The organism is Actinomadura sp. NBRC 104412 (genome assembly GCF_030269515.1).
GTDB lineage: Bacteria > Actinomycetota > Actinomycetes > Streptosporangiales > Streptosporangiaceae > Spirillospora.
The window spans coordinates 1-114,162 of sequence record NZ_BSTM01000016.1; the positions used below are offsets into that span (position 1 = coordinate 1).

Genomic DNA, 114,162 nt, shown 5'->3' on the forward strand with positions numbered 1-114,162 from the left:
TGGGCGCCGTTCGGGGCTGGGGTTGGGGGCTGGGGCTGTGTTTATTGCATGCGCGAGCGGCGCTCCTCGCCTTGACGGCTCGTCGCTTGTCGCGCCTGCGGCGATCGCTGCATCGCTCCGACTCGCCTAGAGGCTCGCTACGCGATCAGGTTCCTCGCAAGCTCGGAACCTGCCTTCGGACGCGATCGCAACGCTTGGGCGCCGTTCGGGGCTGGGGTTGGGGGCTGGGGCTGTGTTTATTGCATGCGCGAGCGGCGCTCCTCGCCTTGACGGCTCGTCGCTTGTCGCGCCTGCGGCGATCGCTGCATCGCTCCGACTCGCCCAGGGGCTCGCTACGCGATCAGGTTCCTCGCAAGCTCGGAACCTGCCTTCGGACGCGATCGCAACGCTTGGCCGTCGTTCGGGGCTGGGGTGGGTGCGGCTGTGTTACATGGGGGGCCAGGGGATGGCGGGCCAGTCTTCTGGGGGGAACGGGTGGATCTTGTGCTTGAGCATCAGCTCGACCCGGCGGACGGTGGCCTCGACCTCCTCGGCCGTCAGGAGGCGCAGCAGGGTCTCGCGCAGCGGACCGTTCCTCAGGGCCTTGTCGACGCGGCGGAGGGCCTCCACGGCCTCGGTGGTCAGGCGCTGGCCGCGCCACTGCCACAGGACGGTGCGCAGCTTGTACTCGGCGGAGAAGCAGACCCCGTGGTCGCAGCCGTACACGTGGCCGTCGCTCACGGGCAGCAGGTGCCCGATCTTGCGGTCGGCGTTGTTGACCACGGCGTCGAACACCGCCATGCGGCGGATCGCCTCGTCCTCGGAGCGTGACAGCGCGACCAGGTCGACCTCCGGGTCGGGTTCCACCCACAGCTGCACCATGCCGGGACCGTACGGGCCGTCGCGGTGCACCGTCGGTGGGACCACGCGCAGGCCCATCGTTTCCGAGACCGCGTACGCGGCGACCTCGCGCTCGGCCAGCGTGCCGTCGGGGAAGTCCCACAGCGGGCGCTCCCCCGCCACCGGCTTGTAGACGCACGCGGCGGTCAGGCCCTCCCACTCGATGGAGCAGTACAGCGTGGCGTTGGACGCCTGGACGAGCCGCCCCTCGACGGTGAGCCGCCCAAGGCTCAGCAGCCGCTCGGCGGTCTCGGTGTCTCGAGGGGAGACCACGGGCCCGTCGCCCGCGGGGGTGCGATCCCGGGAGGACTGCGTCATGCGTTCATTCTTCCGGCCGCCCCGTCCATGATCCAAGTCACTCCCGTTCCCCCTGGGTCCCTCGTCCTAGCCCAGATACCCGTTCTGGCGTGGACAGACATGCCCGGCCGCGTCCAAAGGCAACCCGCACAGCGGGCACGGCGGCCGGCCGGCCGCCACCACCTTCAGCGCGCGCTCGGCGAACGCGCGGGCCTGCGCCGCGGTGATGCGCACCCGCAGCACCGCGATGGCCGGGTCGTCCTCGCCGACCTCGGCGTCCTCCTCGCCCTCGGTGACCTCCTGGGCCTCGATCACGACCTGCTCGTCCTCGGGGTCCCAGGCCAGCGCCATCGTGCCGACGCGGAACTCCTCCTCCACCGGCTGCTCCAGCGGGCCGTCGTCGCGCAGCTCGGCGGGGGTCACGGCGGGTACGGGCGCGTCGCCGCCGCTGCGGCGCAGCACCTCGTCCAGCAGCTCCTCCAGGCGCTCCGCCAGCAACGTCACCTGGAACTTCTCCAGCCCCACGCTGGTGACCCTGCGGCCCGAACGGGCTTGCAGGTAGAAGGCACGATCCCCCGGCTGGCCCACCGCCCCGGCGACGAACCTTTCGGGAAGTTCATAGGAGATGACCGGCATGACAACGACCCTACGCGCCGCCGCCGATGGCCGCGTCCCCGTCGTCCCCGTCCTTCTCCTCGGGCGGGGGCGGCAGCAGGTCCTGGACGTTGCCGCCGATGTCGTTCAGGCGGGACAGGAACGGGCGCAGCTCCGTGTAGCGGATCACCGTCAGGGACGCGGGCGCCACCTGGATGCGCTGGAACTGGTCCAGGTGCAGGCCCATCGCGTCGGCCACGATGGCCTTGATGATGTCGCCGTGGCTGCACACCACGTAGGCGGCGTCCTTGCCGTGCTCGGCGGCGATCCTGGCGTTCCAGTCGCGGACGGCGGTGACGGCGCGGTGCGCGGCGTCGGCCAGGGCCTCGCCGTCGTCGCCGGGGAACCGCGCCGCGCTCGGATGGGCCTGGACGACCTTCCACAGCGGCTCCTCGGCCAGCTCCTTCAGCGGCCTGCCCGTCCAGTCGCCGTACCTGACCTCGCCGAACCGCTCGTCCAGCTCCACCTTCCCGGCCGTGCCCGGCCGTCCCGCCGCCACCGCCTCGGCGGTCCGCACGCAGCGGTCCAGGGGGCTGGACACCACCGCCGCCACCGGGACCGGCGCCAGCCGCGCGCCGAGATCGCGGACCTGGGCCCGGCCCCGCTCGTCCAGGTCCACGCCCGGCGTCCACCCGGCCAGCACCGGGCCCGTCATCGCGGTGAGGCCGTGCCGCACCAGCAGAAGCGTCGTCACGCCTGGCACTCTACGAGATGACCGGGACCACCCCACGATCGCGGGTATCGCTCTAAGCTCGGCATAATGCGCAAGAATGACGAACCGTGATCGTTGACAAGGCCATCTACTCGCGTGGGGTCCGGCACACCATCGAGGGTGACATCAGCGACGCGTTCGACGCCGCCCGCGCCGAGGCCGCCAGGACCGGCGCGGCCGAGGAGCCGGGCGGCTGCTTCGTGTGGATCGGGCTGCACGAACCCACCGCGGAGGAGTTCGGCCTCGTCCGCGACGAGCTGGGCCTGCACCCCCTGGCCGCCGAGGACGCCGTGTCCGCGCACCAGCGGCCCAAGCTCGAACGGTACGACGACACCCTGTTCTTCGTCCTGAAGACCCTGGTCTACAAGGACGGCACCTCCGACATCGAGGTCGGCGAGATCATGGTGTTCGTCGGCCGCGACTTCGTGGTGACCGTCCGGCACGGGGAGGGCAACCCGCTCGGGCCCGTCCGCAAGCGGCTGGAGAGCGATCCCGCGCTGCTCGACCACGGGCCCGCGGGTGTCCTGTACGCGGTGTGCGACGAGGTCGTCGACCACTACGGCGTGGTGTCGCACGAGGTCGAGGTCGACATCATCGAGCTGGAGCGGGCCGTGTTCCGGCCCGGCGGCCCCGACGTGACCGAGAGCATCTACTCCCTCAAGCGCGAGGTGCTGGAGTTCCGCAGCGCGCAGGACCCGCTGGTCCCGGTGCTGCAGGAGATCGTGCGCGGCCGGGTGCCCGAGTTCGCCGGCGCCCGCGAGTACTTCCGCGACATCCTGGACCACCTGTTGCGCGTGGACGGCCAGGTGGACGCGCACAACGAGCTGCTCAACAGCGTCCTGACCGCGCACCTGGCGCTGATGGGCAAGCAGCAGAACGAGGACATGCGCAAGATCTCCTCATGGGCCGCCATCATCGCCGTCCCCACGGCCCTGGCCGGGATCTACGGCATGAACTTCCAGCACATGCCCGAGCTGCGATGGCGCTACGGATACGGGCTGGTCGTCGTGGTGATGGTGACGCTGTGCGTGTTCATCTACCGGCGCCTGCACAAGAACCACTGGCTCTAGCCCGGTGACGCCGTCCCGCCTCCCGCGAGCCGTTCGAGCTCTTCCAGGCGCCTGACCATCTGCTGCATCCGCGCGCCGACCCGCTCGAAGTCCTCGGTGATCTCCAGCAGGTCGGCGCGGACCTCGGCGATGTCCCAGGCCGGCCGGGGCGGGTCCCCGGTTGCGGCAGCGGTCGCGCGGTGGGGCGGCTTCCCGCGGTACTCCCGCAGAAGCGCCGCGGCGTCCGGACGACCGGCCTCCTCCAGCTCGCCGGGGCCGATCTCCAGGTTCCAGGCGATCCAGGCCAGGGCGTCGGCGCGGGCGCGCACGGCGATATGGCGGCCCGCGCGCGGTGTCGTGTAGCCGTTGATGACCTGCCGCAGGTGCGATTCGCTGCGATCGATGATCTCGGCGGCCTTGCGGCGGGTGAGCCCCGCTTCCCTGAGGGTCTGTTCGATCAGCTTGCCCTCGGGTCGTTGCGGTGGCCGCTCGTCCATGGGCTCGTCGTCCATGCGCAACAGCTTCGCATGACTGCGCAACACTTCGTTGCCTTTCCGCAGACCGGCCGCGCTTTTCGCGCGACAATTCGCGAAGTGCTGCGCAGTGCAATTTCTTTTCTTCTTGCACTTCGCTACACTGCGCGTTAACGTCCTGGTCATGCCACCGCGCAGACCTCCCCGGCGGCTCAATCACGAGCCCGCGGCGATCAGATACGCACGCAAACAGGCGGGGCTGACCCAGGCCCAGGTCGCCCGGCAGTGCGGGGTCGCCTTCAGCCTGATCAGTGAAATCGAGAAGGGCACCCGCAACGCGACCGACGCGATGCTCAACAAGCTCGCCGCCGTCCTCAACTGCCCTCGCGTGGTCCTGGAGGCCAAGCACGACGACTCCCCCAGGCCGCGGCGGAATGACGGCGGCGGGTCGTTACCGCACGATCACAGTGTCGTGCGTCTATGACGCCGAACTCGTCGCCAGGATCGCCTTAGGCGCCATTTCCCGCTGACACGGTATCAGCGGGAAATTCTTGGGTTCTGGCCTGTTTGGCGGGTGGTGCCGGAAAAGTACAGGCAATGGCATTACTCCGGGAATTACGCCGCGCCTTCCCGCCCTTGACGGCTCCCGGGAGGGCGGGGGCGCACCGCCGCCGGACGTGACCCGAGGCGACCTCACCTGACCGGTCCGGCGGTACGTCCCGCTACTGTTCCGCCCATGGAAGAGCGTCACCTCGGGCGGAGCGGCCTGTCGGTCTCCCGGCTGGGGCTGGGCACGATGACCTGGGGGCAGGACACCGACCCCGATGAGGCGGCCGCGCAGCTACGGGCGTTCGTGGACGCCGGGGGCACCCTCGTGGACACCGCCGACGTCTACGCCGACGGCCGCAGCGAGCGCATCCTCGGCCATCTCCTGCACGAGGTGGCCGACCGGGACGGACTGGTGATCGCCACCAAGGCCGCGATCCGGTCCAACGGCCGCTACGACGCCTCCCGGAGACACCTGCTCGCCGCCCTGGACGACTCCCTGGAGCGCCTGGGCCTGGAGTACGTGGACCTGTGGCAGTTGCACGCCTACGACCCGTCCACGCCCCTTGAGGAGACGCTCTCGGCGCTGGACGAGGCGGTCGCCTCGGGCCGGACCCGCTATGTCGGCGTGTCCAACTACGCCGGCTGGCAGATCGCCAAGGCCGGCGCGTGGCAGCGGGCCTGGCCGGGACGGGAGCCGATCATCTCCGCGCAGCTCGAGTACTCGCTGCTGAGCCGCGACGTCGAGCGGGAGGCGGCGCCCGCCGCGCAGGACGCCGGCATCGGCCTGCTCGCCTCGTCCCCGCTGGGCCGCGGGGTGCTGACCGGCAAGTACCGCGGCGGCATCCCGGCCGGGTCGCGCGCCGCCGCGCCGCACTTCGCCGACTTCGTCCAGCCGTACCTGGACGAGGAGTGCGCGCGGATCGTGGAGTCCGTGGTGACCGCCGCCGAGGGATTGGGCGTGACCCCGCTGAGCGTGGCGCTGGCCTGGGTGCGCGACAGGCCCGGCGTCACGGCGCCGATCGTCGGGGCCCGCACGGCCGCGCAGCTCGGGCAGGCGCTGCTCAGCGAGGACCTCACCCTGCCGCAGGAAATCCGCGCCGCGCTGGACGACGTGTCCGACATGACCTCCGGGTCGGCGTGACGCGGGGGGCGTCCCCCGCCTCATCGGCTACGATCCGGAGCCCGTGACCGATACTCGTCCCAAGGCCCCGCCGGGAGATCTCGCCGCGCTGTTCGCCGAGACGGGCGTCCCGCCGTCCATGGTGACCAGGGCGCTGGCCCGGCTCGGACCGGACGCGGGCGCCCGGCTGCGCGAGGATCCGTGGCGGCTGCTGCGCGTCCCCGGCGTGGGGCCGAGGCAGGCCGACCACTTCGCCCGCGAGGTGCTGGGTGAGCGGGCGCGCCCGGACGACCGCCGCCGCGGCCGGTCCCTGGTGGGCTACCTGCTGGACGAGGCGGCCCGGCAGGGTCACACCGTCACCCCGCCCGCCGAGGTGCTGACCGCGCTGGAGCGGCTGCGCGTCCCCGATGCGCGCCGGGCGGTCGAGGACGCGCTCGACACCGCCGAGGTCATCGCGCTCACCGAGGAGCCCGACTTCGACGAGGCCGCGCTCGAGGACGGCGACCTGCCCGAGCCCGAGGAGACGCTGGGCCTGGCGCGCTGGGCGATGGCCGAGGAGGCCGCTGCCGAGGGCCTGGCCCGGCTGACGGCCACCGCCGGGCCGCTGCTGGACGACGCCACGATCAGAACGCTGCGGTCCGGGCTGCCGGAGGACCGCTCGCTGGCCCTGACCGCCGCGCTCCGCACCGGGGTGACCGTCCTGCGGGGCGCGGCGGACGACCTGGAGGACGCGGCCCGCGCGATCGCCGGGGCCGCCGCGGCCCACGGTGTCCGCGCGGCCGTCGCGGCGCCGACCGACCGCGCGGCGGCCCGGCTGCGGGGCGCGGGCGCCGCATACCCGATCGGCAGCCTGCACGCGCTGCTGGAGCCCCGGCCGGACGCCGAGCCCGCCCCCGGGGCGCCTCCGGGCACCGTCGTGTACGGACGCGGCGAGCAGCGTCCCCTCGACTTGGACCTGGTGATCGTCACCGACGCGGCGGGCCTGGACGTCGAGCCGGCCGCCGTCCTCGTCGAAGCCTGCCCGGACGGCGCGCACCTGGTGCTGTGCGGGGAGCCCGGCGCGCTGCCGCCCGCCGGTCCAGGCCGCGTCCTGGACGACCTGGAGGCGTCCGAGACCGTCCCGATGATCGCTCTGGAGCCGTCCGGGCGGGGTCCCCTGGCGGCGCTCACCGCGGCCGTGCGGGGCGGGGAGCTGGTGGCGGTCGAGGCGCCCGGCAAGGAGGTCGTGATCGTCCCGGCGGCGAGCCCCGGCGAGGCCGTGCACCGGACCGTGCAGCTGGTCACCGACTCGATCCCGCGCGCCCTGGGGATCCCGGTGGACGACGTGCGGGTCGTGGTGCCGTCGGCGGCGGGCGAGGCGGGGGCGGCGGCGCTCAACACCGCGCTGAAGGAACACCTCAATCCCGGTCCGGGCCGGTTCGGCGGCTTCGACCCCGGCGACCGGGTCCTGGTCGCCGCCCCGCTCCCCCAGGCCGCGGTGGGCGAGAACGGCACCGTCACCGGTGCCGACGCCACCGGTCTGCACGTGCGGTTCGCCGGAGGGGACGCCGTGATCCCGCCCGCTCTCACCGCGCGCCTGCGTCCCGGCTGGGCGGTCACGGCCGCGCTGGGACGCGGAACGCGCAGCAGGGCCGTCGTCGCCGTACTGCCGCCCGACGGGCCCGACGATACCGCCGCCTTGTCACGACCCCTGGTCGCGACCGCCTTCGGGCTCGCTCTGGAACACCTGTCGGTCGTTCAAGGGGCGGGTCCGGCGCTGGCGAGGGCCGTCCGCGAACGCCAGGCGCCCCCACGGCGGACCCGGCTGGCCCGCCTGGTGGTCCAGTAACGGCTCAGGTGGTGCTGGGAGCGCCTATGGCGTGCAGGCCGCCGTCCACGTGGACGATCTCGCCCGTGGTGGCGGGGAACCAGTCGGACAGGAGGGCGACACAGGCGCGCGCGGTGGGCTCGCTGTCCTTGATGTCCCATCCGAGCGGGGCGGCCTGCGGCCACATCTCGGTCATGCCCTCGAAGCCGGGGATGCTCTTGGCCGCCATGGTCGCCAGCGGGCCGGCGGAGACCAGGTTGACGCGGATGCCCTGCGGGCCCAGGTACTTGGCCAGGTAGCGGGAGCACGACTCCAGACCGGCCTTGGCCACGCCCATCCAGTCGTAGACCGGCCAGGCCACGGACGCGTCGAAGTCGAGGCCGACCACCGAGCCGCCGCCCTTCATGAGCGGCAGGCAGGCCATGGTGAGGGACTTCAGCGAGTACGCCGAGGCGTGCACGGCGGTCGCCACGTCCTCCCACGGGGTCTCCAGGAAGGTCCCGCCCAGCGCGGTCTGCGGCGCGAAGGCGATCGCGTGCATCACCCCGTCGAGGCTGTCGAACCCGACCTCGCGCAGGGCGTCGGCCAGGCCGTCCAGCTGCTCGGTGCTGGTCACGTCCAGCGGCAGCACCGGAGGCGGGTCGTCCGGGCCGGACGGCAGGCGCTTGGCGGTGCGGGCGGTCAGCGTCGGCCGCGGGTAGGCGGTCAGGACGACCTCGGCGCCCTCCTGCTGCGCGACCCGCGCGACGTGGAAGCCGATCGAGGCGTCGGTCAGGACGCCGGTGACCAGGATCCGCTTGCCTTCCAGGATTCCCATCGCCACGTACCCCTCAGTGCCCCATGCCCAGTCCGCCGTCCACCGGGATCACGGCCCCGGTGATGTAGGCGGCGTCCTCGCTCGCCAGGAACCGCACGGCCTTGGCGACCTCCTCGGGACGCGCCACCCGGCCCAGCGGGATCTGCTTCCGGATCGCGGCCTGCTGGTCCTCGGTGAGCACCCGAGTCATCTCGGTGTCCACGAACCCGGGCGCCACCACGTTCACGGTGATGTTGCGGGAGGCCAGCTCGCGGGCCAGCGACCGGGCGAAGCCGACCATGCCCGCCTTCGACGCGGCGTAGTTGGACTGGCCGGGCGAGCCGAGCAGCCCCACCACCGACGACACCAGGACGATCCGGCCGGTGCGCTTGCGCATCATGCCCTTCACGGCGCGCTTGGCGACGCGGAACGACCCGGTGAGGTTGGTGTCGAGGACGGAGGTGAACTCCTCCTCCTTCATGAGGGCCAGCAGCGTGTCCTTGGTGATGCCGGCGTTGGCCACCACCACCTCCACCGGGCCCTGCTCGGCCTCGATCTTGCCGAACGCGGCGTCCACGTCCTCGGCGCTGGTCACGTCGCAGCGGACGCCGAACAGGCCCTCGGGCGGCTCCCCCGAACGGTAGGTGACCGCGACCGCGTCGCCCGCCTCCGCGAGCTCGCGGGCGATGGCGAGGCCGATGCCCCGGTTACCGCCGGTCACCAGGACTGAGCGACTCATCGTCGTACCCCTCGTCGTGCCGTTCCGCTGTGACTGACCGCGGGGACGTGCTGCCCGGGCCCCGCAACTGACGAGGAGCGTAACGGCCTACGCGGGGGTAACCAGATGTGCCGTTCCGACAAGATCCGCCGACCGGGCTTTGTTTCCCCGGGCACGCCCACCTGAGGCCACCTGAGGGAGGCGCCGCGGGGTAGGTTGCGAAGGGTGCATGACATCGATCCCGCATTCACCGCGCTGCCGCTGCGCGCGCTCGCCGACGCGGCCCTGAGCAGGGCCAGGGAGCTGGGCGCCGAGCACGCCGACTTCCGGCTGGAACGGATCCGCAGCCAGACGCTGCGGCTGCACGACGCCGCGCTGGAGACGGCGCTGGACGCCGACGACGTGGGCCTGTCGGTCCGCGTCGTGAAGAACGGCACCTGGGGGTTCGCCGCCGGAATCGACCTGACGCCGGACGGTGCCGCGCGTGTCGCCGCGCAGGCCGTCGAGGTCGCCGCGGTCGCCGCCGCGGTCAACCGCGAGCCGATCGAGCTGGCGCCCGAGCCGATGCACGGCGAGCGCGTCTGGGTCTCCGAGTACGAGGTCGACCCGTTCACCGTGCCGACCGCCGAGAAGGTCGCCCTGCTCGCCGAGCGCAGCCGGCTGCTGCTGGACGACGACCGCGTCGACCACGCCGACGCCACGCTGCTCCAGGTCAAGGAGAACAAGTTCTTCGCCGACCTGGCCGGGACGGTCACCACGCAGCAGCGGGTGCGCCTGCACTCGGTGCTGAACTCGGTCGCGATCGGCGAGAACGGCTTCGAGACGATGCGCACCCTCGCGCCGCCCGTCGGCCGCGGCTGGGAGTGGCTGACCGGCTCCCACTGGGACTGGGAGGGCGAGCTGGCCCGCGTCCCCGAGCTGCTGGCCGAGAAGCTGGCCGCGCCGTCGGTGGAGCCCGGGTCCTACGACGTGGTCATCGACCCGTCCAACCTGTGGCTGACCATCCACGAGTCGATCGGGCACGCCACCGAGCTGGACCGCGCCCTGGGGTACGAGGCGGCGTACGCGGGCACCTCGTTCGCCACGCCCGACAAGCTGGGCACGCTCCAGTACGGCTCGAAGGCCATGAACGTCATCGGCGACCGCACCGCGGAGCACGGCCTGGCGACCATCGGCTTCGACGACGAGGGCGTGCAGACCCAGGCGTTCGAGATCATCAGCGCCGGGATGTTCACCGGCTACCAGCTCGACCGCCGGATCGCCCGGCTCACCGGCGCCGACCGCTCCAACGGGTGCGCGTTCGCCGACTCGGCGTCCAGCATGCCGCTGCAGCGGATGGCGAACGTGTCGCTGCAGCCGCTGCCCGGCGGCCCGTCCACCGACGAGCTGATCTCCGGGGTGGACCGCGGGATCTACATCGTCGGCGACAAGAGCTGGTCGATCGACATGCAGCGGTACAACTTCCAGTTCACCGGCCAGCGCTTCTACCGGATCGAGAACGGCCGGCTGGCCGGGCAGCTGCGGGACGTGGCCTACCAGGCCACCACCACCGACTTCTGGAACTCGATGGAGGCGGTGGGCGGCCCGCAGACCTACGTGCTGGGCGGCGCGTTCAACTGCGGCAAGGGCCAGCCGGGGCAGGTCGCCCCGGTCAGCCACGGCTGCCCGTCCGCGCTGTTCCGCGGCGTCAACATCCTCAACGCGCTGAAGGAGGCCGGCCAGTGAGCGTGCTGCGCCCGCAGGAGGCCGTCGAGCGGGTGCTGGAGCTGTCCCGCGCCGACGACTGCATCGTGATCGCCGACGAGTCCAGCACCGCCAACCTGCGCTGGGCCGGCAACACGCTGACCACCAACGGGGTGACCCGGTCCAACCGGCTCACCGTGATCGCGCTGCGCGGCAAGGGGGACCGGGTCGCGGCCGGGGTGGTGTCGCGCACCGCCGTGGGCGCGGACGACCTGGAGGACCTGGTGCGCGCGGCCGAGGCGGACGCGGCGGGCAACGAGCCGGCCGAGGACGCCGCGCCGCTGCTCGGCGATCCGGTGCCGGGCGCGGGCGCGTGGGACGACCCGCCCGCCGAGACCGGGATCGGGGTCTACGAGGGGTTCGCGCCCGCGCTGGGCGCGGCGTTCGAGGAGGCCGAGGCGGGCGGGCGGAAGCTGTACGGGTTCGCCAACCACGTGCTGACCTCGACCTTCCTGGGGTCGTCGGCGGGGCTGCGGTTGCGGCACGACCAGCCGACCGGGCTACTGGAGCTGAACGCCAAGGGCGCGGGCGGCTCGACGTGGGCGGGCGTGGGCACGCGCGACTTCACCGACGTGGACGTCCCGGGCCTGGCCGCGGGGCTGGCGCGGAGGCTGGAGTGGGGCGAGCGCCGCGTCGAGCTGCCCGCAGGCCGGTACGAGACGATCCTGCCGCCCAGCGCGGTCGCCGACCTGATGATCTACCTGTACTGGTCGGCGGGCGCGCAGGACGCCCACGACGGGCGGACGGTGTTCAGCGCGCCGGGCGGCGGCACCCGGGTCGGTGAGCGGCTGACCGAGGTGCCGCTCACGCTGTCCAGCGACCCCCGCGCGCCGGGGCTGGAGGCCAGCCCGTTCGTGATCGCGCACGCCTCCGGCCGGGAGACGTCGGTGTTCGACAACGGGCTGGGGCTGGCCGCCACCGAGTGGATCTCCGGCGGGACGCTCAACGCGCTCATCCAGACACGGCGGTCGGCGGAACGCACCGAACTGTCCCTCACCCCCGCGATCGACAACCTGACGATGACGGGGCCGGACGCGTCCGCGTCCCTGGACGACATGGTGGCGCGCACGGAGCGGGGACTGCTGCTGACCTGCCTGTGGTACATCCGGGAGGTCGACCCGCAGCGGCTGCTGCTGACCGGCCTCACCCGCGACGGCGTCTACCTCGTGGAGGGCGGGGAGGTGGTCGGCGCGGTGAACAACTTCCGGTTCAACGAGAGCCCGGTGGACCTGCTCGGCCGCGTCACCGAGGCGGGCGCGACCGTGCCGACCCTGCCCCGCGAGTGGTCGGACTACTTCACCCGCGCCGCGATGCCCGCGCTGAGGGTCGCCGACTACAACATGTCGACGGTCTCGCAGGCGTCCTGAGACCGCCGCGGAGAGGCCCCGGCCCCGTCCCGCCGTGAGAGGGAGGGGCCGGTGGCCTCGCGCGTCCCTCAGGGCGTTCAGGCGTCCTCAAGACGGAAGCCGACCTTCAGGCCGACCTGGTAGTGCGCCACCTCCCCGTCCACGATCTGGCCGCGCACCTCGGTCACCTCGAACCAGTCCAGATGGCGCAGCGTCCGCCCGGCGCGCCTGATCCCGTTGCGCACGGCCTCGTCGACGGAGACCGGCGAGGTGCCGACGATCTCGGTCACCCGGTAGGTGCGGTCGGTCATGGCCCCTCCCATGTCGCATGCCTATGCCCCAGGGCATACCGTGGAACCGTGAAGCTCATTCCCCGCCGTGGCCCAGAGGTCTACACCGTGACCAACGCGCCGAAGCCGATGTCGGAGGACATCCGCTACCGGCAGCGAAGGTATCTGATCTCGATGGGGGTGCGCACCGGCTGTTTCATCGCCGCGGTGATCACCGCGGCGGCCGGCGCCCCGGTGTGGGTGGCGGGCGTGCTGATTGTGGGGGCGGTGTTCCTGCCGTACATCAGTGTGATCTACGCCAACGGCGGCCGGGAGCCGCAGCCGATGCCCCGGTTCGGCGAGCCTGATGGCGTCGGCGGCCCGCACCACAAGGGTATTTCCGGTCGGCGTCCGGAAATCGGGTCGTGACTTTCTCTTGACTAAGGGCGGGGGGGTTCGGTGTACGATTTGTACCGGCGCTCTGGTCCCCCGTCGGAGCGCCCGTGCCGGTGTTCCGGGCCCCCGTCGGAACACCGATGACGCGACGCCGGGTGGATTGCCCCCGTATCCACCCGGCGTCGCTTTTTCTTTGCGCGCGGAACGCCCGGCCGGGCCGCACCTCCTCGCTTAGCGCCTGATCACAGGATGGCAAGGCCCAACGCTGGCCTTGTCCGGCCACGGCCCGAAACCGCACCGGCTCCGACCCCGGATCCGCATCGTGTGAGTCCCATCGGAGAATCCCGTCGATCCTGGCGGGCGCCGTCTGCGTATCTCCGGATGGGATCGCGTCGCTCTTGCGGCCGACGCGAACGAACGTGGCGCGACCCGCGCCTCCTGCCGCATACCGCTTGACGAGCGCCCGGGAAGGGGTGACCATCACTAGCCCCAGGTCGAGACATATCTAGTTTCTGTCTCATGATCCGCCCCATCGGCCCCGCGAAGGTGGCAGTCGTGATGATCACGGGTAACCGGCCATGAACGGCCACGACGACGTCCCCGAGTGGCTTCCGGATCCCCCGCGGGGACAGGATCCTCCGCCCGAGCCGAGGCCGCCGCACGGCTACGGCGGCTTCATGGGCGCCTCCGACGCCGGAGGCGCCGTCCCCCGGTTCCGGCCACCCGTGAATCCGCCCGGGAACCTGCCCGGAAACCCGTCCGAAGGCGGCGGGCCACCGCGGCCGCCGCTCGGCGAGGCGGGACCGTTCGGCCCGCGCCTGGCCTCGCCGACCGTCCCGTCGAGACCGGGCGCCACCGGTCCCGGACGGCACGTCGCCCCGGGCCGCTCCCTTCCGCGCGGCACCGCGTTCTGGGGTCCGATGGCCGGCGCCGCCGTCCTGACCCTCCTGGCGGGCCTGGGCGTGTACGCGCTGGCCTCCGGAGGGCCCTGTACGGGGGCGGACGCGCTCCCGCTGAACCTGACGGCGGCACCCGAGATCGCACCGGCCGTCACCGAGGCCGCCGGGCGCTTCAACGACGACCGGCACGAGGTCGGGGATCGCTGCGTCCGCGTCAGCGTGCGCGCCGCCGACCCGGTGGCGGTGTCCACCCTGCTGTCGGGACGGGGCGTGGCCGGGGTCACCGAAAAGCCGGACGTGTGGATCCCCGACTCCTCGCTGTGGACCGTTCTCGCACGGGCGCCGTCCACCGCGTCCGGCGGCCGGCAGGGCACCGACACGATCACCACCCTGCGGTCGATCGCGTCCACCCCGGTCGTGGTGGCCACGCCCGCCGGGGTCGCGCGGCGGCTCCAGGGCCGGGGCGGCGCCCGGCCGTCCTGGCAGGGCCTTCTCGTGGCGGCCGGAGCCGGCGCGGGCACGGGCTCGGGAAGGGGGGCCGCGATCCCTCCCGGCTCGGTGAAGCTGAGGGTCCCCGACCCCAACCGCACCGCGACCGGGATGGCCACGCTGATGCTGGCCAACACCCTGCTGGGACGGCAGGACGAGGGCAGCGCGCAGTTCACCGGCGCCGTGCGGACGCTGCGGGAGGCCGTGACCCCCTCGGTACAGGCGGAGTTCGCCTCGTTCCGGCAGGACCGCCAGGGCCGCCACCCGATCGCGCTGGCGCCGGAGCAGGCGGTGTACGCCTACAACGGCGGCGAGCCGGCGGAGCAGGCCGTCGCGGTGTACCCGTCCGAGGGCACACTCGCGATGGACTACCGGATCACCGTGGTCGGGCGCGCCGGGGACCGGGACGCCGCCGCCAAGGCCCGCGCCGCGCGCCTGCTGGAGCAGGAGCTGACCGGCGACGACACCCGCGACGACCTCTTGGAGCGCGGATTCCGGGCGCCCTCGGGCGCCGCGCCCGAGTCGTTCGGCGACCGCGCCGGGCTGGACCCGCGCCCGCCCCGGCTGCTGAGTCCGCCTTCCCCGGCGGACGTGCAACGGATCATGCAGTCCTGGGCGCGGCTGTCGCTGGGCATCCGGATGCTCAGCGTGATCGACATCTCCGGCTCGATGAACGAGGAGGTGGAGCCGGGCGTCACCCGGTTGCAGTCCACGGTGCGGACCGCCCAGGCCGGGCTGTCGCTGCTGCCCGACGACAGCGAGCTGGGCCAGTGGGTGTTCTCCACCGAGCTGGTCGGCGAACAGGACTGGCGGGAGCTGGTCAGCGTGGGACCGCTGGGCGAGCGGCTGGGCTCCTCGACCCGGCGCCAGCTGATGCTGTCGGCCTTCAGCCAGATCCGGGCCAAACGCAACGGCGGCACGGGCCTGTACGACACGACCCTTGCGGCGTTCGACTACATGCGACGGACCTACAAGCCCGAGTTCGTGCACACGGTGCTGCTGTGGACCGACGGCCGCAACCAGGACCGGGAGGGGGCGTCCTTACAGGAGACCTTGGACGCGCTGCGCCGCTCCTACGATCCCGCGCGACCCGTCCAGGTGTTCATGTTCGGCTATGGCAAGGACGTGGACGTCGACGAGCTCCGCCGGATCACCCAGGCGACCCGCGGCGACGTGGTGGTGGCCCAGACCCCGGGGGAGGTGCGCAAGCTGTTCCTTGAGGCCGTCTCGCGCCGCGTCTGCGCCCCGTCCTGCTAGACGCCCGCTACCAGAGGCACGGCGCTCGTTCCCGCCGCCCTCGAAGCGCACCCCCGCGTTCCGGACGTTCCCGGGTTGATTCTAGAATTGCGTTCCACGTAACTTGGCGTTCCGTTAGATATGGGACATTCGGGATCGAGGAGCGGGGCCGTGCGCCGAACCGTGTTCAACGAGGACCATGAGGCGTTCCGGACGATGATCCGGGACTTCATCGCCGCCGAGGTGACTCCCGTCTACGACGAGTGGGAGAAGGCCGGGCATCCGCCCCGTGACTTCTACAACAAGCTGGGCGAGCTCGGCGTGTTCGGCATCCAGGTCCCCGAGGAGTACGGTGGCGCGGGCGAGACCAGCTTCAAGTACCAGCTCGTGATCTCCGAGGAGTGCGCCAGGGCCGCGGTGGGCTTCGGCGGCTACGGCGTGCACGTCAACCTGGTGCTCCCGTACCTGCTGAAGTACGCCAGCGAGGACCAGAAGAAGCGCTGGCTGCCCGACTTCATCTCCGGCGACATGATGATGGCCATCGCGATGACCGAGCCCGGAACCGGCTCGGACCTCGCGGGCATCCAGACCACCGCCAAGCGGGACGGCGACCACTACATCCTCAACGGCGCCAAGACCTTCATCACCGGCGGCGTGCTGGCCGACCGCGTGCTGGTGGTGGCCCGCACCTCCCCCGCCACCCCCGAGAACCGCCGCGCCGGCCTGTCCATCCTCGCCGTCGACACCAAGAGCGAGGGCTACACGGTCGGCCGCAAGCTGGAGAAGATCGGGCTGCGCGCCTCCGACACCGCCGAGCTGTCCTTCACCGACGTGCGCGTCCCGGTCGAGGACCTGCTGGGCGAGGAGGGCCGTGGGTTCGAGTACCTCACCCACAACCTGGCCGAGGAGCGCCTGGGCATCGCCGCGTCCTCCTACTCGGCCGCCGCGGCGGCGGTCGAGTTCGCCAAGAAGTACGTCCAGGAGCGCACCGTCTTCGGCAAGCCCGTGTCGTCCTTCCAGAACACCAAGTTCGTCCTGGCCGAGTGCGCCACCGAGGTGGAGGCCGCGCAGGCGCTCGTGGACCGCTGCGTGGAGGCGCTGGACGCCGGTGAGCTGACCCCGGCCGACGCCGCCAAGTGCAAGCTGTTCTGCACCGAGGTCGAGGGCCGTGTCATCGACAAGTGCCTGCAACTCCACGGCGGCTACGGCTACATCCTGGAGTACCCGATCGCGCGCCTGTACACCGATGCCAGGGTCACCCGGATCTACGGGGGGACCAACGAGGTCATGAAGACCATCATCGCCAAGGACCTGCGGGTCTGAGCCGCAACCACGGCACGGACGGATCGCACGGCAGTAACGAAAGAGGAAACGCCATGAGCGAGAGCAAGGTCGCCATCGTCACGGGCGCGGCGCGCGGGATCGGGGCGGCCACCGCGGTGCGGCTGGCCCGCGACGGGTTCGCGGTCGCCGTCTGCGACCTGGACGAGGCCGCCTGCGCCGGGACGGTGGAGGCGATCGAGAAGGACGGCGGGCGGGCGCTGGCCGTGGGGGTGGACGTCGCCGACTCCGCGAAGGTGTCGGCGGCGGTGGAGCGGGTCGCCGCGGAGCTGGGCCCGCCGCTGGTGCTGGTCAACAACGCCGGGATCATCCGCGACAACCTGCTGTTCAAGATGACCGAGGACGACTGGGACGCGGTCCTGGCGGTGCACCTGCGCGGCGCCTTCCTGATGAGCCGGGCCGCGCAGGCGTACATGACCAAGGCGGGCTGGGGCCGGATCGTGAACCTGTCGTCCACCTCGGCACTGGGCAACCGGGGCCAGGCGAACTACTCGGCGGCCAAGGCCGGCATGCAGGGGTTCACCAAGACCCTGGCGATCGAGCTCGGCAAGTTCGGCATCACCGTGAACGCGGTCGCGCCCGGGTTCATCGTGACCGACATGACCGCCGCGACGGCCGAGCGGGTCGGCGTGGACTTCGAGGTGTTCCAGCAGGCCGCGGCCAAGGAGATCCCGGTGCGCAGGGTCGGCCGGCCCGAGGACATCGCGGCGATGGTCTCGTTCTTCGCCGGTGAGGAGTCCTCGTTCGTGTCGGGACAGGTCATCTATGTCGCGGGCGGTCCCAAGGCGTGAGCGCGGCCGGCGGGCGGCAGGGGATGTGACAGCCGGCCCGCCAGCACCCGCGGCGCGTCGACGAGGGACGGGCCGTACCAGGTCAGGTACCGGCCGTCGACCAGGGCGGACGGAACGCCGGGGAAGCTCTCCGGCCCGTCCCCGGCGGTGAACCGGTACGGCTCGTCCGGAAGCACGACCAGGTCGGCGCCCGCCGCGTTCAGCTCCTCGATCGGGATCTTCGGGTAGCGCTCGGGGTGGCCGGCGTAGACGTTGGCGACCCCGAGCCGGTCCAGCACGTCACCGGCGAACGTGGCGCGTCCCACCACCATCCAGGGACGCCGCCAGATCGGGATGACGGCCTTCCGGCGCGGTTCGAGCACGGGAGGCCGCGACCAGGCGCGCGCGGCCTCCTCCAGCCAGGTGGGGGACGGGACGCCGCACGCCTCGGTGAGCATGCGCCGCAATGACGCCAGCGCCTCGTCCACGGTGCGGATCTCGGTCATCCAGACCGGGACCCCGCGCCCCCGCAGCGCCTCGACGTCGGCGGGGCGGTTCTCCTCGGTGTTGCCCACGACCAGGTCGGGACGCAGGGCGGCGATCCGTTCCAGGTCGGGGTTCTTGGTGCCGCGCACCCTCGGGACGTCCAGACCGGGCGGATGCGAGCACCAGTCGGTCGCGCCCACCAGCAGCCCCGGAGCGGACACGGCGATCGTCTCGGTGAGCGAGGGCACCAGCGAGACCACGCGGCGCACCCGGCCGGGCAGCGGGACCGCGGCGCCGGTGTCGTCCCGGGGAGACCGCTCAGACATTGCGCCGGTACTGCCCGCCCACCTCGAAGAACGCCTCGGTGATCTGCTGCAGGCTGCACACCCGCGCCGCGTCCATCAGGACGGCGAAGACGTTCTCGCCGGAGCGGGCCGCCTCCTTCAGTGCCTCCAGGGCCGCCGGCGCCTCGTCGCGGTGGCGGGCCTGGAAGTCCCGGACCCGCTCAAGTTGCGACCTCTTCTCCTCCTCGGTGGCGCGGGCGAGCTCCAGGGGCTTGCCGCCGCCCTCGTCCCCGGCGCCCTCCGGCGGGCGGAAGGTGTTGACCCCGATGATCGGCAGCGAGCCGTCGTGCTTGCGCCGCTCGTACAGCATGGACTCGTCCTGGATGCGGCCGCGCTGGTAGCCGGTCTCCATCGCGCCCAGCACCCCGCCGCGCTCGCTGATCCGGTCGAACTCGGCCAGCACCGCCTCCTCGACCAGGTCGGTCAGCTCGTCGGTGATGAACGAGCCCTGCATCGGGTTCTCGTTCATCGCCAGGCCCCACTCCCGGTTGATGATCATCTGGATGGCCAGGGCCCGGCGCACCGACTCGGCGGTGGGCGTGGTCACGGCCTCGTCGTAGGCGTTGGTGTGGAGGCTGTTGCAGTTGTCGTAGATGGCGATGAGCGCCTGCAACGTGGTGCGGATGTCGTTGAAGTGCATCTCCTGGGCGTGCAGGGACCGGCCCGAGGTCTGGACGTGGTACTTCAGCTTCTGGCTGCGCTCGCCCGCGCCGTACCGCTCCCTCATCGCCACCGCCCAGATGCGGCGCGCGACACGGCCCAGGACCGAGTACTCGGGGTCCATGCCGTTGGAGAAGAAGAACGACAGGTTGGGCGCGAAGTCGTCCACGTCCATGCCCCTGGCCAGGTAGGACTCCACGTAGGTGAACCCGTTGGCCAGGGTGAAGGCGAGCTGGCTGATGGGGTTGGCCCCGGCCTCGGCGATGTGGTAGCCGGAGATCGACACCGAGTAGAAGTTGCGGACGCCGTTGTCGATGAACCACTGCTGGATGTCGCCCATCATCCGCAGTGAGAACTCGGTGGAGAAGATGCAGGTGTTCTGGCCCTGGTCCTCCTTGAGGATGTCGGCCTGGACGGTGCCGCGCACCGTGGTCAGCACCCGCCTCCTGATCTCCTCGGCCTCCTCGGGGGACGGTTCGCGGCCGTTCTCCTCGCGGAAGGCGTCCAGCCTCTGGTCGATCGCGGTGTTGAGGAAGAACGCCAGGATGGTCGGCGCCGGCCCGTTGATCGTCATCGACACCGAGGTGGTGGGCGCCGACAGGTCGAACCCGTCGTACAGCGCCTTCATGTCGTCCAGCGTGGCGATCGACACGCCGGACGTGCCGACCTTGCCGTACACGTCGGGGCGCTCGCCGGGGTCGCGCCCGTACAGGGTGACCGAGTCGAACGCGGTGGACAGGCGGGTCGCGGGCTGCCCCTCCGACAGCAGCTTGAAGCGCCGGTTGGTGCGGAACGGGTCGCCCTCGCCCGCGAACATCCTGGCGGGGTCCTCGTTGTCGCGCTTGAACGGGAACACGCCGCCGGTGAAGGGGAACCTGCCGGGCAGGTTCTCGTTGCGCAGGAAGCGGAGCAGCTCGCCGTGGTCCTCGTAGCGGGGCAGCGCGACGCGCGGGATACGGGTGCCCGACAGCGACTCGCGGGTCAGCGGCGTGTGCAGCTCCTTGTCGCGGATCCTCACGACCTGCTCGTCCCCGGAGTACGACTCGACGACGGCGGGCCAGGTGGCGACCAGCTCGGCGCACTCGGGGGTCACCTCCTGGCGCGCCCGCTCCAGCAGCGCGCCGACCTCCTTCGCGGCGTCATCCGCGCCGGTTCCGGAGAGCTCGGCGTGCACCTCCTCCAGCCGCTGGACGCGCCGTACCGCCGCGATCTGCCGCGCCGTCTCGGCGTGGTAGCCGCGCACCGTCTCGGCGATCTCCGACAGGTAGCGGACCCGGTTCGGCGGGACGATCTGCGCGGCGCCCGTGGAGACCCTGGTGTCCACCCGGGGCAGCACGCCGCGCTCGATCCCCAGCAGGCCGGTCAGGTGCTGGTAGAGCGCGGTGACGCCGTCGTCGTCGAACGTGGCGGCGCTGGTGCCGAACACCGGCATCTCCTCGGGCGACCGGCCGAACTCCTCGCGGTTGCGCAGCATCTGCCGGGACACGTCGCGCAGCGCGTCGGCCGCGCCCCGCCGCTCGAACTTGTTGATCGCCACCACGTCGGCGAAGTCCAGCATGTCGATCTTCTCGAGCTGGGACGCGGCGCCGAACTCGGGCGTCATCACGTACAGGGACACGTCGGCCAGCGGCACGATCGCCGCGTCGCCCTGCCCGATCCCGGGGGTCTCCAGGATCACCAGGTCGTATCCGGCGGCCTTGCACGCCTCGATCACGCCGTCGATGCCCTCGGGCAGCTCGCGCGCCCCGCGGGTCGCCAGGGACCGGAAGAAGACGTGGTCGCCGTCCAGGGAGTTCATCCGGATGCGGTCGCCGAGGAGGGCGCCGCCGCCGCGGCGCCGGGTCGGGTCCACGGCCAGGACGGCGACGCGCAGCTTGTCCTGCCGGTCGACGCGCAGCCGCCGGACCAGTTCGTCGGTGAGGGACGACTTGCCCGAGCCCCCGGTCCCGGTGATGCCGAGCACGGGAACGGACCTGCGCGCCGCGGCCTCCGCGATCGCGCGCCGGTCGCCGTCCGGGAGCCGGCCGGCCTGGAGGCAGGTGATCGTCCGGGCCAGCGCCCGCCGCTCCCCCGCCAGGACCGCCTCGACCGGGACGGGCTCGGCCGCCAGGTCCACGTCGCAGTCGCGGATCAGCTCGTTGATCATGCCGGGCAGGCCGAGCCGCTGGCCGTCCTCCGGGGAGAAGATCCGCACCCCGGCGCGCGCCAGCCGCTCGATCTCCTCGGCGACGATCACGCCGCCGCCCCCGCCGAAGACCTTCACGTGGCCCGCGCCGGCCTCGGCCAGGGACCGCGCCAGGTACTCGAAGTACTCGATGTGCCCGCCCTGATAGGAGGAGATCGCCACGCCCTGGGCGTCCTCTTCGAGCACCGCGTCCACGACCTCGCGGACGGACCGGTCGTGGCCGAGGTGGACGACCTCGGCGCCCTGCGACTGGAGGATCCGCCGCATGATGTTGATGGCCGCGTCGTGCCCGTCGAACAGGGCCGCCGCCGTGACGAACCGCACCGGATGCTCGGGAACGTGCATGCCGATCCCCCGCCCTCCCAGGCCCTTTGTCGTCCAATATTTGGAAGCTAAAGTAGTTTCCATGACCGAGCCCGTCAAACCCCTCGACCCGATCGCCGAGGCGCACCGCCAGTGGAGCGCCCGGTGGCCGGAGCACGCCGACCGCATGGCGGCCGTGACCTCCGTCATGCGGGCCCAGCAGCTCCTGCTCAGCGTGATCGAGGCGGCGCTGAAGCCGTACGGGCTCACCTTCGCCGCCTACGAGGCGCTGCGGCTGCTGGCCTTCGCCCGCACCGGCACGCTGCCGATGGGCAAGATCGGCACCCGGCTGATGGTGCATCCGGCCTCCGTCACCAACGTGATCGGACGGCTGGAGCGGCGCGGCCTCGTCGAGCGGCGCCCGTCACCGGACGACCGGCGGGTGGTGCTGGCCGCGATCACCCCGGCGGGCCGCGAGCTGGCCGAGGAGTCGACCGCCGCGCTGCACGAGGCGGACTTCGGGCTGCCCGGCCTCAGCTCCGAGGACGCCGCCGCCATCACCGCCGCCCTGCACGCCGTCCGCGTCTCCGCGGGGGACGTGGCGGATAGAGGATGCGACGGGCTAGGGGACACGGCGGGTTAGCCGCGCTCGCGCACCCACGCGCCGATGAGGTCGGCGACCTAGGGACGAGACGCGGTCACCCCGCCCCTCCTGCACCGAACGACATTCTGTAACCTGACCGGGTGAGCGCCCCCGTGAGCAAGGACTCGGACAAGGATCTGCCGCCGCTTGTCGCGGCCTCGTTCTACGAAGCGCTCGGCGACGGGCGTTTCGCCGCCACCGCCGCCACCGCCGGGCCCTGGTCGCGCGGCTTCCAGCATGCAGGGCCGGTCTCGGCGCTGCTCGGCCGCGCCTTCGAACGGCACGAGCCGTCCCCCGGCCTGCGGGTGGCGCGGCTGACGATGGAGATCCTCCGCCCGGTGCCCGTGGCGCCGCTGGAGGTGACCGTGCGCACGGTGCGGCCGGGCCGCCGGATCAACCTCCTGGAGGCCGAGCTGTCGGGTGAGGACGGTCCCGTCGCCCGCGCCACCGCGTGGCGGATCGCCGCCGCGCCCGCGCACCTGGAGCCGACCGCCCACACCCCGGTCCCTCCCCCGCTGCCGGCCGTCCCGACCGTCCTCGGCACCGCCTGGCCCAACGCGAACATGGCCGGGTACCTGTCGTGCATGGAATGGCGGGTCGTCGAGGGCGCGTTCGGCCGCCCGGGACCGGCGGCGGTGTGGGCGCGGTCGCGGATCCCGCTGGTCGCCGGGGAGGACGACACGCCTCTGGTGCGCGCGCTCACCCTGGCCGACAGCATGTCCGGCGTGGGCAGCCAGCTCGACTTCGCCAAGTGGTTCATCATCAACACCGACCTCACCGTGGCGCTGCACCGCGATCCCGACGGCGAGTGGATCTTCATGCGGGCGCGGATTCACACCGATCCGGGCGGCTGCGCCATGGCCGAGGCCGAGCTCGCCGACCCCTCCGGCGGCTTCGGCAGCGGCCTCCAGACCCTTCTGGTGGACGCCCACGCGTCCGGTTAGTCTGCGGAGATCGGCCGGCACGACGGGGTGCCGGTGACGGGTCGGCAGGGGCGCGGCAATGCACGACGACGAGGCATCCCTCACCTACGGGAGCTACCTCCGGTTGGACCGGCTGCTGGACTGCCAGCGGCCGCGCACCGAGGCGCACGACGAGCTGCTGTTCGTGATCATCCACCAGGTGTACGAGCTGTGGTTCAAGCAGATCCTCCATGAGGCCGCGCTGCTCCAGCGGCTGCTGGAGGAGGGCGGCAGCGCCAGGGCGCTGCACACCGCGCGGCGGATCGCCAAGATCCTCAAGACGGTGGTCGGGCAACTGGACATCCTGGAGACGATGACGCCCCGCCAGTTCGCCGCCTTCCGGGACGCGCTCGGCACGTCGAGCGGCTTCGAGTCGTACCAGTTCCGCGAGCTGGAGGCCGTGCTGGGGCGGCGCCGGTTCCCCGCCTCGGACCTGCGCGACGACCCGCGGCTGCGGGCGGCGGTGCGGCGCAGGTCGATGTTCGACTCGCTGCTGCGCTATCTGGACGGGCACGGCTACCCCGTGCCCAGGCCGGCGCTGGACCGTGACCCCTCGCGGCCGTGGGAGCCCGACCCGGGCGTGCAGCGCGCGCTGCTGGAGGTGTACGCCGACGAGAGCGGCCCGGCGGCCGAGGTGTGCGAGGCGCTGGTGGACGTGGACGAGGGCATTCAGGAATGGCGGTACCGGCACGTCAAGATGGTCGAGCGGACGATCGGCGCCAAGATCGGCACGGGTGGCTCCGCCGGGGCGGACTACCTGCGCTCCACCCTGTTCAGGCCCGCGTTCCCCGACCTGTGGGAGGTCCGCTCGCAGATCGAGGAGACGGTGACCGAGGATGACCGGGACCGATGAGCGGGACTGAGGCGCCCCGCGCGCGGCGGGTGGCGGTCGTCGGCGCGGGACTGGCCGGCTGCCTGCTGGCCACGCTGCTGGGCCGGCGCGGCATCGAGGTGACGGTGTACGAGCGGCGCCCCGACCCGCGGATCGCCGGGGCCGAGCGCGGGCGCTCCATCAACCTGGCGATCTCGGCGCGGGGCCTGGCGGCGCTGGAGGAGGTGGGGCTGCGCGAGCAGGCCCTGGAGCGGGCACTGCCGATGCACGGCCGGATGGTGCACCCCCGGGCGGGCGGACGGCACGAGGCACCGGACTTCCAGCCGTACAGCGCGGACGGCAGGCGCGCGATCAACTCGATCAGCCGGGCCGAGCTGAACGCCGCGCTGCTGGACGCCGCCGAGTCCACGCCCGGGGTGACGCTGCGGTTCTCCCAGCGGGTCACCGGGGTCGCGGGCGGGCGGCTGATGGTGGACGGCGTCCCGGGTGACGCCGCGGACGTGGTCCTGGCCGGGGACGGCGCGTACAGCGCGGTGCGCGGGTCGCTGGACGGCATCGAGGTGGGCCAGGACTTCCTGGAGCACGGCTACAAGGAGCTGACCATCCCGCCGAGCGACGGCGAGTTCGCGCTGGACCCGGACGCGCTGCACATCTGGCCGCGCGGGGACTCGATGATGATCGCGCTGCCGAACCTGGACCGCTCGTTCACCTGCACGCTGTTCTGGCCGCGCGACGACTTCGCCGCGCTCGACACGCCCGGCAAGGTCCGCGCCCACTTCGCCGGGCACTATCCGGACGTGGCGGGCCTGATGCCGGCGCTCACCGACGACTTCGAGCACAACCCCGTCGGCTCGCTGGTCACGGTGCGCTGCGAACCCTGGGTGCGGGAGGTGGACGGCACCCTGGTCGCGTTACTCGGCGACGCGGCCCACGCGATCGTGCCGTTCTTCGGGCAGGGCGCCAACTGCGCGTTCGAGGACTGCATCGAGATCGACCGGTGCCTGACCGAGACCGGCGGGCGCTGGGACCTGGCGCTGGCGCTCTACCAGGACCGCCGCAAGCCCAACACCGACGCGATCGCCGAGATGGCGCTGGACAACTTCGTGGAGATGCGCGACCGCGTCTCCTCGCCGGTCTACAAGGTCGCCCACGCCGCGCAGCACGCGCTGGAGCGCCGCCTGGCGGGGCGGTACGTCTCCCGGTACGAGCTGGTGTCGTTCACGACCGTCCCGTACGCGCGGATCCCGGGCAGGGTCCGCAAGCAGAACCTGATCCTCGCGGCGGTGGCCGGGGCGCTCACCCTCATCGCGGGGAGCGCGGCGGCCCTGCTCGGGCGGGCGCTGTGCCGCCGCTTCCACCGGAGCCGGTGACGCGGCTCCGGCGGCGTCCGGCCGTAAGGTCGGCCACGGCGGCGCCCAGCGCCAAGAGCACGAACACCAGGATGACCACCAGGCCGTGCCGGAACGCCAGCGCCCAGTCGCCGCCGCTGTTGGCGACGGCCGCGAAGAACGTCGCGCCGACCGCGGCGATCCCGCAGGCGGTGCCGATCCGCTGGCCGGTCTGGAGCACGCCGCCCGCGCTGCCGCCCTCGCCGGGCGGCACCTGCGACAGCGTGATCGTCTGGTTGGGCGAGATCACGAACCCGCTGCCCACCCCGGCGAGGAGCAGCGGCGCCGCGATGTACCAGGCCACGCCGCGGCCCGGGTGCAGCTCCACCGCCAGCCACGCGGTGCCGATCCCGGCCAGGACCACCACCAGGCCCGCGGCGACCAGATGGCGGCCCCAGCGCGACACCAGCCGACCGCCCGCCGCGGCCGACACCGCCGAGCCCAGCGCGAACGGCGTGATCGCCAGACCCGCCTCCAGCGCGCTGTAGTCCAGCCCGTTCTGCAGGTAGAGGGTGAAGATGAAGAAGATCGCGGTGAATCCTGCGAAGTAGAGCAGCCCGATCGAGGAGCCCAGCGCGTACGAGCGGAACCGGAACAGCCGCACGTCGGCCAGCGGTGAGGGGTGGCGGCGCTCCCACGCCACCCAGGCGGCCAGCACCGCGGCGCCCGCCGGGAGCAGCGCCCATTTCAGGGGGCCGTGCCACTGCCGTTCCTGCAGGAACGGCAGCATGATCGCGACGACGCCGAGGCCGAGCAGCACCACGCCCACCGGGTCCAGGCTTTCCCGCCTCCGCCGGTCGGCGGGCACCGGAGGGGGCAGCAGCCGCCAGGCCAGCGGCAGCGCGGCCAAGCCCACCGGGACGTTCACATAGAAGATCCACCGCCAGCCGTGCTCCTGCCCGCCCAGGGCGATCAGCGCGCCGCCCAGCAGCGGGCCCACCGCCATCGCCAGCCCGATCGTGGTGCCCAGCGCGCCGAACGCCCGGCCCCGCTCGGCGCCGGTGAACAACTGCTGGATCAGGCCGAGGATCTGCGGGTTGATGATCCCGCCCGCCGTGCCCTGGACCAGCCGGGCGAAGATCAGCCAGGGCATGGCGGGGGCGAGGCCCGCCGCGAAGCTGGACAGGGTGAACAGCGCCATGCCCGCCATGAACACCGCGCGGCGGCCGCGTGCGTCGCCCAGGCGCCCCGCCGGGACCAGGACCAGGCCGAACATCAGCGCGTACCCCGACAGGATCCACTGCAACTGGCCCTCGGAGGCGTGCAGGCCCTCCCGGATGGAGGGCAGCGCCACGTTGACGATGCTGATGTCCAGCAGCGTCATGAACGCCGCGAGCAGGCACACCGACAGGGCCTGCCAGCGGCGGCGCCTCTCCCCGGCGTCCTCGTCGGCCGCCCCCGCACCGCCCGTGCCCTCGCTCCGCACGGACTGATCATGTCCTGGGGCGAAGGGGTGCAAACACCCGGTCCCGGACTCCGGAAGGGCCGGACGGACCGGCGACCTCCGCCCGGCCGACGCCCCGTTCCGGGAGCCGATTCGGTTATGTCAGGGTAGGCAGGGTGAGCGACCAGAAAGCGAGCGAGGGCGCCGACGAACTCCAGTGCTCGGCCAAGGGCTGCCGGGCCGACGCCGTGTGGGCGCTCCGCTGGAACAACCCCAAGATCCACACGCCGGAGCGGCGGAAGATCTGGCTGGCCTGCGAGGAGCACCGGGACGGCCTGTCGGCGTTCCTGGACCGCCGCGGCTTCCTGCGCGACGTCGTCCCTGTGGCCGACCGCGACGCCCCTCCCGGCTAGGCGGACGGCCCAGGGGCCACCGAGAGGCGGCTCAAAAACGGCTCAGAACGGCTGAGAGGCGCCCGGGAGGTCACACCTCGTGGCGCCTGCTGCGCGCGGAGGCCCGCGCGCCCTCCCAGCCCCCGGCCATCTCGGTGAGTCGCGCGGCGGCGTCCCTGGCGGGCGCGCCGCGTCCCACGGCCAGCCCCAGCAGGTACGCCGTCAGCGGCGCACCCGGCCTGGCCACGCCGCGGGCCACGTCGCGGGCCAGGTCGAGCACCAGGTCACGGTCGATGTCATCGCGGTCGAGACCCAGCTCAAGGCAGACCGCGTCGATCCATTCCTCCAGCACGTGCTGCTCCTCCGGTGAGTGTCGTGGACGGGCCGCGGAGGGCACGGCCTCAGCCGCCGATCGCGGACATGGGACGGGCGGGCTGCAGGAAGCTCGGGTCGTCGATGCCGTGCCCGGCCCGCTTGGCGCGGACCGCGGCCCGCCAGCGCCCGGCCAGGTCGTCGTCGGACGCGCCGGCGCGCATCGCGTCCCGCAGGTTGGACTCCTCGGTGGCGAACAGGCAGTTGCGCACCTGGCCGTCGGCGGTGAGCCTGACCCGGTCGCAGGCGCCGCAGAACGGGCGGGTCACCGACGCGATCACCCCGACCCGCTCCGGCCCGCCGTCCACCAGGAACGTCTCGGCGGGCGCGCTGCCCCGCTCGGCGGCGTCCGCGGGCTTCAAGGTGAACGCCTCGCCCAGCGACGCCAGGATCTCGTCCGCGGTGATCATGTCGGCGCGGGTCCAGCCGTGCTGCGCGTCCAGCGGCATCTGCTCGATGAACCGCAGGTGGTAACCGTTCTCCAGGCAGTAGCGCAGCAGCGGCACCGCCTCATGGTCGTTGACACCGCGCATCAGCACGGCGTTGACCTTCACCGGGAGCAGCCCCGCGTCACGGGCCGCCGCGAGACCGGCCAGCACATCGGGCAGCCGGTCCCGGTGCGCGAGCCGTTTGAACACCTCCCTGTCGAGGGTGTCCAGGGAGACGTTGACGCGGTCCAGCCCGGCGCGCGCCAGCGGCTCCGCCAGCCGGTCCAGCCCGATCCCGTTGGTGGTCAGGGAGATCTGCGGACGTGGACGCAGTTCCGCGGTGCGCCGCACGATGCCGGTGATGCCCCGGCGCAACAACGGCTCGCCGCCGGTATAGCGCACCTCGGTGATGCCCAGCCGTTCCACGCCGATCCGCACCAGCCGCACCACCTCGTCGTCGGTGAGCAGCTCGGGCTTGGGAAGCCAGTCCAGGCCCTCGGGTGGCATGCAGTACGTGCAGCGCAGGTTGCATCGGTCGGTCAGGGAGACGCGCAGGTCCGTCGCGGTACGACCGAAGGTGTCGACCAGCAAGGGCGCCCCTTTCTGGTGGTGCTCGGCTCCGGGGGTGGCCCCCGGAGCCGGCCGCCCGGAAAGCTCCACCATATGCGGTCGCCCCTACCCTGGACGATCAACCTTTCACGCAGACGAGCTGCCTGAGGCGCGCGACCACCTCGACCAGGTCGGACTGCGCCGCCATCACGCTCTCCAGGTCCTTGTAGGCGCCCGGGATCTCGTCGAGGACACCCGCGTCCTTGCGGCACTCCACGCCCGCGGTCTGCTCGCGCAGGTCGTCGACCGTGAAGGACTTGCGCGCCTTGTTACGGCTCATCCTGCGTCCCGCGCCGTGCGAGGCGGAGTTGAACGCCGACCGGTTGCCCAGCCCGCGCACGATGTAGGTGCCGGTGGCCATCGACCCCGGGATGATGCCCAGCTCGCCGGCGCCCGCGCGGATCGCGCCCTTGCGGGTCACGAGCAGCTCGACGCCGTCGTAGACCTCCTCCGCCACGTAGTTGTGGTGGCAGGAGATCGGGTCGTCCCACTTGCTCAGCCGTGCACCGAAATACTTCGTCATGACGTCCTGCGCCAGCGCGAGCATGACCGCGCGATTGCGGCGCGCGTACTCCTGCGCCCAGAAAAGGTCGCGGCGGTATTCGTCCATCTTTCGGGTGCCGGTGAGGAAGACCGCCAGGTCCTTGTCGGGCAGGTCCTGGTTGTGCGGCAGCCTGCGCGCGGCCTCGACGTGGATCTCGGCGAGCTCCTTGCCGATGTTGCGCGAGCCGGAATGCAGGACCAGCCAGATCGCGCCCTCGTCGTCGGCGCACACCTCCAGGAAGTGGTTGCCGGAGCCGAGCGTGCCGAGCTGGCCGCGGGCCTTGCCGAGCCGGTTGCGCACCGCCGGGTGCAGGTCGTCGAACGCCTTCCAGAACGCGTACCAGCCGCGCTCCTTCAGCGCGCGCAGTCCCGCCGGGTCGACCGGCTGCGTGTGGGACGCGCGGCCGACGGGGATCGCCCGCTCCAGGCGTCCGCGCAGATGGGCCAGGTCGTCGGGCATGTCCTCGACGGTGAGCGAGGACCGCACCGCGGTCATGCCGCAGCCGATGTCCACGCCGACGGCGGCCGGGGACACCGCGTCGCGCATCGCGATCACCGAGCCGACGGTGGCGCCCTTGCCGTAGTGCACGTCGGGCATCACCGCGAGGCCCTCCACCCACGGCAGGTCGGACACGTTGCGCAGCTGCTCGAGCGCGACGTCCTCGACGGTGTCCGGGTCGGTCCACATCCGGATGGGGACGCGGCCGCCCTTGAGCGTCTGGTACGGCACCACTTGCTCCTCTCCATCACGGAAGTGCATTATGGAAGTGCGTTCCGAACCGTGCTCTATGACGCCAGATAAGGGCACCCGGGTTCAATTTGTTTTTTGCGAAAACGCCGGCTCATCACGGCGGAACGGGGCCGTACACGCGCCCGTCCTGGACGCGCATCGGCGGCCGGGCGAGGGCGACCACGAGACGGCGGCTGGGCAGTCCGAGCCTCAGCCGCGCCGCTTCGAGGGAGAGGCCGGGCGCGAGCGGGTTGGCGGCGCAGTGCCTGGCCAGTTCCGCGGACAACCGGCCGCGCAGCTCGTCCCAGCGGCCGGGATCGGCGATCCACTCGTCGTCGATCTCCACGGCGGACGGCGGTTCGGCACACCCCATCACCGCCAGCTCGGCGCGGCGCAGCACGCCGTGGCGGCGCAGGATCCGCGCCCCGTCGGGACGGTCGGGCCAGGACGCCAGCTCGCGGGCGCGGGCCGCACCCGCGTCGCGCCGGACGAGCGTGGGCGGGCGGACGTCCAGCACCGTCACGCCCGCGACGGCCCGCCGCGCGGGATCGCGCAGCAGGGCGGCGTCGCCGAGGTGCAGCGGAAGGCGCGTGTTGAGGGTCAGCCGGGCGGTGTCGGGCCCGAGGGGGCGCAGCCGTACCGGGACGGCCGCGGACCCGATGTGCAGGGTCATCTGCCGTGCCAGCCTCCCGGACGCCTCGCCGAAGCGGGTGCGCACGTCCACCGAGGCGGTGTGCGTCCACCGGCCGGGGCTCACCAGCGCCATGCCGCGCGAGAACCGGCCGCGCGGGACACCGCGCACCTCCAGCGAGACGCGGGCGACGCCGCTCACCCGCTCGACGCCCTCCCGCGCCACCTCGGCGCCGTGGACCCGCACCCTGTGCCCGGACGGCGTGAGGACCAGCTCGTCGCCGACCGCCACGGTCCCGGCGGCGAGCGTCCCGGTGACGACCGTGCCCGCGCCGCCCGCGCCGGCGTCGTCGATCCACAGCCGCACCGGCGCGCCCGGGTCGGGGACGGGCAGCCGTGCGACGAGCCGGTCGAGCGCCGCGGTGAGCGCGTCCAGCCCGTCACCGGTCTTGGCGCTGACGGTCACCGCCTCGATGCCGCGCAGCCCCGACTTGGCCACGCGCTCACGGGCCTGGCGCAGCGCCAGCGTCGGGTCGGCCAGGTCGGACCGGGTCACCGCCAGCACGCCGTGCCGCACGCCGAGCCCGTCGATCGCCGCCAGGTGCTCCTCGGTCTGCGCCATCCACCCTTCGTCGGCGGCCACGGCCAGCAGCACCGCGGGCACGGGCCCGACCCCGGCCAGCATCGTGGGGACGAACCGCTCGTGCCCGGGGACGTCCACCAGGGCCAGCCGCTCGCCGGACGGCAGCGCGGCCCAGGCGACGTCGAGGTCGAGGCTGCGCCCCGGCGGGCCGCCCGGCCCGGCGCCGGCGAGCGCGCGCACGAGACTGGACTTTCCATGATCCACATGGCCGGCGGTGGCGACGACCTGCATCAGTTCCCTTCCCGGCAGCCCAGGACGACGGCGCGGCGACCGGTCCGGGAGCCGGGCCGCCCGTCACGCACAACCCTAGAGAGCCCGGGCCCGGCCGCGAAAGGCGATCGCGGAGGTGAGACCTCCGTCTCTCCCGGCGCTCCCGCGTCGCGGCCGGGACCCCCGGGCAAGTTACTTAACTAAACGAAGTATTAGAATCTGGGCCGTCGCCGCGAGCCGTTCGCCGATTCCCGCCCCCCGCGGTTCAGGAGGTCACGTGTCCGCCGGCCTTGGACGTCCGGTGTCCGCCGCAGCGGCACCCGCCCGGCCCCTCCCGGCGGCCCGCCCCGCGGGCGCCGCGCTCACGCTGGTGGCGCTGTCCACGGCGGGCCTCGTGGTCTCGGTGCAGCAGACCATGGTGATCCCGCTGCTGCCCGGCCTCATGACCTCCTTCGACGCGAGCGTGACGGCGGTGACCTGGGTGTTCACCGCGTCCCTCCTGGCCGGCGCGGTGGCGACCCCGCTGCTCACCCGGTTCGGCGACATGTACGGCAAGAAGCGGATGATCCTGCTGGCGATCGGCACGCTGGTGGCCGGGTCGGCGATGTGCGCGCTGTCGGACTCGCTGGCGCTGCTCATCGCCGGGCGCGCGCTGCAGGGCGTGTCGGTGTCGCTGATCCCGCTGGCCATCGGGACGATCAGGGACGCCTTCCCCGCCGACCGGATCACCACCGCGATCGGCGTGGTCAGCGCGACCATGGGCGTGGGCGGCGCCGCCGGCATGCTGGTGACCGGCCTGATCGCCGCCCGCACCACCAGCCACGCCCCGGTGTTCTGGATCGCCGGGGGGCTGGCCGCGGCGGGCATGGTCCTCATCGCGCTGTGCGCGCCCGAGGTGGGCGAGCGCGCGGGCGGCCGTCCCGACCTGCCCGGCGCCGCGCTCATGGCCTGCTGGCTGGTGTGCCTGCTGCTGGCGATCAGCCAGGGCAACACCTGGGGCTGGGGCTCGCCCGCGGTGATCGGCCTGTTCGCCGGCGCCGCCGTGCTGTGCGCGGCCTGGGTGTGGCTGGAGATGCGGGTGCGCGAGCCGCTGGTGCGGCTGGCCCTGCTCACCGGGCGGCGGTCGCTGTCGGCGAACCTGGCCTCGCTGCTGCTCGGCTTCGCGCTGTTCGCGATGTTCACGCTCATCGCCGGGTTCATCCAGACCCCGCGCGAGCGGTTCGGGTACGGGCTGAGCGGGTCCGTCCTGGACGTGGGCCTGTACATGCTGCCCAGCACCGTGACGATGCTCGGGTTCTCCGTGGTGGCGGGACGGATCTCGGCACGGATCGGCCCCGCGTTCACGCTGGCGATCGGGTCGGGTTTCGTGGCGGTGAGCTACATGTGGCTCGCGGTGTCGCACGCCCACGTGTCCGACATCCTGGCGTTCAGCGCGATCCAGGGCATCGGCTTCGGCATCGCCTACGCGGCTCTGGGAACGCTGGCCGTGCAGCACGTCCCGATGGGCGAGAGCGGCATCGCCAGCGGCATCAACTCGCTGGTGCGCACCGCGGGCGGAAGCGTCGCGGGCGCCGTCACCTCGGCCGTGCTGGCGGGCCTGACCATCGCGGGGACCTCGACCCCGACCCTGCACGCCTACGTCGTGTGCTTTTGGATCGGAACGGGCGGCGCGGTGCTGGCCGCGCTGGTCGCGCTCACGCACGGCCTGCGGCACGGGCACACGTGAGGCGTCCCGAACCGACAAGCCACGCCGGGGGCACTTGACGAACCGGGCCTCCGCCATGCCCTATAGGGATGCGCCCCGAATAGGGTATTGGGGCAGCGAACCCGCCCCTCGGAGGAAGCCATGGGCGCCTATGCCGCCGCATACGAACGCAGCATCGCCGATCCGACTCGCTTCTGGGGGCTCGCCGCCCGAGACGTGCGCTGGCTGGTCCCGCCGGACCGCGTCCTGGACGACGGGGCGCCGCCGTTCTACCGCTGGTTCACCGGCGGGGAGCTGAACACCTGCGACAACGCGCTCGACCGCCATGTGGAGGAGGGGCGCGGCGAGCAGCCCGCCCTCATCTACGACAGCCCCGTCACCGGCACCGTCCGCACCTACTCCTACCGGGAGCTGACCGAGCTGGTGGCGCGGTTCGCCGGGGCGCTGCGCGACCTCGGCGTGGACCGGGGCGACCGCGTCGTCATCTACCTGCCGATGATCCCCGAGGCGGTCATCGCGATGCTGGCGTGCGCGCGGCTCGGCGCCGTCCACTCGGTGGTGTTCGGCGGCTTCGCGGCCAACGAGCTGGCGGTGCGGATCGACGACGCGCGGCCCAAGGTCGTGGTGTCGGCGTCCTGCGGCATCGAGGGCTCACGGATCGTCCCGTACAAGCCGCTGCTGGACCAGGCGCTGGAGCTGGCCTCGCACAAGGTGGACCGCTGCGTGATCCGGCAGCGCCCGCAACTGCACGCCGACCTGGTGCGCCCGCGCGACACCGACTGGGACGAGGCGGTCGCGGGCGCGGAACCGGCCGAGTGCGTGCCGGTGGCGGCGACCGACCCGCTCTACATCCTCTACACATCGGGGACCACGGGACGTCCCAAGGGCGTGGTGCGCGACAACGGCGGGCACGCGGTGGCGCTGCGCTGGTCGATGGAGAACGTCTACGGCGTCGGTCCCGGCGACGTCTTCTGGGCCGCCTCGGACGTGGGCTGGGTCGTCGGGCACTCCTACATCGTGTACGGCCCGCTGCTCACCGGCTGCACCACCGTCCTGTACGAGGGCAAGCCGGTCGGCACTCCCGACGCGGGCGCGTTCTGGCGGGTGGCGGCGCAGCACCGGGTGAAGGCGCTGTTCACCGCGCCCACCGCGATCCGCGCCATCAAGAAGGAGGACCCGGAGGGCGCGCTGCTCGCCGGGCACGACCTGTCGTCGATGGACACGCTGTTCCTGGCCGGGGAGCGCACCGACCCCGACACCTACCACTGGGCGACACGGGTGCTGGGCAAGCCGGTCGTGGACCACTGGTGGCAGACCGAGAGCGGCTGGCCGATCGTGGCGAACCCCCGCGGGCTGGAGCCCATGGAGATCAAGCCGGGGTCGCCCTCGGTGCCCGTCCCCGGCTACGACGTGCGGGTGCTGGGCCCGGACGGCGCGCCGGTGCCGCCGGGCACCGACGGCGACATCGTGCTGCGGCTGCCGCTGCCGCCCGGCAACCTGTCGACGCTGTGGCAGGACGACGAGCGGTTCGTGGAGTCCTACCTCACCCGCCATCCCGGCCACTACCTGACCGGGGACGGCGGGCGCATCGACGAGGACGGCTACGTCTGGGTGATGGGACGCACCGACGACGTCATCAACGTGGCCGGGCACCGGCTGTCCACCGGGACGATGGAGGAGGTCATCGCGGCGCACCCGGCCGTGGCCGAGTGCGCGGTGATCGGGGTGGCCGACGAGCTCAAGGGGCAGGTGCCGCGCGGGTTCGTGGTGCTGAAGAGCGGCGTGGACACCGACCCCGCGGCGCTCCGGGACGAGCTGGTGGCGATGGTGCGCGGGCAGATCGGGCCGGTCGCGGCGTTCAAGGAGGTCGCGGTGGTCCCGGCGCTGCCCAAGACCCGTTCGGGGAAGATCCTGCGCGGGGTGATGCGGGGCATCGCCGACGGCCGGGACGTGCCGGTGCCGTCGACGATCGAGGACCCCTCCGTCCTGGACGACCTGCGCCCGATCCTGCGGTCCGGGTGACCCGGGCGCACCGCGCCGGCGGGCATGGGCGCCGCGCCAGCGGGCATGGGCGCCGCGCCCGCGAGCGGGGCGCCCGCGCTAGCGCCGGGCGTCCGTTCCGGCCCTCCGTTTCGGCCACAGCGCGGCCAGCACCGCGACGATGATCACGGCCGCGGCGATCTGGAACAGCGTCTCCCAGAAGTTCCAGCCCCGGGTCTCCAGGTCGAAGGCGTTGGCCAGCGCGGTGCCCACGAAGGCCGCGACGATGCCGGCCACGACCGTCAGCCAGACCGGCAGGTCCTGCTTGCCCGGCACGATCAGCCGGCCCAGCGAGCCGATGATCGCACCGAAGATGATCGCGGTGATGATCCCCCCGATGGTCATGTGCGCTTCCCTCCTAGGGTGATGCGTCACCGCATGGATACCCAGAGTGGACATGTACCACACGACCAGCACAATCACTGGCAATTCCGGCGTGACCCCGTGGCCGACCGGAAGCAGGAGCGGCTCTACGCCTCCTGGGGCGGCCGGCGCCCGCGGGTCCCGGTTCGGACCGGCGTCCGCCGGGAATGGCCCGGTCATGAGGCGCCGCAAGGTCGTGTACGGGATCATGATGGGCGTCTGCCTGACACTGTTCGTGCTGGCCTGGACGGTGGTGTGGCGGTTCTCGGTGACGGCCGCCCTCGCCATGTCGGTGGTCGCGATGATCATTCCGCCGTTCGCCGTGATCGTGGCCAACTGGAACGTCGAGCGCCACGACTGAAGGCGACACGGGCGAAGGGAACACGACTGAGAGCGGCCCGCGTGGGTAGCGTCGCCGTATGGGTCGCATCACCGTGCGCAGGCCGGTTCTGAGGGTGGGCACGGCCGGTGTGCGCGGCCGCAGGCCCGACACGCTCGCCGTCGAGGAGCCGCTCGAGATCCGGGTGGCGGGCCGACCCCTGACGATCACCATGCGCACGCCGGGTGACGACTTCGAGCTGGTGGCGGGGTTCCTGGCCGCCGAGGGCGTCATCGCCCGGCCGGACGATCTGGTGGCGATGCGCTACTGCGCCGACACCACCGAGCAGAACACCCTGGACGTGGCCCTGGCGGACGGGGTCGAGCCGCCCTCCGAGCTGATGCGCCGCGCCTTCGCCACCACCAGCGCGTGCGGGGTGTGCGGCAAGGCGAGCATCGAGGCGCTGCGGGTACGGCGTCCCTACGACGTCGCCTCCGACCAGGTGCGCCTGACCGCGGTGTCGCTGGCCGCGCTGCCGGACCGGCTGCGGGAGGCGCAGCGGGTGTTCGAGCGCACCGGCGGGCTGCACGCGGCCGGGCTGTTCGACGCGTCCGGCGGGCTGCTGGTCCTGCGCGAGGACGTGGGACGGCACAACGCGGTCGACAAGGTCGTCGGCTGGGCCCTCGCCAAGGGGCTGCTCCCGCTGTCCGGCCATGTGCTGATGGTGAGCGGCCGCGCCTCCTTCGAGCTGACGCAGAAGGCGGCGCAGGCGGGGATCCCGGTGCTCGCGGCGGTGTCGGCGCCCTCGTCCCTGGCGGTGGAGCTGGCCGAGGACGCCGGGATGACGCTGATAGGGTTCCTGCGCGGCGAGACCATGAACGTCTACACGGGCGCGCACCGGATCGAGGCGGACGCGCCCGTGATGTGACGTTCGCCCTCCGTGGCGGGGGTCACGTCCGGAGGGCTTGACCGGCGACCGCCGTCCAGGATGATTGACGGCGTGTCCGATAACCCCGGCCCGAGGCGGCGGCGGGTCCAGGGCGACGACGCCGACCTGGCCGTCTACGAGCAGGGCGAGCCGTCCCGCCCCGCCGTGCTGCTCCTGCACGGCTACCCCGACACCCACGCGGTATGGGACGAGGTCGCCGACGAGCTCGCCGGCGACTTCCACGTGATCCGCTACGACGTGCGGGGCGCGGGCGCGTCGTCCCGGCCGCCGGACACCCGGAGCTACGCCTTCGAACATCTGATGGCCGACCTGCGGGCCGTGCTGGACGCCGTCTCCGGCGGCCGGCCGGTGCATCTGGTGGGACACGACTGGGGCTCGATCCAGGCGTGGGAGGCGGTCTGCACCATGCCGGAGCGGTTCGCCTCGTTCACCTCGATCTCCGGGCCGTGCCTGGACCACGTCGGGCACTGGACCCGCCGCGCGCTGGCCCGGCGGACGCCGCGCGCCCTCAGGCGCCTGGCGGGACAGTGGGCGCGGTCCTGGTACATCTCCTTCTTCCAGATGCCGATGCTGCCCGAGCTGCTCTGGCGGTACGGCAGGGGCGGGCTGTTCACACGGGCGCTGGAGATCGGCGAGGGCGTGCGTCCCCGTCCCGGCCATCCGGCCCCGACGCTGGCGCGCGACGGGGCCGACGGGGTGGGCCTCTACCGGGCCAACATGCGCGAACGGCTGCGCCGCCCGCGGGACCGCAGGACCGACGTGCCCACACAGGTCATCGTCCCGACCAAGGACCTGTTCGTGTCGCCCCACCTGGTGGAGGGCCTGGCGGCCCGCGTCCCGAACCTGTCGCTGCGCGCCATCGCGGCGGGGCACTGGGTGCCGCGCAGCCACCCCGGAGTGATCGCGGCCTGGATCGCCGAGCACGCCACCGGGGTCCGGAACGCCGGGCCGCGCACCGTGCGCCCCTGATACCGGCCGGGCACCCGATTTCCTACCCTCGCAGGGGTTTTCCCGCCCGGCGAGTCATGCCACCTTGGCAGCAGGAGCCCGGCGCACGGCCCACCGCGGCCCTTCCCGGGCGGCGTCCGAACCGGCACCGGAGTGTGATGTCATGCGGATACGCGAGCTTCTGCGCGGAAAGGGGACGGCGGTCGCGACCGTGCCTCCCGACGCGACCGTGAGGGACCTGCTGGCCACGCTGGCCGAGCACAACATCGGCGCGGTGGTGGTCTCCGCCGACGGCGCCACGATCGCCGGGATCGCCTCCGAGCGCGACGTGGTGCGCGGCCTGCACGAGCACGGCGCCGGCCTGCTCGGTCGGCCGGTCTCGGAGATCATGACCGCCGAGGTGCGGACCTGCGATCCCGGCGCCGCCGTGGACGACCTGCGGCGCACCATGACCGAGCACCGCATCCGGCACCTGCCGGTCGTCGAGGACGGGCGGCTGGCCGGCATCGTCAGCATCGGCGACGTGGTCAAGAGCGCCATCGACGAGCTGGAGAGCGAGCGCGAGTACCTGGTCGGCTACATCCAGAACGCCCAGTAGCCGTCGTCCACGCAGTCCCTACACGTAATTTCTACACGTGCCTACACGTAGGCGGGCAGCGGCCGGGCCGGCGGCGCCGACCGCACCTCGGCGAAGGCCCTCGCCAGCCGCTCGGCCGCCTCGCGCAGCGTGCCGGGCGGCAGGACGTACGGCAGCCGCACGTAGTCCTCCAGCACGCCGTCCGCGCCGAACACCGGGCCGGGGACGATCCGGACGCCCAGCCGCTCGGCCGCCTCGGCGAGCGGCGTGGACACGGGGGCGCCCAGCCTGGCCCACAGCGACATGCCGCCGTCGGGCAGGACGAAGTCCCATGAGGACAGCAGCTCGCGCAGCGCGGCGGCCAGCGCGTCCCGCGAGCGCAGCAGATCCCTGGCGCGCTCGGCGCGGACCTCCTCGATCCGCCCCATCAGCTCCCGCACGATCAGCTGGTCGATCACCGGGCTGGCGATGTCGGTGGCCTCGCGCGCCACCGTCAGCCGCCGGGCCAGGGGCGCCGTGGCGCGGATCCACCCGATCCGCATCCCGCCCCACATCAGCTTCGACGCCGAGCCGATGGTGATCACCCGGCCGCCGGTGTCGAACGCGGCCATCGGCGGCACCGGCTCCTCCTCCAGGTCATGGGCCAGCTCGGCGAAGGTCTCGTCCGCCACCACCAGCGCGTCGGCGCGGCGGGCGGCATCGATGAACGCGGCCCGGTCCTCCTCCCCCATCAGCCGTCCCGTCGGGTTGTGGAAGTCGGCGATGGTGTAGGCGAGCCGCACCGCCGCCTGCCGCATGCTGCCGGCGGCCAGTTCCACGTCCCAGCCCTCGTTCACGCCGACCGGGACCAGGCGGGCGCCGGCCCTGCGCAGCGCGTCCAGGGCGTGCGGGTAGGTGGGCCGTTCGACCATGACGGGCGTGCCCGGGTCCACCATGAGGTGGGCCAGCAGCGTGAGCGCGTGCTGCGCGCCCGTGGTCACCACGATCTGGTCGGGACGGGTCGGCACGCCGCGCCGCGCGTAGCGGTCGGCGATCGCCTCCCGCAGCGTGACGAGCCCGGCGGGCTCGTAGCCGGGCCCGCAGGTGTAGCGGGGCAGCTCGGCGACCGCCGCCGCGACCGCCTCGTCGAAGATCGAGGGCACGCCCGGCGTGGCACAGCCCAGGTCGATGAACCCCGCGTCGGCGGCGGGCGCGTGCGCCATCCCGAACGAGAGTCCCGCTCCCCCGCGCGTCCGCGCCGGGACCGGGCGCGGCGCCGGGCCGGTCATGGTGGTGGGCGGAAGCGCCGTCCAGCTCCCCGCGCCCCGGCGGCTCTCGACGTACCCCTCGTCGCGGAGCCGGTCGTAGGCGGCCGTGACCGTGGTGCGGCTGACGCCGAGCGCGGCGGCCAGGTCGCGTTCGGCCGGGAGCCGGGTGCGCAGGGCGAGCCGTCCATCGAGCACCAGCGCCCGCACGGCGCGCGCCATGGCCAGGTAGTAGGGCCGCTCCTGGGGGACGTCGCCCAGCAGGCGCGCGAGCTGGGTGCCGTTGACATAGCGCATGTTCGTGCTCATACAAGCCACTTTCGCACATTGGCCCTCCACCTGACAGGCCAAACCCCGCCAGACTGGTCACGTCACGCGGCGAAATCGGTGGGAACATGGTGGAAAGGTGCGTCAATGGCCTTGATGGCGCGGAGACTGGTCCAGCTCTACGCGGGATTGGCTTCGTACGGGCTCGGCATCGCCCTGCAAGTGGAGTCCATGCTGGGGAACGATCCCTGGGACGTGTTCCACCAAGGGCTGTCCCGGCGGTTCGGCCTCTCGATCGGGGCCTGGATCGTCATCGTCGGCGCGGCGGTGATGCTGGCCTGGATCCCGCTGCGGCAGCGGCCCGGCCTCGGCACGATCAGCAACGCCGTGCTGGTGGGCGTGTTCGCCGACCTGTTCCTGTGGCTGCTGCCCACGCCCGGCCACCTGGCGGCGCGCTGGGCGTTCCTGCTCGCCGCGATCGTGGTGGGCGGGTTCGCGACCGGCTGCTACATCGGCGCGGGGCTCGGGCCGGGACCGCGGGACGGGCTGATGACCGGGCTGGCCGCGCGCGGCCACTCCATCCGGGTCGTGCGGACCTGCATCGAGGTGACCGTGCTGGCGGCCGGCTGGCTGCTGGGCGGCACGGTCGGCGTCGGGACCGTCCTGTACGCGCTGACGATCGGGCCGCTCGCGCACGTCTTCGTCCCCATGCTGGCGATCGAGAGGCCGGGAGCGGGGGACGACGGCACGCCCGTCCCCGAACCCGAACCGGCCGGCCGGTGACGACCGGCAGGTGACGACCGGCACGTGACGGTCAGCCGAAGCGCAGCCGGACGACCTGCTCGGCGAGACCGGCCAGCAGGCGGTCCGCCGAGCCGGTCAGCTCGTCCAGGGTGCGGGGCCCGTCGGCCAGGCTGAAGACGGCGGTCATGCCCATCGCGTGCAGGGGTTCCAGCGGCCCCGCGACACTCCCCGCCAGGGCGACCACGGGGACGCCGCGCTCGCGGGCCATCGACGCCACCACGGACACGACCTTGCCTCCGGCGCTCTGCGCGTCCACCCGGCCCTCGCCGGTGACGACCAGGTCGGCGCCCGCCAGGGCGGTGCCCAGCCCGACCGTCTCGGCCACCAGTTCGGCGCCCCGCGCGGGCTCGGCGCCGAGCAGGGCCACCATGCCCCCGCAGACGCCTCCGGCCGCGCCCGCGCCCGGCAGGTCGTGGACGCGCACGCCGGTGGTCTCGGCGAGGACGTCGGCGAACCGTTCCAGCGCCGCGTCCAGCTCCTTCACCTGGCCCGGTGAGGCGCCCTTCTGCGGCGCGAACACCTCGGCGGCGCCCTTGGGCCCGATGAACGGGTTCGTCACGTCGCACGCGACCCGGAACCTGGCCTCGCGCACGCCGTCCGGGATGCCCGAGGCGTCGATCGAGGCGATCCTGGCGAGCGCGCCCCCGCCGGGCGGCAGCTCGGCCCCCTGCGCGTCCAGGAACCGCACCCCGAGCGCGCGCAGCAGCCCGGTGCCTCCGTCGGTGCCGGCGCTGCCGCCGATGGTGACCAGGATGTCGCGGGCGCCGTTCTCGACGGCGTCGGCGATCAGCTCGCCGGTTCCGGCGGTGTCGGCGCGCAGCGGGTCCGGCTCGCGGTCGGCGACCAGCGGAAGCCCGGACGCCGAGGCCAGCTCCACCACGGCGGAGCGCCCGTCGATCGACAGCGCGTACCGGGCGGGGATGCGGCGCCCCAGCGGGTCCTGGACGTTCAGGACCATCTCCTGGCCGCCGAGCGCCGCCAGGAAGCAGTCCAGCGTGCCCTCCCCGCCATCGGCCATCGGCACCGACGCGACGACCGCGTCGGGGATCGCGCGGCGCGCGCCCTCGGCGACGATCTCGCACACCTCGACGGCGTCGAGGCTGCCCTTGAACGAGTCGGGCGCCACGACGATCCGCGGCGGCCGGGGCCGGCCGCCGCTTCCGGAGTCTCGGGCCACGGTGCTCACCTTGGTCAGGGCTCGGCCGTCAGGGTCGTGAGGACGGAGGCGAACTCGGTGGGCAGCACCAGCGCGTCGTCCTCGTACCGGGTCTCCAGCAGGGTGAGCTCGCCGGCCCGCCACCAGTACAGGTGCGGGCTGAGCGACCCCGGGCCCTCCTCGTAGGCCGTGTGGGCCTGGCTCTGGAGCTCGCGGGCCGCGGCGACGGCGGCGCGGTAGCGGGCCCTGGGCGGCTCGCCATGGGCGGGCTGGATGGGGTGCGCGACGATCAGGCTGCGGTTGGGCGCGATCACCAGCGCCCCGTAGGGGCCGATCGGCAGGTACTCCTCCAGCCAGGCCAGATGGGTGACGGCGTAGAACGTCCAGCCGTGCAGGGCGGCGACCCGCACGCCGCCCAGGTCCTGCTCCTCCATCTGGAGGGGGCCGTCGGCGCGGACGTTGGCGCGGCCCAGCATGAACAGCGCGTCGCCGGAGACCGGCCAGCCCTCCATCTCCTCGGTGGTGACCGTGCGGACCGTGGTGGGCGTGTCGACCACCACGACCTCGATCAGGCCCGGCGCGAACGGCCGTGCGGCCAGCACGCCGTTGTCGGCCTCGGCCGGGTAGATCCGGGTGCGCAGCAGGTGCTGCGCCAGGTCGAAGTCGCTCAGGTCGAGCGGCTCCTCGATCGCGGTGACGATCGTGGTGACATGGTCGGAGACCAGCGCGGGCCAGTCGTCGCGCGGCACCAGCCGGGCGAGCTGCCGCAGGTTGCGCATGCTGACGTGCAGCCGGTTGGCGCCCTCCAGGAGCATCACGTCGCCCGGCACCCGCCGCGAGGCGTAGCCCAGGCTCTCGGCGACCAGCACCAGCAGCGAGTCCAGGGTGCCGTCGTCCGCCGGATCGGGACGCGCGTGCCTGCCGCTCATCGCACACCTCCTGGCTGCGCGTCCAGGGTCCGCGCGTGGGTGTCGAGCCGGTACGGGGCGCCCAGCTCGAGGGTCAGCTGGCGCGGCCCGTGCCCCACGGGCAGCCCGGCCAGGATCGGCACGCCGAGCGGCCCGAGCCGCCCAGCGAAGACGGCGTCGAGCTCGGCGGGGTCGCCGCAGCCCGGCCACGCTCCCAGGGCGATCCCCGCCGCCCCGTCGAACCAGCCCGCCTGCAGCAGTTGGGTCAGCATCCGGTCGACCCGGTACGGGGCCTCGGCGACGTCCTCCAGGAAGACGATCCGGCCCGTGGCGGGCGGCGGCGCATAGGGGGTGCCCATCAGCGCCGCGAGCAGGGACAGCGTGCCGCCCGTGAGGGGGCCCTCCGCCGTTCCCTCGCACAGGACGCGGGTGCCGGTGATCTCCGTGCCGGTACGGCCGTCGGCGGCGGTCTCCGAGCCGAACAGGACGGCGCGGAAGTGCTCCAGTGACCGCCGGTGCCAGTCGCCGTCGGCCGTGCCGCCGTCGGTCCCCTCGGTGAACAGCTCGCTCGCCACCATCGGCCCGAAGGACGTGGTGACGCCCAGCCGCCGCCCGAACGCCATGTGCAGGGCGGTGATGTCGCTGGACCCGTGCAGGATCTTTGGAGCGGTCCCGCCGGAAGGCGCCGCCAGGCGGTCCCAGTCCAGGTGGTCGAGGACGCGGGTGGCTCCGTAGCCTCCGCGGGCGCACAGGACGGCACGCACTCCGGGGTCGCACCAGGCCGCGGTGAGGTCGGCGGCCCGGTGGGCGTCGGCGCCCGCGATCCGCTGCCAGCCCTTGCGCGCCGCGCCCGCCGTGGACGAGCCTGCCTCGGCAGGCCCGGCGTCCGCGAGCCCGGCGTCGGCGAGCGCTGTGTCGGCGAGGACGTGCTCGGCGACGGTGACCCGCAGGCCCAGCTCGCGCAGGATGCCGCGGCCCTTCTCCAGCCGGACGGGGTCGACGGGGCCGCTCGGCGCGACCACGGCCACCCGGTCGCCGGGCGCCAGCCGGCCGAAGCGCCGGGGGCGATCGGGGTCGGTTTCGGACAGCCCTCCGGCCCCGCTGTCAAGAGGCCGGTCGGACGCGCCCCGGCGGCCCGGCCGCCGCCCGGTGCGGGACACCCCGCTCACCAACCCGATCCCTCCTTGCTCCGTAACGGATAGAGCTTGTCAGGATTGCGCCGCCAGGGGAAGAGGGCCCAAGTCACGACCCGCCAACAAACCGGCGCCCCATGGGTCACCACTGTATGGCCAATCGATGACCACCCGATCACTTCACGGACACCCCGCGTCAGGCCGGGCGGTCAGCGCGGGGCGCCGAGGGCCAGCTCCACCAGGCGTGGCAGGGCGGTCCCGATCGGCTCGCGCAGCACCGCGTCGGCCAGCTCGTCGTACGGCGTGGCCTGGGCGTTCATGATGACCAGCCGGGCGCCGTGCTCCACCGCCTCCAGGCACAGGCCCGCGGCGGGCTGGACGGTCAGCGAGGTGCCGACGGCCAGGAACAGGTCGCAGGAGCGGGCGGCGTTGATCGCGGCGTCCAGCACCTCCTGCTTGAGCGCCTGGCCGAAGGAGATCGTGGCCGACTTCTGGATGCCGCCGCAGGCCGCGCAGGGCGGGTCCTCCTCGCCGGCCTCCACCCTGTCCAGCACCTCGCGCATCGGGGTCAGCCGCCCGCACGACAGGCACTCGGCGTCCCGGATGTTCCCGTGGATCTCGATCACCAGCTCGCCGCCGGACCCGGCCCGCTGGTGCAGCCCGTCGATGTTCTGGGTGATCAGCGCGCGCAGCCGGCCGGCCCGCTCCAGGTCCACCAGGGCGCGGTGGCCGGCGTTGGGCTCGGCGTCCCAGGCGGCGTGGTCCAGCCGGGACCTCCAGGCGCGCCGCCGCACCTCGGCGTCGGCCAGGTAGGCGTCGATCGTGGACATCGCCTCGGCGCCGGGGTCCATGGTCCACACGCCCCTCGGCCCGCGGAAGTCGGGGATCCCGCTGTCGGTGCTGATCCCGGCGCCGGTCAGCACGGTGATCGCCGCCGCCTCGGGCAGCCACTGCGCCAGGGTCATCGCGCTCATGGACACCCAGGTTAAGGTCCGGAACACCGGTTCTGCTCCGATTATCCTGGCAAGCTACGGGCCATGATCGCCTTGGCTCTGAGCCGGCCCGCACGCGCGCCACGACGAGAGATGAGAAACTGGGCGGTGGTATGAAGGCGACGCCGCACATCCTCGTGGTCAACGGGACCAAGGTCCGGCGCCCCGTGTTCATCCTGGGATCACCGCACTCCGGTGCCGAGCTGCTCGCGCGGGCGGTGAAGCGCTCGGCGGGGTTCCATCTGACCATGGGCCGCCCGGGCGTCCTCCGGGTCACCTACGCCTTCGCCCGGCGGCCGTCGCTGGCCGCCGAGCGGGGACGCGGTGCCGCCCGGGTGCTGCGGGACGCCTACGCCGACGCGTGGCGGATCTCCGGGCACGGCTGCGCGGAGTGCCCGGACGACTGCTGGCGGGCCGCCGGGCTGCGCCGGCCGCCGCGGGGCGGCGGGCCCGAGGCGGCCGGACACGAGGGGACCGAGCCGCCCCGTTGCGTGGAGCCGCGCGGCGTGGACCGCTTCGGCGACGCCTCCCCCGACCTGCTCTACAGCGCCGACGTGCTGCTGGACGCCTTTCCCGACGCGCAGTTGCTCCAGGTGATCAGGGACGGCCGGGACGTGGTCGCCGACATGCTCGCCGACGAACGCTGCCTGGCCTGGTTCAAGCCGGGCCTGGCCAACCTGGACGAGGTGTTCCCCAACCCGTTCCTGGGCGTGGAGGAGGACGTGGAGCGCACCCGCTGGCCGAAAGCGGCGGCCGCGGTCAAGTGCGCCCTGCGCTGGCGCGGCTCGGTACGGCTCAGCGCCCGGCTGCGCGCCCAGACGCCCGAGGACCAGCTCCTCACCGTCCGGTACGAGGATCTGGTCCGGTCGCCGGGCGCGACCGCGGACGGCGTGTCGGAGTATCTGGGGACGCAGATCTCCAAGCTCGCCCTGACCAACGGCAAGAGGGAGATCGGGGCGGCCAGGGTGGGCGGCTGGCGCAAACGGCTGACCACGCGGCAGCTCGCCCAGGTGGAACGGGTCGCCGGCGCCGAGCTGGGCCGCCTGGGCTATCCGCTCAGCGCCTCCGGGTGACCGCGGCGGGCGACAGCCGGGGGCCGAGCCATCCGATGGCGACGCCGGTGGCGCCCAGGCCCACCAGCATGACGGTGTACCGGGCCGGGGCGTTCCTGCCGAGCCGCTGGATCATCCGCGCCGGGTTCGGCACGGGACGGCCGATCGTCGGGCGCATCCTGTCCTCCTTCGACGACGCGCGAGCCCCGTGACCGCGGGGCTCACGGGTTCACGGGGAGCGTGACGCGCTCGGGTGGCCGCCGGGTTGCCGGACCGGCGCGCCCAGAGGAAGACCAGGAGACCGTCCACCCGAGCGCGGATCAACGGATGCTTCCCCGGAGATCGGGGATTACTCCTCGCGTGTCCTCAGTCACCCTGGGAGGTCTTGGAGAGGGTCAGCCTCTCGGCCTGCCGGGCGAACTGGGTCCGGTAGAGCTCGGCGTACAGGCCGCCCCGCAACAGCAGGTCCTCGTGGCGGCCCCGCTCGGCCACCCGGCCCCCGTCGATCACCAGGATCTGGTCGGCCTCCCGGATGGTGGACAGCCGGTGCGCGATCACCAGCGAGGTGCGTCCGGCCAGCGCGGCCCGCAGCGCCCGCTGGACGGCGGCCTCGGACTCGGAGTCCAGGTGCGCGGTGGCCTCGTCCAGCACCACCACCGAGGGCGACTTCAGCAGCAGCCGCGCGATGGCCAGGCGCTGCTTCTCCCCGCCCGACAGCCGGTAGCCGCGGTCCCCGACGATCGTGTCCAGGCCCTCGGGCATCTCGGCCACCAGCCCGCCGATCTGCGCGGCCTCCAGCGCCTCCATGATCTCCTCGTCGGTGGCGTCCGGGCGGGCGTAGCGCATGTTGACGCGGATCGAGTCGTGGAACAGATGGGCGTCCTGGCTGACCACGCCGACCTGGGCGCGCAGCGACTCCAGCGTGACGTCCCTGACGTCCTGCCCGCCGATGCGGACCGCGCCGCCCGTCACGTCGTACAGCCGGGAGACCAGGTGGGTGATGGTGGACTTGCCGGCGCCGGACGGCCCCACCAGCGCGACCATCTGCCCCGGCTCCACCGTGAACGACACCCCGTGCAGGACCTGGCGGCCCGGCGCGGTGTCGGGACGCGCGATCGACTCCAGCGAGGCCAGCGACACCTCCTCGGCGGAGGGGTAGGCGAACACCACGTCGTCGAACTCGATCGAGGGCGCCGCGGCCCCGGCGGAACGCGACGCCTCGGCGCCGTCCTTGTCGGCGATCAGCGGCTTGAGGTCCAGCACCTCGAAGACCCGGTCGAAGCTCACCAGCGCGGTCATCACGTCCACATGGACGTTGGACAGCGCGGTCAGCGGGCCGTACATGCGGGTCAGCAGGGTCGCCAGCGCGACCAGCGTGCCCAGCTCGAAGGCGCCGTCGACCACCAGGAACCCGCCGACCCCGTACACCATGGCGGTGGCCAGCGCGGCGACCAGCGTGAGCGCGGTGAAGAAGACCCGGCCGTACATCGCCGACACGATGCCGATGTCGCGGACCCGGGCGGCGCGGTCGGAGAAGTTCTCCTCCTCCTCGGCGGGCCGCCCGTACAGCTTGGCCAGCATCGCCCCGGCCACGTTGAACCGCTCGGTCATCAGCGAGCTCATCTCGGCGTCGAGCTGCATCTGCTCGCGGCTGATCCGCGACAGCCGCCTGCCCACCCACTTGGCGGGCAGCACGAACACCGGCAGCAGCAGCAACGCGATCAGCGTCACCTGCCAGGAGAGGATCACCATCGTGACCAGCACCAGCACCAGGCTGATCACGTTGGAGACCACCGAGGAGAGCGTGGTGGTGAGGGCGCGCTGCGCCCCGATCACGTCGTTGTTGAGCCTGCTGACCAGCGAGCCGGTCTGCGCCCGCATGAAGAACGCCACCGGCTGGCGCTGCACGTGCCCGAACACCTGCGTCCGCAGGTCGTAGATCAGGCCCTCGCCCACGCGCGCCGAGTACCAGCGCTGGGCCAGGCCGAGCACCGCCTCCACCAGCGCCAGCCCCGCCACGCCGAGGGCGAGGTAGACCACCAGGTCATGGCGGCCGGGGACGATGCCACGGTCGATGATCGCCTTGAGCAGCAGCGGGTTGGCCACCACGATCAGCGCCGCCAGCGAGTTCAGCGCCAGGAAGATCACCAGCTCGCGCACATAGGGGCGGGCGTAGCCCGCGATCCGCTTGACCGTGCCCGGCTTCAGCCGCTGCTGGGTGACCGAACCGTCCCGCCGGAACGAGGCCATCACCTGCCAGCCGTTGGCCGGCATCCCCGGCATCCCCACGTTCTGCCTCCGACTCTCCGCCCCCGGCTTGTCGCGTAATCAAGTAAGCATCTCAGTGCGCCATGGTGAACGCCTCCTCGGCCCCGTCGCTTCCCCGCTCCGCTCAGGGCGAAATGCCGCGGTCCGGGGCGTTCGCGTGCGCGGGCGCCTTGAGGGGGCGGATCCCCTGGACGCCTTGCCCCGGCGGCGGTAAAAGTGATCAACATCTTCCGGCTCATCACCCCCAGGAGCCCTTGTGACACGACGCCTCCTGCGAGGCGGCGCCGGCGTGATCACCCTCGTCGCCGCGCTGCTCGCCACCACCGCGCCCCCCTCGGCGGCGGCACCGCCGTCCCAACCCAGGATCAAGGTCGAGAACGGCGAGACCCAGCCCGTCTTCTCCCGGGCCGAGGCGATCACCCAGACCGTCAGCATCGAGACCACCGTGGACAGCGACTCCGACGGCGTCCGCGACCGCGTGCAGATGCGGATCATGCGTCCCAAGGAGACCGAGCGGGGCCTCAAGGTGCCCACCATCCTGGAGCCCAGCCCGTACTGGGCCGGGACGCACGACATCCCGCTGTACCCGGTGGACATCGACGGCGCGCAGACCAAGTCCGGCGCCGTCGTGAACCGGAACCTGGCGGAGATCTTCCCCGGCTACTACGACAACTACTTCCTGCCGCGCGGCTACGCGGTGGCGAACCTGGACAGCGTCGGCACGGGCGGCTCGACCGGCTGCCCCACCTCCGGCGACCGCGCCGAGCAGCTCGGCACCAAGGCGGCGGTGGACTGGCTGAACGGCCGCGCCCGCGGGTGGGCGCCGGACGGGACGCCGGTGAAGGCGACCTGGTCCACCGGCAACGTCGGCATGATCGGCCAGTCCTACAACGGGACGCTGCCCAACATGGCCGCGGCCACCGGCGTCGAGGGGCTGAAGGCGATCGTGCCGATCGCCGCGATCTCCAGCTGGTACGACTACTACCGCGCCAACGGCGGCGTCGTCGCGCCCGGCGGCTTCCAGGGCGAGGACCTGGACATCCTGGTCCGGGTCGTCCTCACCCGGCAGAACCCCGAGGTCTGCCAGAAGGTCATCGACGACCTGACCGCCACCCAGGACCGGGTCACCGGCGACTACAGCCGGGTCTGGGCCGACCGCGACTACGTGGACGACGCCCGCAAGGTGCGCGCCGCGGTGATGGTCGTGCACGGCCTGAACGACTGGAACGTCAAGGTCAAGAACTCCGTCCAGTGGTGGAACGCGCTCAAGCGGGCGGGCGTGCCGCGCAAGCTGTGGCTGCACCAGGCCAACCACGCCACGCCGTTCCGCTGGCGGCTGGAGGAATGGCTGCGGCAGACGCACCACTGGTTCGACCGCTGGCTGTACGACATCGACAACGGCATCACCAGGGAGCCGCGGGTCGACATCGAGCGCGCCCCCGGCCAGTGGGAGACCGCCCGCGACTGGCCCGTCCCCGGCACCCGGCACGTCCCGCTGAGCCTGAACGCGGGCCGGGGCGCCGCGCAGCCCGGTGACCTGTCGCCGTGGCCGCGTCCAGGGGCCGCCCAGTCCCTGGTGGACGCGGGCCGCACCCGCACCGCCGAGCAGTTGCTGGTCAACGAGACCCAGGCCGATCCCAACCGCCTGGCTTTCCTGACCCCGGCGCTGAAGAAGCCGGTCCGGATCAACGGCATCCCCAAGGCCACCGTCCGGGCGTCCCTGGACGGCCGCTCACCGTACCTGACCGCGCTGCTGGTGGACTACGGCACCGACACCCGCCCGACCGGCGCCCGCGTCGACACCGGTGAACGCGTCTGCTTCGGCCAGGGCGTCGAGGGCGACGACGGCTGCACGACCCGCCAGGCGCACCGCACCGAGACCGCCCCGTTCAAGATCATCACCCGTGGCTGGCTGGACGCCCGCAACCGGCACAGCCCGAGCCGCACCGAGCCGATCGCGCCGGGCCGGATGTACGACTTCCGCTGGGACCTCGAACCCACCGACTACGTCGTCAAGCCCGGCCACCGGCTCGGGGTGGTCGTCCTGTCCACCGACCACGACTTCACGCTGCGCTACCCGGCCGGGACGAGACTCGCCCTCAAGCCGGGAAGCAGCAAGGTCTGGCTGCCGGTGGCGCCCGGAGGCGCGGAGGCCCTCGGGCGGTGACGGGGCCGGCTACCGGTTGAGAGCGCGCAGGCGGCCGATCTGCTCCCGCCGTTCGGCCGCCGCCTGCTCCTCCAGCGTGTTCCCCGGGGCCTGCCGCAGCAGGCGCTTGGTCGCCACGGCGGCCCCGGGGTCCACCGCCAGCAGCGCGTCGACCAGTCCGCGCACGGCGCCGTCCAGGCCGCCCTCGGGCGCGACGATCTCGGCCAGGCCCAGCCGGGCCGCCTCCTCGGCCTCGACGGTGCGCGCGGTCAGGCAGATCTCCAGTGCGCGCGGCAGTCCCACGATGTCGACCAGCGGCTTGGTGCCGGTCAGATCGGGGACGAGACCGAGCGCGGACTCCTTCATGCAGAACCTGGCGTCCGGCGCGATCACGCGCAGGTCGCAGGACAGGGCGAGCTGGAACCCTGCCCCGATGGCGTGGCCGTGCACCGCCGCGACGGACACGATCTCGGGGCGGCGCAGCCAGGTGTAGCCCGCCTGGAGGCCCGCGATGAAGCGGTCGTCCCCCTCGGGGTCGGGACCGCTCGGCCCCACCGATCCTGGGGCGGAGAACATGGCCAGGTCGATGCCGGCCGAGAAGCACGGCCCCTCGCCGCGGATCACCACCACGCGCACGCCGTCGGGCAGGCTCGCGCCGATCTCCGCCAGGGTGCGCCACATCGTGAACGTCATGGCGTTGCGGCGCTCCGGACGGTTCAGCGTGATGGTCGCGACCGCGCCGTCCACCAGCAGGCGAAGCCCCGCCTCCTCCAGGCGGGGCCCCAGCGCCTCGGCCCCGGGGACCGGTCCCTCCCCGGCCGTTCCCCGGGCCTCTCCGTTCCGGGGGCGCGAGCCCCCTGCCTCGGCCGTGACCTGTTCCGGTCCCGGCGCGGCGCCCTTCACATCGTCACCCGCGTCGACACGTCCATCCGCCATCCGCTGTCCTTCCGCACGGGGGCCGTGGCCGGTGCCCGCGCACCGGCGGCGCGGCGAGGAGGAGGGGGAGGAGGAGGAGCGGGTCTCCCCGCGGCCTGCCCGCCGCCACTACCGAATCCTATTCGGACGATGGCGGCGGCGGGTCAGGCGGTGCGCTCATTCGGGGGTCGATGCCCTTTCAGGACTTCTTACCGCGCGTCGCCCCACCGCGACCGCGCAGGTTGACGCCGGACTCGGTGAGAATCCGGTGGATGAAACCGTACGAGCGGCCGGTGGCGGCTGCCAGGGCGCGGATGCTCTCGCCGGAGTCGTACCTCTTCTTGAGATCCGCCGCCAGCTTGTCGCGCTCGGCACCGGTCACGCGGGTGCCCTTCTTCAGGGTCTCGGCCACGAGTACCTCCCGTAGTGATGTGGTGACCGCTGCGTTATCCCCCGCCATGATCAGTCATTCCCGCGCGTTCGGCTACCCACTCCACCAGAAAAGATCTGCTTGGAACGCACCGCAGGTCACGCCAGCGCCACCAGATCGGAAAACTCGTCACTCCAGATGTCTTCCACACCATCGGGGAGCAATATCACTCTTTCCGGCTGGAGTGCCTCCACGGCGCCCTCGTCGTGCGTCACCAGGACGATGGCGCCGGTGAAGGTGCGCAGCGCCGCCAGGATCTCGGCGCGGCTGGCCGGGTCGAGGTTGTTGGTCGGCTCGTCGAGCAGCAGCACGTTGGCGCTGGACACCACCAGCATGGCCAGCGCCAACCGGGTCTTCTCGCCGCCCGACAGCACCCCGGCGGGCTTGTCCACGTCGTCGCCGGAGAACAGGAACGAACCGAGGATCTTGCGGACCTCGACCGGCGCCAGTGCGGGCGCCGCGGACTGCATGTTCTCCAGGACCGACCGCTCGGTGTCCAGGGTCTCGTGCTCCTGGGCGTAGTAGCCGATCCGCAGCCCGTGCCCGGCCACCACGGTGCCGGTGTCGGGCTTGTCGACCCCGGCCAGCAGCCGCAGCAGCGTGGTCTTGCCGGCGCCGTTCAGGCCCAGCACCACGACCCGGCTGCCGCGGTCGATGGCCAGGTCCACATCGGTGAAGATTTCCAGCGAGCCGTAGGACTTCGACAGGCCCGTCGCGGTCAGCGGGGTCCTGCCGCACGGCGCGGGCTCGGGGAACCGGATCTTGGCGACCTTGTCCTTCTGCCGTTCGCCCTCGACCCCGGCCAGCAGCTGCCGGGCGCGCCGGTCCATCTGCTGCGCCGCCTTGGCCTTGGTCGCCTTGGCCCGCATCTTGTCCGCCTGCGACAGCAGCGCCGCGGCCTGCCGCTGGGCGTTGGCCGACTCGCGCTTGCGCCGCCGTTCGTCGGTCTCGCGCTGCGCGAGATAGGTCTTCCAGCCGACGTTGTAGACGTCGATCACGCAGCGGTTGGCGTCCAGGTGGAAGATCCGGTTGACCACCGCGTCCAGCAGGTCCACATCGTGGCTGATCACCACCAGCCCGCCCTGGTGGGACTTCAGGAAGTCGCGCAGCCACATGATCGAGTCGGCGTCGAGGTGGTTGGTGGGCTCGTCCAGCAGCAGCGTGTCGGCCCCGGAGAACAGGATGCGGGCCAGCTCCACCCGCCGCCGCTGCCCGCCGGACAGGGTGCCCAGCGGCTGGGTCAGCACCCGGTCGGGCAGGCCCAGGCTGGAGGCCATCGAGGCGGCCTCGGCCTCGGCGGCGTAGCCGCCCAGTACGTGCAGCCGCTCCTCCAGCCGCCCGTACCGCCGGACGGCCTTGTCGCGCTCGGCGCCGGACGCCGTGGCCATGCGCTCCTCGGCCTCCCGCAGCTTGGCGAGCACCTCGTCCAGGCCGCGCGCGGACAGGATGCGGTCGCGCGCCAGCTCCTCCAGGTCGACGTCGCGCGGGTCCTGCGGGAGGTAGCCGACCGTGCCCGAGCGCGTCACCTCGCCCCGCGCGGGCAGCGCCTCCCCGGCCAGGACCTTGGTGAGGGTCGTCTTGCCCGCGCCGTTGCGGCCGACAAAGCCCACCCGGTCGCCCGGATTGACCCGGAACGAGGCGGACTCGATCAGCAGCCGGGAGCCGGCGCGCAGCTCGATGTCTTTGGCGATGATCACGGTGAGGGGCTTCCCTGGACGTCAACACGGCGGCGGGCACGAACAAGCGCGTCACGGTCCGCGACCGCGACGCGCCGTGGAGCCTGTCAGCTCGGGAACGAAACCATTCGATCAGTGTACGTGAGATGTGAACGCCGCCGGAGGAGCGTGATTCCCCGCCGTGCGGCCGACCCGGGCGTGCCGCCGGAGCCGTGCGGGCCGTCACTGCCGCTCGGCGGCCAGCCGCTGCCCGATGGTCCGGTGCAGGCGTTGCAGGCCGCCCACGCCCAGCAGGCCGACCTGCCCCTCCAGATCGCGCAGCAGCGTGTCCTCGTCGGCCACGACCTCCGAGGACTGCATCAGCACCGTGCCCTGCCCGGTGAAGTCGAACTGGTGCTCCTCTCCGGACGTGCCGCCGACACCGAACATCATGCGGGCCGCGCCCAGCACGCCCCGCATGTAGGAGTGGTCGTAGTGGTGGCAGGGCGAGGGACAGTCGGCCCAGCCGAGCAGCGCCTGCGGGTCCACCCGGATCGGCGGCTCCACGAAGTGCACCGGCCCGTTGGAGGCGGCCACGAACCGTCCCGTCCCGATGAGGGTGAGGAAGCCCGGGATGATCGACTGCTTGAGCTCCAGGCCGGGCTCGAACGCCAGCAGGTTCCCCGCCCTGATGGTCAGGTTGCCGTCGTCCAGGTCATAGGAGTTGACGTCGAAGCCGCGGTCGGCCAGCAGCAGCCTGCCCTGGCCGGAGGCCACGATCCAGTCGTGCGCGTACAGCGGGGAGTGGAAGTTGGCCGCGACCAGGGCGTCCAGCGGCCCGGCCGACAGCGCCTCGAACCTGATCCGCCCGTAGTAGGCGATCATCTTGCCCTTCTGCGTGAACCACTGGCCGTTGAGGTCCACGCTGAAGCAGTAGGGGTTGACGTTGTCGTTGGACGGCAGCGTCATCGCGTTGTACGTGGGCGTCGGTGTGGGAGTGGTCACGGGTCTCAGATCTTTCTCTCGCTGGCCTGCACGTAGACGACGCCGGAGCCGGACAGTTCGAGCTGGAAGCCCTCGCCGGAACCGCGTCCGATCATGTCGCGCAGCCCGACGGCGGTGGTGAGCCTGTTCTGCACCTGGCCCCGGTGCGCGACGTACGCCTGGGGATCGACGTGGACGGGGCTCTGGGGGGTGATCGGCAGCTCCATGACCCCGCCGTGCGACAGCAGCGCGCACGAGCCCTGCCCGTTCAGCGTGCTGGTGAACAGTCCCTGGCCGCTGACCGCGCCGCGGATCACGCCCCGCATCCCGCCCTGCTCGCCCATGAACAGCGTCCCGAGCTGGAGGGTGGCGTCGTACACCAGCAGCCGGTCGGCCTCCACGACCAGCGTCTCGCCGGGGACCAGGTCGACGACCTTGACGTGCAGCCCGGCCTGCCCGAACAGCGCGGTGCCCTGCCCGGTGACGTGCATCATGGCGCTGTGCTCGCCCGCCATGGCGCGGCCGAGGGTGCCGCCGATGCCCTGCCCGGCGGTGGCGGTGGGCGCGAACGACACCCGTCCGGTGTAGGCCAGCATCGCGCCGCGCTTGCTGTAGACCTCCTGTCCGGGCGCGATCGTCACCTGGAGCATCTTGGAGTTGATCGACTCGTATCCGGGCATCAGATCTCCAGAATCCCGCCGCGCTCGGCCGGCTGCACGTAGACCAGGCCCTGCCCCTGGTACTGGAACTGGACGCTCTCGCCCGACCCCTGCCCCAGCACGGTCCGCCAGTTGACGTCGGTCACCACGCTCTGCTGCAACTGGCCGTGGTGCGCGACGTAGGCGTGCGGATCGACGCACAGCGGCATCTGCGGCGTCACCTCCAGCGCGATCGCCGGGCCCGCCGACAGGATCGCGACCATGCCGTGACCGCTGACCTTGGTGGTCGCCAGGCCCTGGCCGGTGCCCATCCCGCGCAGCCCGACGAACTCCACGCCCGTCTGCAACTGCCCGTCCAGAGCCAGCAGGCTCTCCGACTCCACGAACAGCGTGTCGCCGTGCAACTGGACGAGCGTGACCTCCGTGGCCTCACTGGCCAGGTAGACGGTGCCATGCCCGGAGACCTCCATGAGGGTCATGCCCTCACCCGCGATGCGGCGCTTGAGCGCCCCGCGCAGCCCCTCGCCTCCGGTCATGCCCTGCCGTTTGAACGCCATCTGCCCCTCGTAGGCGACCATGGACCCGTTCAGCGCCCTGACGGTCTCGCCCGCGAGATCGACGGCCAGCATCTTCGAGCCGTTCAATCGGAATCGCGTCACAGCGTCACAAGATACCGGCCGGAGGGCCGCGGGCACCGTGGCCGGGCGCGGCGGCGGGCACGACGCTTCCGTCGCGCGTCTCGGCCGGATCGGGAAAGATGTCGGCCATGTGGATCGCCCCCGACAACCGGAGCCCCGTCCGCTGGGCCGTGCCCGCGCTCGTTCTCGCCGCCGGAGCGGTGGTGGCCGCGGTGCTGGCCGCCGAGGGCCGCGCCGGCACCGGGCTGGTCGCGCTGGCCGTGCTGGCCGGGTACGCCGCCGCGCTGGCCTACCGGCGCAACGAGCCGGCGCTGACGATCAGCGAGGGGTTCGGCAGCGGGCACCGGGCACGGGCCCACCTGCGCGCCGCCGCGATGACCGGTGACGTGCTCACCTGCGCCGTGGTCGCCGCGGTCGTGGTGCAGGGGCTGCGCGGCGCCGACATCACCCCGTACGTGTGGCTGGCCGCGCTCGGCGGCGTCACGTACCTGCTGTCGGCGATGGCGACCGGCCGCCCGTTCTGAGCCACGCCCCCTCCGTGCCACCCCGGGGCCACCCGCCCGGGAACGCGCAGGCCGGCCGGTCAGGGCACAGAGGAAGTGTGCGTGAACATCTCCTGACAACTGCGGTTTCGTCCGATTTGAGACGGCATGATACCGATGTGTCAGCCGTTGACGTCCTCCTTCCCGCGCGGGCGGTCTTCCAGCCGGTGGTCGATCTGGACACCGGCACCGTCGTCGCGGTGGAGACGCACACGGGACCCCCGGATCCCGTGGAGGCGCACGGTGGACGTCCCGCCCTGGAGGGCGACCCCGCCGCCGAGGACGTCCGGCGCGCCATCGGCTGCGCCCGCGCCATCGCCGGCCTGGGCACCCCGCTGCCGTTGCAGATCGGCCTGCGCGCCGAGACGCTGACGCACGGCGAAGGGCTGCTGCACGACCTGCACAACGGGTTCACCGAGACCGGCCGCCGGCCCCACGAGATCATCCTGTGCGTCCACGGCGGTTTCGCGCCCGCGCTGCGGCCCGCCGTGGAGTACTCGCTGCGGCGGCTGCGGCAGGCGGGCTACCTCATCGCGCCGGCCGGGCTCGGCGCCGCGCACGCGCCGCTGGACCTGCTGGTGGACGCCGTCCCGTACCTGGTCAAGCTCGACCCGGAGCTGGCCCGCAGGTCCGGGTCGGATCCGCGCCGCGCCTCGCTGGTCGCCTCGCTGGTCGACCTGGCGCACCGGCTCGGCACCCACGTCCTGGCGCCCGGCCTCGCCACCGAGGAGCAGGTGCTGCACCAGCGGGAGCTGGGCGTGCGGCTCGTCCAGGGACCGGCGCTGGCCCCGCCGGAATGGCGGCCGGGCATGCGCGTCACGGTGCCGGTCGCCGCCCGCGAGGAGCCCCGGCGGGACCGTCCGGGCGACACCCTCGGGCCGCGGGTGTCGGAGTTCACGCTGCCCGCCGTGACGGTACGGCAGGACGCCACCGCGGACGAGGTCCTGGACGTCCTCAACGCCGAGACCGGCATCACCAGCGTCGTGCTCATCGACGGCCGGCAGCGCCCGCTGGCGACCGTGGACCGCACCCGGTTCCTGCTGCGGTTGTCGGGCGCCTACGGCCACGCCCTGTACGCGCACAAGCCCGCCTCGATCCTCGCGGACCCGCCCCGCCTGGTGCCGCGCACCGTCCCGGCCGTCGCGGCGCTGCGGGCCGCGGGCCAGGAGGGCGACCGCGTCTACGACGACCTGGTCGTCACCGACGAGGTCGGCCGCTGCCTCGGCATCGTCCGTGTCGCCGACCTGATCCGCGGCCTGTCACCCTAGGGTCTCCTGGGCCAGGATGGCCGCCTGGACGCGGCTGCGCAGCCCCAGCTTGTTCAGGATCCGGCTGACATGCGTCTTGGTGGTCGTCTCCGCCATGTCCAGGCGCGCCGCGATCTCCTGGTTGGACAGGCCCTCGCCCAGGCAGGCGAACACCTCCCGCTCGCGCGGGGTCAGCTCGTCCAGTCCGCGCGGCCGCGCCCGGACCGGCGCCGGACCGGCCGCGAACGCGCCGATCAGCCGACGGGTCACCCGCGGAGCGATGATCCCCTCCCCCGCCGCGACCGTGCGCACCGCGTCCACCAGCCGGTCGGCGTCCACGTCCTTGAGCAGGAACCCGGCCGCCCCCGCGCGCAACGCGCCGAACACGTACTCGTCCACGTCGAAGGTCGTCAGCACCAGCACGTCCGCGAACGCGGCGATCTCCCGGGTGGCCGAGACGCCGTCCAGGCGCGGCATCCGGATGTCCATCAGCACCACGTCGGGGCGCAGCGCGCGGGCCAGCTCCACCGCCCGCTCCCCGTCGGCCGCCTCACCGACCACGCTGACGCCCGGCGCCCCGTCCAGGATCAGCACCAGTCCCGCGCGCACCGCCGCCTGATCGTCGGCCACCAGCACCCTGATCACGCGTCATTCCCTTCCACCGCGGCCCGCGGCCCGGTCGGCAGCTCCGCGCGGACCCGCCACTCGCCGCCCTCCGGCCCGGCCTCGAACGTCCCGTCCACCATGGCGGCGCGCTCGCGCATCCCGATCAGCCCGGCGCCCGCGCCGGGCAGCCGCTCGCCGTCCGGTCCCAGCGGGCTGGTCACCTCGACGACCACCCGGCCGGGACAGAACGCGACCCGCACCAGGGCCGTGCCCCGCCCGCCGTGCTTGAGCGCGTTGGTCAGCGACTCCTGCACGATCCGGTACGCGGCCAGCTCGACCGCCGCGGGCAGATCCGGCCGTTCGCCCTCCACCTTCAGCTCGGCGGTCAGGTCCGCGCGGGATGCCTGCGCCACGAGCCGGTCGAGCCCGTCCAGCCGCGGCTCCGCCCGCGGATCCTCGGCCTCGCCCTCGCGCAGCAGCCCGATCATGCGGCGCATCTCGTCCAGGCCCTGGACGCTGTTCTCCCTGATGACCTCCATGGCCCGGGTGACGCCGTCCCGGTCCAGGTGGGGCATCTTCAGCACGGCCGAGGAGTGCAGGGCCACCGCGCTCAGATGGTTGGCGATGACATCGTGCAGCTCGCGGGCCATCCGGGCGCGCTCGGCGCTGACCGCGCTGCGCCGGTCCAGCTCGGCCAGCCGCGCGACCTGCTCGGCGCGTGCCCGCTCCGCGCGGGCGGTCAGCCGGTGCTCGCGCACCGCCATCGCGCTCAGCACCGGCAGCACCCAGGACATCACCGCGATCGCCCCGGCGACCACCGCGCCGCTGACCGTCGACACCGCCACGCCGACGGCCACCGTCACGGTCAGCGCCATGGCCGTGGTCGTGGCCAGCAGCCGCTCGGCGGTGCGCCGCCGCCCGTACAGCCCGGCCGCGTACAGCAGGTCGCCGTAGACGACCGCGGGCACGAACCCGGGCCCCATGACCACGTCGGCCAGCTCGAACGGGGTCGCGAGCGCCAGCGCGGTGCGGGGCGCCGTCCGCCGGAACGGGACCATCGCGGCCAGCCCCAGCAGCACCACCAGCCGCCAGCCGCGCCCGGGGTCGGCGTCGCCCCACCAGACCGCGTACCCCCTGGCCGCGATCAGCAGCAGGCCGCCGGCCAGCGCCGCCAGCGCCAGCAGGCCGTCCGTCCGGGTGACGGGCGGACGCTTGATCGTCGGCATGGCCCCATCTCACCACCGCCGCGGGCGCGCCGCCTCCCCCGTCGTGACGGCGGCGCGTACATCCTTCGGACGACCCCGCGTTCGGCATTCGCGACGACGCGCCGCGCCCTCCTGCGCGCGACCATCGAACCGAGACCGCCGGACGGAGGGGACGCGATGCTGCTCGTGATGATCGCCGCCTGCGAGATCGGCTTCTGGGTGCTGCTGCTGGCCGGCCTGTCGGCCCGCTACCTGCTGCGCCGCCGCAGGCTCGGCGCCGCGCTGCTGATGTGCCTCCCGCTGCTGGACGTGGCGCTGCTGACCGTCACCGCGATCGACCTGCGCGGAGGCGCCACGGCCGACTTCACCCACGGCCTGTCGGCCGCCTACCTCGGCTACTCGGTCGCGTTCGGCCGCAGCATGATCCGGTGGGCCGACGAACGCTTCGCGCACCGCTTCGCCGGCGGCCCGCCCCCTCGCGGCAAGCCCAAGTACGGCCGGGCCAGGACCCGCTACGAGTGGCGGGAGTTCGGCAAGGCCGCCCTCGCCACGGCCATCGCCTGCGGCGTGCTGATCTCCATGATCGTCTTCGTGGGCGCCCCGTCGCGGACCGAGCAGCTCTGGACCTGGGTCGGCCGTCTCCTGCACGTCCTGGCGATCTGGTCCATCTGGCCGATCAGCGCCACGCTGTGGCCCGCCAAGCCGAAGGCCGGCAAGACGGAGAAGGCGCAGGAGACGGAGAAGGCGGCGGAGCCGGTCGCAGAACCCGTCACGGAACCCGTCACGGAGCCGGTCAAGCCCGGCGGGCCCGCAGCGTGAGGGTGACGATCGGAAGGTCGAACTCGCCCTCGGCGGTCTCGGGGACGCCGCGCAGGTAGGTCAGGACGCGGTCCAGGACGGCGGCCCGTTCCCGCTCGTCCAGCACCAGGATGTGCGAGTGCGTGGCGATGGTGGCCACCAGCGACTCGGCCGTGCGGCGCTGGGAATGCGGGAACTCGGCACGTTCCACCTCGGGGAAGTACGGGGTGGACGGGATGGTCCTGGGACGCCAGTGCCGCAGGGAGACGCTGCTGCGCGCGGCCTCCTGGAGACCGGCGACCCAGCCGACGCGGTCGTCGTCCAGGTTCCACAGGCCGCCGACCACGCCGCCGGGGGCCAGCACGCGGTGGATCTCGGGCAGGGCGCGGTCGAGGTCGAACCAGTGCATGGCCTGACCCGCCAGCACCGCGTCCACCGATCCGTCGGGCAGCGGGATGTCCTCGGCGCTCCCCGCCAGCGGGCGGACGCCGGGGACGCGCCGCTCGGCCTCGGCCCGCATGTCCGGGTCGGGCTCGACGGCGGTCAGCTCCCGCACGTCCATCCGCGCCAGCATCTCGGTCAGCTTGCCGGTGCCCGACCCGAGGTCGAGGACGCGGGGCGCAGGCCCCGCCGGTTCCAGCGCCCAGCGGACGGCGTCGGCGGGATAGTCGGGGCGTTCGGCGGCGTAGGCGCGGGCGCTGGCGCCGAAGGACGACGCGCGCCGCGCCGCCAGGTCCGGATCCCAGTCGGGGGGCGTGGCGTGCACGGCTCAGACGTTGAAGCCGAGCGCGCGCAGCTGCTCGCGGCCGTCCTCGGTGATCTTGTCCGGGCCCCACGGCGGCAGCCAGACCCAGTTGATCTTGACGTCCTTGACCAGGCCGTCCAGCGCGCTGGCGGCCTGGTCCTCGATCACGTCGGTGAGCGGGCAGGCCGCGCTGGTCAGCGTCATGTCCAGGGTGACGACGTCGCCGTCCAGGTGCACGCCGTAGACCAGCCCGAGGTCGACCACGTTGATGCCCAGCTCGGGGTCCACCACATCGTGCAGGGCCTCGAGGATCTCCGCCTCGGTCTCGCTCTGCGCCCCGGCCCCGGTCTGCGCCTCGGTCTGCTCCTGCTCGGCGGCGGTGGCCTCTGCGGTGTTCGCGGGGGTGTCGCTCATGATGCCTCTCCAAGCGCTCGGGCGGTCGCGTCCTTCCACGCCATCCAGGCGAGCAGGGCGCACTTGATCCTGGCGGGGTACCGCGAGACCCCGGCGAAGGCGACGGCGTCCTCCAGCACGTCCTCGTCCGGCTCGCTCTGGCCGCGCGACTGCATCAGCGCGAGGAACTCGTCGCCGACCGCCATCGCCTCCTTGACCGAGCTGCCGATGATCAGCTCGCTCATCACCGACGCGCTCGCCTGGCTGATCGAGCAGCCCATGGCGTCGTAGGAGACGTCGGCGACCCGGGCGTCCTGGCCCTCGCCGTCGAGGCGCACGCGCAACGTCACCTCGTCGCCGCAGGTGGGGTTGACGTGGTGCGCCTCGCCCCCGTACGGCTCCCGCAGCCCCTTGTTCCGGGGGTTGCGGTAATGATCCAGGATGACCTCCTGGTACATCGCCTCGAGCTGCATGTCGTCCTTTTCCTCGCTGTCTCGCGGCTCCCTCTCCGGTTGGAACCGGCGAACCGCCCGCGCTGTTCCGGGACGGGCCGCCGGCCGCGCGGCCGGTCAGTGGGTGCCGAAGAACTTCTGTGCCTGCCGCACCCCGTCGGCGAGCGCGTCCACGTCGGCGAGGGTGTTGTAGAGATAGAAGGTCGCCCGGGTGGTCGCGGGGATGCCGAAGCGGCGGCAGATCGGCCAGGCGCAGTGGTGCCCGACCCGGACCGCGATGCCCAGCTCGTCCAGGACCTGGCCGACGTCGTGCGGGTGGATGTCCTCCACCGTGAACGACACCGCGCCGCCCCGGGCGTCCGTGCTGAGCGGGCCGATCACCCGCACGCCGGGGATCTCGCCGAGCCGCTCCAGCGAGTGGGCGACCAGCGCCTCCTCGTGCGCGTGGACGCGGTCCATGCCGACCTCGGACAGGTAGTCGCAGGCCGCGGCCAGGCCGATGGCCTGCGCGGTCATCGGCACGCCCGCCTCGAACCGCTGCGGCGGCGGCATGAAGGTGGTGCCCTCCATCCGCACGACCTCGATCATCGACCCGCCGGTGAGGAACGGCGGCATCGCCTCCAGCAGCTCCCTGCGGCCCCACAGGACCCCGATGCCGGTCGGGCCGAGCATCTTGTGCCCGGAGAAGGCCAGGAAGTCCACGTCCAGCCGCGTCACGTCGACCGGCTGGTGCGGCACCGACTGCGCCGCGTCCAGCAGCACCAGCGCCCCCACCGCGCGCGCCCGCGCGCCGATCAGGTCGATCGGCGGGACGGTGCCCAGCACGTTGGACTGGTGGGTGAGCGCGACCAGCCTCGTCCGCTCGTTGATGACCGTGTCCAGCTCCGCGAGGTCGAGCCGGCCGTCGTCGGTGATCCCGAACCACCGCAGCGTCGCCCCGGTGCGGCGGCACAGCTCCTGCCACGGCACCAGGTTGGCGTGGTGCTCCATCTCGGTGACCACGATCTCGTCGCCGGGGCCGACCGTGAAGCGTTCCGATTCCGGGCCCGCCGTGGCCGCGTTGCTCATCGCGTACGCGACCAGGTTGATCCCCTCGGTCGTGTTCTTGGTGAACACGATCTCGCCGGGCACCGCCCCGATGAACGAGGCGATGGTGGCGCGGGCGGCCTCGTACTCCGCGGTCGCCTCCTCGGCCAGCAGGTGCGCGCCGCGGTGCGGGGCCGCGTTGTGCCGCTCGTAGAACTCCCGCTCGGCGTCCAGCACCCGCAGCGGCTTCTGCGAGGTCGCCCCCGAGTCGAGGTACACCAGGTCACGGCCGCCGCGCACGGTGCGCTGCAACAGCGGGAAGTCCTTCCTCAGCTCTTCGGGGAGCAAGCTCGCCCGCCCTCCGAGGCTCATGCCACGCCCGCCTTCAGGTACTTCTCGTACCCCTGGTCCTCCAGCTCGTCGGCCAGCTCCGGGCCGCCCTCGGCCACCACGCGACCACCCGCGAACACGTGCACGAAGTGCGGCTTCACGTACCGCAGGATGCGGGTGTAGTGGGTGATCAGCAGGATCCCGGTGTCGCCGGAGCCGCCGAACCGGTTGACGCCCTCCGACACGACCTTCAGCGCGTCCACGTCCAGGCCGGAGTCGGTCTCGTCCAGGACGGCCACCTTGGGCTTGAGCAGCTCGAGCTGGAGGATCTCGTGGCGCTTCTTCTCGCCGCCGGAGAAGCCCTCGTTCAGCGAGCGCTGCGCGAACGCGGGGTCGATCGACAGCGCCTGCATGGCCTGCCGCATCTCCTTGGAGAACTCGCGCAGCTTGGGCGCCTCGCCGCGGACGGCGGTGACCGCCGAGCGCAGGAAGTTCGACACCGACACCCCCGGCACCTCGACCGGGTACTGCATCGCCAGGAACAGCCCGGCGCGGGCGCGCTCGTCGACGGTCATCCCCAGGACGTCCTCGCCGTCCAGGGTGACGCTGCCCCGGGTCACCTCGTACTTGGGGTGGCCCGCGATCGCGTACGCCAGGGTGGACTTGCCGGACCCGTTGGGCCCCATCAGCGCGTGGATCTCGCCCGCCTTCACGGTCAGGTCGACCCCGCGCAGGATCTCCTTCGTTCCGTCGCTCCCCTCGGCGACGTGCACGTGGAGGTCACGGATCTCTAGGGTGGTCATGGTCTCGTATCTCTCAGTCGTCGCTCGTCGTCGCTCAGTCGTCGGCCGCGTCCAGCGAGACGTACACATCGCCGTCCTCGACCTTGATCTTGTAGGTGGCGATGGGCTGGGTGGCGGGCGGGTTGGTGGGCTTGCCGCTGCGCAGGTCGAAGCAGGACCCGTGCAGCCAGCACTCGATCGTGCCGTCGTAGACCTCGCCCTCGGAGAGGGAGACCTCGGCGTGCGAGCAGATGTCGTTCACCGCGAACACGTCCTCGCCGCTGCGCACCAGCGCCACCGGCGTGTCGCCCACCTCGACGCCGAGCGCCCCCTCGTCGGGGATCTCGGCGAGCCGGCACACCTTCACGAACCGGGCGGCGCCGCCGTCGTCGTTGTGCGTGGTCTCGTTCGTCGCGGTCATCGTTCCCCGGCTCCCTGGCTTCCGGCTTCCTTGTCCCTTGCCCCGTCCCTTGCCCCCCGGTCGAGTTCCGCCTCGATCGCGGCCTCCACGCCGGCGCGGATCTCCTCGACCTCGATCCGCTCGATCAGCTGGCCGAGGTAGCCGCGCACGATCATCCGGCGCGCGTCGTCGCGGGTGATGCCGCGCGCCTGCAGGTAGAACAGGTGCTCGTCGTCCAGCCGCCCGGACGCCGAGGCGTGCCCCGCGCCGGCGACCTCGCCGGTGAGGATCTCCAGGTTCGGCACCGAGTCGACCCGGGTGCCGTCGGTCAGCACCAGGTTGCGGTTGAGCTCGTAGGTGTCGGTGCCCTCGGCCTCCGCGCGAATGATCACGTCGCCGATCCAGACCGCGTGCGCGTCCCTGTCCTGCAGCGCGCCGCGGTAGTCGACGCGGCTGCGGCAGCGCGGCTGCGCGTGGTCGACCAGCAGCCGGTGCTCCAGGTGCTGGCCGCCGTCCACGAAGTACACCCCGTACAGCTCGGCGTCGCCGCCGGGGGCGTCGAAGGACACCGACGGGGAGATCCGCACCAGATCGCCGCCCAGGCTGACGTTGTGCGAGACGAACCGGGCGTCCCGGCCCAGCCTGGCGTGCTGGTGGGACACGTGCACGGCGTCGTCCGCCCAGTCCTGGAGGCTGATCACCGACAGCCGGGCGCCGTCGCCGACCACGAACTCCACGTTGTCGGCGTAGGTCGCCGGGCCGCGGTGGGCGAGCACCACGGTGGCCTCGGCGAACGGTTCCACGATCACGGTGGTGTGCCCGAAGGCGGCCGCGGAGGCGTCCTCGCCGCGCAGCCGCAGGATCGTCGGCCGCGACGCGACCGTCTCCTTCGGCACGGTCACCACGGTGGCCTGGGTGAACGACGCCCACGCCTGCGCGCTGACCCGGTCGGACGGGGTGTAGGCCGTGCCGAGCCTGGCGTCGTCGCGCCCGACCTGCTCGACCGTCACCTCGGGCGCCGCGTCGGCCTCCAGCAAAACCTTGCCGTCGGCCTGAGCCTTCCCGTTGTGCAGGCCGCGCAGCCGGCGCAGCGGCGTGAACCGCCACTCCTCCTCCCGGCCCGTCGGCACGTCGAAGTCGGCCACCTCGAACGACGCCTTCTCGTGCAGCGTCAGAGTTGCCTCTGGGGGCGGACCCCCAGACCCTCCGGGCTTCGCCCGAAGGGCGGAAAGCGGTCCGGTCTCCAGCCCCATCAGCCGACGGCTCCTTCCATCTGCAGCTCGATCAGCCGGTTCAGCTCCAGGGCGTACTCCATGGGCAGCTCGCGCGCGATCGGCTCGACGAACCCGCGCACGATCATCGCCATGGCCTCGTCCTCGTTCAGGCCCCGGCTCATCAGGTAGAACAGCTGGTCCTCCGACACCTTGGAGACGGTGGCCTCGTGGCCCATCTCCACGTCGTCCTCACGGACGTCCACGTAGGGGTAGGTGTCGGACCGGCTGATCTGGTCGACCAGCAGCGCGTCGCACTTCACCGTCGACTTGCTGTGCCGCGCGCCCTCCTGGATCTGCACCAGGCCCCGGTAGCTGGTGCGGCCGCCGCCGCGCGCCACCGACTTGGACACGATGGTGGACGAGGTGTTGGGCGCGGCGTGCACCATCTTGGCGCCCGCGTCCTGGTGCTGGCCCTCGCCGGAGAAGGCGATCGACAGCGTCTCGCCCTTGGCGTGCTCGCCGAGCAGGTACACCGCCGGGTACTTCATGGTGACCTTGGAGCCGATGTTGCCGTCGATCCACTCCATGGTGGCGCCCTCGTAGGCGACGGCGCGCTTGGTCACCAGGTTGTAGACGTTGTTCGACCAGTTCTGGATGGTGGTGTAGCGGACGCGGGCGTCCTTCTTCACCACGATCTCCACGACGGCCGAGTGCAGCGAGTCGGACTTGTAGATCGGCGCGGTACAGCCCTCGACGTAGTGGACGTAGGAGCCCTCGTCCGCGATGATCAGCGTCCGCTCGAACTGGCCCATGTTCTCGGTGTTGATCCGGAAGTACGCCTGGAGCGGGATCTCGACGTGCACACCCGGCGGGACGTAGATGAACGAGCCGCCCGACCACACCGCGGTGTTCAGCGCGGCGAACTTGTTGTCACCGGCCGGGATCACCGAGCCGAAGTACTCCTGGAAGATCTCCGGGTGCTCGCGCAGCCCGGTGTCGGTGTCCAGGAACAGGACGCCCTTCTCCTCCAGGTCCTCGCGGATCTTGTGGTAGACGACCTCGGACTCGTACTGGGCCGCGACGCCGGCGATCAGCCGCTGCTTCTCGGCCTCGGGGATGCCGAGCTTGTCATAGGTGTTCTTGATGTCGGCCGGGAGCTCCTCCCAGGACGCCGCCTGCTTCTCCGTGGAACGGACGAAGTACTTGATGTTGTCGAAGTCGATGTCCGACAGGTCCGATCCCCAGGTCGGCATGGGCTTTCTGTCGAACAGCCGCAGCCCCTTGAGGCGCAGGTCGAGCATCCACTCGGGCTCGCCCTTCTTGGCGGAGATGTCGCGCACGACCTCCTCGTTCAGGCCGCGCCTCGCCGAGGCCCCGGCCTCGTCGGGGTCGGACCAGCCGAACCTGTACTTGTCGAGCCCTTCCAGCTCCGGGTGGGCTGCCGTAGTCATAGGGAGGTCCTCCCGGACTCCTCGTTGCTTTCCTGGTTGCTTTCCTGGACGCTTTCTCGGTCGCCGCCTCGCGTGTCGCCGCTCGCCGTGCCGGTGCCGCTCTCCACGGCGTCGCTCGCGGCACCGCCCGCTCCCAGCGAGGGCGGGCTGACGTGGGTGGTGCAGATCCCGTCGCCGTGCGCGATCGTCGCCAGCCGCTGGACGGGTGTGCCCAGCAACCGGCTGAACGCCTCGGTCTCGGCCTCGCACAGCTGCGGGAACTCCGCGGCGACGTGCGCGACCGGGCAGTGGTGCTGGCACAGCTCCTCGCCGCCGCCGGGCCGCGGCCCCTTGGCGGCCGCGGCCGCGTAGCCGTCCCCCGACAGGGCCTCGGCGAGCTTGCGCACGCGCTGGTGCGGTGGGGCCTCCTGCACCACGGGCCCGTAACGGCGTTCGAGGTCGGCGATCTGCCGCCGCGCGAACTCCGTCACCGCCCGCGAGCCCGCCTTCTCGGCGAGGAACCGCAGGGCGCTGGTCGCCAGGTCGTCGTAGGCGTGCACGAACGCGCTGCGCCCGGCGTCGGTGATGACGAAGCGCTTGGCCGGCCGCCCTCGCCCGCGCCGCGGCTGCGGACGGGTCCGCCGGACCTCGATCATGCCCTCGGCGAGCAGCGCGTCCAGATGGCGCCGGATCGCGGCCGGCGTGAGGCCGACCCGCTCCCCCAGCGCCGAGGCGGTGATGGGACCGTGTTCGAGGACGAGCCGGGCCACCCGGGCGCGCGTGTCGCGCTCGGTCACCCCCGTCGTCTTCTCGCCCACGTTTTTCACAACATCAGTGTGCCTTAATTCCTTCCCGGTGGCCAAGGCGTCACGGATGTCATGGCTCACGCAGGTAAGGCTTACCTAATCTGCGATGCCACGTCCGGGATGGTGGCCGCGGGAGCGGGCCCCAGGCTCCGGACGGCCACCCCGAACATCGTCAATAGAGCGATGATGAGAAAAAGCCCGAGCATGAGCGCCGGGCGCAACGCGAGCGGCGGATGCGACGGCCGAGAACGACGGGACGTACGGCGCTCCTTCTTACGGTCACGGTTTTCCGCACGCGGCCTCCGAACGCCCTTGGGACGGTCGTAAGACATCATGCGCCGGGTGTAGGCGGGATCCTCCTCGGCGGTGCGCATCGCCATCTCGTTCAGCACGCGAAGCTCGTCCGCCGACAGCCCCATCTCGACCCCCATTCCAGGTGACAGAGATGGTTTATTGGCTTTTGTCGTATCTGTCGAATTGTTGACCTTGGCCGGGGCGGCGGCGGGACACCCGTGGCGCGGACCTAGACTCGTCGCCATGGCACCCCCAGCGGGCGGCGCGAACGGAGGCGCCGCGGTCGAGCTCACCGAACTGGTCAAGCGCTACGGCGCCACGACCGCCCTGGACGGGCTCTCCCTGCGCGCCGCCGAAGGCGCCGTCACCGCGCTGCTGGGTCCCAACGGAGCCGGCAAGACCACCGCGATCGAGATCTGCGAGGGGTTCCGCCGTGCCGACTCGGGAACGGTGCGGGTCCTCGGCCTCGACCCGGTGGCCGACGGCCGGGCGCTCAAGGCGAGGGTCGGCGTCATGCCGCAGTCCGAAGGCGTCCCCGGCACGGCCCGCGCGGGCGAGTTCCTGCGGCTGGTCGCCTCATTCCACAGCACCCCGCTCGACCCCGCCGCGCTGCTCGCGCGCCTCGGGCTGACCGCGCAGGCCCGCGTCCCGATCCGGCGCCTGTCGGGCGGGCAGCGGAAGCGCCTCTCCCTGGCGGTCGCCCTGGTGGGCAGGCCCGAGCTGGTCTTCCTGGACGAGCCCACCACCGGCCTCGACCCGCAGGCCAGGCACTCCACCTGGGAGCTGGTCGAGGAGCTGCGCGCCGCCGGGACGTCGGTGGTGCTCACCACGCACTACATGGAGGAGGCCGAACGGTTGGCCGACCAGGTCGTCATCGTCGACCACGGCACGGTGGTCGCCCAGGGCACCCCGGCCGAGCTCGCGGGCGCCGAACGGCAGCTACGGTTCCGGGCGCGCCCGGGACTGGGCCTGGAGGAGCTGCTGTCCGCGCTGCCCGTGGGAAGCGCCGCGAAGGAGTCCCCGGCCGGCCATTACGTGGTCGAGGGCGAGGTGGGGCCGGAGCTGCTGGCCACGGTCACGGCCTGGTGCGCCTCGCACGGCGTCATGGCCGAGGAACTGCGGATCGAACGGCGCACCCTGGAGGACGTGTTCCTGGAGCTGACCGGCCGGGAGCTGAGGCCATGACCGGCACGCCCGCGCTCGATCTGAGCCCGGCACCGGGGGCGGCCCGGCTCCCCCGGATGATCGCGGCACAGGCCGGATACGAGCTGCGCACCCTGCTGCGCAACGGCGAGCAGCTGCTGCTCACCCTGATCATCCCGGTGGTGCTGCTGGTCCTGTTCGGCGGGACGTCCCTGCTGGACCTGGGTCCCGGTCCGCGCGTGGACTTCCTCACACCCGGCGTCCTGGCGCTCGCGGTGATGTCGACCGCCTTCACCGGCCAGGCCATCGGCACCGGGTTCGAGCGCCGCTACGGCGTCCTGAAACGGCTGGGCGCCACCCCCCTTCCCCGCTCGGGGCTGGTCGCGGCCAAGACCCTCACCGTGCTCGTGGTGGAGGCGCTCCAGGCCGTCCTGATCTGCGCGGTCGCGCTGGCGATGGGCTGGCGGCCGGACGGCGACCCGCTGTCGGCGCTGGCGCTGATCCTCCTGGGCACCGCCGCGTTCAGCGGCTTCGGGCTGCTCATGGCGGGCACGCTGCGCGCCGAGGCGACGCTGGCCGCCGCCAACCTGGTGTACGTCCTGCTCCTGGCGACCGGCGGCGTGGTGTTCCCGCTGGACCGCTTCCCCTCGGCGGTACGTTCCGCGCTGGAGCTGCTGCCGATCTCCGCGCTGGCCGACGGCCTGCGCCGGGTGCTCCAGGACGGCGTGGCGTTCCCCGGCGGGCCCCTCCTCGTCCTGGCCGTCTGGGCGGTCGCGGGGACGGTGCTGGCCGCGCGCTTCTTCCGCTGGGAATGAGCCGCCCGAAGGCGGTCCGGGATCGGGTGTCATGGAGGGCGCTGCCACCCCCCGCGCTGATCCTCATGGGCATCCTGTCGCTTCAGGCCGGTGCCGGGCTGGCCAAGCACCTGTTCGACCGGATGCCGCCCAGCGCGATGGTGCTCCTGCGGCTGCTGACCTCGGCGATCGTGCTGGGCTTCGTGGCGCGCAAGGCCCTGCGCGGGGTGTTGCGCGACCACGACCGGAAGAGCCTGGGCGTCGCCGCGTGCTTCGGGCTCTCCCTCGCGGTCATGAACTTCTCGATCTACCAGTCGTTCTCGCGGATCCCGCTGGGCATGGCGGTCACGATCGAGTTCCTCGGCCCGCTGGGGGTGGCGATCGCGGCGTCCCGGCGCCCGCGCGACCTGCTGTGGGCCGTGCTGGCGGGCGTGGGCGTGGTCACGCTGTCCCGCGGCGGCGGGCACGCCGACCCGGTGGGCATCGCGTTCGCACTGGCCGCCGGGGCCTGCTGGGCCTCCTACATCCTGCTCAGCGCCGCCACGGGGCGCCGGTTCGCGGGGTCGTCGGGGCTGGCCCTGGCCAGCGTCGTCGGCACGGTCGCGGTCCTGCCCGCCGGCGTCGCCGAGGGCGGCGGCGCCCTGCTCGACCCGCAACTGCTGGCGCTGGGCGCCGGCGTGGGCCTGATGTCGTCGGTGATCCCGTACTCCCTGGAGCTGGAGGCGCTGCGCCGCATGCCGGCCCGCGTGTTCGGGATCCTGATGAGCCTGGAGCCCGCGGTCGCGGCCCTGGTCGGCGTGGTGCTGCTCGGCGAGATCCTGAACCTCCGCCAGTGGCTGGCGATCGTGTGCGTCGTCGTGGCCTGCGCGGGCGCCACCCTCGGCCCCGAGAGGCCGCGCCCGGCCGCGCCGGAGCCCTAGTCCCGTGCCCGCGCTCGTCCCTGGGCTCGTGTGGCGGGCGCCGCCGCGGACGTGGAAGGATCATCGGGCAAGCGACATCGGAGAGGGGTCATCGTGACCGGCCGGCCACAGGAACAGGGGCTGCCGCCCGAGTACTTCGAGGCGGGCACGCCGTCCTTCGTCGACTTCCTGCGCCTCCACTCCCCGGACATGCTGCCGGTGAACCGGCTGGAGGACGGCGCCACCGCGCCGGACCTCCCGCACGGCACCACCGTGCTGGCCATGACGTTCCCCGGCGGGGTGCTGATGGCCGGTGACCGCCGCGCCGTGCGCGGCAACCAGATCGCCTACCGCGAGCTGGAGAAGGTGCAGCGCGCCGACGAGTACTCCGTGGTCGCCTTCGCCGGGGCGGTGGGGTTCGCGCTGGAGATGATGCGGCTCTTCCAGGTGGAGCTGGAGCACTACGAGAAGATGGAGACGGTGCCGCTGTCCCTGCCGGGCAAGGCCCGCAGGCTCGGCGCCGTCGTCCAGGCCAACCTCGCCATGGCCCTCCAGGGCCTCGCGGTGGTCCCGCTGTTCGCCGGGTACGACCCGGACGCGGGCGAGGGCAAGATCTACACCTACGACATCACCGGGTCGCCGCAGGAGGCCCGCGACTTCCACGCCGAGGGATCGGGCTCCCCGTACGCGACCGGCGCCCTCAAGAAGCTCTACCGCCCCGACCTGTCGGCCGAGGACGCCGCCACGGTGGCCGTCCACGCCCTCTACGACGCGGCCGAGGACGACACCGCGACGGGCCTGCCGGACACTTCCCGCGGCCTGTACCCGGTGATCTCCGTGGTCACCGCCGACGGCTACCGCAGGCTGCCCGGCGAGGAGGTCGCGCGGATCTCCGAGGCGGTCGTGCGGGACCGCCTCGAACGCCCCGACGGCCCCGTGGCGCCGCTGCGCTGACCAGCGGCGAGGCGAGGGCCTGCCTCCACGGGAAACGTCGTACCCGCCGCCTAGACTCGCGCCTATGGCACGGGCGAACGAGGAGGCGGCGGCCCTCGTCCAGGAGCTGGCCGACCTGCTGTCGATCACGGGCGGGGACGCCTTCAAGGTACGGGCGTACGAGAAGGCGGCACGGGCGATCGCGGGCTATCCCGACGACATCTCGAAGATGGACCTGGCCGGGCTGAGGCGCATCCCCTCCGTCGGCGAGGCGATCGCCAAGAAGCTGGTGGACTACAACACCACCGGCACCATCCGGCAGGTGGAGGAGCTGCGCGCCCAGATCCCGGCGGGCGTGCGCACCCTGACGACGATCCCCACCCTCGGCCCCAAGAAGGCGCTGGCGGTGTACGAGGAGCTGGGCATCTCCTCGGTGCCCGAGCTGGCCGACGCGATCCGCGAGGGCCGCCTGCGCGGGCTCAAGGGGTTCGGCGCCAAGACCGAGCAGAACATCCTGCACGGCATCGAGCTGATGCAGCAGTCGGGCGAGCGCGTCCTGCTGGACGTGGCGGCCGGCCTCGCCGACGAGATCGTCGAGGCGCTGTCGGCGGTGACCGGGTGCCACCGCTGCACGTACGCGGGGTCGCTGCGGCGGATGCGGGAGACCATCGGCGACATCGACGTGCTGGCCGCCTCCTCCGACCCGCGCCCGATCATGGAGGCGTTCACCGCGCTGCCGTACGTGACCGAGGTGATCGCGAGCGGCGGGAAGAAGACCTCGGTGCGCACGTCGCGCGGCCTTCAGGTGGACCTGCGGGTCGTGCCGCCCGAGTCCTGGGGCGCCGCCCTCCAGTACTTCACCGGTTCGCAGGCGCACAACATCCGCACCCGCGAGATCGCCGTGCGCGCCGGGCTCAAGCTCTCCGAGTACGGCCTGTTCGACGCCGAGTCGAACGAGCTGATCGTCTCCGAGACCGAGGAGGAGGTCTACGCCCGGCTCGGCCTGCCCTGGATCCCGCCCGTCCTGCGCGAGGACACCGGCGAGATCCAGGCCGCGCTCGACGGCACCCTCCCGCGCCTGGTCACCGTCGAGGACCTCAGGGGCGACCTGCACTCCCACACCGACCTCACCGACGGCACCGCGTCCCTGGAGGAGATGGTGGAGGCCGCCGAGCGGCGCGGCCTGGAGTACTACGCGATCACCGATCACGCGCCCAACCTGTTCATGCAGCGGATGACCGACGAGAAGATGCTCGCCCAGCGCGAGCGCGTCCGCGCGCTTCAGGAGAGACACCCGGGGCTGACCCTGCTGCACGGCACCGAGCTGAACATCGACCCGGACGGCGGCGTGGACTGGGACGCCGAGTTCCTGTCCGGCTTCGACATCTGCGTCGCCTCGATCCACTCGCACTTCACCCAGGGCCAGAACGAGATCACCCGCCGCCTCGTCCGCGCCTGCGAGAACCCGCACGTGCATGTGATCGGCCATCCCACGGCCCGGTCGATCGGCAGGCGCCGCCCGGTGGACGCCGACTGGGACGAGGTCTTCAAGGCCGCCGCCCGCACCGGCACCGCCCTGGAGGTCGACTCGTTCCCCGACCGCCTCGACCTGCCCGCCGACCTGATCCGCCGCGCGCTGCGCCACGGCGTGAAGTTCGCCGTCGACACCGACGCCCACTCCGTGGGCCACCACCGCAACATCCGCTACGGCATCGGCACCGCCCAGCGGGGCTGGCTCACCCCCGACGACGTGATCAACACCTGGCCGCTGGACAGGCTCCGCGCCTTCCTCACGAAGCCCGCCCGCTGAAAAGCCCGCCCGCTCCTGACCGCGGCCCGTCTAGGCGGGCAGGACCTGGTGGGCCCTGCGACGCGGTGACGCCAGCGCGGGCGCAGAGGGGACGGGCCCCCGGGTACGGGTCGCGAGCACGACGCGCAGGGCGGCGATCCACATGAGGACGGCGCCGAGCATGTGCAGGACGACCAGGGCCGCCGGGACGCCCAGGAAGTACTGGACGTAGCCGATCAGGCCCTGGGCGAGTTCGAGCGCGAACAGCTCCAGGGCGCGGCGCCGGAGCGCGGCGGGGGCCCGGACGCGGTGCAGGACCACCAGAAGCGTGACCGTCAGGGCGACGGTGGCCCAGGCCAGCAGGCTGTGGACGCGGGTGACGTCCTCGATGTTGAACCCGTACCGGCGGGCCTCCGCGTCCCCCGCGTGCGGGCCGGTGCCGGTGACGACCGTGCCCGCGACCAGCACCAGCGCCGTGGCGGCGGCCAGCGCGCCGGCCAGCCCGCGCACGGCGGGCCCCACGACGCGGCGCGGTGGCTCGTCGGTCTCGCCGGCCCGGACCCACAGCGCCACACAGAAGATCAGCAGCGCGGGCGACAGCAGGAAGTGCAGCGACACCGACGTGGGATGGAGCTTGGTCAGCACCACGATGCCGCCGATGACGGCCTGGGCGACCACGCTGGCGGGCTGCGCCGCGGCCAGCCACACCAGCCCGCGGCGCCGCGGTGCCAGGCGCAGCGCCGCGATGAACACCAGCAGGCCGACCGCCAGGACGAGGAAGGTCAGCATCCGGTTGCCGAACTCGATGGCCATGTTCACGGCCGGATGCTCGGCGCTGTGCGTCGGCACCAGACTGTCCCCCGTGCAGCGCGGCCATTCGGGGCAGCCCAGGCCGGACTCGGTGACGCGGACGGCGCCTCCGGTGCCGATGATGCCCGCGTTCCCGATCACGCCGAGCAGGGCGAGCGTCCGCATCGAGGCGGGCGTCGGCCGCCACACGGCGTCGCGCACGCGCGTCAGGGGATTTCCTTCAGCCACGGCATTCATCGTATGGGCGGTGTCCCGTGCCCGGGATTCGCCCCCCGGACAAGCCCCCCGGGACAAGCCTCCGGGTCAACGGCCGGGGGTCAATGGCTGGGGGGTGGCATGAAGCCCGAAGGGCCCTGGTGTGCCCAGGGTGGGGCGCCGACCGGCGGGGTGCGCAGGAACGCCTGGCGGGCCAGGGCCATGAGGCCGAGGAGGGCGTCGCGGCGGCTCGCGAACCAGCGGGGGTCGGCGACGCCTCGTTCGGCGCGCTTGTGCAGCAGCGCCAGCTCGGTCGCGGCGAGCTGGTAGTCGGTCATGGCGCGGGCGGCGCCCTGGCCGCCGACCCGGCGGGCCCAGCGGCGGGCGGCGCGGCGGGCGTGCATGCTGCCCAGCATCTGCACGTCGGCGGGCGTGACCAGTCCCGTGTTGCCGTACATCGGCAGGTAGGAGCGGATCCTCTGGACGGTTCCGTGCCGCTCCGCCAGGATCATGATCACCAGCACGATCAGGATGAGCAGGTCGAGCACGTACACCAGCAGCAGCCCGCCGGCGCCGAGCGCGCCGGCCCCGTTCCACAGGCCGTGCAGCAGCATCGCGCCGAACAGGCCCAGCAGGACGGCGCCGGCGCGGAACCGCCGGTGGGTCGCGGCCCAGGCCACGCCCAGCCCCGTCATGGACGTGAACAGCGGGTGGCTGAGGGGCGCGATGACGCCGCGCAGCACGAAGGTGGCCTGGAGCCCCGCGGCGCCCTGCTCGTCGAACGCGCGCGAGTAGTAGGTGATGTTCTCCATCATGGCGAAGCCGAAGCCCACCATGGCGGCGTAGATGATCCCGTCGACGATCCCGTCGATCTCGTTGCGGCGGAACCACAGGATGCCGAACAGCACCGAGCCCTTGAGGGTCTCCTCGATCAGCGGGGCGCCGAACGTGGCGCTGACGAAATGGGCCTCGGCCTCACCGAAGATCGGCGTGGTGACGTAGATGAGGCCGAGGGTGTTGAGGACCAGCGCGCCCAGCACGGCCACGCCCGCGCCCCACGCGAACGCGAACACCAGCATCCTGGGCGGTTCGGGTTCCAGCCGGTCCAGCGCCAGCACCAGCGAGATCAGCAGCGGGATGGGGAGGATGGCCAGGGCGAGCCCCGCCCAGAACCCCGGGCCGCCGTCGATGGCGTCCACGAGCAGGGCGAGGATGCCGCACACCGCGGAGATGGTGATCCCCACGATGAGCCCGATCGGAGGACGCCCGGCGACACGCCCCTCGAGCACCGCTTTCGGATCTACGCCTGTCATTCCGCGAGCGTAACCGGATCCGCCTCCCGGCCGTAAGGACAACCCCCGGTCAACGGCACGGACCCATCATCACGAGCGCCGCGCGGCCGCGGCCCAGGTCAGGATGGCCTACGTGGTCAGGAGGCCTACGTGAAGATGGGGTCCAGCGCCACGGCCGTGAACAGCAGGGCGAGATAGACGTTGGACAGGTGGAAGAACCGCATCGGCCTCAGGTGCACACCGGTCACTCCCGCGCGGGAGGCGCGCAGCAGGCGGTGCCCCTCCAGCAGGAAGACGGCGCCCAGGGCGGCCGCGAGCGCCCCGTACACGACGCTCATCCCCGCGACCGGCCACAGCAGCAGGGAGCAGGCGACGGTGGCCCACGTGTACAGCAGGCTCTCCACGATCACCCGGGTCTCGGTCGCCACGACGGGCAGCATCGGGACCTTGGCGACGGCGTAGTCCTCGCGGTAGCGCATGGCCAGCGTCCAGGTGTGCGGCGGCGTCCACAGGAACACCACGCCGAACAGGACGAACGGGGTCCAGTCCAGCCGCCCGGTGACGGCGGCCCAGCCGATCAGGACGGGCATGCAGCCCGCGATGCCGCCCCAGACCACGTTCTGCGACGTGCGCCGCTTGAGCAGCAGCGAGTACACGAAGACGTAGAAGAGGATCGCGAACAGCGACAGGGCCGCGGCCAGCGCGTTGACGGCCAGGGCGAACCCCGCCGTGGACGCCGCCGCCAGCACCACCCCGAACACCAGCGCCTCGGCGGGGCTGATCTGCCGCGTCCCGCTCTGGGCGCGGGCCAGCGGGCGGCGGCGGGTGCGGCGCATCTTGGCGTCGATGTCGCGGTCGATGTAGCAGTTGATCGCGTTGGCCGCGCCCGCGGACAGGGTGCCGAACGCCAGCGTGGCCAGCGCGACCCCGGCGGGCGGCACGCCCCCGGCCGCCAGGAACATCACCGGCAGCGTCGTGATCAGCAGCAGCTCGATCACGCGCGGCTTGGTCAGCGCCACGTAGGCGCGCACGAGCCCGCCCACCGGACGCCTGGCGGCGCGGGCCGCGTCCGGCGCCGCCGCCGGCGGCGGGGGCGCGTCGGGCACCGCGTCGTCGAGGTCGTCGAGATCGACCGCGCGCTTGTTACTGAGCACCGTCACAATCGGGTCCACGTCCAACTAGGCATGAGAAATCGCGTACCACTCCGGCGGTGCCCCCGCGCGATTTGGCCGCCACCTCGGATTAGGGGTTCTGCTACGGCCTTTGTCTCTCTCCCGGCCGCGCCATCACTGTAGTCCCGCCCCCGCCGCGGCCGTGCACCGGGGCACCCCCGACGCGCGTCGCCAGGATGGGGTGCCCCCTTCTCCCCCGAGGGTTCACCCTCGCGGGGGGTTAGTCGCGAAACGCTCTGGGCAAGGGTCGACAAGGGTCGTCTACAGCGCGCCCCCCGAGCGCCGCTGCCCCGTTCGATAGGGTCGGAAGGGCAAGGCATGATCTTCAACGGGTCCGCTCAAGGCGGCCGTGCACGGGGCGATCGGGGAAGACACGCCCGCGAGATCACGTTCAGCCGAGCGCGGGGTTCGGCCATGGGGGCGCAGGGAGCCGTACACCCCGGCAGACGGGAAGACGATTCGGTTCGAGAGGAGCCTGGCGTTCCGTGAGTGGGGACATCAGCACGTTTGAATGGTCCGATCTGGACCGGCGGGCGGTGGACGTGATCCGCGCCCTCGCCATGGACGCGGTCGAGGAGGCGGGCTCCGGCCACCCCGGTACGGCGATGAGCCTCGCCCCGGCCGCCTACCTGCTCTTCCAGCGGTTCCTTCGGCACGACCCGACGGATCCCGCCTGGCCCGGCCGGGACCGGTTCGTGCTCTCCTGCGGGCATTCGAGCCTGACCCTGTACATCCAGCTCTACCTGTCCGGGTACCCGATGACGCTGGACGACCTCAAGTCGCTCCGCAAGTGGAACAGCCTCACCCCCGGCCACCCCGAGTACGGCCACACCGCGGGTGTGGAGACCACGACGGGCCCGCTGGGCCAGGGCATCGCCAACGCCGTGGGCATGGCGATGGCGGCGCGCCGCGAGCGCGGCCTGTTCGACCCGGACGCGGCGCCGGGCGAGTCCCCCTTCGACCACACCATCTGGGCGTTCGCGTCCGACGGCGACATCGAGGAGGGCATCGGCCACGAGGCGTCCGCCCTGGCCGGGCACCAGAAGCTGGGCAACCTGGTGCTGCTGTACGACGACAACCACATCTCCATCGAGGACGACACGGCGATCGCGCTGTCGGAGGACGTGCGCGCCCGCTACGCCGCCTACGGCTGGGACGTCCACCATGTCGACTGGACGGTGAGCGGCGACTACGAGGAGAACGTCGCGGAGCTGGCGGCGGCGTTCGAGGCGGCCAGGTCCGAGACCGAGCGGCCGTCCCTGATCGCGCTGCGCACGATCATCGGCTGGCCGGCGCCGAACAAGAAGAACACCGGCAAGATCCACGGCTCGGCGCTGGGCGCCGAGGAGGTCGCGGCCACCAAGCGGATCCTGGGCATGGATCCGGACAAGAACTTCCAGGTGCCCGAGGACGTCCTGGAGCACGCCCGCGCCGTGGCGGACCGGGGCCGCGCCCTGCACGCGGAATGGGAGAAGACCTTCCAGGGCTGGCGGCAGGCCAACGCCGAGCGCGCCGCCGAGTACGACCGGATCTCCGCGCGCCGGCTGCCGGACGGCTGGGCCTCGGCGCTGCCGGAGTTCGAGCCCGGCAAGGACCTGGCGACCCGCGCCGCGTCCGGGCAGATCCTGGGCGCGCTGGCGCCGGTGCTGCCGGAGCTGTGGGGCGGGTCGGCCGACCTGGCCGAGAGCAACAACACCACGATGAAGGGCGAACCGTCGTTCATCCCCGAGGAGTTCCAGACCAAGGAGTTCCCCGGCCACCGGTACGGCCGCACGCTGCACTTCGGGGTGCGCGAGCACGCGATGGGCGCGATCTGCAACGGGATCGCCCTGCACGGCGGCACCCGCCCGTACGGCGGCACCTTCCTGATCTTCAGTGACTACATGCGCCCGGCGGTGCGGCTGGCCGCGCTGATGAAGCTGCCGGTGACGTTCGTGTGGACGCACGACTCGATCGGCCTGGGCGAGGACGGCCCGACCCACCAGCCGGTCGAGCACCTGTGGGCGCTGCGCGCGATCCCCGGCCTGGACGTGGTGCGCCCGGCCGACGCCAACGAGACCGCCCACGCCTGGCGGACGATCCTGGAGCACACCGACCGTCCCGCGGGCCTGGCGCTGACCCGGCAGAAGCTGCCGACCCTGGACCGGGGCAACGGCCTGGCTTCGGCCGAGGGCGTGTCGCGGGGCGGGTACGTCCTGGCGGACGCGAGCGACGGCCGCCCGGAGGTGATCATCATCGCGACGGGCAGCGAGGTGCATCTGGCGCTGGAGGCGCGGGAGACGCTGGAGGCCGAGGGCACGCCCACCCGGGTCGTGTCGATGCCGTGCGTGGAGTGGTTCGAGGCGCAGGACGAGGCGTACAAGCAGCAGGTGCTGCCGCCGTCGGTGCGGGCCCGCGTGTCGGTGGAGGCGGGGGTCGCGCTGGGCTGGCGCCAGTACGTGGGGGACGCCGGCGAGTCGGTGAGCCTGGAGCACTTCGGCGCGTCGGCCGACTACAAGACGCTGTTCCAGCAGTTCGGCATCACCGCCGAGCGGGTGGTGGCCGCCGCGCACGCCAGCCTGATCAACGCGGGGGTGCACGGCGCGGGCCGCGGCGAGACCACGGGCAACTGAGAAAGCGAGACGAGGCCATGACCGAGAACTTGAAGAGGCTCTCCGACCAGGGCGTGTCGATCTGGCTGGACGACATCAGCCGGGAGCGGCTGCGCACCGGCAACCTCGAACAGCTCGTCAAGGAGCGGCACGTCGTCGGGGTCACCTCCAATCCGACCATCTTCTCCAAGGCGCTGAGCAAGGGCTCCGCGTACGACGACCAGGTGCGTGACCTGACGGTCCGCGGCGTGGACGTGGAGGAGGCGGCCCGCGCCATCACCACCTACGACATCCGCTGGGGCTGCGACGTGCTGCGGCCCGTCTACGACCGCACCGAGGGCAAGGACGGGCGGGTGTCGCTGGAGGTGGACCCGCGGCTGGCCCGCGACACCGAGCGCACCGTGGCCGAGGCGCGGGCGCTGTGGTGGCTGGTGGACCGGCCCAACCTGTTCATCAAGATCCCCGCGACCCGCGAGGGGCTGCCCGCGATCAGTCAGGCGCTGTCGGAGGGCATCAGCGTGAACGTGACGCTGATCTTCTCGCTGGCGCGGTACGGCGAGGTGATCGACGCGTTCTTCGAGGGCCTGGAGCGGGCCCGCGCCAACGGCCGCGACCTGTCCTCGATCGCGTCGGTCGCCTCGTTCTTCGTCAGCCGGGTGGACACCGAGATCGACAAGCGGCTGGACAAGATCGGCTCGCCGGAGGCCACGGCGCTGCGCTCCAAGGCGGGCGTGGCCAACGCCCGGCTCGCGTACGCGCTGTACGAGGAGAAGTTCGGCACCGACCGCTGGACGGCGCTCAAGAACGCCGGGGCGCGGGCGCAGCGCCCGCTGTGGGCGTCCACCGGGGTGAAGGACCCGAACCTGCCCGACACCCTCTACGTCGACGAGCTGATCGCGCCGAACACGGTGAACACCATGCCGGAGGCGACGCTCGACGCGGCGGCCGACCACGCCGAGGTCCGGGGCAACACCGTCCAGGGGGCCTACGATGAGGCCCGCGAGCACATGAACGCCCTCGAGCAGGTCGGAGTCGACTACGACGACGTCGTCCGGGTGCTGGAGGACGAGGGGGTGGAGAAGTTCGCCACCTCCTGGAACGAGCTGCTCGGTTCGATCGCGGGCGAGCTGAAGGACAAGGGCCGCTAGCCCGCATGGGAGCGTATCGGGGGAGCGCATGACGTCCGTGGTGACCGCCGGGGGGATCTCGGTCACCATGCGGGGCGCCGTCGTGGAGGCGGGCGAGACGGTTCTGGAACGTCTGGTCTCCGACGGCGTCCCCGCCGGGCTGCGGCCGGGCGCGTCCCGTCCGGAGGGCGGGTGCCGCGCGTTCCGGCTGTGGGGGCCCGACGCGGCCCCCGCCGCCGAGCGGGGACTCGGCTGGCTCGACCTGCCGGAACGGTCCAAACGGCTGCTCGCGCGGCTCGCCGGGATCGCCGGCGAGGCCCGCGGCGCCGGGCTGGACCGGCTGGTGCTGGTGGCGACGGGCGGCGGCGCGACCGCGCCCGAGGTGATCGGCCGGCACGCGGGGGCGGACCTGACCGTCCTGGACGGCACCGACCCGCAGCAGGCCGGCGCGGTCCTCGCCGACGGGCGGCTGGCGCGCACCCTGGTGGTCCTGTCGAGCCGGGACGGCGCGGACCTGGTGGTGGACGCCCACCGGCGGATCTTCGAGGGCGCCTTCGCGCGGGCCGGGATCACCGGGCCCGAGCTGGCCCGCCGCTTCCTGGTGGTGACCGAGCCGGGATCGCCGCTGGCGCGGCTGGCGGAGGAGTCCGGTCACCGGCTCGTCGAGGCGAGCCCCGGCGTGCCGGACCGCTACGGCGCCCTCGACGCGCCGGGGCTCGTCCCGAGCGCGCTGGCGGGCGCGGACGTGGCGCGGCTGCTGGACGAGGCCGCCGCGCTGGCCCCCGCGCTGGGCCGGCCCTTCGACAATCCGGCGCTCACCCTGGGCGCCGCCCTCGGCGCGGTCTCGGCCACCTCGTCCGGGCGCGGTACGGGCCACGGCGCGCTGGTCATCGCCGACCAGGAGGCGGGCCTGGGCGGCTGGGTGGAGCATCTGATCGCCGAGTCGACGGGCAAGCAGGGCAAGGGGCCGCTGCCGGTCGTCGTCGAGGGCGTGGAGGCGCCCGGATTCGGCGCCGCCGACGGCGCGTTCCGCATCATGCTGGGCGACCGGCCCGGGGAGCACGGGGCGCGGGAGGACGCGGAGCTGGGCGTCGCGGGCCCGCTGGGCGCGCAGTTCCTGCTGTGGGAGTACGCCACGGCGGTCGCGGCCCGCGTGGTGGGCGTCAACCCGTTCGACCGTCCCGACGTCCGGGAGTCGGCGCGCAACACCGCCGCGCTGCTGCGCGCCGAGGAGGGCGGCGCACCGACCGTGATCGGGCGCGCGCCCGCCATGGTGGCGGGTGCCGTGGAGGTCCACGACCCGGGAGAGCTGCTGAAGGGCGCGCTCAAGGGCGCGGGGTCGCTCCCGGGTGCCCTGGACGAGCTGCTGTCGTCGGTCCCGGACGGCGGCTATCTGGCCGTGCTGGCGTATCTGGACCGGTGGGGCGACGCGGACGCGGCCGGGCTGCGCCCGCTGCTGGCCGGGCGGGGCGCCGTCGTCCGCAGGAACCCGGTCCCGGTCACCTTCGGATGGGGGCCCCGGTACCTGGACACGACCGGCCAGTACCACAAGGGCGGGCCGCCGAACGGGGCGTTCCTGGTGGTCACCGGTGACGCCGCCGCGGACATCCCGGTGCCAGGCCGCCCGTACACGCTGGGGCAGTTGCATCTGGCGCAGGCGTTCGGCGACCTGCGGGTGCTGCGCTCGCTCGGGCGTCCCGCCGTCCGGCTGCACCTCCGGGACCGGGTGGACGGCCTGGCGCAGCTCGCCAAGGCCCTCACCTCCTGAACCGGCCCCGGAGCACGGCGGGGAGCCCGGCCCCGAGCATGGCGGGGAGCACGGCGCTCCTCACGTTCCGGAACCAGAAGATCGCACAGGATCGCCCAGAAGGTCGCGGACGCCCGTTCACTCCTGGAACCATAGGAGGCCGGGAGGGAACGGTGTCCGGATTCGACGTACTGACGCGCGGCGACGTGCTGGACGCGGCACTACAGGCACGGGACTACCTCGTGAGCTGCGGCGTGCCCGCCGCCCTCGCCGCCAAGGATCCGCGCCTGTGGGGGCGGCGCGCGGTGGACCACGGCCGGCTGGGCTGGCTCGACCTGCCGTTCGCCTCCCGCGGGCTGCTGGACCAGATCGAGGGACTGGTCGCGGAGATCCGCTACACGGGGCTGGACCACATCGTGCTGATCGGGCTGGGCGCCGAGAGCCTGGCCGCCAAGGCGATCATGGCGGGCGGGCCCGCGGCCTCCAGGCTGACGGTGCTGGACGGCGGCGACACCGCCGTGCTCGGCCGCGCGCTGGAGCGGCTGGACCGGACCCTGGTGGTGCTGTCCAGCAAGTCCGGGGTGTCCCTCGAAGGCGACGCGTACCGGCGGATCTTCTCCGAGGCGTTCCGCTCGCTGGGGATGTCCGAGCAGGAGATCGCCGGCCGGTTCCTGGTGATCACCGATCATGGCAGCCCGCTGCACGAGTACGCCAAGCAGAGCGCGTTCCGCATCGGCCTGACCGACCCGAACCTGCCCGGTCATTTCAGCGCGCTGTCGGCGTACGGGCTGGTCCCGGCCGTCCTGGCGGGCGCGGACGCGCACACGCTGCTGGACGAGGCGGCGACGCTGCTGCCGTCGCTGTCCAAGGACGACGACAACCCGGGGCTGCTGCTCGGCGCGATCCTCGGCGGCTGCGCGCAACGCGGCGCCGACGGGCGGCCCCAGGACAAGGTGATCCTGCACGAGCCGCCGGGCGGCGGTCCCCTGTCGGCCTGGATCACCCACCTGCTGGCCTGCGCCACCGGGAGGCAGGGGCGGGGGCTGCTGGCGTTCGAGCCGCCGGGCGGCCCCGGCCCGATCCCCGACGCGCACACGCTGGAGATCAACCCGCGGGAGGGGCCCTCGGAGGCCGACACCTCGGTGTGGGCGCCGCTGGGCGCGCAGTTCCTGCTCTGGCAGTACGCCGCGGCGGTGGCGGGCTGGCTGATGGGCGTGAACCCGTTCGAGCCGGCCGGCGCGGTGGCGCGGGAGATCGAGGACGACGCGGTGACGATGCTGCGGGCGGCCGGGCAGGGCCCGCTGCCCGACCAGCGGCCCGCGTACGTGGACGGCGACATCGAGATCCACGCCGACTTCGTCTGGCCTGGCGGGGTGGGCCGCGCCGACCTCCCGATGACGCTGGAGGCGCTGGTGGAGGGCGTCCCCTGGGACGGCTACCTGTCGGTCTCCTCGTTCGTCACCGGCGGCTTCACCGGGCGGGAGCCGGCGCCGGGGCTGGCCCGCCGGTCGGGCCGCCCGGTGACCTACGGGACGGGCCCCGCGCACCTGCACGCCACCGGCCCGGTCCACCTGGACGGGCCGGGCACCGGCGCGTTCCTGATCGTGAGCGGCGACCCGCCCGCCGACGACCCGCTGGCCGTCGAGCCGGTGGCGGGCCGCCCCTACAGCCTGGCGAGGCTGCGGCTGGCCCGCGCCATCGCCGAGACGAGGGCGCTGCGGCGCCGCGGGCTGCCCGTGGTGCGGCTGCATCTGCGCGACCCCGTGGAGGGCGCGCGGCGGCTGTCCGAGGTCGCCGGGACGGCGGCGTGGGCATGACGCCGGTGTTCGTCGGGCGCGATCGGGGGCAGGCATCCGACGAGCGGCCCGGGATCGGGAATGATCACCTCGGCGGTGGCGTATACCCCTATGCGATAGGGAACGTCGAGCGGCGGGGTGAGGATACGGCGGCCGCACGTGCGTACCGCTGAGCGACGACGCGTCCGCGACGGCGACCGGGTCGGCGCGGCCGTCGACTGGACGGCATCGATGATCTGGAAAGAGGGGGCCCTCACGTGACCAAGACACCCAACCCGCTCCGGGATCCCCGGGACAAGCGGTTGCCTCGGGTGGCGGGGCCGTGCGTGCTGGTGCTGTTCGGTGTCACCGGGGACCTGTCCCGCAAGAAGCTGCTGCCCGCCATCTACGACCTGGCCAACCGCGGGTTGCTGCCGCCGGGGTTCTCCCTCGTGGGGTTCGCCCGCCGGGACTGGGACCACCAGGACTTCCGGCACATCGCCTACGAGTCGGTCAAGGAGCACGCCCGGACGCCGTTCCGGGAGGACGTCTGGAAGCACCTGTCGGAGGGGATGCACTTCGTCCCCGGCGAGTTCGACGACCCGGGCGCGTTCGACGCGCTGGCGATGGCGGTCAAGGAGCTGGACGTCGTCCGCGGCACCGGCGGCAACTACGCCTTCTACCTGTCGATCCCGCCGAAGTTCTTCCCGCAGGTGGTGGAGCAGTTGCAGCGCGCCGGGCTGGCCGACCACGGCGACGGGTCCTGGCGGCGGGTGGTCATCGAGAAGCCGTTCGGGCACGACCTGGCCAGCGCCAAGGAGCTCAACGACACCGTGCACCAGGTCTTCCCCGAGGAGTCGATCTTCAGGATCGACCACTACCTGGGCAAGGAGACCGTCCAGAACATCCTGGCGCTGCGGTTCGCCAACTCCATGTTCGAGCCGCTGTGGAACCGCTCGTACATCGACCACGTGCAGATCACCATGGCCGAGGACATCGGCATCGGCGGGCGGGCCGGCTACTACGACGGGATCGGCGCCGCCAGGGACGTGATCCAGAACCATCTCCTGCAACTGCTGGCGCTGACCGCGATGGAGGAGCCGACCTCGTTCAGCGCGGAGGCGGTCCGGGCGGAGAAGGCCAAGATCCTGTCCTCGGTGCGGGTGCCGGGCGACCTGGACGCCTCGACCGCCCGCGGCCAGTACGCGGCGGGCTGGCAGGGCGGCGTGAACGTACGCGGCTACTTGGAGGAGGACGGCATCCCCGCCGACTCCAGGACCGAGACCTACGCCGCGATCAAGCTGGAGATCGACAACCGGCGCTGGGCGGGGGTGCCGTTCTACCTGCGCACCGGCAAGCGGCTCAGCCGCCGGGTGACCGAGGTGGCGCTGGTGTTCCAGCAGGCGCCGCACCTGCCGTTCTCGCAGACCGACACCGAGGAGCTGGGCGAGAACGCGCTGGTGATGCGGGTGCAGCCGGACGAGGGCATCACGGTGCGGTTCGGCTCGAAGGTGCCGGGCACCTCGATGGAGATCCGCGACGTCAACATGGACTTCGCCTACGGCGAGTCGTTCACCGAGTCCTCGCCCGAGGCGTACGAGCGGCTGCTGCTGGACGTGCTGATCGGCGATCCGCCCCTGTTCCCCCGGCAGGAGGAGGTCGAGCTGTCCTGGCGGATCCTCGACCCGATCACCGAGCACTGGGCGGCGACCCCGGGGATGGACCAGTACAAGTCCGGGGGCTACGGGCCCGAGAGCGCCGACGAGCTGATGGCGCGCGACGGCCGCTCCTGGCGGCGGCTCTAGGAGCGGGAACACGTGAACATCGACCTCACCAACACCACCACGCGCCGTATCCAGGACGCGCTGACGCAGGCCCGGCACCTGATGGGCGGCCCCGCCGTCGGCATGGTGCTCACCTTGATCATCGTGACGGACGAGTCGGCGCAGTACGACGCGGTGCGCGCGGCGACCGAGGCGGCCCGTGAGCATCCCTGCCGGGTGCTGACGGTCATCTCACGGGACTCGCGGGGCAACTCCTCCAGGCTGGACGCCGAGATCCGGCTGGGCGAGACCGGGCCGGGCGAGACGGTGCTGCTGCGGATGTACGGGCCGCTGGCGCTGCACGCCGACTCGGTGGTGGTGCCGCTGCTGATGCCGGACACGCCCGTGGTGACCTGGTGGCCGGGCGGCAGGGTGCCGGAGACGCCCAGCAAGGACCCGCTGGGCAAGCTGGCGCAGCGCCGGGTCACCGACGCCTACGCCGCGCCCGACCGGCTGGGCACGCTGGCCCGGCTGGCGCAGGTCTACCGGCCCGGCGACACCGACTTCACCTGGACCCGGCTCACCACGTGGCGGTCGCTGCTGGCCGCCGCGCTCGACCAGGAGCACGCGGAGATCACCGCGGGCGAGGTGACGGCGGAGCCGGACAGCCCCAGTGCCGAGCTTCTGGCGGCCTGGCTGTCGCTGCGGCTGGGCGTCCCGTTCTCGCGGTCGGCCTCCGACGGCCCCGGCATCACCGGGGTGCGGCTGGTCACGGCCGACGGCGACATCACGGTGACGCGGCCCGACGGGCGGGTGGCGACGCTGTCGCGTCCCGACCAGCCCGACCGGCAGGTGTCGCTGATGCGGCGGCCGCTGCCGGAGCTGCTGGCCGAGGAGCTGCGCAGGCTCGACCCCGACGAGGTCTACCACGAGGCGGCGGCCCGCTTCGCCAAGGACCTGGCGGCCGTGGCCGCGCAGGCGGAGGTGCCGCCGGGCGCCAAGGCGGCCGAGACCTCCGGCGCGACGCCCGAGCTGCCCGAGGACCCGGTGTCCGGCCTCGATGGCGGCACGGAGGCTCCATGAGCGCCACGCCGGGAGTGCTGATCCACAGCGACCAGTCGCTGCTGGCCAAGGCCGCCGCCGCGCGGCTGGTGACCCGCCTGGTGGACGTGCAGGCGGCGCGCGGCACCGCGTCGGTGGTGCTCACCGGCGGCGGGGTGGGCACGGCCGTGCTGGCGGAGCTGGCCGCGTCCGGCGCGCGGGAGGCCATCGACTGGCGGAACCTGGACATCTGGTGGGGCGACGAGCGCTTCCTGCCGTCCGGCCACGCCGAGCGCAACGAGACCGGTGCCCGTAATGCGCTGCTCGACAAGGTGGACGCCGACCCGGCCCGCGTGCATCCGATGCCCGCGGCCGACGGCCCGGACGGCGACGATCCGGAGGCGGCGGCGCGGCGGTACGCCGAGGAGCTGCGCGCCGCGTCCCGTCCCGAGGATCACGGGCCGGTGCCGTCCTTCGACGTGCTGATGCTCGGTATCGGCCCGGACGCGCACGTGGCGTCGCTGTTCCCGGAGATGCCCGCGCTGTACGACGAGCGTCCCGTGGTGGCGGTCCGCGGCGCGCCCAAGCCGCCGCCGACGCGGCTGTCGCTGACGCTGCCGTCGATCCGGGCGGCGCGCGAGGTGTGGGTGCTGGCGGCGGGCGAGTCCAAGGCCACGGCGGTGCGGATGGCGCTGTCGGGCGCCGGGCCCGTGCAGGTGCCGGCGGCGGGCGCGCGGGGCCGCCAGCGCACGTTGTTCCTGCTCGACCGCGCGGCGGCGTCCCGGCTGCCGCCGGGGATGGACCGCATCGGCTCGCCGTGACGCCCGCCCCTGGTCATCGCCCGGCCTATACCCGAATATTGTGACTTCCTGGGGAATGTCCCCTTGCGGGTGCACGGCATCCCATGGCGAGGAGGGTCACAGGTGCTCCAGGGTCGGGCGATCGGGGCGTTCACGGCGGTGGCGGCCGCGCTGGTACTGGCGGTCGCCGGGTGTTCCTCCGGCGACGGCGGCACACCAGGCGGCAAGGAAGGGGAGGCCGCTCCTCCCAAACTCACCATCACCCCGGCGAACGGGGCCAAGGGCGTGGCGCCCGACCAGCCCGTGGTGGTCAAGGTCGACAAGGGCAGGCTCGCCGGCGTCACGCTCGCCGACAGCAAGGGACGCAAGGCGGAGGGCAAGCTCGCCGCCGACGGCACCTCGTGGCGTTCGTCGTGGGGCCTGAAGCCGTCCACCACCTACACCGTCACGGCCCGCAGCACGGCCAAGGACGGCAAGGCGGGCACCGCCACGTCCACCTTCACCACCCTGACGCCCACGGCCAAGCTGGAGAGCGGCATGGCGCCGCTGGACGGCGAGAAGGTCGGCGTGGGCATGCCCATCCAGTTGCTGCTGTCCAAGCCGGTCACCACCAAGCAGGGCAAGCAGAACGTCGAGCGGTCGCTGGAAGTGCGCATGTCCAAGCCCGTCGAGGGCGCCTGGTACTGGATCAGCGACAAGGAGGTGGACTTCCGTCCCCGCGACTACTGGCCCACCGGGCAGAAGGTCAAGGTCATCGCCCACCTGGCCGGGGTACGGGCCGGGGAGGGCCTGTGGGGCGTGAAGGACCGCACGGCCACGTTCACCGTCGGGCCGCGGCACATCACCCTGATCGACGCGAAGAAGTACCGGGCGACGGTGACCGAGAACGGCCGGACCGTCCGCACGATGAAGGTCAGCCTCGGCAAGCCCGGCGACGACAGCTACTCCGGGAAGATGATCGCCCAGGAGAAGGTGGCCGACATGGTCATGGACTCGGCCACCACCGGCAACCCCGGCGAGTACCGGACGCCCACCAAGTGGAACGTCCGGATGACCTACAGCGGCACGTTCGTCCACTCGGCGCCCTGGTCCACCGGCGCGCAGGGAAGCGCCAACGTCAGCCACGGCTGCGTCAACGCGTCCCCGGCCGACGCCAAGTGGTTCTACCACTTCACCAACCGCGGCGACATCATCGAGGTGACCGGGACGACCCGCAAGCTGCAATTCGGCAACGGCCCCACGCCGTGGGCCAAGTCCTGGGAGGACTGGGTCAAGGGCAGCGCGCTGGGCGCCCCCGTCCGGGGCCTCCCGCTGGAGTGACCAAAGTAGACGGGCCACTCGACTTTGGGCGCTGCCGGTGCCGGCCGGATGCTGGCTACCGTTGATCCGGTGAGGTTCCGCTCGCCCCTGCGCAGCCCGGTCCTGGCCCAGGCGGCGCGTGACGTGTCGGTGGTGGCGGTCGCCGCGTGCATCGGGTCCCTGGCCTTCGTCGGCGCCGAGGAGACCCGTCCGCAGCCCTCCACCACGCAGACCGTGCGCGACCTGGCGATCGGGATCGTCGCCTGCCTCATCCTGCTGGTGTTCCGGCGGCGCCGCCCCGTGGCGGTCACCCTCGTCCTGACCGTCATGGCCGTCTTCTCCGGGTCGGCGTGGGGCACGCCGGCGATGGGCGTGTTCACCGTCGCGCTGCACTGCTCGTGGCGGGCCACCGCCCTGGTGACCGCCCTCAACGGAGGGTTCATCGTCTTCGCGTTCACCGTGGTGCCCGGAATGGGGAGGCAGGAGCGGGTCGAGGCGATGTCGGTGTTCCTGTCCATGTACGTGGCACTGGTCGCCACCGGGCTGCTGGTCCGCTCGCGCAGGCAGCTCATCGAGTCGCTCAAGGAACGGGCGCGGCAGGCCGAGGAGGGGCAGCGGCTGCGCGTCGAGGAGGCACGGCACCTGGAACGGGAGCGGATCGCCCGGGAGATGCACGACGTGCTGGCCCACCGGATCTCGCTGCTGGCCGTCCACGCCGGGGCGCTGGAGTTCCACGCCGACGCGCCCCCCGAGCAGAGGGAGGCCGCCGGGATCATCCGGCGCAGCGCGTACGAGGCGATGGAGGACCTGCGCCAGGTGATCGGCATGCTGCGGGACGCGCCTCCCGAGGACACGGGCGAGAGCGCCGAGCGGCCGCCGCCGGCCCTCACCGACCTGCCCGCGCTGATCGAGGAGTCGCGGCGCGCCGGGACGCACGTCACGCTGGACGACCGGGTGCCCGACCCGGACCAGGTGCCGTCCCGGATCGGGCGTCACGCGTACCGGATCGTCCAGGAGGGGCTCACCAACGCCCGCAAGCACGCCCCCGGCGCCCTGGTGCGGGTGACCGTCGCGGCCACCGGCGCGGGCGGGCTCAGCGTCGAGATCGTCAACCCGCTCCCGCCGGGACCGGCCGTGCACGGCACGGGCCTGCCCGGAGCGGGCATGGGCCTGGTGGGCCTGCGTGAACGCGTCACCATGCTCGGCGGGGAGCTGGAGCACGGCCGCACCGACGACGGCCGGTTCCGCCTCCACGCCACGCTTCCCCCGCCCGTCGGCTCATAGGGTTGTCACCATGGAATCCGCCAGCGACCCCACCGGGAGACCGCCGATCCGCGTCCTGATCGTGGACGACGACGCCCTGGTCCGCGCGGGACTGACGATGATGCTGGCGGCCGCCGACGACCTGCGCGTGGTCGCGGACGTGGCCGACGGCGCCGAGGTGGTGCCCGCGGTCAACCGGCACCGCCCCGACGTGGTCCTGATGGACATCCGGATGCCGCGCCTGGACGGGCTGGCGGCCACCGAGCTGCTGCGCGCGCGCCGCGACCCGCCCGAGATCATCATCCTGACCACGTTCGACACCGACGACCACATCCTGCGCGCGATGCGCGCCGGTGCCAGCGGGTTCCTGCTCAAGCACACGCCGCCGCCCGACATCATCCGCGCCATCCGGCAGGTCGCGGCGGGCGAGCCGATGCTGTCCCCCGCGGTGCTGCGCCGCATGATGTCGTACGTCGCCGGGACCGGCGTCGACCCGCGCCGCGAACGGGCCCGCGAGCTGCTGGGACGGCTCAGCGAGGGCGAGCGGGCCGTGGCCGCGCTGGTCGGGCGGGGCCGTACCAACGGCGAGATCGGCAAGGAGCTGTCGCTGAGCGTGGCGACGGTCAAGGCGTACGTGTCACGGCTGCTGACCAAGCTGGAGCTGAACAACCGGGTGCAGATCGCGCTGCTCGTCCACGACGCGGGCGAGCGGGACGGCGAGGCCACGGGAACGCCGTAGCCGACCGGCGCCGGGCGGTCGACTTCCGGCTCCGCGCGCTCGACCATCGGCCGACGCGGCGGCGGGCGACGTCCCGCCACCCTGGACGCATGATCGAGGCTGAACGGCTCACCAAACGCTATGGGGAGGTCGTGGCGGTCGACGACGTGTCGTTCCGCTGCGAACCCGGCACCGTCACCGGCTTCCTCGGCCCCAACGGCGCGGGCAAGTCCACGACCCTGCGGATGATCTGCGGGCTGACGCCGCCGAGCTCGGGCACCGCCGCCGTGAAGGGCGTCCCGTACCGGCGGATCGCCAACCCGGGCCGGCATGTCGGCGTGCTCCTGGACGCCGCCGCCATGCATCCGGGGCGGACCGGGCGCGAGACCCTCGCCCTGACCGCCCGGCTCCTCGGGGTCGAACGGGAACGCGCCACCGAGACGCTGGAGCGCGTCGGGCTGCCCGCCAAGGCCGCCCGCCGCCGCGTCGGCGGGTACTCGCTGGGCATGCGGCAACGGCTCGGGCTCGCGCAGGCGCTGATCGGCGACCCGAGCGTGCTGATCCTGGACGAGCCCGCCAACGGCCTGGACCCGGAGGGCATCTTCTGGATGCGGTCGCTCCTGCGGGACTTCGCCGACCGGGGCGGGACGGTGCTGCTGTCGTCCCACCTGCTGCGCGAGGTGGAGGCGGTGGCCGACCGGTTCGTGGTGATCGCGGGAGGCCGGATCGTCGCCCAGGGCGCCAAGGAGGACCTGCTGTCCGCGCCCGGACCGATGCTGGTGCGCGGCCTGGATCCCGCCGCGCTCCGCGACGCGCTGACCGCCGCGGGCCTGACCGCGCGGCCCCAGGAGGACGGGACGCTCGCGGTGGACGGGACCGCCGAGGCGGTGGGACGCGCGGCCGCCGCGGCCGGGGTCGTCCTGTTGGAACTGCGCCAGGCGTCCGGCGGCGGCCTGGAGGAGCTGTTCCTGTCCCTCACCACGGCTTCGGCCGCCGCCACCGCGCCCGGAACACCCGCGCCCGCCGTGGAGGTGGCCCGATGACCGCGACCGTGACCACTCCCCGCGACGCCGCTCCCGCCGTCGTGGACGACCCGCCCGCGCCGTCCCTGGCGCGGCTGACACTGATCGAGCTGCGCAAGACCGTCGACACCCGGTCGGGCCGCTGGCTGCTGATCGTCATCGCGCTGTGCACGCCCGCGCTGATGCCGCTGATCCTGTTCACGATGCCGGCGAAGGAGCAGACGCTGCGGGAGCTGTTCATCGCCTCCCAGGCCGGGCCGATGATCCTGCTGCCCGTCCTGGGCATCCTGTCGGTCACCTCCGAATGGTCACAGCGCACGGCACTGACCACGTTCGCGCTCGTCCCCCACCGGCGCCGGGTGCTGGCGGCGAAGCTGCCCGCCTGCGCGCTGCTCGGCGCCGCGTTCGTCGGGATCGGGCTGGCGGGCTCGGTCGTCGCCCGCGCGATCGGCGGCGCGACCGGCCGGTCGGAGGGGTCCTGGTCGCTGCCGCCCGAGCTGGTCGGCCAGACCCTGCTGACCTCGGTGGTCCTCGTCGTGATGGGCGTGGCGTTCGGCCTGGTCCTGGGCAGCCCGGCGCTGGCGATCGTGCTGTACTTCGTCCTGCCGACCCTGTGGACGACGCTCGGCGAGATGGTGAAGCGGCTCACCGGCCCGGCCCGCTGGCTGGACACCAACAAGACCCTGGAGGCCCTCTCCTCACCCGGCGTCACGGGCGTCGAATGGGCCCGTCTCGGCACGTCGGTGGCCGTGTGGGTGCTCCTCCCCCTCCTCATCGGCACGATCCGCCTCGTCCGCCGCGAGGTGAAGTGACGCCGCGCCCTGCGCGAAGCCGGCACCGGGACCCGCACCGCCATCCAGAGCCCCGCGGTGCGGGCCCCGGCGCCGGCCGGGCACGCCGAGCGGTCACCGATCCCTTACCGAACCCATACCGAGCCTGAAACGTGATCAGCGCACCAAATGCGTCATTCCGGTGGCGAACGGTGACAAAGCCCAGGACAATGCCCCGCATGTCTCGTACAGATGATCGTTTCGTGACGCGGCGACGCGTCCTCCGCCCCGAGACGACGGTCGAGCATGTCGACGAGTTCGCCAAGGGCGCTCACTGGCCGATGGTCGGCGTGACCGAACGCGACCGGGAGTCCGGCACCGACGGCGAGGTCGTCTGGCAGGCCGACGGGCACACGCTGGGCAAGCAGGTCCTCAAGACCGGGTCGCTGCACTACGTGCAGGACGCCATGTTCGGCATCGGCTACTACTACCTCACCGGCAGGCCGAAGGGCGTCGTGGAGACCCTCGCCGCGAACGCCGCGCAGGCCCTCGACCCGTGGACGGTCGAGGAGCTGTGCCAGGCGTTCGACCAGTCCGGTGACCCCCGCGCCCGAGGCCAGGCCGCGCTCCGCCTGGGCCTGGCCGCACCCCCCAAACCCGACCAGCAGGTCATCAAGCGCATCGGCACCGCCCTGGCCGACCAGGACGCCCGCGTCCGCTACGCCTCGATCTTCGCCGCCTCCTACACCCGGTACGAGGCGCTCCTACCCAACCTGCGCACCATCGCCGACAAGGACGAGGAAGAGTTCCTGCGCGAACGCGCCGCCGCCACGCTGCGTTCGATGGACGGCGTGAAGGTCTAGAACGTCGAACTCGAACACCATGCCAGGCGAGCCCACCGACTTCCCCCTGGATCCCGCACGTGACGCGGCCCCTCCCGAGTCACCCGGACCGGAGTCCAGGGTCCGCGCCGCCATCGCCCGCCACCTCCCGGATCGCGAGATCAGATCCCTCACCGTCCTGGGCGAGGGCCTGGACAACCGCGCCTACGAGGTCGACGGCGACCTGATCATCCGGATCATCAAGAACCACGGCACCCCCGCTCCCCGCCCCAAGGCCCACCCGAGCGCAGCCGGAAGCGAGCTGAAAGGCGCTCTGACGGGCGACCACGAAGGCGAACACCAAGGCGAGCTGAAAGGCGAGCAGGGAACCGAGCGGGCCGTCGAGCACGGCGACGGACTCGAAGGCGAGCACGGAGACGGGCTTGACTCAGGTGCCCTCCGGCGCGAGGCCGAGTTGCTCGCCGCCCTGAGCGGGTTCTCTCCCCTGCCGGTGCCCGAACCCGTCTTCGTTGATGGCGAGGCGGGCGTTCTCGCCTATCGCAAACTGCCGGGCGTCCCCCTGCTGGGGCACCCGGTGAAGGATCCCCTCCTGCTGGCACCCGCGCTTGGCCGTTTCCTGAGTGCCCTGCACCAGGCGGACGGCATGGAACGGCTGGTCCCCCGCGATGTCGAACCCCTGGCGGTCTGGCTCGCGGACGCCGAAGAGACCTACGCACAACCCTTCCAGATGAAAAAGCGGTCCCCTCCCGCCCGGGGGCGGACCGCTACTCCCATCGTCAACCCCGACACCCCTCCCGCAAAGGCGAACGACGTTCTGTGGACAACGCTCGCGTCCCAGCTACCCGCCGAGTACCGCCCCAGGATCGAAAGCTTCCTCGCCGCGCCACCCCCCGACGAGCCGCAAGAGCACGTGTTCTCCCACAACGACCTGGGCGCCGAGCACATCCTGGTGGACGTGGGTACGAGCACCATCACCGGCATCATCGACTGGACGGACGCCGCCATCACCGACCCGATGCACGACCTCGCCCTCCTTTACAGAGACCTGGGCCCAGAGGTCTTCGAGGCAGTGCTCCGCCACTACGAGGGCCCGTGTGACCGAGAACGAGTCCTCTTCTACGCACGATGCTCCGTCCTGGAAGACATCGCCTATGGCCTCGCCACCGGCAGCTACCTCTACGCGGACGCAGGCATAGCCCACCTGCCCTGGATCTTCGGTCCATCTGTTGCACCTCACCCCACGTGAGGTCTTAGCGTCTCCGGCATGGACGGACGACGGTGGCGCGTGGGCGAACTGGCCAAGGCCACCGGGCTCACCATCCGTACACTGCACCATTTCGACGACGTGGGCCTGCTCCGGCCCGCCGCCCGCTCGCCCAGCGGCCATCGCCTCTACACGGCCGATGACGTACGCAGGCTCTACCGCATCATCGCCCTGCGCCAGCTCGGCCTCCCACTACGCGAGATCGCCCGCGCCCTGGACGGGGACGCCTCGGACCTCGGCGCGTCCGTCCGCACCCAGCTCGACCACGTGGAACGAGTGATCGCAGACCACCACCACATGAGGCAGATGCTCCGCGCGCTCGCACAGGCGATCCAAAAAGAGCATGAGCCCTCCGTCGACCAGCTCATCGCCACCATGGAGGCCATCATGCAGGGCAGCCATTTCAGCCCCGACCAGCTCGAACGGGCACGGCGCCGCCATCAGGAACCGGGCTTCGCCGAACGCTTCGCCCGTTGGAGAGAACGATGCGCCGCGCTGGTCGCGGAACTCCGTACGGAGATCCGGCTGGAGACCGACCCCGCGGACCCGGCGGCGCAGGCGCTCGCCCGGCGATGGAACGAGGCCATGCTGGAGATGGTGGAGGGCGACAGGCGCACCCTCTCCGCCATTTACAAGAAGATCGAGGCCAAGGGTCCCGAGGCCGCGACGCAGGGAATCCTCGACGCCGAGACCTGGTCCTACCTGAGCCGCACGTTCGCCGCGGGTTTCCGCTGACGGCGATCGCGTCCCGAGCCTTCAGGTCGCGGCTTCACCTCACCCCCCAGCCGCCACGAAAATGCCCGGCTTTCCCGTACGAGGTCGTCGACCGAGGGCAGGTGGTGCTTGAGCGCGCCGCACTCGACGGCGTGCTCGCGCCGGTCGACCTCGTGCGCGATCGTGGGCAGGAAGCCCGGCAGGGCCGCGATCGAAGGGCGCGCGTTCTCCAGGGACCGCTCCGCCTCGATGCCTGCGCTTTCCAGGAGCGCGGCGTCTGGACCTTGCCGTCGGTGTCGCCGGCCGTCATGCCGTCCTCCTCGGACTCGGGGAGCGAGGACCACGCTGGGAACTCAACCGGACCTGAGGTCAACCCGCCCCGAAAGTTCGGTTCGCGGCCGGTCATCTCTTCCTCCGCCCACTGCTGCGGCCGGGCTGCCGGGTATCCCCGCGTGAATCGATCACGAGTGACCCCGCGCGACGGGTCCTGTACGTCCGCGCGTCCCGTCCCCGGGTTCGCCGCGGGCGGACGGTCATCTGGGAGGGAGCGCCATGGATTTTCTGCCGAAGCAACCGTCCGGCAAGGGAACGGCCGAGATGTTCACCGGTGACGTCTGGACGGACGTCATCATCACGGCCACCGAGCCGTCCCGGATGCGGGCGACCCTCGTCCATTTCGCCCCCTCCTCGCGCACCGTCTGGCACCGTCACGTCTTCGGGCAGACCCTGTACGTCACCGACGGCATCGGGCTGGTGCAGTCCCGGGGCGGCGATGTCATGGTGATGCACCCGGGCGACACCGTGTACACGCCGCCGGGCGAATGGCATTGGCACGGCGCGACCCCCGACAACTTCATGACCCACCTGTCCATGTGGGAAGGGCTCGGCGGCGCCGACCAGGGCGCCGAGAACGAATGGGGCGCCCCCGTCACCGACGAGGAGTACGGCCGAAGGTGACCGGCCGAGCCGACCGAAGGCGACCGGCCGAGCCGCCAGAGGTGACCGGCCGAGCCGGCCGGAGGCGACTACCCGAGCCGGCCGGCGGCGGACTCGGCGGCCCGCAGCAGCTCGCGGGCGCGGTCGCCGGGGCCGGTGCCCAGGTCGCCCAGCCGGGCGTTGATCCGTACGAGCTCGGCGGCGGAGCGGGCGGCGGCCACGGCCAGATGGACTCCGGTGGCGGCGTCGCCGAGCAGGTTGGGGTTGCCGTGCTCGCCGATGTCCGCGCCCAGCGCCGCGACCTCGGCGGCCACTTCCGCGATCTCCAGGGGGACCTCGCAGGCCCGTGTGAGGGCCTTCAGGATCCGGTCGCGGCGGCCCTCGGTGTCCTTGGGCAGCCGGTACGCCTCCAGGACGGCGCGATAGGCGGTCGCGTCCTCCTCGGCGAGGGTGAGGGCACGTTCGCGCAGCGCGTCCGCGCGCGCGGCGATGTCCCTGGCGCGGCCGTAGGACGCGGGAGCGAACCGGGCCGCCATCGCGACCAGGGCGGCGCCGAGGGCGGCGGTGAACGCGGCGGCGCCGCCGCCCCCGGGCGCGGGCTCGGGGGCGGCGACGGCGTCCAGCCAGCCCGCGACGGTCATGTCGCGGTAGGCCGGGCGTCCGACAGGCGGAGGAGACGTCACGAGAGACCCACGATCTCGCCGTTCTCGTCCAGGTCGATGCGGGTGGCGGCGGGTCGCCTGCCCAGGCCCGGCATGGTACGCATCTCCCCGCAGATCGGGTAGACGAATCCGGCGCCGACGGACGCCCGGACCTCGCGGACCGGCAGTGTCCACCCGGTGGGGGCGCCCTTGAGGGACGGGTCGGAGGAGATGGACAGGTGGGTCTTGGCGACGCACACCGGCAGCCCCCCGAACCCGGCGCGCTCGTAGGTGTCCAGTTGGCGGGAGGCGGTGGGCGAGTAGTCGACGGCCGCGGCCCCGTACACCTTGGTGGCGATCGTCTCGATCTTCTCGCGGAGGCTCGCCTCGTCGGGGTAGAGCATCCGGAAGTCGCTGGGCTCCTCGGCGGCGTCGGCGACGGCCTCGGCGAGCTCGGCGGCGCCGCGTCCGCCGTCGGTGAAGTGCGTGCAGACCGCCGCGCGGGCGCCCATCTCCTCGGCCACCTGGCGGATCACCCGGTGTTCCGACGGGTGGTCGGACGGGAACGCGTTGATCGCCACGACCGGGGTGACCCCGTGCAGCCGCACGTTCTCGATCTGCTTGCGCAGGTTGGCCGCGCCGGCCTCGACGTCGCCGGGGTTGTCCTCGAACAGCTCGGGGGGCAGCGGGCGCCCGGCCACGATGGCGTACTTGCCCGAATGGGCCTTCAACGCGCGGACGGTGGCGACGACCACGGCGGCGTCCGGGGTGAGCCCCGACGTGCGGCATTTGATGTTGAAGAACCGCTCGGCGCCCATGTCCGCGCCGAACCCCGCCTCGGTGATCAGGTAGTCCCCCGAGCGTATTCCGACGAGATCGGCCACCACGGAGGAGTTCCCGGTGGCGATGTTCCCGAACGGCCCGGCGTGCACCAGCACCGGTGTGTTCTCCAGGGTCTGCAGCAGGTTCGGCTTGATCGCCTCGCGCAGCAGCACCGCCATCGACCCCGCGGCGCCGAGCTGCTCGGCCGTGACGGGGGTGCCTGAACGGGTGTAGGCGACGACGATGCGTCCCAGCCGTGCCCTCAGGTCGTCCAGGGAGTCGGCCAGCGCGAGGGTGGCCATCACCTCCGAGGCGGCGGTGATGTCGAAGCCGGTCTGGCGCGGCACCCCGTCGGCGCGGGCGCCCAGCCCGATGACGATGTTGCGCAGGGCGCGGTCGTTGACGTCCAGTACCCGCCGCCAGGTCACCTCGTGCGGGTCGATGCCCAGCTCGTTGCCTTGGTGCAGGTGGTTGTCCAGCATGGCGGCCAGCAGGTTGTGCGCCGCCGTCACCGCGTGCATGTCGCCGGTGAGGTGCAGGTTCAGCACCTCCATCGGCACCACCTGGCTGTGGCCGCCGCCCGCCGCCCCACCCTTGATCCCGAACGTGGGCCCCATCGACGGCTGCCGGATCGCGACCGTGGCCCGCTTCCCGATGTGCTTGAAGCCCTGTCCCAGCCCGACCGTGGTGGTCGTCTTCCCCTCCCCCAGCGGCGTCGGGGTGATCGCGGTGACCACCACGTACCTGGCCCGCGGCGCCTCGGCCAGCTCGTCGATCGCCGACAGCTTGATCTTCATCACCGTCTCGCCGTACGGCTCCAGAAGGTCGGTGCTCAGTCCCATCTCGCCGGCGATGTCCTCGATCGGCTTGAGGGACGCCTGGCGGGCGATGTCGAGATCGGAGGGGAACGTTTCGGCTACCAAGGCAGGCCTCCAGAGATTCCGGATGTGAAGCCGGTCATCTCGATGGTGGGGGGGCCGCTTCCCTGGAGCATCGCCGATCCCATGCAACGGAAGGCGAGTCCCCGCCGACCTCGCCGGTGTCCTCGGGACGGCGGACCGGAGCCGCGCCGCCGGGCGTGCGGCGGCCTTGGTCGAGGCGGTCGACCGGGGCACGGACCGTCCGGCCGTGCGCCTCAAGAGCGCCGGATGATCCGGCGCAGCCGGCGGAAACGGCCTTTGCGTTCCGTCCGCTCGGGGGTGGGTGGCCTGCCGGGTTCCGTGGAGGGGGCCGCGGCCCGCCTCGCCTCCCGCCATCGTTCCACCACGGCCTCGGCGTCGACCGGGAACACCATGATCGGAAGTTCGGACGGGCGCCGCAGCGAGTCCTTGATCCGCTGGTTGAGATCGTCCACCACGTCCCGGACCGCCCGCTCGGAACGCAGGTCGCGGACGGTCTCGGCGAGCCGGTCGATCTCCTTGCGCAGCCGCAGCCGCTCCGGCAGCATCGCCTCGGTGTCCAGCCCTTCGCGGCGGGCCCAGTCCGCCACCCACCGCTCCATGCTGAAAGGCTGATCGCTCTTGGGGAGCGGCTTGCCCGCGCCCGGCAGCCCGTCGAACGCGCCGCGCTCCTCCGCCTCGCGGATCTGCCTGTCGACCCACGTCTCGAAGTTCATCCCCGGCGGCTTGCGCTCGGTCATGCGCGGCCCTTCTCCCCCCGAACGACGGCCTCCGTCCAGGGTATGCGGCCATTTCCCGAGCCGGCCCCCGTCAATGCCCGGTGATCGCGTCCGCCACCAGGGCCAGGGGTGAGGTACGGCGGGAGGTGGAGGCCCGCTCGTGGGCATCGGCGGCGCGGTAGAGGGCGTAGGTGGTCTGGACGCCCAGCCAGCGCAGGGGTTCGGGCTCCCAGTGCCGGGCCTTCCAGCCGACCCACGGCATCCGCGTGAGCGAGGTGTCCCGTTTGAGGAGCAGGTCGCGGAGCGTGCGCCCGGCCAGGTTGGACGTGGCCACGCCGGTGCCGGTGTAGCCGCCCGCGTGGCCGAGGCCGGTGCGGTGGTCGAGGGTGACGGTGGAGCACCAGTCACGGGGGACGCCGAGGACGCCCGACCAGGCGTGGGCCACTGAAACGGACGCCGAGACGGACGCGGCGGTGGGGAACATGCCGGCGAGCGCGCGCCACAGGGCGTCCACGGTGTCGGGGTGGGTACGGCCGGAGCCGTCCACGCGGGAGCCGTACCGGTACGGCTTGCCGCGCCCGCCGAAGGCGATGCGGCCGTCGGCGGTGCGCTGGGCGTAGATGTAGTAGTGCGCCATGTCGCCGAGCAGCTCGCCGCCGTCCCAGCCGATGTCCTCCCACGTCTCGGCGGGCAGCGGCGTGGTCACGATCATGGAGCTGTTCATCGGGAGCCAGTCCCGGTGGTGGCCTTCCAGGTCGGGGGTGAAGCCCTCGGTGGCGCGCAGGACGTACTCGGCGGCGACCGTCCCGTACGGGGTGGCGGCAGCGGCGGGCGAGACGCTGGAGCGCGGCCGGATCCGCAGCACCGGTGTGCGCTCGTACACCTCGACGCCCAGGGCGCGGACCGCGCGGGCCAGGCCCTGGACGAGCGCGGCCGGCTGGACACGGGCGCAGTGCGGGCTCCACGCCGCGCCCACGGCGCCCTCGACGGTGACACGGCCGTCCGCGTCGAGCGTGACGTCCTCGCCGGTCCAGCCCCACTCGCGGAGCCGCTTGACGTGCTTGTGCAGCCGGACGAGCTGCGCCTGGTTGCGCGCCACGTACAGGACGCCGCTCTTCAGCAGTCCCGCCTCGATGCCCTCGTCCTTCGCGACGCGAATGATCTCGTCGATGGTGGAGAACATCTCGCGCTGCAACGCGATCGCGGCGGCACGCCCATGGCGGCGGGCATAGCGCTGATGGGACCCGGCCACCTCCCCCACCACCCAGCCGCCGTTGCGGCCGGACGCGCCGTACCCGGGGAACTCCTTCTCCAGCACGACGATGTCGAGGTCGGGCCGCGCGCGCTTGAGGTAGTACGCCGTCCACAGCCCGGTGAAGCCGGCGCCGACGATGCACACGTCGGCCGAGCGGGGTCCGGGCAGGCGTTCACCGGGGGACGGGACGCCACCCGCGTCGCGGTACCAGTACGACACTCCCCCGTTGCGGAAGCCGGGGGCGAGCGGGGCGTGTTGCGAGTCCATGCCTCATCCTGATCCAATGCCGGGGGCTTCGCAGCACGTCAGGCATCTTGGCCAAACTGCGGCTCGGGTTCTCCCTCGGGGAGGCCCACCCGGAACACCCGCATCTGGAGCGCCAGCGCCGAGTAGTACCCCACGAGGGCGACCAGTTCAACGACGGCGGCGCGGCCGAGCGTGGCGACCGCCTCGGTGTAGACGGGGTCGCTGAGGTCGCCGTCCACGACCATCTGGCGCGCCGCCTCGTACACCACCCGTTCCCGCACGTCGGCGAGCACGGGGGCGACGCCGGTGCGCAGCGCGTCCAGCTCGTCCTCGGTGAGGCCGGCGCGGCGGCCGATCCGCTCGTGCGCGTACCACTCGTAGGGGGCGCGGTGCCCGGCCGCCACGACCAGGATCGCGATCTCGCGTTCCCGTTTGGTGAAGGCCGTCCGGAACCGCAGCGCGGCGCCGAGTTCCTGCAGCGGCATGCCCACGGCCGGGCTGTAGAGCATCGCGTTGAACGGGCCCAGGAGACGGCCTTCGTCGTCCATGTACCGGATGGGCGAGGTGCCGTCGCGGCGCGGCCCGCCCGTGACCGCCTCGTACACCTCCCGCTGCTCCTCGCTCAGCAGTCCGGGTCGCAGCAGCGGCAGGCGGACGCCCGCGCGCCCGGGATCGGAATCGGCGGGCTCCGCGTCCTGAGGAGGGATGGCGTCATCTGTCACGGGGTCGGCGGGGACGGGGTCGCCGAGGCCGGCGTTCACTGGGTCGATCACCCACCGCACGCTAGGCGGTCGGCGGGTGCGCCTCAAGCAGCGCCCGTCGGGTGCGTCAGAATCGACCGGTGACCACCGGCATCTATGACGACCCCTGGGCCTACGAGCTGGCCTGTTCGTTCCGTGACGTGGCCGCCGAGGTGGACGTGCTGCTCGGCTGGTGCGACCGGCACGGCACGTCCCGTCCCGGCGGCGTGCTGGAGCTGGCCGCGGGCCCCGCCGAGCACGCCCGCGAGTTCGCCCGGCGCGGCATCGCGGCGACCGCGCTGGACCTGCACCCCGCGATGTGCGAGTACGCGGCGGAACGGGCCGGGCGGGAGGGCGTGGCGCTGGAGGTGGTGCAGGACGACATGACCACCTTCGATCTGGGCCGCCGGTTCGACCTGGTGGTGACCATGCTGGACTCCACGTCCCATCTGATGGACCTGGACGCGTTCGTCGCCCACCTCGACCGGGCGGCGGCGCACCTGTCCGGCCGCGGGCTGTACGTCGTCGAGATGTCGCATCCGCGCGACCGGCTCGGCGACGAACCCACCACCAGCACCGGGTGGACGGTGGAACGCGGCGGCACGCGCGCCACCGTCCGCTGGGGCGAGCCGTCCGACCGGCTCGACCCGGTCACCCAGATCTCCGCGGACCATGTCACGGTGACCATCACCGAGGGCGCGGGGCCGGCGCGGATCATCCAGGACGTGGTCCCCTACCGCTTCTGGAGCGCCACCGAACTGGACGCCGCCGTCCGCCTGTCGGGGGCGCTGGAACCGGTCGCGCGGTACGGCGACTTCGGCGACGTCGCCCTCACCGACCCCGGCGCCTGGCGGATGATCACGATTTTCCGGCGGGCGCGGGGCGGCGGGCGACCGGGTCAGGGGGCCGGCGCCCAGCCCGGCATCGGGTAGCCGGCGAGCAGCTCCCGGATCTCGGCCGCGACCCGCCGCTCCTCCTTCTCCGCCTGGTCCTCGCCGCGGGCGGTGGCCCGGACGATGTCGTCGATCCACTCGGCGATCTGCGGCATCCGGTCGGGCGTGACGCCCCTGGTCGTGATCGCGGCGCTGCCCAGCCGCAGGCCGGACGGGTCGAAGGGCTTGCGGGGGTCGAACGGGACCGCGTTGTAGTTGAGCTCGATCCCGGCGCGGTCGAGGGCCTGCGCGGCGGGCTTGCCGGGGACGCCCTTGCCGGTGAGGTCGATCAGGATGAGGTGGTTGTCGGTGCCGCCGGAGATCAGGTCGTAGCCGCGTTCCAGCAGCGCCTCCGCCAGTGCCTTGGCGTTGGCGACGACCAGGTGCGCGTAGTCGGTGAAATCCGGCCGGGCCGCCTCGCGCAGGGCGACCGCGATCCCGGCGGTGGTGTGGTTGTGCGGGCCGCCCTGGAGGCCGGGGAAGACCGCCTTGTCGACCGCCGCCGCGTGCTCCGCGGTCGAAAGGATCATGGCGCCGCGGGGGCCGCGCAGCGTCTTGTGCGTGGTCGTGGTGATCACGTCGGCATGGCCCACGGGGGACGGATGGGCGCCGCCCGCGATCAGCCCCGCGATGTGCGCGATGTCGGCCGCCAGCACCGCGCCGACCTCCCGGGCGATCTCGGCGAACGCCGCGAAGTCGATGGTCCTGGGGATCGCGGTGCCGCCGCACCAGATCACCTTGGGACGCTCCTTGCGCGCCAGGTCGCGCACCTGGTCCATGTCGACGCGGCCGGTGTCGGCGCGCACCTCGTACCGGACGGGGGTGAACCACCTGCCGGTCGCCGACACCGACCAGCCGTGCGTCAGGTGCCCGCCCATCGGCAGCGACAGGCCCATCACCGGGTCGCCCGGCTCGGCGAACGCCAGGTAGACCGCCAGGTTGGCGGGCGAGCCCGAGTAGGGCTGCACGTTGGCGTGCTCGACGCCGAACAGGGCCTTGGCGCGCTCGATGGCCAGCGTCTCGATCGGGTCGATGTTCTGCTGGCCCTCGTAGTAGCGGCGGCCCGCGTACCCCTCGGAGTACTTGTTGGTCAGCACCGAGCCGGTGGCCTCCAGGACGGCGGCCGAGACGTAGTTCTCCGAGGCGATCAGCCTGATCTTGTCGTGCTGACGCAGGGCCTCGGCCTCGACGAGCCCGGCCAGCTCGGGGTCCTCGCCGGTGAGATGGGGCAGGGACGGGTCGTGCATGGTGGCCTCCGCGGCTTCACGTCGTCGCCGGAGCCCTCTCGCATGCGCGAACCCCGGCGTGCGGGGTCCGTACACCCAGGCGCGCGGTGTGCGGACTAACGTCGCTCCCCGGTGGTCGTCTCCACCTTGACCGCGCCAGTCGCGTCCGGCCAGCATACCGGCCGCCCCGTCCTCCCCGCGCGCTCGGTGCCGGCTGGGAGTTCGCTGAAGGTCCGGTGAGATCGCTCGCATCCGGGCAGCTCAGGCGATCCCCATCCATTAGGGTCGCCGGATAATGAAAACAGGACATCCCACGCCCTCCGCCTCGTCCGCCCCCGCCTCGTCTCCCCCCGTCCTGTCGGCTCCCCTTCCCGATCCGGCGGCTCCGGCCGATCCGGCGGCTCCAGCCGATCCGGTGGCTCCGGCCGATCCGGCGGCCCAGGCCGATCCGGCGGCCCCGGCTGCGCCACGGCTGGAATGGCTGGACGCCCTGCGCGGCATCGCGGCACTGGTGGTGGCCTTCCACCACGGCGGCTCGGAGTACCTGCCGGAGTTCCGGCACGAGATCCTGCGGTTCATCGATCTGGGCGACTGCGGCGTCCTGCTGTTCTTCCTGGTCAGCGGCTACATCATCCCGGCCTCGCTGGAGCGCGCGGCATCGGTTAGGCGGTTCTGGATCGGCCGGGTGTTCCGGATCTACCCGCTGCTGCTGGTGGTGCTGGCCGCGATGCTGCTGCTGGACCGCGCCGGGGTCAAGCCGCTGCGCGCCGGGATGCTGGAGTCCTACGACGCCTCGGCGGCCGTCGCCGCCCACCTGACGATGATGCAGGACCTGCTGGCGGTGCCGAACGCCGTCAACGTCCTGTGGACGCTGTCGTACGAGATGGTGTTCTACCTGCTGGTGGTGGCGCTGTTCGCGCTGGGACGGCTCGACCGGCACTCCGCCACGATCGCCACCGCGCTGTCGGTGGGCGCGCTGACCGTGGCGGCCGTGCTGCCGGTCGCCGCGCTGTCGGGACGCTTCGGCGTCACCCCGGTCGCGCTCACCGCCGCCGGGATCATGGCGCTGGCGATCGGGCTGGCCTGCGCGTCCCGTCCCTGGCTGTGGCGCACGGGCGCCGCGCTCGGCGGCGTGCTCGCGGCCGTGCTGGTGCTGGGCAACAGCCGCGTGCCGGTCTGGCAGGGGCTCGGCCTGCTGGCGGTGATGTTCGCGGGCACCGCGATCCGCCGGGCCGAGCGCGGCCGCATCTCCGTCCGCGCCGCGGCCGTCGCCGTGACCGCCGTGGCCGCCGCGCTGGTCGGCGGCGGTCTATGGCACATCGAGGTGTACGCGCCGGGGCAGACCGAGGAGGTGCTGAAGCGCTCCTGGACGATCGGGATCGCGGTCACGGGGCTGGCGTTCGCCGCCGGGATGGCGCTGCGGAACCGCCGGGTCCCCCGCTGGCTGCCGCGGCTCGGCCTCATCAGCTACTCGGTGTACCTGGTGCATCCCGTCGTGCTGACGATCTTCAACATCGCCCTCGGGCGGCCCTCCGCCGACACGCCGCTGATGCTGGTCCCGTACCTGGTGGCGGTCCTCGTGGTCGGCACCGTCACCTACCGGTACGCCGAGGCGCCCTGCCAGCGCTTAGGCCGCTGCCTCGCACGGCGGCAACGAGCGAGACCCGGCTCCCTCGCGGGGAACCGGGCCTGAGCACTTGTCGCTTACGCGCGTCCCGCGGACTCCATCGCGGCCTTGACGGCGGCGCGCTTCTCCCGCAGCTTGGCCAGCGCCTCTTCGAGGATGGCCTCGCCGTCCTCGTCGCTGCGGCGCTCCTTGACGTAGGCCAGGTGCGTCTTGTACGGCTCGGTCTTCGGCGGCGCCGGGGGGTTGTCGGCGTCCTGGCCCGCCGGGAACCCGCAGCGGGGGCAGTCCCAGGTGTCGGGCACCGCGACGTCCGTCGCGAAGCTGGGCCGCGTCTCGTGCCGGTTGGCGCAGTAGAAGGTCACCCAGATCCGGGGAGCCGCGTCGCCGCGCTCGGCCTCTCCCATCGGACCGGCCCCGACACGGCTGCCCCGAATCGCGTTGCCACTACCCACGGATCACTCCTTGCTCGTGTGCCCCACGCCGCACACCACTCGCGGCGGGGTCGTTCACATCTCTGTCTGGCCGGACCGCCCCGTCTCGGCGGCGCGCCGGGCCCGTTCGCCCCGCGAGCGGCTCAGCCGACGCCCTTGCTCTTGAACAGCAGCCCGAGCACGATGATCGAGGCGAACCAGATGAGGCCGGTGGCGATCGTCAGCCGGTCCAGGTTGCGCTCGACCACCGAGGACCCGCCCAGGGACGAGGTGACGCCGCCGCCGAACATGTCCGACAGGCCGCCACCCTTGCCCTTGTGGGCCAGGACGAGGATCACCATCAGCACGCTGGTGATGATGAGCACGGCGGACGTTGCGATGATCACGGTTGTGCCTCTTAGCTCACGTAGGTCAGGGGACTGTGCGGTTGGACATGTGCGGTGGACGAGGGGGCGGACGGCGGGTCCCGTCGCACACCGAAGAGTACGACGACTTTCCCGCTGGTTAGGCGAGAACACCCGGACCGCGACCGAATCGATCAGAACTCTTGCCCTGATCGGCCCCGATCCCGCCCGAATCAGTGCTGTTTAGGCGTTTTCGGGCGATTCAGCCGGTCCGACGCCGGGTTCAGAGCGGAAGATCCCGGTAACGGCAGATCTTCACGAACTCACCCGGGTCCAGGCTGGCGCCGCCGACCAGCGCGCCGTCCACATCGGACTGCGCCATGATCTTGGCGACGTTGGAGCCCTTGACCGAGCCTCCGTACAGGATACGCGTCTGCCCGGCCACCTCGGCGTCGTAGAGCTCGCCGACCCGGCCCCGGATCGCCGCGCAGACCTCCTGACAGTCGTCGGGGGTGGCGACCTCGCCGGTGCCGATCGCCCACACCGGCTCGTAGGCGATCACCAGCTCGCGCACCTTGTCGGCCGGGATCTTCTCCAGGGCGCCGTCGACCTGCGCGAGGGTGTGGGCGACATGCCGCTGCTCCTTGCGCACGTCCAGGCCCTCGCCGACGCAGACGATCGGGGTGATGTCGTTGGCGATGGCCGCCTTGGCCTTGGCGTTGACCAGCGCGTCGTCCTCGTGGTGGTACTGGCGACGCTCGGAGTGGCCGACCACGACGTACGAGCAGCCGAGCTTGGCCAGCATGGCGCCGGAGACCTCGCCCGTGTAGGCGCCGTGCGAGTGCGGCGAGATGTCCTGCGCGCCGTAGGCGATGGGCAGCTTGTCGGCGTCCACCAGCGTCTGCACCGACCTCAGGTCGGTGAACGGCGGCAGCACGACCACGTCGACGGCGTCGAAGTCGGCCTCCTTCAGCGCGAAGGCCAGTTGCTGGACGAGCTTGATGGCCTCGAAGTGGTTGAGGTTCATCTTCCAGTTGCCGGCCATCAGCGGCTTCCTGGACGGTGCGGGCCGTGCCATGTGTCAGTCCTCCAGGGCCTGCAGACCGGGGAGCGCCTTGCCCTCGAGGTATTCGAGGCTGGCGCCGCCGCCGGTGGAGATGTGGGAGAAGCCGTCCTCGGCGAAGCCGAGCCGCCGGACCGCGGCGGCCGAGTCGCCGCCGCCGACGACCGTGAACGCGCCCGAGTCGACCAGACCCTGGGCGACGGCGCGGGTGCCGTGCGAGTACGGCTCCATCTCGAACACGCCCATCGGGCCGTTCCAGAACACCGTGGCGGCGTCGGCGAGGCGGGCGGCGAACAGCTTGCCGGACTCGGGGCCGATGTCGAGCCCGAGCCGGTCGGCGGGGATCGCGTCGGCCGGGACCACGTCGTGGGGGGCGTCCGCGGCGAAGGCGGTCGCGGCGACGATGTCGACGGGCAGCACGAACTCCACGCCCGCCTCCCGCGCCCGCCGCAGGTACTCGCGCACCGTGTCGAGCTGGTCCTCCTCCAGGAGGCTGCCGCCGACCTCGTGGCCCTGCGCCCTGAGGAAGGTGAAGACCATCCCGCCGCCGACCAGGATCCGGTCGGCCTTGCCGAGCAGGTTGTCGATCACGCCGAGCTTGTCGGAGACCTTGGATCCGCCCAGCACGACGGCGTAGGGGCGCGCGACGTCCTCGGTGAGCCGTTCCAGGACGGCCACCTCGGTCGCGATGAGCCCTCCGGCGGCGTGCGGCAGCCGCTTCGGGACGTCGAACACGCTGGCGTGCCTGCGGTGCACGGCGCCGAACCCGTCGCCCACGTACAGCTCGGCCAGGGCGGCCAGGCGGTCGGCGAACGCTCCGCGCTCGGCGTCGTCCTTGCTGGTCTCGCCCGGCTCGAAGCGCAGGTTCTCCAGCAGGGCGACCTCGCCGTCCGCGAGCCCCCCGGCGGTGGTGCGGGCCGACTCGCCGGCGACGTCGGACGCGAACGCCACCTCCGCGCCGAGCAGCTCGCCGAGCCGGGCGGCGACGGGGGCCAGCGAGAACTCGGGCCTCGGCTCTCCCTTGGGACGCCCGAGGTGCGCGCACACGATCACCTTGGCGCCGCGCTCCCGCAGCGTGGAGATCGTGGGCAGGCCGGCCCGGATCCGCCCGTCGTCGGTGATCCGCCCGTCCTCGATGGGAACGTTCAGGTCGGCCCGGACGAGCACCCTCTTCCCGGCCACGTCCAGGTCGTCGATGGTACGCATCGAGTGCGATGTCCTTCCGGAGACGGGACCGCCGTGGCCGCGCGCCGGCGCGGCCACGGCGGTCGACCCTGGGCTACAGCGACGAGCCGACCAGCTTGACCAGGTCGACCAGGCGGTTGGAGTAACCCCACTCGTTGTCGTACCAGCCGACGACCTTCACCTGGTCACCGATGATCTTCGTGAGGCCGGAGTCGAAGATGCACGAGGCCGGGTCGGTGACGATGTCGGCGGAGACGATCGGGTCCTCGGTGTAGGTCAGGTAGCCCTTCAGCGGCCCGCTCTCGGCGGCCTCCCGGTAGGCGGCGTTGACCTCGTCCACGGTGACCTCGCGGGACAGCGTGGCGGTCAGGTCGGTGGCCGAGCCGGTCGGCACCGGGACGCGCAGCGCGTAGCCGTCCAGCCTGCCGTTCAGTTCCGGCAGCACCAGGCCGATCGCCTTGGCGGCGCCGGTGGAGGTCGGGACGACGTTGATGGCGGCGGCGCGGGCGCGGCGCTTGTCCTTGTGCGGCGCGTCCTGGAGGTTCTGGTCCTGGGTGTAGGCGTGGATCGTGGTCATCAGGCCCTTCTCGATGCCGAACGCGTCGTTCAGGACCTTGGCCAGCGGCGCCAGGCAGTTGGTGGTGCAGGAGGCGTTGGAGATCACCGTGTGGGCGGCCGGGTCGTAGGCGTCGTCGTTCACGCCGAGGACCAGCGTCACGTCCTCGTTCTTGGCCGGCGCGGAGATGATCACCTTCTTGGCGCCGTTGTCGGCGTGCACCTTGGCCTTGTTGGCGTCGGTGAAGAACCCGGTGGACTCGACCACGACATCGACCCCGAGCTCGCCCCACTTCAGGTTGGCCGGGTCGCGCTGCTCGAACACCTTGATCGGCGTGCCGCCCACGACGATCTCGTCGGCGGTGGCGGTGACCTCCTCGGGGAAGCGGCCCAGGATGCTGTCGTACTTGAGCAGCTGCGCGAGGGAGGCGTTGTCGGTCAGGTCGTTGACCGCCACTACCTCGATGTCGGCACCGCTCGCCTTGAGCGCGCGGTAGAAGTTCCGGCCGATCCGGCCGAACCCGTTGATGCCTACTCGGATGGTCACGGAACGGCTCTCCTCATGACGTGTCTCGACGTGTCTCTCACCTGGAACGGGGTGGGTCCCCCGGCTTCCGACCCTATCGAATGCGCGACCCCGTCCCGACACCGGCGCGAGGTGAGGAGCGGGTGGTCCGCCGCTCCCCCGGACGGGGGATGATCAGGTCACCGGGACGGTGATCTCGGGGAGGTCCGGGGCGGGCTCCCGCCAGGCGTTGGACAGCAGCGTCTTGAGGGTCAGCAGGGCCCATGCCTGGTGGGGCCGGCGGGGCGGCACCTCCGCCAGCCGCGTCTCCAGCGCCGACCTGTCGACGAGCTCCAGCAGCTCGGCCGGCGCGGACATGATCTCCCTGCGCATCAGGTCCGCCAGGTCCCTGCCGTAGGAGCGGCGCCAGTTGAACCCGGGCGTGCGGTGGGCGCGCGGCGTGGCGCGGCGCCACCAGCCCGGCAGCTCCAGCACCCCGGCCGGCCGCCGCCGCTCGTACCGCCAGCGGCGCCCCTCCAGCGGGACGTCGTGCAGCGCGGGCGCGAACATCCTGATCAGCATCGCCACCGGCTCCTCGCTGAGCCGCCACTCGACGGGCAGCGCCAGCGCGGCCCGCACCACCCGGTTGTCCAGGAACGGGTGGTAGTACGCCCAGTTCATGAGGGTGGCGGTGTGGGAACCCGCCAGCCAGCGGCCGGTCTTGTAGTACATGTGCAGGCGGTCCAGGACGCCGATGCCCTCGTCCTCGTACCTGGCGCACCAGTGCTCGTAGCTCTTGTGGGCCAGGGCGTTGCTCTCCGGGCCCAGCAGCGCCCGCTGCGCCAGGAAGATCGTCTGGAGCCTGCGGCGGACACCGTCGGGGGTGAGGTCCTTCTGGTCGGTGAGGAACCCGCCGCGCAGCCGCTCGCCGCCGCTGCCCGAGCTGCGCGGCTCGGGGTCGAAGGGCGCCCACCCGTTCACGCTCTCGTACGCGGAGTTCATGCCCTCGCACGTCCGGACGATCCCGTGCGCGCGGCGCAGCGGGTGGGGGACGACCACCGCGCCCTGCTCCCGCCGGTCCAGGGTGACCTGGCACTCCACGCCCAGGACGGCAGCGACCCGCTCGGCGATCCGCACGTCCGGGTCGTCGGCGAGCCCGTGGACGGCGCCGAAGAACGGCACCCCGGCGGCATGGCAGGCGGCGGCGATCAGGCGGCTGTCGCGCCCGCCCGACAGCGCCAGCCGCATCGGGCGGTCGTGCCGGGTGAACGGCCGCACGGCCTCGGTCATCGCCTCGGCCAGCGGCGCGATCAGCCGGGCGGCGTCGCGCCGGCCGCGCGGCATCTCGCCCTGCTCGGGCAGCGGGCGCTCGGCGACCTTGAGCAGCCCGCCGACCGGGGCCGTGAGCGTGCCCGCGTTGGGCACCGCCGCCACGCCCTGGAACGGGGTGTGGTCGGAGGTGAAGAAGCCGTGCCGGACGATCACGTGCAGGGCGGGCACGTCGTAGGCCGGTTCGGGCCGGACCAGCCCGGTCACCGCGGCGCGCGCGGGCAGGTGCGCCAGCAGGGCGCGCGAGGCGGCGAACCGCATCCCGCCCGCCTCCGCGTAGTACACCGGGCACGCCCTGGTGACCGAGGTGAGCGCGACGAACCCGGACGGGTCGGCGCGGAAGCCCGAGAAGCAGCCGCCCAGCCCGTCCGACGCCTCCCCCGGGTCCTCGGCCTCCAGCAGCACGCGGGCGTCGTCCTCACCGGCCAGGTAGCCGCAGTAGCCGAGGACGCGGCCGCCCGCGGACCGCAGCGGCGGCGGGAACGGCGGCTCGTCCGGCTCATTGGACCACCCCAGCAGCGCGACACCGCCGTCGGGCGAGAACCATTCCGCCGTCCGCCACCGGTCCGGCGGCACCGGCACCGCGTCGCCGATCGCCGCGCGGGCGGCGTCCCGTACCTGACCGGGGATCACGTTCCCGCGGTCGCTCACCGAGATCGCAAGGTAGGCACGCATCCACCGAATCCAACGGCGGGCGGGTTACGGACCTGTGAACGGGGCTGGGCGGCCCGCCGTCAAGCCGATGTCATGCGCCGCGTCACCAGCGGAAACACCACAAAGTTGCGGGGCGCGCGCGGCGCTAGGGCGCGAGCATGTCGGCGGTGAGGTTGGCGTCGGTGCCCGGAATGCCCTGGTCCTGGGCGCGCTTGTCGGCCATCGCCAGCAGCCGCCGGATCCGTCCCGCGATCGCGTCCTTGGTCAGCGGAGGGTCGGCGAGCTGGCCCAGCTCCTCCAGGGACGCCTGCTTGTGCTCCAGGCGCAGCCGGCCCGCGCTGACCAGGTGCTCGGGCGCGTCGTCGCCGAGGATCTCCAGCGCCCGCGCCACCCGGGCGCCGGCGGCGACCGCCGCCCGCGCCGAACGGCGCAGGTTGGCGTCGTCGAAGTTGGCCAGCCGGTTGGCGGTGGCCCGCACCTCCCGGCGCATCCGCCGCTCCTCCCAGGCCAGCACGCTGTCGTGGGCGCCGAGCCGGGTCAGCAGCGCGCTGATCGCGTCGCCGTCGCGCACCACCACCCGGTCGACGCCGCGCACCTCGCGGGCCTTGGCGTGGATCTTCAGCCGGCGGGCGGCACCGACGAGGGCCAGCGCGGCCTCCGGGCCGGGGCAGGTCACCTCCAGCGACATCGACCGGCCCGGCTCGGTCAGCGACCCGTGCGCCAGGAACGCCCCCCGCCACGCCGACTCCGCGTCACAGGCCGCCCCCGCGACCACATGCCGCGGCAGCCCCCGCACCGGGCGGCCGTTGTTGTCGATCAGGCCGGTCTGGCGGGCCAGCGACTCCCCGTCCCGGAACACCCTCACCACGTACCGGTTGCCCTTGCGCAGCCCGCTGGGCGCCAGCACCACGACGTCGGAGCTGTGGCCGAAGACCTCGGCGATGTCACGGCGCAGCCGGCGGGCGGCGGACCCGGTGTCGATCTCGGCCTCGATCACGATCCGCCCGCTGACCAGATGGAGGCCACCGGCGAACCGCAGCAGCGTCGACACCTCGGCCTTCCGGCAGCACGGTTTGAGCACCGGCAGCCGGCTCAGCTCGTCCTTGACCACCCCTGTCATCGCCATGAACGCACCCTCCCCCTAGGACCTGGCCTCGCCAGCAGTGTGGCCGATGGCGGCCCCGCCCGAGGTCAGTCACCGAAAATCTTCACGAAGGCTTGGGCCAGCCGGGCCGGATCGTGACGCGGCGAGCCGTCGGCGGCGGCGACGTCGGCCAGCACCAGGCGGCCCCCGAGGTCCTGGACGGCCTTGTCCAGCGCCGCCGTGTCCTCCACCACCCCCCGGTCGGCCAGCACCACGTCCACCCGCAGGTCGGGTGCGTGCGCCTGGAGTACCTCCAGGTGGGTCTGCGGCGAGAAGTCGTCGGTCTCCCCCGGCTGCGGCGCGAGGTTCAGCGCGACCACCCGGCGGGCCGGCGTGGCGACCAGCGCGCGGGCCAGCTCGGGCACCTTCAGGTGCGGCAGCACGCTGGTGAACCACGACCCCGGGCCGAACACCACCCAGTCCGCGGACCGCACCGCCTCCACCGCCTCGGGGCAGGCCGGCGGATCGGCCGGGACCAGGTCGATGCCCAGCACCGTACCAGGCGTCTTCGCGCAGGCCACCTGCCCCTTCACCCGTGTCACCTCGTGGGGCCGGGACGGGTCGGCGCCGCGCACCTCCGCGACGATGTCCATCGGCACCGAGGCCATCGGCAGCACCCGGCCCTGCGCGCCCAGCAGGCGCCCCACCCAGTCGAGCCCCGCCACCGTGGAGCCGGGCCTGCCGGGCCCGGAGTCCTGCGCGGCGGCGCCCAGCAGCTCCCACAGCGCGACGATCAGCAGGTTGCCCACGGCGTGGTCGTGCAGCTCGCCCTGGCTGCGGAACCGGTGCTGGACGACGTCGCGCCAGGTCTGGCCCCACTCGTCGTCGCCGCACAGCGCGGCCAGCGCCATCCGCAGGTCGCCGGGCGGCAGCACGCCCAGCTCGCGGCGCAGCCGGCCGCTGGAGCCGCCGTCGTCGGCGACCGTCACCACCGCGCTCAGCCGGCCGGTGACCCGGCGCAGCGCCGACAGCGACGCGTACAGGCCGTGCCCGCCGCCGAGCGCCACCACCTCGGGCCCGGACCGGCTCACCACGGCACCACCCGGAGCGTTCGCTGGACCTGGATCACGCCTCCCGAGCTCACTCACGGCCGAGGTCGCGATGGGTGGCCTGTACCTCGATGCCCTCATCTCTCAGCCGGGCGGCGAGCTGCTCCGCCATGGCCACACTACGGTGCTTGCCGCCGGTGCATCCCACGGCCAGCGTCACGTAGTGCTTGCCCTCGCGCTCGTACCCCTCGGCGAGCAGCCGCAACACCTCGGTGTAGGCGTCCAGGAACTCCTTGGCGCCGCGCTGGCCCAGCACGTAGTCGCGGACGGCGGCGTCGCGGCCGGTCTTGGGGCGCAGCTCGGGGATCCAGTGCGGGTTGGGCAGGAAGCGGCAGTCGACGACCAGGTCGGCGTCCACCGGCAGGCCGTACTTGTAGCCGAACGACAC

Annotated in this window: 109 protein-coding genes and 1 riboswitch (1 of these 110 only partly in view); of the genes, 50 read left to right on the forward strand and 59 right to left on the reverse strand. The window is 72.7% G+C overall.

Annotated elements, in window-relative coordinates; translation table 11 throughout:
• Positions 1-426: 426 nt before the first annotated feature.
• The 3 genes from QSK21_RS20370 to QSK21_RS20380 form a co-directional block, all read right to left on the reverse strand.
• Positions 427-1,197, reverse strand: coding sequence for an SCO1664 family protein (locus QSK21_RS20370; RefSeq protein ID WP_285697980.1), 771 nt, complete (start codon positions 1,195-1,197; stop codon positions 427-429).
• 66 nt (positions 1,198-1,263) lie between these two features.
• Positions 1,264-1,812, reverse strand: coding sequence for a DUF3090 domain-containing protein (locus QSK21_RS20375; RefSeq protein WP_285697981.1), 549 nt, complete (start codon positions 1,810-1,812; stop codon positions 1,264-1,266).
• 10 nt (positions 1,813-1,822) lie between these two features.
• Positions 1,823-2,524, reverse strand: coding sequence for a histidine phosphatase family protein (locus QSK21_RS20380; RefSeq protein WP_285697982.1), 702 nt, complete (start codon positions 2,522-2,524; stop codon positions 1,823-1,825).
• Positions 2,525-2,610: 86 nt separating this feature from the next.
• Between QSK21_RS20380 and QSK21_RS20385 the strand changes: the two genes are divergently transcribed.
• The gene (locus tag QSK21_RS20385; RefSeq protein ID WP_285697983.1) at positions 2,611-3,612 is read left to right on the forward strand and encodes a magnesium and cobalt transport protein CorA; all 1,002 of its coding nucleotides are present in this window, start codon (positions 2,611-2,613) and stop codon (positions 3,610-3,612) included.
• Here the strand turns inward: QSK21_RS20385 and QSK21_RS20390 are convergent.
• Positions 3,609-4,103: a hypothetical protein gene (locus QSK21_RS20390; RefSeq protein ID WP_285697984.1), complete on the reverse strand. Its 495-nt coding sequence runs from the start codon at positions 4,101-4,103 to the stop codon at positions 3,609-3,611. The genes QSK21_RS20385 and QSK21_RS20390 overlap by 4 nt on opposite strands.
• A gap of 145 nt (positions 4,104-4,248) precedes the next feature.
• On the opposite strand from QSK21_RS20390, the gene QSK21_RS20395 reads away from it, so the two are divergent.
• The 3 genes from QSK21_RS20395 (at position 4,249) to QSK21_RS20405 (ending at position 7,561) form a co-directional block, all read left to right on the forward strand.
• Positions 4,249-4,548: a helix-turn-helix domain-containing protein gene (locus tag QSK21_RS20395; protein WP_285697988.1), complete on the forward strand. Its 300-nt coding sequence runs from the start codon at positions 4,249-4,251 to the stop codon at positions 4,546-4,548.
• 252 nt (positions 4,549-4,800) lie between these two features.
• Positions 4,801-5,754 carry an aldo/keto reductase gene (locus tag QSK21_RS20400; protein WP_285697989.1) on the forward strand — a complete coding sequence of 318 codons (954 nt, stop codon included), beginning with the start codon at positions 4,801-4,803 and terminating at the stop codon, positions 5,752-5,754.
• A 43-nt stretch (positions 5,755-5,797) separates the two neighbouring features.
• Positions 5,798-7,561, forward strand: coding sequence for a helix-hairpin-helix domain-containing protein (locus tag QSK21_RS20405; protein WP_285697991.1), 1,764 nt, complete (start codon positions 5,798-5,800; stop codon positions 7,559-7,561).
• A gap of 4 nt (positions 7,562-7,565) precedes the next feature.
• On the opposite strand, the gene fabI is transcribed toward QSK21_RS20405, so the two are convergent.
• A complete protein-coding gene (fabI, locus tag QSK21_RS20410; RefSeq protein WP_285697992.1) occupies positions 7,566-8,357 on the reverse strand; it encodes an enoyl-ACP reductase FabI in 792 nt (263 codons plus the stop codon).
• Between the two features lie 13 nt (positions 8,358-8,370).
• Positions 8,371-9,075 (reverse strand): 3-oxoacyl-[acyl-carrier-protein] reductase, encoded by a 705-nt coding sequence (fabG, locus tag QSK21_RS20415; protein ID WP_285697993.1) that lies wholly within the window; start codon positions 9,073-9,075, stop codon positions 8,371-8,373.
• Positions 9,076-9,279: 204 nt separating this feature from the next.
• Here fabG (QSK21_RS20415) and QSK21_RS20420 point away from each other — a divergent pair, with 204 nt between their 5' ends.
• Positions 9,280-10,779 (forward strand): TldD/PmbA family protein, encoded by a 1,500-nt coding sequence (locus QSK21_RS20420; RefSeq protein WP_285697996.1) that lies wholly within the window; start codon positions 9,280-9,282, stop codon positions 10,777-10,779.
• A gap of 5 nt (positions 10,780-10,784) precedes the next feature.
• On the forward strand, positions 10,785-12,164 hold the full coding sequence (locus QSK21_RS20425; protein WP_285698230.1) for a metallopeptidase TldD-related protein: 1,380 nt from the start codon (positions 10,785-10,787) through the stop codon (positions 12,162-12,164).
• Positions 12,165-12,241: 77 nt separating this feature from the next.
• Here QSK21_RS20425 and QSK21_RS20430 read toward each other — a convergent pair whose 3' ends face one another.
• The gene (locus tag QSK21_RS20430) at positions 12,242-12,454 is read right to left on the reverse strand and encodes a dodecin (protein ID WP_285697997.1); all 213 of its coding nucleotides are present in this window, start codon (positions 12,452-12,454) and stop codon (positions 12,242-12,244) included.
• A gap of 48 nt (positions 12,455-12,502) precedes the next feature.
• Here QSK21_RS20430 and QSK21_RS20435 point away from each other — a divergent pair, with 48 nt between their 5' ends.
• The 4 genes from QSK21_RS20435 to fabG (QSK21_RS20450) all read left to right on the forward strand — a co-directional run bounded on the left by QSK21_RS20435 (position 12,503) and on the right by fabG (QSK21_RS20450) (position 17,564).
• Complete coding sequence (locus tag QSK21_RS20435) at positions 12,503-12,841, forward strand: DUF3099 domain-containing protein (protein WP_285697999.1); 339 nt, start codon at positions 12,503-12,505, stop codon at positions 12,839-12,841.
• A 545-nt stretch (positions 12,842-13,386) separates the two neighbouring features.
• Positions 13,387-15,453, forward strand: a complete 2,067-nt coding sequence (locus tag QSK21_RS20440) for a VWA domain-containing protein (protein WP_285698001.1) — start codon at positions 13,387-13,389, stop codon at positions 15,451-15,453.
• Positions 15,454-15,603: 150 nt separating this feature from the next.
• Positions 15,604-16,755: an acyl-CoA dehydrogenase family protein gene (locus tag QSK21_RS20445; RefSeq protein WP_285698002.1), complete on the forward strand. Its 1,152-nt coding sequence runs from the start codon at positions 15,604-15,606 to the stop codon at positions 16,753-16,755.
• Positions 16,756-16,808: 53 nt separating this feature from the next.
• Entirely contained in the window at positions 16,809-17,564 is a 756-nt protein-coding gene (fabG, locus tag QSK21_RS20450; protein ID WP_285698004.1) for a 3-oxoacyl-ACP reductase FabG, read from the forward strand.
• On the opposite strand, the gene QSK21_RS20455 is transcribed toward fabG (QSK21_RS20450), so the two are convergent.
• Together QSK21_RS20455 and icmF are read right to left on the reverse strand one after the other, a co-directional pair.
• Positions 17,537-18,355: a helical backbone metal receptor gene (locus QSK21_RS20455; protein ID WP_285698006.1), complete on the reverse strand. Its 819-nt coding sequence runs from the start codon at positions 18,353-18,355 to the stop codon at positions 17,537-17,539. The two genes, fabG (QSK21_RS20450) and QSK21_RS20455, sit on opposite strands and share 28 nt — an antisense overlap.
• Complete coding sequence (gene icmF / locus QSK21_RS20460; protein WP_285698008.1) at positions 18,348-21,563, reverse strand: fused isobutyryl-CoA mutase/GTPase IcmF; 3,216 nt, start codon at positions 21,561-21,563, stop codon at positions 18,348-18,350. Before icmF ends, QSK21_RS20455 begins: the two co-directional genes overlap by 8 nt.
• A 61-nt stretch (positions 21,564-21,624) precedes the next feature.
• Between icmF and QSK21_RS20465 the strand changes: the two genes are divergently transcribed.
• The 4 genes from QSK21_RS20465 (at position 21,625) to QSK21_RS20480 (ending at position 25,328) form a co-directional block, all read left to right on the forward strand.
• Positions 21,625-22,164, forward strand: coding sequence for a MarR family transcriptional regulator (locus tag QSK21_RS20465; protein WP_285698010.1), 540 nt, complete (start codon positions 21,625-21,627; stop codon positions 22,162-22,164).
• Between the two features lie 101 nt (positions 22,165-22,265).
• Positions 22,266-23,108: a thioesterase family protein gene (locus QSK21_RS20470; RefSeq protein ID WP_285698013.1), complete on the forward strand. Its 843-nt coding sequence runs from the start codon at positions 22,266-22,268 to the stop codon at positions 23,106-23,108.
• Positions 23,109-23,166: 58 nt separating this feature from the next.
• Positions 23,167-23,979, forward strand: a complete 813-nt coding sequence (locus QSK21_RS20475; protein ID WP_285698015.1) for a tryptophan 2,3-dioxygenase — start codon at positions 23,167-23,169, stop codon at positions 23,977-23,979.
• Positions 23,976-25,328, forward strand: coding sequence for an FAD-dependent oxidoreductase (locus QSK21_RS20480; RefSeq protein ID WP_285698017.1), 1,353 nt, complete (start codon positions 23,976-23,978; stop codon positions 25,326-25,328). Before QSK21_RS20475 ends, QSK21_RS20480 begins: the two co-directional genes overlap by 4 nt.
• Here the strand turns inward: QSK21_RS20480 and QSK21_RS20485 are convergent.
• Complete coding sequence (locus tag QSK21_RS20485) at positions 25,261-26,772, reverse strand: MFS transporter (RefSeq protein WP_285698019.1); 1,512 nt, start codon at positions 26,770-26,772, stop codon at positions 25,261-25,263. The two genes, QSK21_RS20480 and QSK21_RS20485, sit on opposite strands and share 68 nt — an antisense overlap.
• Before the next feature lie 134 nt (positions 26,773-26,906).
• Between QSK21_RS20485 and QSK21_RS20490 the strand changes: the two genes are divergently transcribed.
• The gene (locus QSK21_RS20490) at positions 26,907-27,143 is read left to right on the forward strand and encodes a hypothetical protein (RefSeq protein ID WP_285698020.1); all 237 of its coding nucleotides are present in this window, start codon (positions 26,907-26,909) and stop codon (positions 27,141-27,143) included.
• A 70-nt stretch (positions 27,144-27,213) separates the two neighbouring features.
• Here the strand turns inward: QSK21_RS20490 and QSK21_RS20495 are convergent, their stop codons facing one another.
• The 4 genes from QSK21_RS20495 to QSK21_RS20510 form a co-directional block, all read right to left on the reverse strand.
• The gene (locus QSK21_RS20495; RefSeq protein WP_285698022.1) at positions 27,214-27,474 is read right to left on the reverse strand and encodes a DUF6457 domain-containing protein; all 261 of its coding nucleotides are present in this window, start codon (positions 27,472-27,474) and stop codon (positions 27,214-27,216) included.
• 49 nt (positions 27,475-27,523) lie between these two features.
• A complete protein-coding gene (gene moaA, locus QSK21_RS20500; protein ID WP_285698024.1) occupies positions 27,524-28,513 on the reverse strand; it encodes a GTP 3',8-cyclase MoaA in 990 nt (329 codons plus the stop codon).
• A 97-nt stretch (positions 28,514-28,610) separates the two neighbouring features.
• Positions 28,611-29,804 carry an RtcB family protein gene (locus QSK21_RS20505; protein ID WP_285698026.1) on the reverse strand — a complete coding sequence of 398 codons (1,194 nt, stop codon included), beginning with the start codon at positions 29,802-29,804 and terminating at the stop codon, positions 28,611-28,613.
• 115 nt (positions 29,805-29,919) lie between these two features.
• A complete protein-coding gene (locus QSK21_RS20510) occupies positions 29,920-31,308 on the reverse strand; it encodes a GTP-binding protein (protein ID WP_285698028.1) in 1,389 nt (462 codons plus the stop codon).
• Between the two features lie 256 nt (positions 31,309-31,564).
• Between QSK21_RS20510 and QSK21_RS20515 the strand changes: the two genes are divergently transcribed.
• Entirely contained in the window at positions 31,565-33,013 is a 1,449-nt protein-coding gene (locus QSK21_RS20515) for an MFS transporter (protein ID WP_285698030.1), read from the forward strand.
• A 120-nt stretch (positions 33,014-33,133) separates the two neighbouring features.
• Positions 33,134-35,014 carry a propionyl-CoA synthetase gene (locus QSK21_RS20520; protein ID WP_285698032.1) on the forward strand — a complete coding sequence of 627 codons (1,881 nt, stop codon included), beginning with the start codon at positions 33,134-33,136 and terminating at the stop codon, positions 35,012-35,014.
• Between the two features lie 78 nt (positions 35,015-35,092).
• On the opposite strand, the gene QSK21_RS20525 is transcribed toward QSK21_RS20520, so the two are convergent.
• On the reverse strand, positions 35,093-35,377 hold the full coding sequence (locus QSK21_RS20525) for a GlsB/YeaQ/YmgE family stress response membrane protein (protein WP_285698034.1): 285 nt from the start codon (positions 35,375-35,377) through the stop codon (positions 35,093-35,095).
• A gap of 196 nt (positions 35,378-35,573) precedes the next feature.
• Here QSK21_RS20525 and QSK21_RS20530 point away from each other — a divergent pair, with 196 nt between their 5' ends.
• From QSK21_RS20530 to QSK21_RS20545, 4 genes are all read left to right on the forward strand, one after another.
• Complete coding sequence (locus tag QSK21_RS20530; RefSeq protein WP_285698037.1) at positions 35,574-35,756, forward strand: DUF3099 domain-containing protein; 183 nt, start codon at positions 35,574-35,576, stop codon at positions 35,754-35,756.
• Between the two features lie 58 nt (positions 35,757-35,814).
• A complete protein-coding gene (gene fdhD / locus QSK21_RS20535; protein WP_285698038.1) occupies positions 35,815-36,642 on the forward strand; it encodes a formate dehydrogenase accessory sulfurtransferase FdhD in 828 nt (275 codons plus the stop codon).
• Positions 36,643-36,714: 72 nt separating this feature from the next.
• A complete protein-coding gene (locus QSK21_RS20540) occupies positions 36,715-37,632 on the forward strand; it encodes an alpha/beta fold hydrolase (RefSeq protein ID WP_285698040.1) in 918 nt (305 codons plus the stop codon).
• 142 nt (positions 37,633-37,774) lie between these two features.
• Positions 37,775-38,209: a CBS domain-containing protein gene (locus QSK21_RS20545; RefSeq protein ID WP_285698042.1), complete on the forward strand. Its 435-nt coding sequence runs from the start codon at positions 37,775-37,777 to the stop codon at positions 38,207-38,209.
• Positions 38,210-38,250: 41 nt separating this feature from the next.
• On the opposite strand, the gene yczR is transcribed toward QSK21_RS20545, so the two are convergent.
• On the reverse strand, positions 38,251-39,741 hold the full coding sequence (gene yczR / locus QSK21_RS20550; RefSeq protein WP_285698044.1) for a MocR-like transcription factor YczR: 1,491 nt from the start codon (positions 39,739-39,741) through the stop codon (positions 38,251-38,253).
• Positions 39,742-39,846: 105 nt separating this feature from the next.
• Between yczR and yczE the strand changes: the two genes are divergently transcribed.
• Positions 39,847-40,482, forward strand: coding sequence for a membrane protein YczE (gene yczE, locus QSK21_RS20555; RefSeq protein WP_285698047.1), 636 nt, complete (start codon positions 39,847-39,849; stop codon positions 40,480-40,482).
• Positions 40,483-40,513: 31 nt separating this feature from the next.
• On the opposite strand, the gene QSK21_RS20560 is transcribed toward yczE, so the two are convergent.
• The 4 genes from QSK21_RS20560 to QSK21_RS20575 all read right to left on the reverse strand — a co-directional run bounded on the left by QSK21_RS20560 (position 40,514) and on the right by QSK21_RS20575 (position 44,674).
• The gene (locus tag QSK21_RS20560) at positions 40,514-41,680 is read right to left on the reverse strand and encodes a glycerate kinase (protein ID WP_285698048.1); all 1,167 of its coding nucleotides are present in this window, start codon (positions 41,678-41,680) and stop codon (positions 40,514-40,516) included.
• A 14-nt stretch (positions 41,681-41,694) separates the two neighbouring features.
• On the reverse strand, positions 41,695-42,588 hold the full coding sequence (locus tag QSK21_RS20565; RefSeq protein WP_285698049.1) for a hypothetical protein: 894 nt from the start codon (positions 42,586-42,588) through the stop codon (positions 41,695-41,697).
• Entirely contained in the window at positions 42,585-43,736 is a 1,152-nt protein-coding gene (locus QSK21_RS20570) for a S66 peptidase family protein (RefSeq protein WP_285698050.1), read from the reverse strand. Before QSK21_RS20570 ends, QSK21_RS20565 begins: the two co-directional genes overlap by 4 nt.
• Positions 43,737-43,909: 173 nt before the next feature.
• Complete coding sequence (locus tag QSK21_RS20575; protein ID WP_285698051.1) at positions 43,910-44,674, reverse strand: SIR2 family NAD-dependent protein deacylase; 765 nt, start codon at positions 44,672-44,674, stop codon at positions 43,910-43,912.
• Between the two features lie 131 nt (positions 44,675-44,805).
• On the opposite strand from QSK21_RS20575, the gene QSK21_RS20580 reads away from it, so the two are divergent.
• Positions 44,806-45,765, forward strand: a complete 960-nt coding sequence (locus tag QSK21_RS20580; RefSeq protein ID WP_285698053.1) for a sulfotransferase family protein — start codon at positions 44,806-44,808, stop codon at positions 45,763-45,765.
• Here QSK21_RS20580 and QSK21_RS20585 read toward each other — a convergent pair.
• Both QSK21_RS20585 and QSK21_RS20590 read right to left on the reverse strand, forming a co-directional pair.
• Complete coding sequence (locus QSK21_RS20585) at positions 45,749-45,922, reverse strand: hypothetical protein (protein ID WP_285698055.1); 174 nt, start codon at positions 45,920-45,922, stop codon at positions 45,749-45,751. The two genes, QSK21_RS20580 and QSK21_RS20585, sit on opposite strands and share 17 nt — an antisense overlap.
• Before the next feature lie 188 nt (positions 45,923-46,110).
• Positions 46,111-48,018: an ABC transporter ATP-binding protein gene (locus tag QSK21_RS20590; RefSeq protein ID WP_285698231.1), complete on the reverse strand. Its 1,908-nt coding sequence runs from the start codon at positions 48,016-48,018 to the stop codon at positions 46,111-46,113.
• Between the two features lie 250 nt (positions 48,019-48,268).
• Between QSK21_RS20590 and QSK21_RS20595 the strand changes: the two genes are divergently transcribed.
• A complete protein-coding gene (locus QSK21_RS20595; protein ID WP_285698058.1) occupies positions 48,269-50,179 on the forward strand; it encodes a Xaa-Pro dipeptidyl-peptidase in 1,911 nt (636 codons plus the stop codon).
• Between the two features lie 9 nt (positions 50,180-50,188).
• Here QSK21_RS20595 and QSK21_RS20600 read toward each other — a convergent pair whose 3' ends face one another.
• The 6 genes from QSK21_RS20600 to QSK21_RS20625 form a co-directional block, all read right to left on the reverse strand.
• A complete protein-coding gene (locus QSK21_RS20600; protein ID WP_285698061.1) occupies positions 50,189-51,094 on the reverse strand; it encodes an enoyl-CoA hydratase/isomerase family protein in 906 nt (301 codons plus the stop codon).
• Positions 51,095-51,272: 178 nt separating this feature from the next.
• Positions 51,273-51,485 (reverse strand): helix-turn-helix domain-containing protein, encoded by a 213-nt coding sequence (locus tag QSK21_RS20605; protein WP_021596738.1) that lies wholly within the window; start codon positions 51,483-51,485, stop codon positions 51,273-51,275.
• A gap of 116 nt (positions 51,486-51,601) precedes the next feature.
• Positions 51,602-53,200, reverse strand: a complete 1,599-nt coding sequence (locus QSK21_RS20610) for an ABC-F family ATP-binding cassette domain-containing protein (protein WP_285698083.1) — start codon at positions 53,198-53,200, stop codon at positions 51,602-51,604.
• A 201-nt stretch (positions 53,201-53,401) separates the two neighbouring features.
• Positions 53,402-54,163, reverse strand: a complete 762-nt coding sequence (locus QSK21_RS20615; RefSeq protein ID WP_285698085.1) for an AIM24 family protein — start codon at positions 54,161-54,163, stop codon at positions 53,402-53,404.
• A gap of 5 nt (positions 54,164-54,168) precedes the next feature.
• Positions 54,169-54,822 (reverse strand): AIM24 family protein, encoded by a 654-nt coding sequence (locus QSK21_RS20620; RefSeq protein ID WP_285698086.1) that lies wholly within the window; start codon positions 54,820-54,822, stop codon positions 54,169-54,171.
• A complete protein-coding gene (locus QSK21_RS20625; protein ID WP_285698088.1) occupies positions 54,822-55,460 on the reverse strand; it encodes an AIM24 family protein in 639 nt (212 codons plus the stop codon). The genes QSK21_RS20620 and QSK21_RS20625 overlap by 1 nt, the downstream gene beginning before the upstream one ends.
• 107 nt (positions 55,461-55,567) lie before the next feature.
• Between QSK21_RS20625 and QSK21_RS20630 the strand changes: the two genes are divergently transcribed.
• Positions 55,568-55,963, forward strand: coding sequence for an ABC transporter permease (locus QSK21_RS20630; protein WP_285698089.1), 396 nt, complete (start codon positions 55,568-55,570; stop codon positions 55,961-55,963).
• A 137-nt stretch (positions 55,964-56,100) separates the two neighbouring features.
• On the forward strand, positions 56,101-57,249 hold the full coding sequence (locus QSK21_RS20635; protein WP_285698090.1) for an EAL domain-containing protein: 1,149 nt from the start codon (positions 56,101-56,103) through the stop codon (positions 57,247-57,249).
• Here the strand turns inward: QSK21_RS20635 and QSK21_RS20640 are convergent.
• Both QSK21_RS20640 and QSK21_RS20645 read right to left on the reverse strand, forming a co-directional pair.
• Complete coding sequence (locus tag QSK21_RS20640; RefSeq protein WP_285698091.1) at positions 57,241-57,873, reverse strand: response regulator; 633 nt, start codon at positions 57,871-57,873, stop codon at positions 57,241-57,243. The two genes, QSK21_RS20635 and QSK21_RS20640, sit on opposite strands and share 9 nt — an antisense overlap.
• A complete protein-coding gene (locus QSK21_RS20645) occupies positions 57,870-59,060 on the reverse strand; it encodes a sensor histidine kinase (protein WP_285698092.1) in 1,191 nt (396 codons plus the stop codon). The genes QSK21_RS20640 and QSK21_RS20645 overlap by 4 nt, the downstream gene beginning before the upstream one ends.
• Positions 59,061-59,216: 156 nt before the next feature.
• On the opposite strand from QSK21_RS20645, the gene QSK21_RS20650 reads away from it, so the two are divergent.
• Positions 59,217-59,858 (forward strand): hypothetical protein, encoded by a 642-nt coding sequence (locus QSK21_RS20650; RefSeq protein WP_285698095.1) that lies wholly within the window; start codon positions 59,217-59,219, stop codon positions 59,856-59,858.
• On the opposite strand, the gene QSK21_RS20655 is transcribed toward QSK21_RS20650, so the two are convergent.
• The 10 genes from QSK21_RS20655 to QSK21_RS20700 form a co-directional block, all read right to left on the reverse strand.
• Complete coding sequence (locus QSK21_RS20655) at positions 59,833-60,603, reverse strand: class I SAM-dependent methyltransferase (protein ID WP_285698097.1); 771 nt, start codon at positions 60,601-60,603, stop codon at positions 59,833-59,835. The genes QSK21_RS20650 and QSK21_RS20655 overlap by 26 nt on opposite strands.
• Before the next feature lie 3 nt (positions 60,604-60,606).
• On the reverse strand, positions 60,607-60,996 hold the full coding sequence (locus QSK21_RS20660; protein ID WP_285698099.1) for a metal-sulfur cluster assembly factor: 390 nt from the start codon (positions 60,994-60,996) through the stop codon (positions 60,607-60,609).
• On the reverse strand, positions 60,993-61,448 hold the full coding sequence (gene sufU / locus QSK21_RS20665; RefSeq protein ID WP_285698102.1) for a Fe-S cluster assembly sulfur transfer protein SufU: 456 nt from the start codon (positions 61,446-61,448) through the stop codon (positions 60,993-60,995). Before sufU ends, QSK21_RS20660 begins: the two co-directional genes overlap by 4 nt.
• Before the next feature lie 96 nt (positions 61,449-61,544).
• Positions 61,545-62,825 (reverse strand): cysteine desulfurase, encoded by a 1,281-nt coding sequence (locus tag QSK21_RS20670; protein ID WP_285698103.1) that lies wholly within the window; start codon positions 62,823-62,825, stop codon positions 61,545-61,547.
• On the reverse strand, positions 62,822-63,586 hold the full coding sequence (gene sufC / locus QSK21_RS20675; RefSeq protein WP_285698105.1) for a Fe-S cluster assembly ATPase SufC: 765 nt from the start codon (positions 63,584-63,586) through the stop codon (positions 62,822-62,824). Before sufC ends, QSK21_RS20670 begins: the two co-directional genes overlap by 4 nt.
• Before the next feature lie 34 nt (positions 63,587-63,620).
• Positions 63,621-63,986 carry a non-heme iron oxygenase ferredoxin subunit gene (locus QSK21_RS20680; protein WP_285698107.1) on the reverse strand — a complete coding sequence of 122 codons (366 nt, stop codon included), beginning with the start codon at positions 63,984-63,986 and terminating at the stop codon, positions 63,621-63,623.
• Complete coding sequence (gene sufD / locus QSK21_RS20685; RefSeq protein WP_502871578.1) at positions 63,983-65,218, reverse strand: Fe-S cluster assembly protein SufD; 1,236 nt, start codon at positions 65,216-65,218, stop codon at positions 63,983-63,985. The genes QSK21_RS20680 and sufD overlap by 4 nt, the downstream gene beginning before the upstream one ends.
• Positions 65,218-66,630: a Fe-S cluster assembly protein SufB gene (gene sufB / locus QSK21_RS20690; protein WP_285698109.1), complete on the reverse strand. Its 1,413-nt coding sequence runs from the start codon at positions 66,628-66,630 to the stop codon at positions 65,218-65,220. The genes sufD and sufB overlap by 1 nt, the downstream gene beginning before the upstream one ends.
• On the reverse strand, positions 66,627-67,436 hold the full coding sequence (locus tag QSK21_RS20695; RefSeq protein ID WP_502871579.1) for a helix-turn-helix transcriptional regulator: 810 nt from the start codon (positions 67,434-67,436) through the stop codon (positions 66,627-66,629). The genes sufB and QSK21_RS20695 overlap by 4 nt, the downstream gene beginning before the upstream one ends.
• Positions 67,437-67,507: 71 nt before the next feature.
• On the reverse strand, positions 67,508-67,834 hold the full coding sequence (locus QSK21_RS20700; RefSeq protein ID WP_285698112.1) for a hypothetical protein: 327 nt from the start codon (positions 67,832-67,834) through the stop codon (positions 67,508-67,510).
• A gap of 118 nt (positions 67,835-67,952) precedes the next feature.
• Between QSK21_RS20700 and QSK21_RS20705 the strand changes: the two genes are divergently transcribed.
• From QSK21_RS20705 to polX, 5 genes are all read left to right on the forward strand, one after another.
• Positions 67,953-68,894: an ABC transporter ATP-binding protein gene (locus tag QSK21_RS20705; protein WP_285698115.1), complete on the forward strand. Its 942-nt coding sequence runs from the start codon at positions 67,953-67,955 to the stop codon at positions 68,892-68,894.
• Entirely contained in the window at positions 68,891-69,667 is a 777-nt protein-coding gene (locus tag QSK21_RS20710) for an ABC transporter permease (RefSeq protein WP_285698118.1), read from the forward strand. The genes QSK21_RS20705 and QSK21_RS20710 overlap by 4 nt, the downstream gene beginning before the upstream one ends.
• Positions 69,664-70,566: an EamA family transporter gene (locus tag QSK21_RS20715; protein WP_285698120.1), complete on the forward strand. Its 903-nt coding sequence runs from the start codon at positions 69,664-69,666 to the stop codon at positions 70,564-70,566. Before QSK21_RS20710 ends, QSK21_RS20715 begins: the two co-directional genes overlap by 4 nt.
• A 93-nt stretch (positions 70,567-70,659) precedes the next feature.
• The gene (gene prcB, locus QSK21_RS20720; RefSeq protein WP_285698122.1) at positions 70,660-71,499 is read left to right on the forward strand and encodes a proteasome subunit beta; all 840 of its coding nucleotides are present in this window, start codon (positions 70,660-70,662) and stop codon (positions 71,497-71,499) included.
• Between the two features lie 64 nt (positions 71,500-71,563).
• Entirely contained in the window at positions 71,564-73,288 is a 1,725-nt protein-coding gene (polX, locus tag QSK21_RS20725) for a DNA polymerase/3'-5' exonuclease PolX (RefSeq protein ID WP_285698125.1), read from the forward strand.
• A gap of 30 nt (positions 73,289-73,318) precedes the next feature.
• On the opposite strand, the gene QSK21_RS20730 is transcribed toward polX, so the two are convergent.
• From QSK21_RS20730 to QSK21_RS20740, 3 genes are all read right to left on the reverse strand, one after another.
• On the reverse strand, positions 73,319-74,278 hold the full coding sequence (locus QSK21_RS20730) for a COX15/CtaA family protein (RefSeq protein WP_285698127.1): 960 nt from the start codon (positions 74,276-74,278) through the stop codon (positions 73,319-73,321).
• A gap of 116 nt (positions 74,279-74,394) precedes the next feature.
• Positions 74,395-75,585 (reverse strand): PrsW family intramembrane metalloprotease, encoded by a 1,191-nt coding sequence (locus QSK21_RS20735; RefSeq protein WP_285698130.1) that lies wholly within the window; start codon positions 75,583-75,585, stop codon positions 74,395-74,397.
• A gap of 125 nt (positions 75,586-75,710) precedes the next feature.
• Positions 75,711-76,724 (reverse strand): heme o synthase, encoded by a 1,014-nt coding sequence (locus QSK21_RS20740; RefSeq protein ID WP_502871580.1) that lies wholly within the window; start codon positions 76,722-76,724, stop codon positions 75,711-75,713.
• Positions 76,725-77,296: 572 nt separating this feature from the next.
• Here QSK21_RS20740 and tkt point away from each other — a divergent pair.
• The 15 genes from tkt (at position 77,297) to QSK21_RS20815 (ending at position 95,493) form a co-directional block, all read left to right on the forward strand.
• Complete coding sequence (tkt, locus tag QSK21_RS20745; RefSeq protein WP_285698234.1) at positions 77,297-79,348, forward strand: transketolase; 2,052 nt, start codon at positions 77,297-77,299, stop codon at positions 79,346-79,348.
• 17 nt (positions 79,349-79,365) lie between these two features.
• Positions 79,366-80,475, forward strand: coding sequence for a transaldolase (gene tal / locus QSK21_RS20750; RefSeq protein WP_285698135.1), 1,110 nt, complete (start codon positions 79,366-79,368; stop codon positions 80,473-80,475).
• Between the two features lie 28 nt (positions 80,476-80,503).
• A complete protein-coding gene (locus QSK21_RS20755) occupies positions 80,504-82,222 on the forward strand; it encodes a glucose-6-phosphate isomerase (RefSeq protein WP_285698138.1) in 1,719 nt (572 codons plus the stop codon).
• Positions 82,223-82,374: 152 nt separating this feature from the next.
• Complete coding sequence (locus QSK21_RS20760) at positions 82,375-84,018, forward strand: phosphoheptose isomerase (protein ID WP_285698140.1); 1,644 nt, start codon at positions 82,375-82,377, stop codon at positions 84,016-84,018.
• A 236-nt stretch (positions 84,019-84,254) separates the two neighbouring features.
• The gene (zwf, locus tag QSK21_RS20765; RefSeq protein WP_285698141.1) at positions 84,255-85,781 is read left to right on the forward strand and encodes a glucose-6-phosphate dehydrogenase; all 1,527 of its coding nucleotides are present in this window, start codon (positions 84,255-84,257) and stop codon (positions 85,779-85,781) included.
• 12 nt (positions 85,782-85,793) lie between these two features.
• The gene (locus QSK21_RS20770; RefSeq protein WP_285698143.1) at positions 85,794-86,822 is read left to right on the forward strand and encodes a glucose-6-phosphate dehydrogenase assembly protein OpcA; all 1,029 of its coding nucleotides are present in this window, start codon (positions 85,794-85,796) and stop codon (positions 86,820-86,822) included.
• A complete protein-coding gene (gene pgl, locus QSK21_RS20775; protein ID WP_285698146.1) occupies positions 86,819-87,601 on the forward strand; it encodes a 6-phosphogluconolactonase in 783 nt (260 codons plus the stop codon). The genes QSK21_RS20770 and pgl overlap by 4 nt, the downstream gene beginning before the upstream one ends.
• A 102-nt stretch (positions 87,602-87,703) precedes the next feature.
• Positions 87,704-88,900, forward strand: a complete 1,197-nt coding sequence (locus QSK21_RS20780) for a L,D-transpeptidase (protein WP_285698147.1) — start codon at positions 87,704-87,706, stop codon at positions 88,898-88,900.
• Between the two features lie 69 nt (positions 88,901-88,969).
• Entirely contained in the window at positions 88,970-90,163 is a 1,194-nt protein-coding gene (locus QSK21_RS20785) for a sensor histidine kinase (protein WP_285698149.1), read from the forward strand.
• Positions 90,164-90,173: 10 nt separating this feature from the next.
• Positions 90,174-90,881, forward strand: coding sequence for a response regulator transcription factor (locus QSK21_RS20790; protein WP_285698150.1), 708 nt, complete (start codon positions 90,174-90,176; stop codon positions 90,879-90,881).
• Between the two features lie 89 nt (positions 90,882-90,970).
• Positions 90,971-91,903, forward strand: coding sequence for an ABC transporter ATP-binding protein (locus QSK21_RS20795; RefSeq protein WP_285698152.1), 933 nt, complete (start codon positions 90,971-90,973; stop codon positions 91,901-91,903).
• Positions 91,900-92,694, forward strand: a complete 795-nt coding sequence (locus tag QSK21_RS20800) for an ABC-2 transporter permease (protein ID WP_285698154.1) — start codon at positions 91,900-91,902, stop codon at positions 92,692-92,694. The genes QSK21_RS20795 and QSK21_RS20800 overlap by 4 nt, the downstream gene beginning before the upstream one ends.
• A gap of 221 nt (positions 92,695-92,915) precedes the next feature.
• Positions 92,916-93,515, forward strand: coding sequence for a HEAT repeat domain-containing protein (locus QSK21_RS20805; RefSeq protein ID WP_285698155.1), 600 nt, complete (start codon positions 92,916-92,918; stop codon positions 93,513-93,515).
• 19 nt (positions 93,516-93,534) lie between these two features.
• Positions 93,535-94,740 (forward strand): phosphotransferase, encoded by a 1,206-nt coding sequence (locus QSK21_RS20810; RefSeq protein WP_285698157.1) that lies wholly within the window; start codon positions 93,535-93,537, stop codon positions 94,738-94,740.
• A gap of 18 nt (positions 94,741-94,758) precedes the next feature.
• Positions 94,759-95,493, forward strand: coding sequence for a MerR family transcriptional regulator (locus QSK21_RS20815; RefSeq protein WP_285698158.1), 735 nt, complete (start codon positions 94,759-94,761; stop codon positions 95,491-95,493).
• On the opposite strand, the gene QSK21_RS36160 is transcribed toward QSK21_RS20815, so the two are convergent.
• Complete coding sequence (locus QSK21_RS36160) at positions 95,457-95,816, reverse strand: imine reductase family protein (RefSeq protein ID WP_352231302.1); 360 nt, start codon at positions 95,814-95,816, stop codon at positions 95,457-95,459. The genes QSK21_RS20815 and QSK21_RS36160 overlap by 37 nt on opposite strands.
• 208 nt (positions 95,817-96,024) lie before the next feature.
• On the opposite strand from QSK21_RS36160, the gene QSK21_RS20820 reads away from it, so the two are divergent.
• On the forward strand, positions 96,025-96,429 hold the full coding sequence (locus QSK21_RS20820; RefSeq protein WP_285698159.1) for a (R)-mandelonitrile lyase: 405 nt from the start codon (positions 96,025-96,027) through the stop codon (positions 96,427-96,429).
• 68 nt (positions 96,430-96,497) lie between these two features.
• Here QSK21_RS20820 and QSK21_RS20825 read toward each other — a convergent pair whose 3' ends face one another.
• The 5 genes from QSK21_RS20825 to QSK21_RS20845 all read right to left on the reverse strand — a co-directional run bounded on the left by QSK21_RS20825 (position 96,498) and on the right by QSK21_RS20845 (position 101,763).
• Positions 96,498-97,091, reverse strand: a complete 594-nt coding sequence (locus QSK21_RS20825) for a cyclodeaminase/cyclohydrolase family protein (protein WP_285698160.1) — start codon at positions 97,089-97,091, stop codon at positions 96,498-96,500.
• Positions 97,088-98,794 (reverse strand): formate--tetrahydrofolate ligase, encoded by a 1,707-nt coding sequence (locus QSK21_RS20830; protein ID WP_285698161.1) that lies wholly within the window; start codon positions 98,792-98,794, stop codon positions 97,088-97,090. Before QSK21_RS20830 ends, QSK21_RS20825 begins: the two co-directional genes overlap by 4 nt.
• Positions 98,795-99,006: 212 nt before the next feature.
• On the reverse strand, positions 99,007-99,510 hold the full coding sequence (locus tag QSK21_RS20835; protein WP_285698162.1) for a DnaJ family domain-containing protein: 504 nt from the start codon (positions 99,508-99,510) through the stop codon (positions 99,007-99,009).
• A 70-nt stretch (positions 99,511-99,580) separates the two neighbouring features.
• Positions 99,581-101,011, reverse strand: coding sequence for an NAD(P)/FAD-dependent oxidoreductase (locus tag QSK21_RS20840; RefSeq protein ID WP_285698163.1), 1,431 nt, complete (start codon positions 101,009-101,011; stop codon positions 99,581-99,583).
• Positions 101,012-101,049: 38 nt separating this feature from the next.
• Entirely contained in the window at positions 101,050-101,763 is a 714-nt protein-coding gene (locus QSK21_RS20845; protein ID WP_285698166.1) for a carboxymuconolactone decarboxylase family protein, read from the reverse strand.
• 68 nt (positions 101,764-101,831) lie between these two features.
• On the opposite strand from QSK21_RS20845, the gene QSK21_RS20850 reads away from it, so the two are divergent.
• Positions 101,832-102,662, forward strand: coding sequence for a class I SAM-dependent methyltransferase (locus QSK21_RS20850; RefSeq protein ID WP_285698168.1), 831 nt, complete (start codon positions 101,832-101,834; stop codon positions 102,660-102,662).
• Here QSK21_RS20850 and glyA read toward each other — a convergent pair.
• Positions 102,629-103,909, reverse strand: a complete 1,281-nt coding sequence (gene glyA / locus QSK21_RS20855; RefSeq protein ID WP_285698170.1) for a serine hydroxymethyltransferase — start codon at positions 103,907-103,909, stop codon at positions 102,629-102,631. The genes QSK21_RS20850 and glyA overlap by 34 nt on opposite strands.
• Positions 103,910-103,975: 66 nt before the next feature.
• Positions 103,976-104,062: riboswitch (ZMP/ZTP riboswitch) on the reverse strand.
• A 241-nt stretch (positions 104,063-104,303) separates the two neighbouring features.
• Between glyA and QSK21_RS20860 the strand changes: the two genes are divergently transcribed.
• Positions 104,304-105,581: an acyltransferase family protein gene (locus QSK21_RS20860; RefSeq protein WP_285698172.1), complete on the forward strand. Its 1,278-nt coding sequence runs from the start codon at positions 104,304-104,306 to the stop codon at positions 105,579-105,581.
• Between the two features lie 11 nt (positions 105,582-105,592).
• On the opposite strand, the gene QSK21_RS20865 is transcribed toward QSK21_RS20860, so the two are convergent.
• From QSK21_RS20865 to rapZ, 9 genes are all read right to left on the reverse strand, one after another.
• Positions 105,593-105,967, reverse strand: a complete 375-nt coding sequence (locus QSK21_RS20865; protein WP_285698174.1) for an RNA polymerase-binding protein RbpA — start codon at positions 105,965-105,967, stop codon at positions 105,593-105,595.
• A 122-nt stretch (positions 105,968-106,089) separates the two neighbouring features.
• Positions 106,090-106,332, reverse strand: a complete 243-nt coding sequence (gene secG / locus QSK21_RS20870) for a preprotein translocase subunit SecG (protein ID WP_285698176.1) — start codon at positions 106,330-106,332, stop codon at positions 106,090-106,092.
• 241 nt (positions 106,333-106,573) lie between these two features.
• The gene (gene tpiA, locus QSK21_RS20875; protein WP_285698177.1) at positions 106,574-107,368 is read right to left on the reverse strand and encodes a triose-phosphate isomerase; all 795 of its coding nucleotides are present in this window, start codon (positions 107,366-107,368) and stop codon (positions 106,574-106,576) included.
• Positions 107,369-107,371: 3 nt separating this feature from the next.
• Positions 107,372-108,559, reverse strand: coding sequence for a phosphoglycerate kinase (locus QSK21_RS20880; RefSeq protein WP_285698181.1), 1,188 nt, complete (start codon positions 108,557-108,559; stop codon positions 107,372-107,374).
• A gap of 73 nt (positions 108,560-108,632) precedes the next feature.
• Positions 108,633-109,640 carry a type I glyceraldehyde-3-phosphate dehydrogenase gene (gene gap, locus QSK21_RS20885; protein WP_285698182.1) on the reverse strand — a complete coding sequence of 336 codons (1,008 nt, stop codon included), beginning with the start codon at positions 109,638-109,640 and terminating at the stop codon, positions 108,633-108,635.
• Positions 109,641-109,793: 153 nt separating this feature from the next.
• On the reverse strand, positions 109,794-111,602 hold the full coding sequence (locus QSK21_RS20890) for an asparagine synthase-related protein (RefSeq protein WP_285698184.1): 1,809 nt from the start codon (positions 111,600-111,602) through the stop codon (positions 109,794-109,796).
• A 124-nt stretch (positions 111,603-111,726) separates the two neighbouring features.
• The gene (gene whiA, locus QSK21_RS20895) at positions 111,727-112,707 is read right to left on the reverse strand and encodes a DNA-binding protein WhiA (RefSeq protein WP_285698185.1); all 981 of its coding nucleotides are present in this window, start codon (positions 112,705-112,707) and stop codon (positions 111,727-111,729) included.
• 65 nt (positions 112,708-112,772) lie between these two features.
• Positions 112,773-113,735 carry a gluconeogenesis factor YvcK family protein gene (locus QSK21_RS20900; protein ID WP_502871582.1) on the reverse strand — a complete coding sequence of 321 codons (963 nt, stop codon included), beginning with the start codon at positions 113,733-113,735 and terminating at the stop codon, positions 112,773-112,775.
• Between the two features lie 70 nt (positions 113,736-113,805).
• Positions 113,806-114,162 carry the end of an RNase adapter RapZ gene (rapZ, locus tag QSK21_RS20905; protein WP_285698188.1) on the reverse strand. 522 nt of this gene lie beyond the right edge of the window, so the window shows 357 of its 879 coding nt (coding positions 523-879); its start codon lies beyond the right edge, outside the window; its stop codon occupies positions 113,806-113,808.

Coding starts and splice junctions, on each gene's coding strand:
- fabG (WP_285697993.1), bottom strand. CDS start 9,075: ATGAGTCGCTCAGTCCTGGTGACCGGCGGTAACCGGGGCATCGGCCTC.
- QSK21_RS20820 (WP_285698159.1), top strand. CDS start 96,025: ATGGATTTTCTGCCGAAGCAACCGTCCGGCAAGGGAACGGCCGAGATG.
- icmF (WP_285698008.1), bottom strand. CDS start 21,563: ATGCACGTTCCCGAGCATCCGGTGCGGTTCGTCACGGCGGCGGCCCTG.
- sufC (WP_285698105.1), bottom strand. CDS start 63,586: ATGACCACCCTAGAGATCCGTGACCTCCACGTGCACGTCGCCGAGGGG.
- QSK21_RS20710 (WP_285698118.1), top strand. CDS start 68,891: ATGACCGGCACGCCCGCGCTCGATCTGAGCCCGGCACCGGGGGCGGCC.
- QSK21_RS20520 (WP_285698032.1), top strand. CDS start 33,134: ATGGGCGCCTATGCCGCCGCATACGAACGCAGCATCGCCGATCCGACT.
- fabG (WP_285698004.1), top strand. CDS start 16,809: ATGAGCGAGAGCAAGGTCGCCATCGTCACGGGCGCGGCGCGCGGGATC.
- QSK21_RS20530 (WP_285698037.1), top strand. CDS start 35,574: ATGAGGCGCCGCAAGGTCGTGTACGGGATCATGATGGGCGTCTGCCTG.
- sufB (WP_285698109.1), bottom strand. CDS start 66,630: ATGACTACGGCAGCCCACCCGGAGCTGGAAGGGCTCGACAAGTACAGG.
- QSK21_RS20715 (WP_285698120.1), top strand. CDS start 69,664: ATGAGCCGCCCGAAGGCGGTCCGGGATCGGGTGTCATGGAGGGCGCTG.
- QSK21_RS20585 (WP_285698055.1), bottom strand. CDS start 45,922: ATGCGCCCGACGATCGGCCGTCCCGTGCCGAACCCGGCGCGGATGATC.
- QSK21_RS20645 (WP_285698092.1), bottom strand. CDS start 59,060: ATGCCGACGATCAAGCGTCCGCCCGTCACCCGGACGGACGGCCTGCTG.
- glyA (WP_285698170.1), bottom strand. CDS start 103,909: ATGCACGACCCGTCCCTGCCCCATCTCACCGGCGAGGACCCCGAGCTG.
- yczR (WP_285698044.1), bottom strand. CDS start 39,741: ATGAGCACGAACATGCGCTATGTCAACGGCACCCAGCTCGCGCGCCTG.
- QSK21_RS20590 (WP_285698231.1), bottom strand. CDS start 48,018: ATGCCGGCCAACGGCTGGCAGGTGATGGCCTCGTTCCGGCGGGACGGT.
- QSK21_RS20735 (WP_285698130.1), bottom strand. CDS start 75,585: ATGACAGGCGTAGATCCGAAAGCGGTGCTCGAGGGGCGTGTCGCCGGG.
- QSK21_RS20815 (WP_285698158.1), top strand. CDS start 94,759: ATGGACGGACGACGGTGGCGCGTGGGCGAACTGGCCAAGGCCACCGGG.
- tkt (WP_285698234.1), top strand. CDS start 77,297: ATGGACGCGGTCGAGGAGGCGGGCTCCGGCCACCCCGGTACGGCGATG.
- whiA (WP_285698185.1), bottom strand. CDS start 112,707: ATGGCGATGACAGGGGTGGTCAAGGACGAGCTGAGCCGGCTGCCGGTG.
- QSK21_RS20620 (WP_285698086.1), bottom strand. CDS start 54,822: ATGCCCGGATACGAGTCGATCAACTCCAAGATGCTCCAGGTGACGATC.
- QSK21_RS20670 (WP_285698103.1), bottom strand. CDS start 62,825: ATGAGCCTCGGAGGGCGGGCGAGCTTGCTCCCCGAAGAGCTGAGGAAG.
- QSK21_RS20440 (WP_285698001.1), top strand. CDS start 13,387: ATGAACGGCCACGACGACGTCCCCGAGTGGCTTCCGGATCCCCCGCGG.
- QSK21_RS20375 (WP_285697981.1), bottom strand. CDS start 1,812: ATGCCGGTCATCTCCTATGAACTTCCCGAAAGGTTCGTCGCCGGGGCG.
- QSK21_RS20390 (WP_285697984.1), bottom strand. CDS start 4,103: ATGGACGACGAGCCCATGGACGAGCGGCCACCGCAACGACCCGAGGGC.
- QSK21_RS20370 (WP_285697980.1), bottom strand. CDS start 1,197: ATGACGCAGTCCTCCCGGGATCGCACCCCCGCGGGCGACGGGCCCGTG.
- tal (WP_285698135.1), top strand. CDS start 79,366: ATGACCGAGAACTTGAAGAGGCTCTCCGACCAGGGCGTGTCGATCTGG.
- QSK21_RS20455 (WP_285698006.1), bottom strand. CDS start 18,355: ATGTCTGAGCGGTCTCCCCGGGACGACACCGGCGCCGCGGTCCCGCTG.
- tpiA (WP_285698177.1), bottom strand. CDS start 107,368: ATGGCACGGCCCGCACCGTCCAGGAAGCCGCTGATGGCCGGCAACTGG.
- QSK21_RS20705 (WP_285698115.1), top strand. CDS start 67,953: ATGGCACCCCCAGCGGGCGGCGCGAACGGAGGCGCCGCGGTCGAGCTC.
- QSK21_RS20755 (WP_285698138.1), top strand. CDS start 80,504: ATGACGTCCGTGGTGACCGCCGGGGGGATCTCGGTCACCATGCGGGGC.
- QSK21_RS20430 (WP_285697997.1), bottom strand. CDS start 12,454: ATGACCGACCGCACCTACCGGGTGACCGAGATCGTCGGCACCTCGCCG.
- sufD (WP_502871578.1), bottom strand. CDS start 65,218: ATGGGGCTGGAGACCGGACCGCTTTCCGCCCTTCGGGCGAAGCCCGGA.
- QSK21_RS20480 (WP_285698017.1), top strand. CDS start 23,976: ATGAGCGGGACTGAGGCGCCCCGCGCGCGGCGGGTGGCGGTCGTCGGC.
- QSK21_RS20565 (WP_285698049.1), bottom strand. CDS start 42,588: ATGAGCGGCAGGCACGCGCGTCCCGATCCGGCGGACGACGGCACCCTG.
- QSK21_RS20660 (WP_285698099.1), bottom strand. CDS start 60,996: ATGAGCGACACCCCCGCGAACACCGCAGAGGCCACCGCCGCCGAGCAG.
- QSK21_RS20545 (WP_285698042.1), top strand. CDS start 37,775: ATGCGGATACGCGAGCTTCTGCGCGGAAAGGGGACGGCGGTCGCGACC.
- QSK21_RS20810 (WP_285698157.1), top strand. CDS start 93,535: ATGCCAGGCGAGCCCACCGACTTCCCCCTGGATCCCGCACGTGACGCG.
- QSK21_RS20475 (WP_285698015.1), top strand. CDS start 23,167: ATGCACGACGACGAGGCATCCCTCACCTACGGGAGCTACCTCCGGTTG.
- QSK21_RS20465 (WP_285698010.1), top strand. CDS start 21,625: ATGACCGAGCCCGTCAAACCCCTCGACCCGATCGCCGAGGCGCACCGC.
- QSK21_RS20800 (WP_285698154.1), top strand. CDS start 91,900: ATGACCGCGACCGTGACCACTCCCCGCGACGCCGCTCCCGCCGTCGTG.
- QSK21_RS20580 (WP_285698053.1), top strand. CDS start 44,806: ATGAAGGCGACGCCGCACATCCTCGTGGTCAACGGGACCAAGGTCCGG.
- QSK21_RS20790 (WP_285698150.1), top strand. CDS start 90,174: ATGGAATCCGCCAGCGACCCCACCGGGAGACCGCCGATCCGCGTCCTG.
- sufU (WP_285698102.1), bottom strand. CDS start 61,448: ATGCAGCTCGAGGCGATGTACCAGGAGGTCATCCTGGATCATTACCGC.
- QSK21_RS20525 (WP_285698034.1), bottom strand. CDS start 35,377: ATGACCATCGGGGGGATCATCACCGCGATCATCTTCGGTGCGATCATC.
- QSK21_RS20880 (WP_285698181.1), bottom strand. CDS start 108,559: ATGCGTACCATCGACGACCTGGACGTGGCCGGGAAGAGGGTGCTCGTC.
- QSK21_RS20510 (WP_285698028.1), bottom strand. CDS start 31,308: ATGCAGGTCGTCGCCACCGCCGGCCATGTGGATCATGGAAAGTCCAGT.
- QSK21_RS20795 (WP_285698152.1), top strand. CDS start 90,971: ATGATCGAGGCTGAACGGCTCACCAAACGCTATGGGGAGGTCGTGGCG.
- polX (WP_285698125.1), top strand. CDS start 71,564: ATGGCACGGGCGAACGAGGAGGCGGCGGCCCTCGTCCAGGAGCTGGCC.
- QSK21_RS20575 (WP_285698051.1), bottom strand. CDS start 44,674: ATGAGCGCGATGACCCTGGCGCAGTGGCTGCCCGAGGCGGCGGCGATC.
- QSK21_RS20395 (WP_285697988.1), top strand. CDS start 4,249: ATGCCACCGCGCAGACCTCCCCGGCGGCTCAATCACGAGCCCGCGGCG.
- QSK21_RS20650 (WP_285698095.1), top strand. CDS start 59,217: ATGCTGCTCGTGATGATCGCCGCCTGCGAGATCGGCTTCTGGGTGCTG.
- fabI (WP_285697992.1), bottom strand. CDS start 8,357: ATGGGAATCCTGGAAGGCAAGCGGATCCTGGTCACCGGCGTCCTGACC.
- yczE (WP_285698047.1), top strand. CDS start 39,847: ATGGCCTTGATGGCGCGGAGACTGGTCCAGCTCTACGCGGGATTGGCT.
- QSK21_RS20890 (WP_285698184.1), bottom strand. CDS start 111,602: ATGCGTGCCTACCTTGCGATCTCGGTGAGCGACCGCGGGAACGTGATC.
- QSK21_RS20630 (WP_285698089.1), top strand. CDS start 55,568: ATGTGGATCGCCCCCGACAACCGGAGCCCCGTCCGCTGGGCCGTGCCC.
- QSK21_RS20600 (WP_285698061.1), bottom strand. CDS start 51,094: ATGGCGGATGGACGTGTCGACGCGGGTGACGATGTGAAGGGCGCCGCG.
- QSK21_RS20840 (WP_285698163.1), bottom strand. CDS start 101,011: ATGGACTCGCAACACGCCCCGCTCGCCCCCGGCTTCCGCAACGGGGGA.
- QSK21_RS20835 (WP_285698162.1), bottom strand. CDS start 99,510: ATGACCGAGCGCAAGCCGCCGGGGATGAACTTCGAGACGTGGGTCGAC.
- fdhD (WP_285698038.1), top strand. CDS start 35,815: ATGGGTCGCATCACCGTGCGCAGGCCGGTTCTGAGGGTGGGCACGGCC.
- QSK21_RS20400 (WP_285697989.1), top strand. CDS start 4,801: ATGGAAGAGCGTCACCTCGGGCGGAGCGGCCTGTCGGTCTCCCGGCTG.
- QSK21_RS20680 (WP_285698107.1), bottom strand. CDS start 63,986: ATGACCGCGACGAACGAGACCACGCACAACGACGACGGCGGCGCCGCC.
- pgl (WP_285698146.1), top strand. CDS start 86,819: ATGAGCGCCACGCCGGGAGTGCTGATCCACAGCGACCAGTCGCTGCTG.
- QSK21_RS20700 (WP_285698112.1), bottom strand. CDS start 67,834: ATGGGGCTGTCGGCGGACGAGCTTCGCGTGCTGAACGAGATGGCGATG.